Source organism: Fluviicola chungangensis (genome assembly GCF_007558725.1).
GTDB classification, from domain to species: Bacteria; Bacteroidota; Bacteroidia; order Flavobacteriales_D; family Crocinitomicaceae; genus Fluviicola; species Fluviicola chungangensis.
Map to the genome: position 1 here is coordinate 115,344 of NZ_VLPL01000008.1, position 108,123 is coordinate 223,466.

Consider the following 108,123-nt stretch of genomic DNA (forward strand, 5'->3'; position numbering starts at 1 on the left):
AAAACGCTCCGAAGCTCCTGACCCAAAGAAAATTGAATTGTTGGAGAAACAGCTGGATGAGATTCGCAAACGCAAGGGAGTCATTGAAATTGAAACACCTGTTGCGGTTAAAACGGTTGTCTCTGAAAACCCGCAAGCGGATTTGGTGAAGTTGAAGGAGGAGGAAAATCAATTAAAAAAACAGTTAAATTCATCGACTTCTGCAAAGGAAAGAACCGAGATCGGGAATAAACTGGCTGCCAACAAGGATGCACAACAGAAAACGGAAACGGCAATCCAGGAACAAACGGTCCTTGCATTGGGAAATACCACTGCTGAAAAGAAGCAAACACTGGAATCCCTTCAGACAACGGACCTGGTGAAGCAATCAGTCCTGGATCGCATCGTTGTAACGACTCATACTGCTGATCCTGTCCTGGAGAAAACAAGCCAGGTCACGTTACTGGATGCCGCAACCGAATATTTGAGCAGTCAAAAGATCTTTGACGAAACGAAACAGACCGTTCAAACCGAAACGGCACTAAAAGAACAAAAAAGACGCTTCTTCATTGAGATCGGTGAAATTGAAAGTGAGCTCAAAAAGGCCGGTACCGATCCGAAACAGGCTGAAACTTTAACCTTGCAAAAACAAGCCTTTGAAAATGCGACTGCTAGGATCGATCAGCAGTTGAATGCCCTTGCAAGTGAAAAGACTTACGACCTGATCAATGACCCTGCTTTGACGAAAACCGTTTCGGTTGAAGAAGAGCAGGCAATCGCTTCCAGCAAGGATTATCCGAAATTGCGGGAACAACAGCAAGAAATCAATCGTTTGAAAGAAGCCGTGAACCAGGTGAAGGTCAAACTGGAAGAAAAACGCAAGGAATATGTCGCAGCGAAAGATCCTGCTGAACGGGCAGAGCTTCAAACACAGATTCAGCAACTAGCGAATGATCTGACTGCTAAAAATGAACAGATTGGTGAAAAAGAACGTATCCTGAATACGACTTTGAATGCGGTAGAAGGAGACAAACAAGCATGGAAAAATGTGCTGACACGTGAAGTACAACCGAAATCGATTGTTTCCACAACCATTGCAGATGTTTTGGCACCGGAAGTAGGAAACGGATTTGAGATCCGGAATGAACCGGCGGCTAATCCGATTGTGGTGAAAAAAGCAATCCCGGTAGGAGTGAAAGCACCGACAGGACTGGTTTACCGTGTTCAGGTGGGAGCTTTTGCCAAACCGATCCCGGAAGATCTGTTCAAGGAATTTACACCGGTTACCGGGGAAAAGCTTGACAATGGAATTACGCGTTACCTGGCCGGGTACTTCGGAAATCGTCAGAAAGTGCTGGATGCGCAGCAGGATATTCGCGCTTTGGGTTACAAAGATGCTTTCGTAGTGGCTTATTGCGATGGAAAACGCATCAGCCTGGCAGAAGCGCGGCAATTGGAAGAACAAGGATTGTGTAAGCCGATGCGGCAGGATTCGATCGTGATGGAGGTCATTCAAAATACCATTGCCCAGCTTCCGGCAGATACCATTGCCAAATACAAAACAGAGCCGAAAGTCAGTGATTACAATAAAGCACCGGGAGCCGTTACAGCCATTGCGAGTGAAGAGATCAACGGATTGTTTTATACCGTTCAGGTGGGAGTATACAACCGTCCGGCAACGAAAGAGCAATTGCATGACATTCATCCGCTGGTGACACGCCGTTTGGAAAATGGGCAGATCCGTTATTCCACAGGAACTTTCCGTTCGGTCGACGATGCACGTCCGAAAAAGGCAGAAGCCGTGGAAAACGGGGTTTCCGATGCGTTTATTACCGCTTATTTCAACGGGGAACGGATCTCTTTGCAGGAAGCGAAGAGGTTATTGGCAGAGCAGGGAGAAGCAATTTTGTTTAAAGAACAGGAATTGCCGAAAGTTCAGGAAACCCTGGTAAATGAACAGATTGCAGAAGAATATGCGAAGGAAAACCCGGTGATTGAGAAACCGGTTCGCAACCACTACGCGCTGGTTTCAAAAGAAAGCTATTCCGAATACCCGCGCAAAATCCTGAACCAATTGCGTGTACAGGGTGATTTTTATTTCGATCAGACAGATTCGCGCATTCATACTCAGGCAAGCGAAGAATTGCCTCGTTTGGTCAGCACTGCAGTGGTGTTCGATACGCTTGTTCAAACTCCGGTAAAACCAAACGAATCATCCATAACTGATGAACCAAATAAGAACTTAGTTGTAGGAACTTGGGACTTTAAGGAGGTTCCAGGATCATGGGCTAACTGGTTGCTGCGCTTAACACTTCCGTATGAGGTAATAACCAAATCCTCTACGATTGAGATTTCGATGAAAGTTAGTGGGGAAGAGCAGCGGAAAGAAGTAGAAGGGCTTTTTACGGCAAATGGAGCACGAATAAAAACAGTCCAATAGCTTCGGGAAATAAACAAAAACGGGATTTCTCGATCTTGGATGGGATCTCAGAAAGTACTAACTTTGTAAAACAAACAAAAGAGATGCAAACGCTTGAACAGAACGAAACAGAAGTTTTAGAATTACTGACAGAACAGAAGGACCTGGTTGTTTACAACGACGATTTCAACACTTTCGATCACGTGATCGAGTCGTTGATCAAAGTATGTAAGCACGAGGTAGAACAAGCAGAGCAGTGTACATGGATCATTCATTTCAATGGAAAATGCCAGGTAAAACGCGGAGATTATGAAAAACTGGAACCGATGTGTACTGCGCTGTTAGAAAGAGGAATAACGGCTGAAATCCAGTAGGAATTCACCTGAAGGATAAAAAAAAGCGCATCGATCGCTTGCAAAAATGAAAAAAGCACGTATCTTTGCACCCATCTAAAGACAAGGCTCATAGCTCATCCTGATAACTATCGGGAGAATAGAGCAAGAAAATTTGAAATAGATAAAATAACGGCCTCGTAGCTCAATTGAATAGAGCATCAGATTACGGCTCTGAAGGTTTCAGGTTTGACTCCTGACGAGGTCACTCGAGCGGGGATAGCATCAAAATTGATACTATCCCCGTTTTTCTTTCCCTCAAAAAAGTTTGATAATCTTGGTATTGGCTGAAAGTAAGTATTGATTCGAGGGGTTTGAAATCGGTCATTTTTTCGGTCATAAATAATCCCCTCGGGGAACAGGATATTTTGAAAGATCATGCGCTGACCAATAGAAGCGTTTTCCCACCATAATAGGGGCTTTTGGCAGAATTTCACTATCAGTTTTAAGCACTTTTCGAGGTTTGAACTGCCTTTTTTGATTTTTGCCATTAAATCTTCTACTTCCATCATTTCAGCGGTGAACTTTGCTTGGAATTTGTCGAACATTGGTCGATCAATTACACCCGTTACCAACTTTTCTTCTGCTGTTTCAATTTTCTTTTTCAGTTCTGAAATTTTAGCGGAGTACAGTTTCTTGTTTTCCTGCTGTTCTTCAAAAAGTGCGCTGTACATAACCTCAATACCGATTTTTATTAGTTCGGTTTGTTCTACATTTATTTCGTACTCTGAAACGAGCGTTTTAAAGTACTCGTGCAGTTGCTTTGCGCTTTTACTTGTTTTACACCCTACTGTTCTGCATTTGTAGTACCATAAGTTCTTTTTACGAACGATAAAGCCCGTTAGTGGTGTTCCACATTCAGAACAACGAGAAAAGCGTTTTAAGGGCAAATTTTCGTCCTCTGCTTTGTGCGAAACGGGTTGGTTACGATTCAATTCTACCACGTTGTTCACTTTTAGAAAAACTTCCCTTGAAACCATTGGTTCGTGTTTCCCCTCTATTGCCCGATTCGGAACTAACTTTGATACAATGATTCCGCAATAGTATGGGTTCGCGAAAATCTCACATAATCTGCGGTCATCCAGTTTTAGCCCTAGTGCTTCCAACCGCTTTAATATCTCGCAATTCCGCATTTGTTTCTCTGCTTTCCACATAAAAGCTTTACGCAACAATTTACCTTCCTCGTTCAATACAATTTGTTGGTTAACCGCTTTTCCTTTGTTTAGGTTCACGTAGCCCCGTGGAATTGAATAGGGGGTATAACCCTTTTCGACCAATTCCCGCATTCCGCTAACTGTTTTATCCTTTCGCATTTGGTTATCCAAATGACCGAATAAAAGCATGATGTTACGTTGGAATTCTCCCGTGATCGTACTCGGGTCAATTCCCTGCGATACGGATAGGGTTGTAACTTTGTATTGTTTCTGCAAATCCTGTGCAATCTTCATTCCGTCCGCTCCTGTGCGTGAAAAACGTTCATAGCTGTAAACAAGAATGAAATTTACACGTTTGTTACGCTTCACGAAAGTTAGCATTCGGTTGAATTCCTTTCTATCGTCCGTTTTCGCGGATTCGTGTGTTCCTCCGAAGTACTGAACAACGTTGTAACCGTTTGCGCTTGCGTATTCCTCACAACGTTTGCGTTGTGTTTCTAAGCTAGTGTTATCCTCTTGGGATGAATGAGAAACACGGGTATAAATTACCGCGTTTTTTCCTAGTTGTGTGCTATCAATTCCCTTTGGTGCGAATTGATCGAAAACACTTAATTTACTCATGATTCAAATTATTAGAGTTAAAGAATGTATCGAGTAGAGCCAAACTAATTGTTTCAATATTTGCAATCAGTTGCTCGTACTGTTTTTTGGTAATGCTTCGATATTGGGGAAGTTTCGAAATGTATTGAAACGAAAGCTTTTCCCGTAGCTTCTCTTTCGCAAGTTCAATGCGATGTTTAGAAAATGATTCCATGGGGGAAGCTTTTAGCGTTAATCCCCTTTTTAGAACCCGTACAAGCTTTAAAGTTGTTTGTACTATATACTTTGTATTCTCTAGCATTTGAGCGTTTTAAATACTGTTTTTCCGTTGTTTTCATTGCAATTCAAATGATATTTTATTAATCCAACCCACCCATTTTTGAAAAAAAATCAAAAAAAACGCTGAACCCCAGTATTTACAAGTGATTCAGCGTTTCTATTTTGGGGTTCGTGCGTTATTACTCCCAATCCGGTGAATTCACCACTGATTGAGCGGTTAAATACCCGTGCAAATACGAATCCATGACCATACTACGGGAAAAGTCCAAAGCCCCGGAAAGTTCGCGGAGCGGTTCAATGATCTTCACGTTGAACCGTCGAAGCTTGCGACCACTTTCCGAAAATAATTCAACATTCTTTTTTTCCGCTTGTTTTACCAATCGGTTGATTCGTAAAAACTCGCTTGCGTCCGAATCCCCGATTTCGCTCAATGCTATATCGTAGATACTTCGCTGAATTACGTTGAGAATGTTCGGTTTTTCTTTCATGGTTGGGATTAAGCCCGTACGGGTTGAAATAATCAGAAAATAGTATTCGTCTGAATCGTTTTGGTTCAACACATAACGAACCGCATCCCCCAAAGGGTTCACGTTTCGAAGCCCACCATCGACCAGGTGCGAAGTTTCAAATTGAGTGGTTGAAATTCGATCAACTGGCGACCAGATCAGGGGCATGGTGGAAGATGCTAAAACAGCCTTTTGAAAATCGGAATTATCCCGAAATTCTGTGTGTTTCGCGGTGTAATAGTTGCCGTCTGTTAGTGATACAAAACCCGCCTGAAAGACCTCGCTTTTGATGTCTTTGAGCTGAACTAGCAATTGCACTTTTTCGAACAGCGGTGTATTATCTGCTACTGCGGTTAATGTTTTGAGTTTAGCAATGATCTTTTGCAGGATTTTTTCACGTGTACCTTTGAATAACAACCCCACTTTTTGGAACGCATTGATTTCGGATAATAGAAATTTCCCTAGTCGTTCGGTATCTAGTGAGGTTTTGTTATTCTCGGTCTTTAAAAATTCGCTGATGAAGATTTCTTCCGGTCGTCCTGCAATGTGATTCCACAACTCAAAGAGTTGTTTGTTTTTACCCATTGCGATCATTGCGCCATTGAGCGCACCGGCAGACACTCCGAAAACCGCGTGTGGAATTCCTGGCTTTTCTTGCCCGTTTCCGAAGTTGATTCCGTCTTTTAGGATGCGTTGCCACGCACCAACTTGAAACGCTCCCCGCGCTCCGCCTCCTGTGAGGATTACAATTAATTTTTTCATGATGTTTTGATTTAGGGTTATGCTTTTCGAACTCGAGCGTTTTTATATCTGTTACTGTTGTTCAATTGGTCGGCATAACGTTGTGCTTGTTCTTTGGTGGCGTAAACTATTGTCGTTACGTCTCTTTTCCATTTTCCAGTATGCAAAAGCATAGAATATGAAACCCGAAAACCATTCTGTTTTTTGGCTGATTTACTCTTTTTAGATTTCATGATTTTGATTATTTGATATTGTTTTGAATGACCATGAAAAAGGGAACTTTGTTTCCTGAAAGCTTCCCGTTTGCATCGGTCTTGTAGGTGGAAATCCTGACTGAATTACTTACGTTTCCACCAATCGCCTTGATGTAGTTATTCCCCTTTTCAATGACTAATTCGCCATGTGCAGGAAAGAAGCCCGTTGAATCGTAGCCCTTTCCACTTTCACGGGTATAAACGACCAAATCCCCGACTTTTGGTGCGTATTCTGAAACCCTAAATCCTCTAAGTGGAGCGTTTTTATTATCGCGGTTTGCTTTCGCCTTTTGAAAATACCCAGCGTGTGAACTTGCGTAGGGGAATTGGTTTTCCGCTCCCGCTTTGTAAAAGAGGTATGAAATGAATGCACTTGACCACGGATAAGTTGATTGAACCGAGGAATTTTGCATTTGTGAAGCCGTGAAATTAATCTTTACGGCTTTCCAGTAATCTATAAGATAATTGCTTGCTTGTTTTGATAGTTCTGTGATTGCTTCCCATTTGGTGGCTTCACCTTTCGCGATCCGAATAAGCCTTTTTACGAAGGTATTTCGGTTGAAATAAAAGTAAAGTGCTATTGCTGTTCCGGCGGTTAATAAAATGACAACACTCGAAATCAGTATGATACGATTTGTTTTCATTACTTTGGTGCTTACAAAAGGTGATTTCCGAAAGAAAAGAAGAAGGCGGGAGTTTAGAACGTGTTTCAAGGTGTCTCAAACCAAACTTTGTTACTGTTCTGTTCCCGCCTTTGCCTTTAGCCGACCCCACTTCCTACATGTGGGCTAAAGACTACCTAAAAAGTACTGAATCCGATTTGTTTAATAACTAACATTCTAGCTAAATGGTACTATGAGTTAGCCTAAAGCATTTTCTATTTTTCGGCTTCAATGATGCGGTCTATTTTCTTTTCTATTCTTAGAAGACTTTCTTTAATCTGCTTTATTTCCGTGTCGTCAACCGCTCCCTTTAATTCCAGGTCCCGAATTTTGGAAAGCGTCTGGTCTATTTCCTGCTGTTGTGTGATATTGGTTTGGTGGTTTTGCTCGGTCATTGCCGAGGTCTGAAAATAGAACGGTACAACTGAAAAAATTGCCCCGATCAGGATAAGCAAAACGCCTTGTTTCACATTCTCCCAAAGATTTAGATTCATTATTTCAAGGTGTTAGTTATCCTATGCCGATCAACTGCGCTACTGGCAAAGCATCTAATTTTATGCCTTGTTTGTAGATCGCAATATACGGTACAGCCGTTTGGTCTTCTTGTTTAACGTAGAGAAGTAAAAACAGCTCTTTCGTATCGTTTACCTGAAACTCTTTCATGGAAGATACGAATATATTTTTAATTACGTCCCTAACGTACATTCCGACAATCATCCCCATACCTTTACCGCCTCCTGCATTAATTATTGTGTTCAGATCAGATGGTTTAACAAACTTTGTCTGATTGAATAATGCAAAAACAGGTTTTGCGGTTGGAAATTCGAGGTCAATTCGAATGTTCAATTGTGTTTTTTCGATGTTGTTTTCTTCTGATAGCGTACCGATTACTTTTGTACACACATCCACAAGCATTGCCTGTGCTTCTTTTGAATTAATCATGATTTCTATGTTTTAATTAAGTTGTTCTGCTTCGAGTTCAATTGCTTCAATGATGTCTGAAAGCTTCATTACTTTTAGCGTTTTTTCATCCTGCCGGATTCCGATACAAGGGCAATCGGCTTTATCAGACTGATAGAGTACAAGGGAAATCCGAGCGGGGTTTTCTAACTTGGTTTCTATCATAAAGGCATTATGAACCGTTTTGAATAATTTTTCGAGTACAATAGGGCTGAACCGAAGTGCAACCATTTTAGGGGTCAAAATGTCGTTGATTGGAATTTCTATTTCAGTTATTCCGTTTCGACACAGTTGGAAAAGTATTTTTCCTTTCTCCAAAATCCGAACTCCAACAGTCATTTGACAGGGTGGGATTTTGTATTTCACACAAAGGGCAATTAGCGATTCCCGGAATGTGAAATTGATGTGTTCTTTACTAATGCCTTTCATGGCTTTAGGTGTTTTAGGGTAAAAACCACCACAACCGTCCGTTGAACCTTACAGGGAAATGTGATATTCGAAGGAAACCCGTTTTTGCGGATAGTTTGCCTTTGATCAGGACCGGAAGATCTCCGATAGCGGTTGTTGTAGTCTGCGAGTACATGGGAGCAACTTTGCTGTGAATGTCTTCCCATGTAAATTGAACATCTAAAGGGATTACCGATGAATTGTCAGCAAGTAAGGTGTAATGCGCATTCGATGTAATGGTGGAGATTTTGAACCCGCCTACATAGAATTCGTAATATTGGTTCCATACCTCTAAATTAAAGCTGGACGGATTTGTGACCAGGAACGAAACCCGAAACGTCACGCCGACATTATCCAACTTCTGAACCGCATAACCCAACACCTCGTAATTGACACTTTTTGAAATCGAAACAATTCCGTAAATGCCAACGCCTAAAAGCCCGAATACCACAAATACCGCTACTGGAATCCAAATCCGTTTCATAGCCCGATGAATAAAAGTCCAATACCTACAATGAGCAGAGCCGAGTACATCAAAGTGTTGTTTGAAGAACTGCTTTCAGGGCTGTATTTGATATGCTCCAAGCGGTTCAGCCACCCATTGATATACTGTTTCTTCGGTGAAGCCTTATAACGGTTCGCACGTACTTCTTTAAGTGCATAGAACAAATCTTTTTGATTCAATTTGTTCATGAGTTCAATACCTTCCGTTGTAAAAACTTTGTGGTAAACAAGCGGGTGTTTCAGGCGCGAAAGTGCTTTTTCGGCAAGTATGCGCATTCCACTAACACCGTGGTTTACTGCACCATCGTAAAGCATGGTTGCAACCGATTGATTGTTGAGTTTTCCGAAATTGTTCTTATCCCAAAAATTCCGTTTTAGGATCAGTTCGGCAGTTGCACGGGAAAGTTTTTTCATTTCGGCAACCGTTGGAGTGCGTCCCAGGAATCCCGCAAGGGTAGGTGCAGCGATTCCCCAATTTGTGCCGATCAGATTCCCTAAATACCAATTGCCATCGTCTTCGGGATCGTTCTGATAACCGCCCTCGTTAAGACCTACAATTGCCTGTGATTTTTCAAAATTTGCCATGATATAAAGATTTAATTGGTTACTGTACTGTCTGTTCGTTAGATTACATGAGATTCATAGCTTGTGTATAGAGGTCGTCGAGATTCTTGATTATGCCAACTCGAATGGCTTCGTTATATGCTGTTTTAAATCCTGTTCCAATTTTACCGTCAATACCTCCTGTATCGCGAATACTGCTAACAATGAGATCGTTCATTTTCATAGCCCCCATGTTAAACAGGTAGGATTGCATTTTAACTATTTCATCTTTTGAGAATGTCCGTCCACCGAATGAAGAGGTAGAAGAACCGCCCCCGGAACTTACACCTGAAGTCGGTTTAGAAAGGGCGGAACTTCCACCTTCGGAAATCCCGTCCTTTTCTTCGGCTTCTTTCATTGCCCGGCTTTTTTGAACTTGTTTGATAATGATAATCGTAGCGACAGTCGCTATAATGGCTATGCCTAGTGAAATGGCTATAACCTTGATTACTTTTTTGTTTTCGGGTGTCATGATTTCACGTATTTATATGGTACGAATGTCACCGTGTCTGCTCTTACATATCCTTCGTCTGTACCCCAAAAACCTACGGGTTTACTCAATTTAACTTTGAGCCACCGATAAGGGAATCCGTTGTAAACCGTAGTTGTCGCCGTGGTAACTTTTCCGATTGGTGTTCCTGCTCCGATTGTGGTTAACAGGTTGTCGAAAGGGTCATACCACGCGGATTCTGTATTGACCTCTGCGGACGTTCGAATATTTGCATAATCTGAACCGCCTTGCCATTTTCGCTTAGGGTATAGAGTTGTCTTTTGAAGTTCAGAAACTGAATTCTTCAACTGATTTTCTTCGTCGAATATGGGTACAACCTGACCGTTTTGAATACTGCTCATATTGCTGGTTGTAGTTGTATTACCTCCTGTATTTGACGGTGGCGGGGTTTTCGTTTCGGGCGGGGTATCGTCACCACCTTTTTTCTTTTCCTCACTTGGGTCTTCCTCGGACGGTTTTTTAAAAATCAGGTAAAGCCCGATTCCAATAGCCGTTGCAAGCAAGACTGAACCCGCAATGAGGAAAATATGTTTTCTCTCTAGTTCCATGACCTTAGTTTTTTGGTAACTTGTTGACCTTCGCAACAAGCGAGTTCGCTTTTGACTTGTCTGTTAAAGCTTCCAGTAACACCTCTGCTAAATCACTATCGTAGGATTCGTTGAATTCATGCGTGATCTTTGAAACATCGTTTAAGTGACCCAGCCCATTGAAAGCGTTTACAATGGTGCTTTGATCGCTACCGAACCATGAATAGGCATCCCAAATTCGTTTCGCGATTTCCCGTGCTTCAAGAAGGGTTATTGTTGCTTTTCCCATCTTTTGGTAAGTATTCGGGTTGAATGCACCGGATGCAATTAATTTGTTTAAACCTCCCTGTGCCTCTTGACTGTCCGGATTTTTGAAAGCTTCTTCCAAACGTTTGACAATTCCAGATTTTTGAATTGACCGAACAATTAGGTATGCAACACCACTTACCACTACAACCCCTAAAATCGAACCTCCGATAATGACTGCTTTGCGATTCATGACAATAGTTTTACTGTACTGGGTGTGCCTATTGCTTTGGAAGCTCCAAACGCTCTTGCACCGCCTTTAATGCCAATCGGAACCGGAGCATCCAAAACCATTTGCCCAGGTGTTTTACCACGGTTCGTACTTTTGATAATGTAGTAGGCAATCAAACCCACTCCCAAAATTGCTGTTCCGATAACTACCGCACGAACTACGTTTGCGGTATCTCCGAACCAATCCACGATACCGATTCCAAAGTCGGTCATTTCGCCCTTAAAATCGGTGGTCAGGTCAACACCTTGTTCGTCCATATACTCGCGTAAATCGTGTGTATCGGCAGAAGTTCCAGCACCCGCCCGTTGATTCCAGAATTTGAGAAACCAAGCATTAGCCCCTTGTTTTCCAAACCAACTTTTTAAGGCTTTGTGAAACACGATCCAACTTTCGGCATTATCTTCCGAAGTCGGTATTACTTTGCTAGGATCTACTCGCATGGCTCTTCGGTTTACATCTGCACGATTCGTTGGCTCGGAACAACTGGATAAACTCACTAATTGCTTTCATGCGTTTGCGGTTTAGTTCCGTGTCTTTCTTAGCGAATACAGCGCGGTAACAATTCTCAACTTCCGTATAATCAAAACCAAGGTTCAACGCCATGTGAACTGCGATAATATCAGCGGTCAGTTCATTGGCAATTGCCTTTCCGAATTCAGGGTTTTTATACTTATGACCGTATTCGTGCAAAAGCATGATCATGAGCATAGGAACGGTGTAATCTACAATAGCCTTTTTTGAAACTTCGATCATTCCGGAATTGCGGTCGATTCGTGCGGGTGTGGTGAGTTCCGTTCCCCCGTCTTTCAACTGATCGAGGTACAAAATTGAAAAGCCCTCACTTTGGTAAATCGTTCCTTTTTCTCCGGCTTCCAATCGTGGCAGTTCCGTTGCGAACCATTTGATAAATGCGATAAACTTTCTGTCATCATCTGTAAGCTCCAAAGGACATTTTGTGTCGGGTTTTACCTCAATGCGTTCCAAGGCAAAACCTGTTTGCCCAGGTGTTTCATTTTCCGCAACAATTCGCGCGGTTAATTCATCGGGAACAATCGGCATTTTCATTTTCAGATCAAGGCTTTTAGCAAGCTTCAATCTTCGTTGAGCGTACACGCGCTTAGTATTGGAATCAAAGACCGTAATCCGAAGGCTTAACGGTTTGAGAATCCGAAGCCCTAAAATGAGGTGAAAGGGCTTTCCGTAAGGGAACAAATCGAACTGCATGACTATAATTTTTTACCGATAAAAATTCCCACACCAACCGAGATAAGCGCAACGGCTAGGAACAGCCCTGCGTTCTCCTTAATAGTCTCTAACCATTTTGGTTTTTTAGGTGTTTCAACTGTTTGCGTTGCAGTTGGTGGGGTGGAACTTTCTGTAACTATCGTGCTTTCTTTGGTCGGCACGGTGGTTGTCTGCGTTGGTGTTACTGGTGGTAATACCTGTGGAGTTGGTGCGGTGGTCTGCACCTCTGAAACTGCTAAATCTTTTTGCACATTTTCAGACGGGTAAATAACCTTTATTTGGGGTGAAATAATACGCGGATCGCTCAATTTTACACCACCTGTTGAGGTTGTCGAATTAGGGGCTGTTGTTGTCATACGTTCAAATTTTTCTGTTGATTGCTATTGCTCCCGAAAGCAGACCCAAAACAAGGGGAATCGACCACATTACCTTTTGAAGAATCAGGCAGATCACTATTCCAATGAAAGCACCGATCAAAAAGCCGTTGCGATATACTCTCGCCCCGTTTCGGTAATCTTGTGGGTTAACTGGCTGCATTGCTACTAGTTTTATACTTTCGATATAGCCTGATAGAACCCCAAATAATAAGGACTGCTACAACCGCAATTAAAACACCGATTCCAATGTTTCGCCAAAGCTTCGAATTCGGCTGGTCATTACTTCGATAAGGTGCAACGTAACTGTCTTTAGGAACATAGTCCATATCAACCCCTGATAAGTCAATAGGACTGTCTTTTCGTTTGATCGTCGTTCCGTCAGGTCCGCTTGTAATGAACCAACCCGCTTCGTTTAGTTGTCTTTCCAGTTCGCGAGCCAAATCGTCATTCGTTAATTCAGCTTGCATCTGCTGTTTAAAAAGCTCCTGTGCCTTTTTTTCGCTCATGTAACTCATAGCTTTGCGATTTGTGGCTGTGCAGTTTTAAGTGCATCGCCGGGTTTAACTGCGGTTGTTGCTTTCGATTTCATAAAGGCGCGGACTCCGATAAGGATTCCGACAATGACAACGACAGAAATTCCAATCCACATCCACATTTGGCGGGTCTTTTTTGCCCGTTCTAATTCTAATTGTTGTTGTGCTAATTGTGCTTGCTTTTCTGCATCGGCATCCGACTGTTCCCGTTGCCCTCTTCCGATCCCGCCCAGGACAGAACCAACAGCCGACAGCGCACCGCCAACCATTTGCCATACTGCGCCATCGGCAGAGGAATAACTATCTGCTTCTAAAAGCATCCGTGCAATAGATTCCCGTAATTGGGAGTTTGTAGCCAAATGCTTGACTACAACAGCATACATAACAGGCGATGGCAGAGCAACGCCCACGGATACGCCCGATTTATGTAAAACTTCCAAAGTCTCTTTTGGAAATGCGTAAACAACTTCTTTAAGTCGGGCGCGAACAAGCTTGTTGTTTTCCGCTTCCCGTTGATTGCGCTCATTGTCTAATATTGTTTCTGCGAGTTTCATTGTGCCACTGCGTTAAGTGCTGATGCCTTTCTATGGCGAATCACCATCACGATAACAATTATCAAGATGATAGAACCGCCAATGATTAATCCCCATTTTAGTTGCGGGTTCATCCCTTTGGCTTTTTCTACTTCTGCTTGTGCCGTTGCCTGTGCTTGTTGCAATTCAACTTCCTGCATCTTGGTTTCGTGCGTGATCTGCTCCTGTTCCTTTTGTAAAGCGAGTTGCCCCAATTGTTGAGCATGTGCGGTGGTCAATCCTTTTGAAAGTCCATCGCTTTCACCTTTTACTAGAGCATCCAATTGGCGTTCAATTGCCTTTATTTGGTCAGGAATGCGACCTTTTTCGGTATTCATGGCTGAAATCTGAGCGTTGTAATCCACAATGCGGTTTTTTGCATCGTAAACCGCCTGTTCAACACTTTTTCCATTTTCTTTCTCCCAATCTTTTTTGCGTCGATTGTTCAAACCCTCCAACCAAGTAATATCGGAAGACATTAAGTTTATTGAGTTTTGAAGATTTGCAATTGTCCGGGGTATTTCCGTTAGCCTTGCTTCCAAACGCTGCTTTTCCGCTTTCAAACTGTCCAATGTGGTTGAACCATCGGCTGAAAGTTTTGGTTTAGGCAGAAAGAAATTCCAGTTAATACGTTTCATGACTTCATGTTTTAAAAGGTTGCCCGCATTACGGGCAACCTTGATTTAGGGGCTTATCTGCGTGGTAGCAGAGTTTGTTGCGGTAATATCAAACCTGCTGTGTTTACCCGTGCAGGTCCAAACGTCTTGATTGGTTCGTTTCCGCTCAACGGTTCCGAAATGTCTACTTTGTAGAGCGGGAAAATGGTATAAAACACGCGGGTAAGCGGTTCAATCTCAATTTCCCAGTAGGTTGACCCCGTAATTTTCTCGTTGATTGGTGCATCCAGCATATTTTCAAGATTCTGATAGGCAGACTTGAACTGTTGCATGTTCAACGAACGCTGATTCGAATTACCGTTGGGATTACGTTCATTCACCGTAATGAATTTGGTAATCTGCAACTTGTTGTCGGATTCGATGCGCATGAATTGGGTTACGAATGCACTTGCGGAAGATTCCAACAACTCGACGTATTCAACGCCTGGTTGACCCATGGTAATTTTAATTTCCGGATCACTCCCGAAATTCGGTTTTGACGAGAACTTGTTTTTCCCGAAAATGATCGCTTTGTGTGCAACTTTATCGGGATTCTCAACGATGATCTGGTACGGGTCTGCCTGAAAAACTTTTGTTCCCTGCATTCCTGTTCCTGTTGCGCTCTCATCAGGCGCACCCTCGATGTAATCGTAATAGGGTTCGTGATACCCAGTACCGTCAAAATTGCTGTACTTACGATCTAAGTGGTTTAGTACCTCGGCGAACGGGGTACGTTTTTGATTTAAGTTCATAACTCATTAGTTATGTGATTTAGCCTTCGCTTGTGGTAGTGACCGGAGTTGTCGTTACCGTCTGCGTTGTTCCCTGTTTAGCCACGGCGGGAGGTGTGGTTGCTGGATCGGTTGTTTTAGGTTTGGTCAGTTGGTAGACAATATACCCGCCAATGACCTGCGCTAAAACGTTAATCCCGATAATGATAAACAACTGTTTTCCTGTGAATTGTTTACCTGTTACATCTGATCCCATTTTTGAAAAAGAATTTAGTTAAGGGACTTGTTTTCTTCTTCGAACGAACGAGTTTCAAAAATGTTAAATCAGTAACTGCCCACTAAAAGCGGGTAAAGTGGGGCAACTAAATGTTAAAACCCCATTTGTTGCGGGTTACAGAAGATTGAAAAGTGGGCAGTTATAATTTTTGAATAGAGTCGGGAGACTGTGTTTTAAGTAAAAAAGTTACATTTATTCGCAAAAGATTACATAATATTCAGCAATGAAGACAAAGAGTGAAACCACTATTCAAATAAACTTAACAGACTATCCTACAACTCAAAATGGTTTATCGGATTTCCGGAATCGAATTCGCCAATCTTTAGGAAAGACCCTATACGAATTCAAAACAATGAATGAATTAACTTTTGCCGTGTTAAAATTGATTCATCCAATTTCAGATGACATTAAAGTTCTAAAGGATATTGAAAAAGGAAAGGTTGAAGTATTGAAATATTTCAAAATTTTGAAATCCCAGGAAAGCATTGTAACAAATTCAATCCCGGGTATGAAACCAGCCAAGACTGTCGATAAAGACTTTAATTTCAACTTTTACATTTTGGGTTTAAGGCAAGTTCCTAATGTTGAATTACAGGAACTAAAACCAAGCGTTGAAAACGATTTAATCTTAATCAATGAACTGATCCAAAAATATGAGGAACACCCGGACGTTAAACAATTCAAACGAGATTGCCAGGTTTCAAAGAAAACAAGTATCCCTATTATTCAATTCTACTGGCGTTGTATTGATGCCAGACAGGAGATTTTGAATTATTATTTTGTTGGAATGTACGATTGGGCAAACAGGCTTTCCGCTCACTTTATGGAAAAGCATACCACGTTGTTTATGGTTACTACGATCGGTTATAGACCTTATGAATTCAATCAATCATTATACAGCCATAATTTCGATTTTTGGAAAATTGATTGCTCAACCCACAGGCTTAAAAATTGTAACGAAATTTTTGCATACGAAATTCCCGCTTATATTGAATTGTACAACGCAGATAAAAGGGCTTTTTACGACAAGTATTTTTCATTGCGAGATAAAGAAGACATAATTGCGGAGATAACCGAAAACATGGAAATTCTTTCCATCGAAAGGAAACGTATTTTCAAAGAGATGCTACAATACTTTGATCGTCAGGAGTGGTTAGCCTTTTATTCAATTGCTCTACCTCAAATCGAAGGTCTTTTCTCGGAAATGATTGAAGCTGAATCGCTCAACGATTCCAATTCATTGACTACTAGAGCGCGTTCATTAAGGTCTAGTGCATATATTGATTATCGTGCGCTTGATTACTTTGAATATGTTCTACCAGCACAACGAAACAAATTTGCCCATGGCGGGATTTTGGAAGACATTGAATTACTCGCCTTCGATCTTATCACAGATCTGGAATGTGTATTGCTTCAGTTTATGGAAATGGAAAATCCATATATTAAAGCTGCACGCCTTGTAAGTTCGTCACAATTACAACTAGTAGACATCTATTCCTTGGGTGAATTTTTCAAAATCATTTTGAACCTTTCACCAAATCACGAAAAGAAACTCATTGATAAAATCAAAGTTGTCAATGAGAAATTAATAATTCCGAATGAAGAGAATTTCGATTATATGTTTCGATTACATAGTGCTAAATATGATTTTGGGAAAAAAGACTTTGATGATGAGCTGGAAAAGCAGGGTTTTAAAAAATTGGATGAAACAAATGATTTAATTAAGGCTTTGGGTAGGAAAGAAATTATTTTGGAATTCAAAGGGGAATTTTTAGGGTTCATTCTTGAAACCGAATCGTTTTTAGAAATTTTAGAACTAACCCGTAAATACAGCAAAAAATATCTTGGTAACAATTTCGTTAAACGTGAATTAAAGAGTTATGGAGTGGATGAAAAAAAGGCAATGCACAACATAAAGCAATTAAGTTTGTTTAAAGAGTAATAAAAGATTAACTTAGTAATGATTTAGGTGGTTAGGTTAGGTTGATTAGTGAAAGGAGTATAACGCCCGTTGTACTCCTTTCGCATTTAATAATCCTTTCAGTCTAAGTAAATACGCTCGTTAAACCATAACTCATTTATTCTAACGGCAACTAAATTACTTGCCTTGGGACGGTTGTTTTCGGTGCAGTTCAACGTCATTTCCTTTCCGTTCAGCAACTTGAAAACTACTTTTGGGTAACTCTCAGTTCCGGTGCGTTCAACAACTTCCTTTATACTGCCAATTGTGAATTTTTTAGCGTAGGCGAATTTGCTTAGGATCTGGTTGTGGTATTCAACCAATTTTTCTTCTGAAAGTAATTTAGTTAATGAATCAGTAGAAGGTGTTTTAAGACAAGCCAATTTGATTAATTCGGAACTTGTCAATATCTCGTGATTTTTATTCTTTTTCTTATTGTTCTCAATTCGATATTCTACTAATTCATAGATTAGTTTGTAGTGTAATTTCTGAATTGGTGCAAGCCCATCGTAATCCAGTTCCGGAACACTTGCCTGAAATTTGGTACTACTACTTTTCTTTATTATTTCAATTTCCTGCAACAGCGATTTAAAGGCTATGGGGTCGTCTTTCTTAGTTATAAGGATGCCCATTTCTACATTATTCTCTTGCGAGAATTTATAAAGATTCATAGAACATATAACGGCTTTCTGTTCATTGAGATAACATTTTGCATGAAGATTTTCCTTTTCCAAAATGGTGAGATTTTTAATGGTTTTCATCCATTCAAATTCAGTGTTCTTTAATTCGTCCTTACGGCAGATCAGCGTGAAATCTTTCACCTTCGTGTTATCGCTAATCGTGACGATTTTATCTTTAAATGTTTGTGAAACCTGAATGTAAGGTGATATTAAAACGATACTTTTTTGTGCTCCTTTTATTAGTTGTGAAATCTCACTTGATATTGATTGTGTATCCAGGAATACTGCCATAGAATAGTTAATTGAAGATTCTCAAAAATAATGGTTCTTGTGAGAAGCCTATTTCGTTCCGTTAAATTAAGTAGGATTCATTTCGATGAAATCAACTTATCAACTTATCGAATCCAACTTTTACAACTGGCAATTAACTATTTCCAACTACCAAATGATTACTGTTTTGTTCCAAGTTAGATTTAAGTAAGGTTCATTTCGACGAATTCAACTTTTCAATTTGCTGAATTTAACTTTGTCAACTACCATTCAACTAATTTCAACGACGAACCGAATAAAATCCTTTGAATACCTACTGTTTATGAAGAAATGTTAATTAGCAGAAAAATTTTTGATCCGATGTAACAATTTGAAAATTGATACGTTGGAAATAGTATCCTACGCGGGCAAAATTTGTTCGCACCCCTAAATAAACGGGCTTCCAAACGCCCCGATTCAAGGTGTCGCTGATTTATTAATTAAATATTTCAACGATGCAAAAAGACATCATGAAACGAAAACCATTCTTTGGAATGGAAACCGTATCGAACAGCGGAAGTTGTATCGGTCGGAGATTTGGTTCTGTATTGGACGGATTCCAAAAAGGCGGAGTTATTAACCTTAACCGTCATGGCAACCGACAATAAGAGGCTAACTCTTGAAGAAAACCTTGCAACATTCAATGAAGAGTTAGTAAGCAATGTAAATAGGCTTGCATCTTTCATTCGCTCGTATGAGGGTGGAAAATGGGGGGCAGCACAAGCGAAAGCATCGCTGTTACTTCGTGAAAAGAAAGCTATTGATTACATTGAATCTGTTCGAAAGGCAGTTGCAGAAGGAGTTGAATCGAAAATTTCAGAAGGACCGGAAAATCGTGTAAAACCTGTTGATGTATTAGCTTTAAAAAGAGAACGAACGATCTACGAGAAAAATTTCGATAGGCTTATGGCCATTGCGCCAGGACTCGATGAAAAGCTAATAAAATACAAGTCTGGCGACGAAATTTACGGTAAGTCTGTAAGCCGTGGTTACATGGATCTCAACTTTGAATTGCTCTTTAAAGATAAAGGCGGTTTTCACTTTGCAATGTCACATTATTACAAAGAAAATGGAGACATGATTGCTGATCCGGATATGGAAATCCTGATCAACATGGAACACAGAACCATTGAAGCATTGCACTTTCAGGATCGTTTCCATTACGAAGAAGTCTACGACGACAAAATTAGCCGGAAGCGTGTCGATAAAAAGGAACAGGAGAGCCAAAACAGCTTTCTTGGGGAGTGGCTCAAAAATTTGAAAAGGCAAGACCACAAAATCGAATGGGAAGACGACGAACCCGAAGAAGTTCCAACAAGTTTTATTGAGGATAAATACCAAAAAAATAAAATCAAAAAGGCGGAGGAAAAAAAGGAAGAACCAACAAAATCCGAATCGAAAGAAGACGAAATCAAGGAAGAAGCCAAAATTGTTTCTTTACCCAAAGGAGACCATGAAAGAACAAGAGCAGGGTTAAGAAAATTCATTGCCATCGTTGCCCATCAGGAAATCGGATCGCATGTGAAAAATCCGGATGATTTAAACGAGCGTGTTAAGCACATCTTAGATCATCAAGGCGCATCCGATTACCTTGTAAACGCTTGGGATGAGTTGCTAAATGAAAGTCACCAAAGGTTAAAAGAACTCAACTTTTACAGGCTGACGGTATTTGCTCCCGACATTTTTGATTTGTTGAAAGATTCAGGTGAAAAGCTTCGAATTGTATCAGAGAATACTAAAGAAGCTTTCAGCATTGAACTTGGAGATAATCGAAAAGAAAATGCAAAGGTGTTAGCCGTTTATCAACTTCAGGGATCAGAAAATATACCAACGCTTCTTTTAAAGATAAATGAGCAAAAACATCTGTTAACGGTTGATCTTTCTTTTAACTCGTTTATGGACATCGAAACGTTCAATTCGGATGATGATGAAATTTCGAATATCGAACCTTACAGGGCATCTGTTGGATTGGAGAAATGGTTAAAGTTCCTAAAGAAAAACAAGTATCGGGTAATTGGAACTAATCTAAAAGCTGAAAAAGGTGGTTCAAAAAGTGAGTTGCCTGTAACAGCGGAGGAACCAATCATTGAGTTTCAGCCTACCGAAGCGGAATCAACTGAACCGGATGAAGAGCCAGACAATAACTATATCAATGCAAACATTCCTGATTTCGAACCTGGACAAGTGAAACTGACAGAAACCCATCTAAAATATGGGGTAACTCAGGAAATGATTGATTACATCAACAAAAACAAAACCAATGCCGTAGTTATTCCTAGAAAAACGGCAATGATCTACAACACAAAAGACAAGAAAGCGGATCTAGCGAAACAAGCTCAAATGCCCGGATTCAGATTATCCAAATATGGCAAATTCTATTACGAGGGCAGAAGCAACAGATCAGACAGAACCCGCGACGGATATTGATAAAAACCTAGCAAAATGGAATCCGAAAAATCGTCACAATGGTATATCGCGGACGATATGCCACATAAAGAATTCATGGAGGAAAACGGGCTTGATCCGAAAGACTTTAGCGATTCATTACGTGAAAAACTGTCCTTGTTCGATGTCGAGTTTGCAACGGCATTGAACGACGGAATTGTTACAGAGGAAGAATATACTTCATTGCATTCCTTTTCATCTGAATTAGAAAGGCTCATTCGTAAAGAGTGGGAAGCAAAAAAGGAGAGTTCTCAAACGGGTGCGGTGGTTGCCGTACTGATAGGATTAGGCGCAATTATAGGACTTGGAAAAATTTTTAAATCATGAATATTCCTCAAAATTTCAACGCGCAAACCAAAGAGTTTGCACAGGTATTCACAAAGTTCTGTTTGCTGTTTGCCAAATTCGGTGCGAAGAACATGAACGATTATTTAGACAGTATTCCGGTACGGATGGGTAAAACGAACGGCAGACATACGGGAGCGTATATAGTTAATAAGGTTTTGGAAGAATTTAAAGACCCCGAAAACGGGGTCTCTAAATACGATCTGTACACCTCAAAAGAAAGACGGCAGGAACTGTCCGAAGCACGAATGCTTGTCTGCGTATTCGCTCACAAGTATTTGGAAATAGACAACGGAGAAATTTCAGCGATGTTTTCTAAAAAACGTGATTTTGCCAAACGTGCAATTTCTGATTTTGGAAAACTCAATGAATCCATTCCTGCGCACCGCAAATTATTAACTAAGTACAAGAAAATTGACACGCTCGTGAACGCTTATGTCAATTTCACTCCTAAATCAAAATAGTCATGGACTTTTATAAACGCGCAAGTGTCGGAAGACCTAGCGCAGACGAACAAATGATGATCGACGCTATAAAAAGCCTGATCGAGCAAAAACAAATACCTCCTGAACGCATTCCAGATTGTCATTCACTTGATGAATTGGTTGAGTTAAAACAGTTCCTGGAATCTTACGAACCCGAAACGGATTTTTCCGAAGAATTCGAGGACGAACCTTCTTTTGAAGAGCAAGGCACAGACGAAGAATTGGAACCGAGTTTTGAAACTGGACCGACTGCCATTGATGAACCCGATTCGGATATTCCTGCTGAACGGTTTGAAGACAATCCTGATATGTTCATTTCGGACAATTACAGCCCTTTCGCTGAACCGATCATCGAACGTTCCTATAATCAGGCTGGGGGAGGTTCAACCGCTCCGATAATGGAGGATGAAGAACCGTTGGACTTGGAAGTAGCTAAAGGCAACCCGCTTTCAGATCTTCCACCACATACTAAACGGAGAGCTGCCGAACAAACAGCCGACACACTTTTGAAAGGTTATGCGCAATTTGCCCCGATCCCGTTCAAATGGATGTCAAAATTCCCGGAAAGCAAAATTGAAAAGATGGCTTTCAATGGTGAAATTGATTTGTCTATTGAAGTTTCGGAAGGGGTCACGTTTGACGACTACATGAAGCAGACAAATGAGCAGTTGGATGAAATTTTTGAAGTTGACACCGATACGTTGAGCGACATTCGCGAACCGCTCATTGAAGTGTTAATGGAACAGAATATGGAGCTAACTCCCACACAGCGTTTGATCGCAGCAGTTCTAAGCCATCTAATGCAAATGTTCACCGTAGCGTTCAAACTTCGTCAGCAGAATAACCGCATATTGGCGTATCAAAAACACCTCACTTATTTGTCACAAGGCGCAAAGGTCGCGTAAACAAGCGACCGTGAATTTTCCTAAATCAATCTCCAATGTCACACAAATGGAGAGAAGCAAAATTAATCATGGTGGCAGGGCGAAAGGGTGTCGGAAAAACGTTTCAAACACTTTGCCAAATCGCAGATTATTTAAGAAGCACAGCCACCAAGCAAGGGCGAAAAGTCTTGATTTTTGACGTAAACAATGAATTCGGAAATGTTCGGGAAGATCACGGAAATGCGAAATTCCCGAACATTGGATTGATCAAACTTTCGCAAGTTCCAGCATTCGCAAAAATTACCCGCCCCTTTGCAAAAAGGGTTTCTATTTTCAAAGATAATGGGGAACGAATGACGCTTTCTGAAATGGCACAAGCATTAGGCTACATTTTGGAACATTACCGGAATGGATTGTTACTAATAGAAGACATCAGTAAGTATATCACCGATTCGCTTCCTGGCGATTTAATCGGTGCAATATGTACCCAACGACATGTTTCCGTTGACGTAGTAATACACGTTCAGACAGTCGGAAAATTGTTTCATCCAAAACTTTGGGGGAACTGCAACGAAATCCGGTTGCACAGAACCGACGATACCGTTGAAAGACATAAGAATAAGATTAGTGGGAACTTGGAACACTTGCTAATTATGGAAAGTCTAATTGAACTCAAATTTAAAGCGGGAGATCAACGTTTCTGCTGTTACCTGAACAAAGACACGGGGAAGATCCGGGGCAGGTTCACAATGAACGATTTCAAACAAGCTGTTGAATCTTACCTTTCATCTAATTATCAACGTATTTTAAAACCCCTGTTAGATAAACGGCATATTTACACGGGTGAACGTATGTACAAGAATCAAAAGGAAGCCGTAGACGAGTATTTAAGGTATATGATAAGTGAGTATTTATAAGGGGCTTTAAGCCCCTTTTTTAATTATATTAGACATTAATTTTTTGAAATGGCAGACGCTGAAGATAGATACACCGTTCAAGACATGATTCGAATAATGGACGAAGTAAAAAAGAATCCTGAGGGTCATAAATACCCTTCGGAATTAATTGAACGTTTTAGAAAGTATGAAGAGAAATTGAATGCGATTCCAATTTCTCCTGCGTTTGCAATGGCAGGGGGAATTAATCGTGCTATTGAGCAAATGTACCGAAGAAATCCATTTGTGGAAATTTCCCAAAATTCTCCCCATGCAAAATGGGCAAGACAGATTGATTATATTGATTCAATGTTTCGAACCAACTCTATTTTTGAAAAGGTCTTTGCAGAATCAGCATGGGCTAAACACGCAAGACAAATAGATGAGATCGCAAAGAATATTCCTATTGCGATGGGGGCTTTTTACGAGAGTTTAAGCCTATTATCTGAACAAGGTTGGTATGTAAGTCCAAGACCATTTGACGATATTTCGATCAACAAGATACCTTACTATTTGAAGGCTGAAAACGCAATTGAATTTGAAGAAATGATCGTTGACGAAATAGAAAAGGCGCTACCTGAGTTGATCAGTGATTGCCAAGAAAGTTTTCCGAATCGCGCCGATATTTTTGATGAAATTCACAGATTGTATAAGAATAGTTTTTTCCGATCTGTCGTTACTATGTGTTATACACAAGCCGATGGCATCTCAAACGACATTTTCCAAGTTGGTTTTTTCGATAAGGACAGGAATGAAGAGTATAAGTTAAAAAGTTATCTCAGACTACGACAATTGAATTTTAACTACTCACCGGGTATTATAAAGCAGTTGGATATTCCCACTAACGAGATTACAGCTAACTCGCAAAGTGGACACCTACAAGAGACAGAAAAAAAAGCTAGATCTTTCAATAGGCATTTGGTCCTGCATGGTCATTCACTGGAGTATGGAACCAAGTTGAACGCTATACGTGCAATTTGTGTACTGGATTTTCTGCAATATCTCACAAAAGCTGTTGATATAACAGAAATTTCGCCTAATATCACTTCGTAAAGAATTAGGCGAAATTTAAACTACTTTTTTGTAAAGTACTTGTCCATAAAGTTCACAGGAACAAGAAACATTCCATCGTACCCCGTTGGAAACAACTTTTGCATATTCTCGTTTTGTACCCAATTAGAAAACTTACAGGCAAACATACTGTTAACGCCAGCACTAGTAAAATCTAAAATTCTGATTTCAGATTGTGCGTCAATTTCCAGCATATCGAAAAGATTAAAAGAGACTGTGCAAACGAAAGTGTCGCCTTTGTGAATACCAAGTTCCTCCAAGGTCATTTGCATATCGTCAAAATCGCCGATTAAATCCAACTCCATTTCATCAATCAACTCACTACATTTTTCAGAATACATTTTAAGTTGCGTAACACTAAACCTTATCTTATCTAACTCAGTAATATCTGTGACGGAGGCAATATCTTTAAAACCAGATAGGTACTCAGCAAGATCAGCAATTTCTTTACTTGTCTGAAATGAACGAATGCTGTTTGACAGCCATGCTCTTTGCGGAAATATTTTAAAGCGTTCTTTGAATTCGGTTGTTTTCATTGTGACGTGGTATTATTGTCTGCCAAATATAACTAACCTGGTTCGTTCACAAGCTAATTCGTGACGAATAAAAAAATAACTGCCCACCTAGAGGTGGGCAGTTATTTTTTTATTCGGTCCAAATCAGTAAAAAAGCGTAATAAAAATTTATCTGCCCACTAGTTGGTGGGCAGTTATCATTTTATTGCTGAAAACCGGGTAAAAAAAAATAACTGCCCACCAACTAGTGGGCAGTTATTTTTTTATTCAATTCCTGCGATCATTTCTCTAATAAAGTCAATAGGTGGGTTTGGAAGCCCTAGTAGAAAATCTTTCAATTCTTCTTTGGTTTTGAATTGGCGGGTAACACCCATGACTTTTTTACCCCCGACATACTTCGAACAAAAGAAACCGTTATCCGTAGTTCTGTGAATACAGACGTGCATTTGAGGATATTCGACCCAACGAAAAAAGATCATTTGAAGATATTACAGAAACCACAAATCTAATCATAAAAAAGGCTGTAATATGACGAAATCACGTTACTGTCTACTACCAATATTCACTTATTTTCAAGATGTCAAAGAGGGTTAAGAAAGACAGTAGGTTATCAATCCCCTACTGCCTTTACCACCTAACCACCTAAATCAAAATTTTTAAGGATATTTTAGGACTCTACGCAACCAAGTTTAATCGGAATTTGTATTTCATTTTAAAGTTTAAAAGAGGCAGCAACGCGATTTTTTCACGTCACTGCCAATTAACCACTATTCACTGAATCACCTAATTAAGATCAATTAGGTTTCAATGCAAATATAGTTTTAGAATTAATTAAAATTCAATGTCCTAAAACCGTTAAAATGTTGCTTAGTTAAATATTAAATAATTTTCAATCTCTTGAACTTAGCTTTTCCTTTAACACCCCCCTTAAAAAATCGATCTCATTTTTAAGGGTTGTGATGTGGTCTTTATCGGCATTAATTATTGTTTCAACGTTATAAGCGTTTGCCGTTTCATTATTGGATTGATTGATAATTTTAGATGCGCTTTCACCAAATAAATAACTAACGGACACTTTTAAAACCTTCGCGATTATCATTAATCTTGGTGCGCTTAATCGTGAGTCGTCTTTTTCCAAACGACCGTAGTTACTTTGAGTAATATTTAGGCAACTTGCTAAAAATTCCTGTGAAATTCCTTTCTCCTCACGTATCTTCTTGATCCTGATTCCAACTTCATTTACTCCCGTTTCAGCTTCGTTAACTTCACTTATTTCGTTCATGTATTCGATTTTTGACTAAGATAGTCAATATAGTACTTATTTTATTTAAAATTTGAATGAATTTCAAATTACCGTTTTTCAAAAAAGATAATTTTGTAACATTGTCAGAATTAATACTTTTTTAATCTCAAAGTATTGACCGTTACACTCCACGGCGGTAAGTGTGGAGAACCTTAACACTATTTTGAAATGCCGTTATTCAAGTTGTCAAAATTCGTTCAGGCAATATTTACAAACTATTCATTCCAAAATTACGAGAATGTCGCTTTGCCTTAATGGTACAATTGAAGATAATCTCACTTTAATCCCCACTAAAACAAACCATGAAATTCGCTTTTATTTTAATCTCACTTTGGGTTACAACATCGACTTACTGCATTTCACCAATCATGCCTAATTATCAGAATTGCAAAAACAAAAAGGAAAAGAAATCTCAATTGTTCACTGATACTTTGTACAGTGAATCATTCGGAGAAAACAGATTGCTTACAATTTACCTTCCAAAAGGCTTCAAAAAAACTAAAACCTATCCGGTAATTTACATGGCAGACGGACAATTATTAATTCAGTCTTATGTCAAATCAATCGATTCCCTAATGGACAAAAAATTGATTCCTGAAATTGTAATTATCGGTGTAAATTCCAATGAAACCTTTATTCCAAGCATGGGGCTTGAGTATCGAAATTTTGAGTATCTCAAAAATCTGCATGGTGGGAAAGACACTTTAAATCTAAGATTTGACAAGCATTTTAAATTCTTTACCTCAGAAGTGATTCAGTACGCAGAAAAAAGCTATTCTGTTTCGAATAAGAAAGAAGATCGAACCTTTTACGGAATTTCAAATGGGGCAGATTTTGGTGTAACTGTCGCCCAGGATAAACCCGATTTAATCGGTCACTTTATTTTATGTTCAATTGTGCAAGGAAGTAAAGAACCGTTTGCGTGGACTAAAGCAAACTGCCCAAGTTTTTTCCTTGCTACCGGTGACCAAGAAGATGAAATGGTTCAGGATGAAGCGAAAAGGCTCGGAAAATACTTAACTCAAATTTCAATGCCTTACGAATTGGTTTTTTACCATGGTGGGCACGAACGAAAAAAATGGGAAGCGCAGTTTATCGCTTACCTACCAAAAGTTTACAGAAAAAAATCTTAATAGCATTGAAACCGGTGAGGCACACCGGATCAATACAAGTCGCATTTGTTTAGGATTGCCTAACTGAATGGGTGTGCAATTACGTGCGAAGCCGAAAACACGAACTAGAGTAGGCAAATTAATTTAATCATTATCAAAAATGAAAAATTCAAAATTAGACAAGTTCGCTACTTCTGCACTTGTTGAAAGCAATGGGTTGTATGGTGGTGAAAACAAATCTGATGTTACATACACAGATTCTTACAACACAAACACAGGTAGTTATGACCGTCAATGGGCTAGTCTTACAGATCAGAAAGACACAAGCACAGAAGACGATAAGCCTGTAAGATCGTAAGACTTGCTAGGCTTAATGTCTCAAGCACAAACCCAAATTATTAACATAAAACGATTTTATGAAATCTTCAAAATTCGGAAAATTCTCTACGGAGGCAATTGTAAACAGTGACGGATTGTTTGCAGGTGAAAACGGTTCAGACAAACCAAACGGTTACCCTGATACTAAAAACAACACAACAGGTAATTACGACATGATGGGTCCTTCTTTAGTAGATACTTACGATACTAAAGATTACGCGGACAAACCACAAGGTTCGTAACAAAGCAAAAAAGGTGGTTTGCGTTATGCAGGCCACCTTCCTAAAATTGATTCAACATGATACTAATTCTTACAGATAAAGAAGAACCGACGTCTGATTTGATTATTGGATGGCTACTAAGAATGCAAAAACCATTTTATAGGATTTCGGTTGCCGATGTATTGGAATTCAATAAAGTTTACATGAATCCCGAAACTAAGACAATTGAAATTATTTTTTCATTCGTTAGAAATGGTGAAACAATTACAATTGATACTAAAGACATTACTTCTTATTGGTATCGAAGATCGATTCTCAGTAAAAAATTTAAAGAAATAAATTACGGACCTTACCACGAAGAAGTTAGCGACATTCTAAACGGGTACAAAAAAGAAGAACATTTGGAGTTAATCAAATACCTGAACTATGTTTTAGACAAAAAGGCAAAGCTAAATTCAGATATAGATAACGAGGTTATCAAATTTCAATCCTTAGACCTAGCACTAAAGGTTGGGTTGGAAATTCCCTCAACTCTCGTAACTACGAAAAAAAGTGATTTACTGGAATTCGTAAAAGCCGGTAATGATAAGATAATAACTAAACCGATTGGAAACCCATTCAGCTTTGTAAACCATGGAATGTATCAATTTACGTCATTGGTGGAACTGGATCGAGTGCCTGAACAATTTGAATTATCACAGGTACAAAAAGCGATTGATAAAAAGTTCGAATTAAGAATTTTTTATTTCAACTTGAAGTTTTATTCATCTGCTGTAATGTCACAGGCAAACGAAAAAACTAAAATTGACGTGAAGAATTACGATGATAATAACCCCAATCGGATCGTGCCTTATTTGCTTCCTGCAGAAATCGAGAACAAACTTCGAAGGCTTATGAATTTACTTAATTTGAAATCAGGCAGTATTGACATGATTGTTGACAAAAATGACAAATTCATTTTCCTTGAAGTAAACCCGATTGGCCAGTTTGAACAGGTTGCAAATCCATGTAACTATGACCTTTATTACCTAATCGCGGATCATTTATAACGTCATGAAAAAGAATATTGATTTAATACACGAAGTTGTACATAAAATGCCCCAACTTGTTGCGTTGCCGGTTCATCACACCCAAGAAACCCAAAACGGTGAATTAGGCATTCGTGCACTCCCAAAATTGAAAGCGGATCTTTACCAAACCGACAAATTCCTATTTAGAAGACCAAACCATAAAAAAATAGTATGATTGCATTATATGAAGATGTCAGAATAGCAAAAGGCTATAATCGTAGCATTTTGCATGATTTATCAAAGGGCGGATTCGAGTTTTTGAGCAATGAAGCATTCGAGGTTCTTTCCAACCTTCATGAATACGATAATTTTAATTCATGCTTAGAACAGAACGCTGAAATTGCAGACGAACTGAAAAGTTTGGATGCGCTCAATATTATCAATCATTTCATTTCAGATATACATGTATTTCCAAAAATTGATAAGAGTAATTCAATGCCGAGTCACTTCCAGGCAATTACCTTTGTTGTGAATACAAGCAATATTAAGTACATACAAAGGAACATAGGCGTTCTATCTAGGTTAACTCAAAATCTATTTTTAATCTTTGATAAAAAGCACATTTTGTTTCTTGATTTTCTTATCGATTTCTTAAAAGACAACCAGCATCTTAGAATTATCTTCTGCGGTAAGCGTAGCCTATTGGATAAAATAGATTCAATTGTTTCAAAACACAAAGTATTCTGTGAATATGCCGAAATTGATCTGTCAGATAAGGCAAAATATATTGAAACTTTCCCATCACTTCACAATAACTATTTATTATTCAATGAAACACTAAATTTTAATAGTGGATTTTATGAGAAAATTCTAATTAATGCCGATGGTAGAATTGGTATCAATTTATTTGACGATTTCAATTTGGGTCACATTAGTAAAATTAAAACCATAGAAGATTTTGAAAGTCTTAAGATAAATGAAAGGTATCAGGAAGTAATAAATATAAAAGTTGATCAAATCGCTGTTTGCCAACAATGCGAGTTCCGTTATATGTGTACTGATATTAAGATCCCGCGACAATCCAATTTTTCAAGGGAGATATTCGTAAAAGACGAGTGCCGATACAATCCATTTATTTCAAAATGGAAACATGAGGAAGGTTTTTCAAGACTTGCCGAATGCGGTGTAATTGTCAACGAAAATGAGTTCGTAATAAACGACACCCAAATTGCCGAAATGAATTTAGAATTATGGGAAGACTAAAAGTATAAAAATGAAAAGATTCCCATTCTATAAACAGCCGGACACAATGGATTGCGGTGCAACCTGTTTGAAAATGATTGCAAAATTTCATGGAAAAACAGTTTCATTGGAAAGGCTTAGAACTTTGAGCCAAACAACAAGAAGCGGTGCATCATTTAAAAAAGTTGCTGAAGCTGCCGAAACAATTGGATTTAGAACTTTATTAGTAAAGACAAGTTTAGAAAGTCTTATTGAGGACGCACCATTGCCATGTATTGTATATTGGAACGCGAAACATTTTACAGTAGTGCATAAATTCAGTAAAAGAAATGTTTATGTGGCTGATCCGGCATTCGGTTTAATAAAATATACTTATCGTGAATTCTTAAATAATTGGATTTCGTCGAATGCAGAATTGAATACAAAAGAAGGTATTTGTTTATTACTGGAACCGACACCAAGCCTTTTGGATTCACCGGACGAAGACCCCGAAGAAAAAATGGGATTCAACTTTTTGATTAAGTATGTAAAGCTTTTCAAAAAGTACTTTTTACAACTCGGGATCGGAGTTTTTTTAATTAGTGTTTTACAATTTATTTTCCCTTTTCTTACGCAAAGTGTTGTAGATATAGGGATTCAAAATAAAGACATTCATTTTTTATACTTGGTATTACTCGGACAATTGTTTTTGTTCCTAGGTAGAACCATGATTGAAATTACACGCGGATGGATTCTACTTCATGTGTCTACCCGAATTAATATTTCGTTGATTTCTGATTTCCTCATTAAACTTATGCGTTTGCCAATCTCGTTTTTTGACTCAAAAATGACGGGTGACATCATGCAACGAATCGGGGATCATGCACGGATTGACGAATTATTAACGGTTCAATCGCTCAATTTCATTTTTTCGGCTTTCAATTTTATAGTGTTTGGGGTCATACTTGCAATGTATAGTTTACCTATTTTCTTGATTTTCATTACAGGCACAACGCTTTACTTTATTTGGGTCAGTTTCTTTATGAAAAAGAGAAGTATTCTCGATCACAAAAAGTTTGAGCAGTTGAGTAACGAACGATCAGTAGTCATGGAACTGATCCAAGGAATGCAGGAAATTAAACTGCACAACGCTGAACAACTAAAACGATGGAACTGGGAAAATCTGCAAATCAAATTGTTTAACCTTCGAATCAAAGGACTAAGGCTAGAGCAATGGCAGGGAAACGGATCAAACGTAATAAATGAATTGAAAAACATTATTATAAGTTTCTATTCAGCAAAACTTGTTGTAGACGGTTCTTTTACTTTGGGAATGATGCTTTCGGTAACCTACATAATAGGTCAATTAAATTCACCTGTATCTCTGTTTTTGTCATTTATTTATACGCTTCAAGATGCACGTTTGTCCTTAAACCGATTGGCGGAAATTCACAATAAAGAAGATGAAGAACCGAACATAGAAGCGAAGTTGAAATATTTACCACAGGACGTTACCGTTTCATTTAATAATGTTTCTTACTCCTATATGGGATCGGATAATTTGGTATTGAAGGACATTAATTTTGAAATCGCACAAAGTAAAATAACGGCAATTGTTGGAGCAAGTGGAAGTGGTAAAACTACGCTAATGAAATTACTACTTCGTTTCTACGAACCTAATTCCGGAAAAATCACAGTTGGAAACACCGATTTAACAGCTTTTTCACAGCATCTTTGGAGGGAGAATTGCGGTTCTGTAATGCAAGAAGGATTCATTTTCAATGATTCAATTGCTAGAAATATTGCCGTTGGTGTAGAACAAATCGATACTTCGTTGCTTTTAAAGGCAGTTGAAGTCGCAAATATTAGAGAATTTATTGAGTCATTACCACTAAGCTACAATACTAAAATCGGCGCAGAGGGTATGGGGCTAAGTGGTGGGCAGAAACAAAGGATTCTTATAGCCCGTGCGGTTTATAAGAATCCTGAATTTCTGTTTTTCGATGAAGCAACAAGCGCACTGGATGCCAATAATGAAAAAGTCATAATGAAGAACTTAAATGACTTTTTCGAGGGAAGAACAGCCGTTGTAATTGCCCATCGACTAAGCACGGTAAAAAATGCTGATCAAATTATTGTTTTAGACAACGGACAAATCATCGAAAAAGGTACTCACAATGAATTGATCGAAAAGAATGGAGCATACTTCAACTTAGTGAAAAATCAATTGGAACTTGAAAAATTAGAAACTCAAAATCTTAGCGAATAAAATGGAAATTAAAAAAGGTCCGGAAATAGTCATTCGAAGTGAATCAATGGGAGAACTCCTAAGCAGTCCACCGTCTTGGATAGTTCGATCCGGGAATGGACTATTCTTCATTATCTTTCTAATTCTACTTAGTTTGGCTTGGTTTATTGAATATCCCGATGAGATAACAGGAGACGTAATTATTACAACGGAAAAAGCTCCTATTGAACTTTCAAATCAGGGTTATGTTCAGTTAAAATCATTGGACGTAAAAGAAAACCAAATTGTAAAAAAAGGTGATTTAATTGCTCAATTCGATATTCAGGCAAGTAGTGAAGATATAAAGGACGTAAGCAATTATTTGAACAAAATTAATTACTCACAGGGCGAATTTAAGACATTGCCAGTTTATAGTAAAAAAGTTCATTTAGGAACATTTCAAGAATCCTGGACCAAACTAGATGCTAAAATCATTGATTGGAATAATGAATTAAAATCCGATGCATCACAACAACAAATTGCATCCATTCAACGTGAAATAAACCTTCGAAATCAATTGCAATCCATTAATGAAAATCGGCTCAATATTTCTTCCGAAGAATTCGAAACGATTAGAAAAGAACTAGAAAGCAGTGAAAGACTCGCGGAGCAAAACGCAATTTCAAAACAGACATTAGCAACAGACAAACGAACGCACTCACAAGCCTTACAAACAATCCAAAGTCAAAAAGAGCAAAAAGTACAAAATTTGATAGCTTTGAATTCACTAAAAAATGATTTAACTAAGTTAAAAAATGATACTTGGTTAGCTAGACAACAAAAAATCACCGACATACTTGTTTCAATTACATCATTTCAAACGTCTTTGAGCAATTGGGAAAAAGGTTCAATTTGGTTAGCCCCATGTTCCGGAAAAATTGTTTTTAATAAATTATTACAACAGAATCGTTTTTATAAGGCGAACGAAGCTTCGATTGTAGTAGTACCGACCAGTAGTTTTTATAATGGGATTGCCACAATTAAAGTAAATGGAGCGGGAAAAATCAAAAAAGATCAAAAGGTATTTATTGAACTTACAGACTACCCAAAATCCGAATTTGGAACTTTGGAAGGTTCAGTCATTGCAAAAACTCAAATTGATAAAGGGGGAAAATATGAGGTAAAAATTTCATTGCCAAAACAATTGAAAACCACATATAACAAACAAATTCCTTTCAAAGCACAATTTAAGGGCAAAGTAAAAATAGTAACCAAAAACAAACGTGTTCTTTCAAGGATTTTTGAACAATTAATGAACCTAGTAAAATGAAAATTATTTTAACTCTAATCTCATTAATTGGGTTCGTAGTTTTCGGACAAGATTCATTAACACTTCAATCCTGTTTGAATAAAGCACAGGCAAATAAATTGCTTTATGCTAGCCAATCGAGTTTAGTTCGTTCGTCACAAGTTGAAAGGTATTTTCATACTTGGACTTTAATTCCAAATTTGGGGGCTTCAACTGGTTTCAATACCTCATTCGGTAGGCGACTGGACCCGTTTACCAATACTTTTGCCACCACTTCGGTTAATTCCCAATCTATAGGCTTAAATTCAAGCGTTCAGGTTTTCAATGGATTGAATTACATACATAAACGAAATATTTTAGATGCTACAATTTCGAAAAATGAATTAACCTTAGAAGCAAAGCAAAACGAAATAAAAATTCAAATCATTGAGTTGTATTTAGGTATTTGCAAGCTTTCTAAACAAATTGAATTCGCCCAAGTACGAATTGACAAATACAAGCACATTCAGAACATTCAACGTCTTTTGATTAATGAAGGAAAAATTAATGCCATTGATACATTGAAAAGCCACAATTCAATGATGAATGAAAGCAATTTATTGATCAATCTTCAAAGTGAAATAACGCTAAAAATAATTGATCTAAATTACTTAATTGGCGAACCTCTTTTGTCAAAACATTCGGTTGATTTGAATTCAGTAAATGGGATCGTCGATAAGCCGAAATTAAGCCAATATTTTGTGATTGCTCAATTAGAAATTGATCAGGAAATTGCGGACTATCAATTGAAAGTTGATCGATCAACGGCTTTGCCAAATTTAACCTTAAACGGTTTACTTGGAACTGGATTTTCTACAAATAATAAAGATTATACAATTGACGGAACTCCAACAAAACCTTATCGGGATCAGGTGAATCAAAATTTATACGAAGGGATCGGACTTTATTTAAGCATTCCAATTTTTAATCGAGGTGCATGGATTAAATCAAAACAGCTTTATGCTATTAAGAACATTGAGCGAGAAAGCACAAAAGAACAAACTGCTGTTTTATTGGAAAAACAAAAAGTTGAATTACAACAGAAAAAAAATAAAAGTATTGCGGAACAGGATCAAACATTGCAGATCGCAAATAACTTGAAAGCTATTTACGATAAAACTGTTTTACTTTATCAGGAAGGTAGAACCACATACACAGAATTAGAAACAACTTTTATGGAATGGCAAACCAAATTAGTAGCATTAGAAGCATTAAAATTGGACTATTTGCTATTAGTGCTTTACGAATAAATCCCGATTACAAACTCAAATTGTCTAGTTCTCTTTCAAATTCGTTAAACTTAGAAAGCACTAGTTCGTATAGTTCAAATTTGCTCCCCGTTTGCTTTATACAATATTCTATTAAAAAACTGTTGTTTGCTTTGATTAGAATTCGATCAGTTCCAATGATATTAAAGAACTTAAATTTGGTTTTCGTTGACATTAAATCACGAATGCAAATGATTTCAATACAAGTATCGATTTTTTCATAATCGCAAACTAATCTGTAATCAGAATCAATTAAGTTCTTTGCAAATTCAATTTTTTGAGCCTCTATTTTTTTCTTCATAGTGTATGGTTTTCCAGCGTTTCTAATTGTAGTACACGTTCTAAATCTTCAATCAAAAAGTTTGACGTTTCCCCGCTTGAGGTCACAAAAAAGAACGGGATTGTTACGGAAGTAATGATCCCGTTTCTTTTTTGCCCTCTTCTCTCACACTCAAACTCGCTCTATCCCGTTCTTTTCAGGGAAGAGTGTGAGTTCTGAGAGTGATTCGATGTGAAGTAAGCTTTCCAAATCCTCCGTCAAAAAGTTAGACGTTTTCCCGCTCTTTTCTTTTTGCCCTCTTCTCTCACACTCAAACTCGCTCTGAAAATTGTGAGTTTCGCTCTTTTCTTTCAGGGGAGAGTGTGAGAATTGAGAGTGGAAGGGAGAGACATGTTAAGTAGTAAATTACTACGACAAAAAAGATAAGTGCCGGCTTTAAGTGAGAATTTGTTGTTTTATTCAAAATCGAGCCTATTTTTACTTGAAATAAATTCAAAATCAAATTTGAAAAATCCAGATTCTATAAGAAATATTGTCATTAAAGCTATTGAACGATCAGCAATGGATAATGAAACGTGGAAGTATTCAAAAATAGTTCAAGAGCCATTTGATAAGTTAAAACACGAGTTTGAATTAGATGCTAGTGAATTGCCAATATTTGAAGTTCAAGGAGAATTAAAACACACTCTAATCACTACTCGTCGAATTATAGAGAAAACTTCAAGTGCAGTAATTAAAGTAGAGATCGAAAATATTGATGATGTAATGTATGGATTATTCAAAGGGCAAATAGAAAAGCCAGAATTATCGACATTTAGAATTATTGATTTATACGGAGATCAGATTGATTTCCAATTAGAAACTGGAAAGGCAGCTGTCGGTTTAATCAAAAGTGTGAATATGGTTCGTAAACTAGTTGCTGATCGGTAAATCCAAAATACTTTCAATAGATAATAAAGAATAGATATTTATTCCAATTGTGATTCTAAAGTTTCCAATTCCAACACCCGCTCCAAATCTTCCATCAAAAAGTTTGACGTTTCCCCGCTTGAGGTCACGAAAGGAACCCGGTTCATCAAATGAAAAACCCTGGCCGTCCACCTTGGCGGATGGCGGGTTCCATGCTCGGATTGAACAATACGAGAGGATCTGTAATCCTGACGAGGTCACGAAAGGAAAAAGCATCGCGAAAGTGATGCTTTTTTGTTTTCGTAACCCTTTAATTCCTTCATCCACAATTTTTTTAATTATTTTTACTTCACCGATAAATCAATCTAACATGTATCAATACTCTAAAAATATTCTACTCAGTTTAGCCTTTTTAGCTATTGCAAAGTTTAATAGTGCTCAAACCTTTGAATGGGTAAATACAGTTGGCGGTACAGATTATTATTCCGGAAAGTCAATTGACACGGATGCTTCAGGAAATGTATACGTTACCGGACAATTCGATGGAACAGCAGGAGTTCCGGGTGCAACTGTTCCCGTTCTGCCTTTGAGTGGCGAAAAAGATAGCTATGTTGCTAAATTGGATTCTTCCGGGAATTTTTTGTGGACAAGAGGGTTGGGGGGCTCAGAATATGTTCTCACCAATTCTATTGCCGTAGATGCATTAGGGAATTCATACATTGCGGGACATTTTACTGAAACTGCCGATTTTAACCCCGGCCCCGGGATCGCTATGCTTACCTCGGCAAGTGATCTCGATGGATTCATTGTCAAATTAGATGCCTCAGGGAATTTTGTCTGGGTAAAACAATTTGCAGGTACTGACAGAATTAATGTAAATGCCATTGTGCTGGATGCTTCCGGTAATATTTATACCACAGGAACTTTTAGAGCCACAGCAGACTTTGATCCGGGTACTGGAACCTCCATGCTCACTGCAGCAAGCATAGGAGAAGATATTTTTATCTCCAAATTGGATCCGGCAGGGAATTTTGTCTGGGTAAAACAGCAGGGAGGAACTGGTACCGATGTGAGTTATGCTATCGCTGTAGATGCCTCAGGAAATGTTCATACAACCGGTAGTTTTTATGGAACCGCAGATTTTGATCCGGGAACAGGAACGGCGGGACTTACGGTAGCAGGTTTCAGAGATGTTTTTGTTTCCAAATTAGATGCATCCGGAAATTTTGTATGGGCAAAACAATTGGGAGGAACAACTATGGAGGATGGTTACGGTATTGCGGTTGATGCCCAGGGAAATGTTTACACGACGGGTTCTTACTACGGATCGGGTGATTATGATCCGGGACCAGGAGTTTTTAACCTTGCCGTTTATGCCAATGATTATGATGTTTTCATTTCCAAATTAGATGCTTCGGGGAATTTTGTATGGGCTAAAAAATTTGGGAATAATAGTCTTAGCGATGATTTTGGTTATTCCATTGCCCTAGATGCATCTAATAACGTTTATGTTACAGGTGTTTTTGAGGGAACAACAGACTTTGATCCGGGACCAGGTATTTACACGCTTCCTCCGGGAGGAGCAGAAAATGTTTTTATAGCAAAACTGGATCATTCTGGGAACTTTGTTTGGGCTGGGAAAATGGGAGGTGCGCAGCTTGACGCGGGTTATTCCATTGCAATAGATCCCTTCTGGAATATTTATACAACCGGAATCTTTGATGCAACTGTTGATTTTGACCCCGGACCAGGTGTTCACAATATTACTTCGTTTGGCGGCTACCAGGCTTTTATTCATAAGATGTCACAATGTGATAATACGGGGACCGATGTTCAAAGCTCTTGTGATCCTTATACCTGGATAGACGGAAATACCTATGCCTCAAGTAATAATACTGCTACGTATATGTTGACAAACTCATCAGGATGTGACTCGCTGGTGACATTAAATTTGAGTATAAACACTTCTGCAGGGACGGATGTTCAAAGTGCGTGCAGTCCTTACACCTGGATAGATGGCAACACATATGTTGCAAGTAATGATACGGCTACTTATATTTTGACCAATGCTGCAGGATGTGACAGTGTGGTAACTCTTCATTTTACACTTAATAATCCAACAACCGGAACAGATGTTCAAACAGCCTGCGATTCCTATACCTGGATAGATGGCAATACTTACACCTTGGATAACAATACTGCTACTTATGTTTTGACCAATACTGCAGGATGTGATAGTGTGGTAACGCTCAACCTGACAATTTATAAATCATCTCCCGGAACAATAGACGTACAAACTGCCTGTGGCTCTTATACCTGGTTAGATGGAAACACATATACCGCTAGTAATAACACGGCTACATATACTTTGGCCAATGCTGCGGGCTGTGATAGTGTAGTAACACTGAATTTAACAATTACAAGCTTGCCGAATGTTGCCACTTCCACAACTGGAATTACGATTACTGCTAATAACAGCACAGCGTCTTATCAATGGTTGGATTGCAATACCAACACTCCGATTTTAGGTGCAGACAATCAATCATTTACTCCAACAGCCAATGGGAATTATGCTGTCGAATTAACTCAGAACGGATGTGTTGACACTTCGGCTTGCGTGAATATTACAACAGTGGGAATTATTGAAAATGATTTTGGAATCAAGTTGGAAGTTTATCCGAATCCCTCCGATGGAAGTTTCTCTGTTGATATGGGAGATAATTTCCACATGATATCTGTGGAAATTAGTGATTTAAACGGCAGAGTATTGCGGCGGGAGACGCTCAAAGAAACGGGATCTTTTAACTTGTCGCTGGAAGAATCATCCGGTGTATATTTACTAACCGTACAGTCTGAGGAAAGAAAGGCTGTCATTCGATTGATTAAGAAATAAACGATATCAGTTTCTCTTACGGCCTATTATGATCTCAAAAGCATACATTCATGAATATGGTAACAACCGGGTTGAACCCGAACATTTGGATATAAAGGAAACTTTAGAAGCCAGGGGAATAGCCTGTGAATTGTTTACAATCAAAAGATTGATGAGAAACCAAATTGCTTTGGATAACCAAACGTTGGTAGTAGGCGACAATCCTACCATGATGACTGTCTTTAAAAGACTTGGAATTACCTGGACCAATGATTCGTATCCCGAAAGTCTCAGAAAATACTTGAATCGGACCATTTGGGAAAGCAGTGTTAGAAACTTACTGCTGGAAAGTCATGGAAATGAGATAGCCAACATTTTTGTGAAACCTAAGTCGAAAGCCAAACTGTTTACTGGATTTCTCATAAATTCCAATACAGGCTTATACCAGCTGGATGGAATAGCAAAGCATACCGATTTGTATTGCTCATCGGTTGTTAACTGGCTTTCCGAGTACCGGGTTTTCGTTACCAAATCAAAAATTGTCGGAGTTAAGAATTATGCAGGCGATGAAGGTTTACTATTGAATATGGAAGTGGTGGAAAGCGCGATCCGCGATTTTGATCAATCAAATCAGAGAACGGATGCCTATGGCATTGACTTTGGAGTTTTAGATGATGATAAAACGGCTTTGATCGAGTGGAACGATGGTTTTGCATTAGGTTCGTATGGACTTGATAAGGAAATTTACACTGAATTGATTCTCACAAGATGGGAGGAGATATTAAAAAAACGGAATACCTAACAGCAAATTATAGCAATTTCAGTATTTCTAATTGCAATACAAGCTCCAAATCTTCCATTAAAAAGTTAGAAGTTTCCCCGCTTGAGGTCACAAAGGAAAGCCAATCCGTTTAGGGTTGGCTTTTTTGTTTCTAAACACTAATATTTTAGCGTCTACCAGACAATTCGAAAAGTTAGAACTTTTTTTGAATTTGGTTAGAACTCTCCGATAAGGGTTCCTGGCCAAAAATGGGAATCAACTAAAACTAAGCAGCTATTTTGTTCGAAGAAAGGGGTTGATACAATAATGATAAAACTCTCCAAATTATTTAATTTCGATTTCTATTCAAATTGTCTCATAAAAAAGAATGCCAATCTAATATTGAAACTAAATATTGCCAGGCATAGAATTTTTATTGAAAATTGCTAACATTGTTTTATACCCCACGATTCGGAAATCTCATGAAGAAAATAGTTGTTATATTATTCATCAGCCTATCTAAACTTTCGATAGCACAATTGGACTATAAAGCCATGAAAGACACCATTTGTCCTTCTGTATGTGGTATTCGAGACAGTATAACATTAAGTGAAATCTATCCAAAATTATTAAACCTTGACACAAATCAAATCTCTGAAGGATTAGCAGATTATTACATTGATTTGTCAAATATTCAGTATGAGTTGTGCCTACGTAATCACTCTGATACAGCAATGTTAAGGCTTTCTTTAATTAGCGCTGAAAAAGCGTTATATCACAGTCCTAGAAACATCGAAATGTTATGGAATGCAGGATTTTTCTATCGGGTTCTTGGAGATTGCGAAAAGGCACTATATTATTTAAAAAGATATGGTGAAGCTTGTCCAAAAAAATATTGGAAAGATAATAAGGACCAAATAGCACTTTTATTGGGACATTGTCCTAATGAAGAGTTGAAACAAAAATTCAAAATCAAACAATAAAAACATTTTGAGAAACAGATAATTTTGTAACATTTTTAGCGTTAGCAGATTATAACGTCTGATTAACAGCATCAACCTCCACGGTGGCAAAGAGTGGAGAGCTTAGCACTATTTATGAAGATACTGACCCTAGCACTGATATTACTCCCGTTCACTTTAGTGGCACAAAACAGCCTTTCAGGAAAAATTTCAAATACTTCCGAAGAACCAGAGTTTTATTGCAAATTGTTGCTGATTAAGGATTCAGTGGTTCTTCAAACGGTGGCGACTGATTCAACCGGTAATTATCTTTTTGAAGTTCCGTCCCCGGGTGAGTATAAGTTAACAATTAAAGTTCCTTTTAAATCAATAGACACTCTAGTCACTATTGAAGGACAAACAAAATTCGATCTTAAAGTTGATGGCGGAAAATACTTAGATGATGTTGAAATAATTGGTAAGAAACCAACTGTAATTCGTAAAGTTGATCGTACCATTTTCAATCCGGCAAACATACCTGGTCTTGTTGGCGGAAATGCAAATGATGTGATAGATTTTGCCCCTGGAGTTTATATAAGTGGGGATGAAATACACTTATCCAATGGTTCGTCGGCAAAAGTCATGCTGAATGACAAACTAATTCCTCTAACTGGCGCAGAACTTATTTCTTTTATAAAATCAATACCTACTGAAGATATACAATATGTCGAAATTATTCCTGTTCCACCTGTAAAGTATGCGATTTCTTCAGGTGGATTGATAAATATTAGACTTGTTGTTGGTGTAACGAGAAAATTAAGTAGAGGTAGTATAACTGCAGATATTGGACAAAAGTTTTATACACAACAGAGTTATCAAGCGAATTATGCATATAGAAAAAATAAATTCAGTCTATATTCAAATTTATCTGTCATGATTAGCAAAAGTCGTTATGTAGGAATAAAAACAATTGATTTTGACACTACGGCTCATTGGAATGAAGAATATACAACAATTAGCCGTTATAATGGATTAGCTGCTGGACTTGGCTTAAATTATGAATTCAATCGAAAAACAGAAATAGGCGTTCTATATGTTGCCGACTTCTATGAATCTGGATTAAGAAATAATAGTCAAATTGACAACAGAAATAACAGTAGCCTGATAGCTTCTATTTCTAATTATTCACTAGATAAGTCTAATAATAAAAAACAATCGGTAAACATGAATCTCACAAGTAAATTGGATTCAACTGGGAAAAAGATTGATATAAACTTTGACTACACAAATTTTGTAACTAATGGAAAAGCTGAATATTTCACCAATACAATTACGCCAATTAAAGATTCTAATTATAGTCAAACTAATAGATTAGTACGTTCTGCAAATTTATTTTCGGCCGGTGTAGATTATGTTCAGCCAATTAAGTCGGTAAGGATTAATTTCGGAGGCAGATACTCTTTTACTTCTAATAAATATCACCTTTCAGTTTTCAATAATCTCTTAAATCAAGAACAGGAAGATACATTAAAGAGTAATTCATTCAATTATGACGAACACATTCAAGCTATATATACAAGTGTTGACTGGAAAATTAAACGATGGACTTTCCAAGTTGGAGTTAGAGGAGAGAATACGATTTATTTCGGCAATTCTCCGACTACGGGGTTAGAAATAACAAATAACTATTTTCAGCTCGTGCCCAAGATTTTTGCTATGTATGAGACTAAGGGAGGAAAATTTTGGAATATTAATTATTCAAAAGAATTTAATCGACCAAGCTATAATGAGCTAAACCCGTTTAAATATTATACGTCAAACTATCAATATAGAACAGGAAATCCATATTTAAAACCCTCTGTTTATCATTCCATTGGAATAAGCACAACTGTTAAAAGTTTTGATGTTAGTCTATACAGCTTTTATTCTACAAAAGATATGTCCACAGTAACAATTTATGACGATGCAACTCAGTTACAACAAACTACCATTGCGAATTTATTTTCTTCGAAAGGGATATTCACTTATATAAATTATTACAAGACATTCAAGAAGCGATTATCATTCGATATTAACTTTCTATTATCTTTTTCTAACACTGTTGTAAAACAAGTTATTACACCCCAAAATTTAAACGTGCTTACAGGGTCAATTGATGTAGGCATGAAGTACATTCTTGATAAGAAGGAAACCTTTTTTCTTAGTCTGAATGGATCGTATAGGTCACCTTTTTTCCAACAAATTACCTATCAGGTTGAGGCTCCATATACTAGAATGACATTACGGAAAATTTTATTGCATAACCAAATGAATATCCTTTTTTCATTTAATGATCCTTTCAGATTGATGAAGTTAAAATCAACAACAAAAAGTAATTCAACGACGATAAGAGACAATAATTATTTTGACACTCAAGCCATTTATCTATCAATTACATTCAAGCTTGGAAATAATAATATTAAGATCAATCAGCATTCTACCAATTCTACCGGCGAAGGAAGTAGACTTGGTAAATAACCATTAGATATTAAAGTTGTGCGCAGACTGAAGTATCTAATATAACCGCTTAGCAAAGTGCGATTGTAGCCTTCCCCGTTCTTTTTTGCCCTCAATACTCACACTCAAACTCGCTCTGTTTTTCAGGGCTTTTTCTTTAGTGTGAGTGTGAGAACTGAGAGTGATTAGATCTCATGTAAGTTTTCCATATCCGCCACAAAAAGTTTGACGTATTCCCGTTAGAGTGACCCTCTATTTCGCCAGTTAATAGTAGAATTCGAAAAACCGTGAGATTCACTGCATAGAAATACCCTTTTAAAACTGAACCTAAGATTGTATCTTCACGCCGAACTCTGGAAATCGTCCTTATGAAATGGATATACTTCTTTTTTGTACTTTTTTTCACAAACCTGGAAGTAAAAGGCACGAATCTTTTGTTTCAGAATCCACAAACAGTCACTCAACAGTCGAATTCCGGATTTTTTAGAAAATTAAATCAAACCCTGCGCTATCACAATCTTGATTCATTAGAGGTTATTTTCTCTGATTTTGTGAAAGATAAAATTAAAAACAATCAATTAGTTCAGGGACACGAGATTTTAAATCAAATCATTACAGATAACAAATTATCCGACACCTTAAAAATTCTAGCCTATAAAAATAAAGCTATTCTATTCGGTCAGATAGATTTTACCAAGAAAAGACAAGCCTTTAAGTCTGCCATAAAGATTATCAATCAAGAAGGAACTCTGCATGAGTTGCAACCCATTTATGAAATTGAAATTGCAAAAACCTATTTGTCGCAATCTAATTTTTTGAATGCTACCAAAGCCCTGAATCAAGTGAACATCGCAAGCATACAAAATGCGGAGAAGAAGGTAGAAGTTTTAGGGGTGTGCGCTCTTATTTATGCCAAAATGGACGACACGATTCAAGCAATAAACAAATTAGACGAAGCAATATCCATTGCCAGAAAAAACAACGATTATTTTGGATTAGGAACGATTCATTCTTCTTTAGGAAATATTTATTCTACCAATTTCCATCAACCCGAAAAAGCAATAACACACTTTCGTATTTCAATGAACGCTTTTGAAAAGGCTGGTTATGACCATTATGCTTTAGGAAGTCAGGCAGATATCGGTGTAACTTATTCACGCATGAAAATGCTGGATTCTGCGCTTTATTACCTTCAAAAATCCTATGATGAATCAATCAAAACGGGGTCGATTTATGATCAGTCTATTTGTGCAAAAGAATTAGGAATAGTGTATAATCAATTAAAACAACCTCAGAAAGCCTTGAAGATGTGCCGGGAAGCAAAGGATTTAATTTGGGAGTATAGCAGTAATAACTTCCGCTATTCATGTGTGTCTTGTTTGTCAAAGGCGTATGAAGCCTTGCATCAATACGATTCTTCGCTCTTTTATTACAAGCTCTATCATCTATACCGGGATAGCACATTGAATACCGAAGAAACCAAAGCCTTGGCAAAATTCAATGCGGAATTAGAAAAACAAGTGTTTGTTGCCAAACAGGAAAAAATCAATTTAGAAAAAGATCAGCTTTTAAAAACAAGGAAACTATCAATTACCTTTCTGAGTATATTGGCAGTATTGATCAGTGGTATTTTTCTCTTGGTATTGAGAGGGAATAAAAACCGGAAAAAACGAGAGCTGATTGAACAAGAAGAAAGAAGTCAACGAGCCTTTTCCCAACAATTGTTGCAGTCGCAAGAGGATGAAAAAACACGAATTTCCAGAGAGCTTCATGACTCGGTAGGACAAGATTTAATTCTATTAAAAAACAAAGCACAGTCTTTAAAAGATCACGGACTGGAAACCAGTATTAGTGAAACTTTAAATAGTGTTCGAAGAATCACTCAGGGTTTACATCCTTTTGTCCTGGAACAATTTGGCTTGACTGCCGCCCTAAAAAAATTGATTGAATCAGTAGATGCAAACAGTTCTATTTTTATTTCCGAAGAAGTGGCTGAAATTGACAATCTATTAACCAAACAACAAGAACTGGGTGTTTATAGAATTGTTCAGGAATCGATCAATAACATATTAAAACACTCCGAATCTCCTTCGGCCTTCATTGGTGCAGCAAAAGAAACAAACGCCATTGTTGTGACTATCAAAGATTACGGTAAAGGATTTGATTGGAGTGAGAAATCAAAAATAAAAAACTCCTTAGGGATGAAAACACTTCAGGAAAGAGCGAAAATAGTGAACGCTGAATTGAGCATTATATCAATAGTAGGAAAAGGAACGACTATTCATTTAAAAATACCCGTTAAAGATGCCTAAAATAGTTATTGCAGACGACCATCCCTTATTGCTGGAAGGCTTGTATAATCAGCTTTCCAATTTGGGGTATACCGAATTATTCAAAGCAATTGACGGAAGCGAAGCGTTGAAATTAATCATTGAGGAAAAGCCTGACATTGCAATCTTAGACATTGAAATGCCCATCATGGATGGTTTGTCAATCACCAAGCATTGTAAAGAAGTGAACACCGAAACGAAATTCATCATCTTATCTTATCACAAAGAAGTTGAATTTATTGCGAAGGCAAAGGCATTGAATATTTCGGGATACATCTTAAAAGAGGACGCCTTGTCTGAAATTGAAAACTGCATTCAAACGATTTTAAACGGGAAGGAATATTACAGTACTGTTTTTGATCATGCGGATCTGAAAAAAGTGAATTCTACCCTTGGTTTACTTGAAAACCTGTCGCCATCCGAATTGAAAATCCTCAAATTAATTGCTCAGAGTTACAGTAGTAAAGATATTTCTGATCAATTGTTTATATCAGAACGCACCGTAGAAAAACACCGCAGCAACATCATTATCAAGCTCGACTTAAAAGGAAAAACAAATGGTCTTTTGGAATGGGCCATTGAAAATAAAAGTGCGCTTTAATTCCTTGGTGCCAACTATTCCCGTTCAGCCCCTGTTATTGACGCGAATTCCGTATCACTACGTATAGGATTACGTGTCTCTACGTATTGATTTACACCTATTCATCCGGTAAGTTTGTTTCGATAATTGTTCTTTCATAAACGAATGGAGGAATCAATTTAACCAAGGGTTCACGATTCGGAAGCTCTGTTTAGCAATGAATACAGGTTGATGAGATATAGTTTAGAGATAATACATTTAGATGTAGGGCAGGGAGATTGTTCGGTACTTTTCGTGAGAGATCAAAATGATCATGGAAAAATTGTTCATACAGTGGTAATCGACTGCGGTGGTGCGAGACAGTATGAGGATCGTAACGAGGAAAGTACTGAATCACATCGGGTTCTTTATGACTGTCTGCTAAAATATGGAGTTGAACAAATTAATGTAATTATCCTGTCCCATTATGATAAAGATCATTACATGGGCATTACCGAGCTGATGAACATAGCGGCAGGAACTGATACGCCACCTTATTTGCGTAACCTGTTTCGTGAAACAATCCTATATGATCAGGGTTTTTCTTTGGGTTTGAGGTATGATGGGGGAGAGCACCCCATTATTGATAATACCAGCATGACAGGAATCAATAATCTTGAATTTTATTATGGTATAGCAAAATTACTTCATCAACAACCGCTTTATGATATCAATGGGAACCTGCTTCCGGCATTCGATAGAAACGGTAGGATTATTCCACAAAATGTGACCAATGTAATGCGTGCCTGCGAATTTGTTTTTAGCGGAAATCCCCATCGCTATAAGAAAGGTATTGAAACCCATGACCATCTTCCGAATAATATAGGAGGATCTATTTCTATTCAAAGAGGGGTTTTAAACCAAAATGTGGATTCTGACGAATGGGGTATATATGATGAACATGAATTTCAGCCGTGTGACTATCTCCTTGGCCGTGATTTGATGGTTGGACCAATGATAAATAACCCTTATGGTATTGGACTGGAATGTGTTATTGTGAACGGACATGCACTCACTTATGATTCCGATACGGACGAAATTAATTCAACTATCGCATACCAAGGTGTTGGTGATGACAACAAATTTTCCATTGGATTATTACTGATAATGGGAGAATTCACCTATTGGTTTGGAGGTGATTTAGAAAAGGAGCAGGAACGAAACTGTGTATCGTACATACAACATCGCGCGAACGGTCAGTTAAGTTGCATGAAGGCCGGGCACCATGGCAGCAGTACTTCCAGCGATGACTATTTTTTGAATACCTTAAAACCAACTGGGGTCATCATTTCATGTGGACATCACGATTCATTCAACCATCCGCACCTTTCAGTGATTGAAAAATTGTATCATGCGACTTACATTCAAAGAGTATTGATGACTTCCTGTCACAATATAGATGTTCAAAACCTTGATTATATTCCTGCTAGAAACAGCCCTTTTAACCCGGATTTTAAGTTTGGAATAGCCGGAGGAACAGATATTGACAATGTAGATTACCTTGGACACATCAGTGTTACCGCTAAATACAATGGAGGTGTTCTCAACTGGGATTTACAGTATTTTGAACAATGTATTTTCTTGCAAGAATTTCTTCTTCGCTCCGAGTCACCTGAAGTTCCGTCCATTTTATTGGCTCATGCACCCTCAAATGCCATGGAGATTGTTGACCATAGAGGAGAATTTATGATTGATAATGCACATTGGAGTTATGACCGCATTATTATTGATTCTGATGACGGCACAGCAGACAATCAACAGTCCTTTTTCTATACTGGATCGACTAATTTTTTTTCTTTTAAAGGATCAACGAACCAATGAGTCATACGATACACCTTAATAATCTGAAGACAGGCAATGAACTTCGTATTGCTGTAGATCAAATTGGTCCACGTAACATCCGGTCATTCTTAAAAAGATGTCAATTTGAATATGTGAGTGGAACGATCACACATATCGAGGAAAATAATCCCGATCAAAGCAAGGTGCAGATTACCATGAGCACTGATTTGGCACTTCCGCTTGCAAATAATAACAGTCCGGCCACTTTTTCTTCCATAAAATTTACTTTACAGGAGTCAGATACCGGGGTCTCTTATACATATATTGAAGGAGAAGGCACCACCGTTTTATTTGAAAACGCTGTTCAATGGACTTCCAAATCGCCGGAATCCATATTCGGTGGAGCATTTCTATTGGAAATCCATTCGAACCAACTTCCAGATGTGATAACCGGTCAGTTAGTAACGAACCGGCTTAAAACAATTGCAAACAATATTGCAGCACATTTTAACTTAAATCAGGTATTTACGTACGAACTTTTACCCCATTATGTTGAGCGTTTAAGGGTACAGCATAGGCTGTCATTTACACTTCCGGACCTTGATTTCGGATCTTTTCATTCACCTATCCGAAATCTTCAGCTATTTATCGGGATTCTTGATAGTGCAGATAACACGTCAGCTCCATTACAACAAATTCAAATTACCGGTTCCATGCTATTGGATGCAACTCGCAATGTCGGGTTTGATTTCTTCATTGAGCCGGATGAGAATTTACGCTGTACCGTTAGAATTACCCCGATTGATCAAAAATCGTTTCCTGGAATCAACGATATTGCGGTAGCATTTGGATTAACGGAGTTGTCGGAACGGCTAGACGAGGTTTATACACAGTATGAAATACTGCAAAACTTTGAAGTGACAGCTCTTCAAATGACCTTGGATTTAAAAAAGACCTCCATTGTTACTGCTACCTTACGTGGTCGATTAACGATTGATGGGGTAGAGGTCGCTTATACATTACGATATCCGGATTATTCACTCAGTCTCAGTCTTATTTCGGGAAGCACAATACCGCTCGGGACTTTTATTCACACATTCGTTCCGAACGAATCCATCTTACCGGAAGGTTTAAACATCGATACATTAAATGTCAACTTTAGACTGAAGCCACTTCATTTTGATGGTACAATTGGTATTTCTAACGTGCTGAAAGTAACGGTTGGGGATTCTGAATTGACTTTTGACAGGGTACGTATTCATGTGGAGAAGTCAAAAGACAGCCCCGTTCTTGGGAGCATTGATGCCAATTTTACACTTTTTGGAACCGATTTACATGTACATGCCTCCGGCAGGAATCGCATGAATAAAGAAGCTGGCTGGTATTTTGAATCAGATGCAGCAGTTGAACATGCGATTCATTTAAAGGATGCGCTCGCTCAGCTTTCAGAGTGGTTTAATTTCACAGTTCCCGAAACCATTCCGGATATAACCTTATCCGAACTAAGAATTGATTTTGAAACCAAGTCAACGAATTTCAATCTTTCTGCAAGAGCTCAATTAAATGAAAAGTTAGGTCCTGTGGATAGCGGAGAAATCGAATTGAAAATTCATTTCACAAAAAATGAAAATAACAAGCATGATTTTCAGTTAATACTCTCCGGAGAAATCACTATTGAGCAATCCCATCTTGGATTCAATATCGATGTAGGTCATAAAGATTGGTCGCTCTCAATCAATTGGGAGGCAGAAAAGGGTAAAGGATTGCATTTAACCGAATTATTAACCCATTTATTTACGGATATCGACTTGAGTGATATTCCGCAGAGTACCGTTGATGCACTTACCCTTTCTAAGATCGCGTTATCTTATCAGAACAATTCTAAGACTATTCGCTTAATTGTTGAAACCGTTGGCGGTGAACAAGCGGTAATGGTTGGAAGTAAAGGCTCTTCTAATTTGGAGTTTTTATTTGGAATTCAATATAATAGTCCACAGAAAGAAAATGTACCTTTCAAACCGGAGCGTGATGCACTTCATTTTATGAATTTGAAAGCGGCGGCACTTATTGTTGCAACCACGGATTTTTCAAGTTTCGATTTACCTGACCTCCCTAACTTTACAACCCAAGGGCTTAAGATAGATAAAGGCATGTATCTCCTGTTGGACGTTACCTTTAAAGAAAATCAAGCCCTCCATATTGATGCACTTAAAAAATCACTGAAATCTCCGGAATTAATCCTTAGAATCGGATACGACAGTGATTTGAAAAGCGGAATAATCGAAGCGGATTTAACGAATTTACGTATCGGGAATGACCAGGGAGGCTTACTGTTGGAGCGTGTTTCGCTGATCATTACAGCGCCAGTAATTTCGTTTATACTCGAAGCAAAAGCTACCGTGACATTTAACGGGCATGTTATTTCGGGGGCAGCTGCTATTAATATCTCACCGGACCAACTGGAGGGAGGTTTTGCAATTACAGGCGGCAAAGACGGACTTCGTTTTCCAGATTTACCGGATTTTGTAATACATGATCTTGAATTCATGTTGGGAGAGGTATTCGCTGTTCCGGGAGTAGAATTCGGATTGAAAGGAACGATGGACATTGGAAGCAGAAAAGGGAATGAATTCGGATTCATGTTGGAAATGGTAGGAGACATTCCCAATCCGCGGTATCTGCAATTGAATGTGACACACGTTGGTTTTGTTCCATTGTTAGGTCTGCTTTTCGAAAGTTTGAAACTTAAAAATGAGCAACAGAGAGCCTTGTTCTTTGGTGCCGAACACCTGGAACTATACTGGTCGGAAGTACGAATGGCCTTGCCGGATAGCACCATTATTCAACCCGGTTTCGGGGTGAAAGCCGAACTGAATCTTTTTGGCTTCAAACTCTTTGGGATGTTGGAAATGGATGAACATGACGGGGTTCAGGGTCATTTTATGATGAATCCCATATCTATAGATATTCTTCAAATAACCGGAAATAGTGCAGGCTTAACTATCAAACAACGTAGAAACCCGGAAACACATGTTTTGGAGGATGTCCAAAACTTTATGCCTGTACAACAGCTCGGAGAGACCATAGTTCCAGGTAGGGTTGTTGTCAAGCCTAATGGTCCCGTTATTAACCTGAGCACTGCCACTTCTCCCTATATAAACGGGGATTTTAGTGTTCAATTATTCGATTTGGTTAGTACCGGTGGTGCAATAGAACTCAAAGAGGATGGTTTTGAGTTGGATTTTAATTACTCATTCGGAGATATTATCGGATTTACCCTGGCAAGTTCACTCACCATGAATGGGGAATTCCATGCAAGCGGGGGCTTTTATGTTGGGGTAGTTAAGCGTATTAAAGGCGAATTTCTTGGAGTGAAATTTGATTTTAGTGTCGATCTGATCTTTGGTGCTTCGCTTGAAATACATGTGAGTAATGAACAACCTAAAATGATTGATGTCTCTTTTTATGTCGATTTATTCGGCTGGAGAATGGATTCAGGAAGTAACGAAAAACCCATCGTATTTGATAAGATCAGTGAACTGTCTCCGATTATGATAGATCGATTGGGAGGTACAATTCTGAAGAACGTGGAAGATATTATCCTGTTTATTTTCGATCAGGATGAATGGCTGAGAGAGCATCATGCCATTTCCAGAAAAGAATGGTTGGACCGACAAAATGAAAAACGTAAATCCTACATCAAAGAAATAGTAGATTCTGCCCGGATTCAAGCAGAAAGATTACAAGAATGGAATCTGCATCATGCAGAAATTACGATCCGGAGGGAACGGATTCGAACGGATAGTATAAAAACAGCCGGTGAAATGCTCACATTGGGCACGCAGTATCTGGAAAGTCATCAGGAAGAAGCACAAAGAATATTGAGCCAATGGATTGATAAAAAGAAACCGTTAAAACCAGATATGCGAACAATCGCTAAGGATCCGCACGCGGAACAGAGAATTGCTGATATCGCACATTGGCAATCAATCATCAGCTTACACAATCCGGAAGATATTCGGAATAGAATCCATGCCGATGCGGAAACCAGGATACAGGGGATCAGAGATCGTGCACAACAAGCAGTACAGAAACATCAAAAAAAATAATCCTTATGCCAGACAAACGATATACCGAAGAGCAGAAAAACGCAATGGTTGAAGTACTCACGAAAGTTGGTGGGCCTGTGCAGGAAATTGTTCATGACACGCTCCAAAAAAGTAGTATTGAGATCGTAGAACAGGCTGAGAAAATTCTGGAAGAAGATCTAAACGACCTCATTAAACAAAATAGCTTAGAAGAAAAAGTCAGCAGTGAGAATTCCCTTATCGGTAAGGGGTTCCGTGGAGCTTCGTGGTTATTCATGTATACCAATACCAGATCACTCTTTAATTATGAATTGGGATCAGCGGATCAATGGGAATCAAAAGACCGTTTCGAACAAATCCGGAATATGCAGATCGTAGATGAAAATACGGTTCGGATTTTAGACAACCAAGTGGTTGTTGCAAGCAGAAATGTTGCTCATGCACGGATCGATCAAACCGAGGTTACAACGATTACTTGGCCATTGTTTTCGGCACACTTCCATGCAGAAGGCACTTGGGTCACCAACAGCACAAGAATGTGCTATGTTTCAGCAAACAATCAAATCAGAAGGGAATTTAATCATTCTTTACCTATCCCTATGCCGATCCCCGGAGCCACCAGAAGTCAGTTTTTACTAGCAGATCATCTTCGGAATATTCTTTTTGTAGTTGACAACAATAAATTGTGGAAATTTAAGATTCATCCCGCTATTTTAACCAGCCACTTTGAGCCCGTTAGAATTTCCGAGCCGGAGCACATTCATACTTTTAAGGAAGTTAGGTTCTTCAAAGATGCGCAATATTCAGAAAAATTAGGGATAATCTATTTGATTCCGGAAACAGCAAAAGCCATCTATGCCTTTCACCCCCATACCAATTACTCACTTAGAATCGGTAAAGAAACACCGGTAATAAAAGTGCCGGCACCGATTCGCCCGTATAGAGACTTTTCGCTACAATGCATGATACACATCAATGCACTGGAAAATCTAAGTGAATATTCCCTATTGGGCGGAGTTGGAATGCCCACTGTTTTTATACGACCAAGAGACTCCGCACTAATTTTTAGGTGGTATGCCCCTGGTAATACGCATTCCGAACCCTTGATTGATCTGGCTTTCCCGAAGGCTTTTGAAGGGTGTGTTGGAAAATGGATCACTTTAACGGTCTCCATGGACAGCAAAAAACTGAACATTCATTGCAATGGGAAATCGTTTGAGCACCAGCTTACGGATATTTATCCCACTTGTTGGAATATGAAACCATCAGATCTTTTTGTAGGCACAATTCCGGATTTGCCTCATCACACAGGTCAAATCCAATCAGCAGATTTTTGCATTGCAGAACTTCGGGTATGGAATATGGCTTTAAGTAAAACAGAAGGAAAAAAAGCAATTACGAATTGGCTCGTGAGCAGTAAGGATGGATTCCCTAAAGGATTAAGCCGGTATTATAGATTTGATAGGGCACGAGCAGCTTCTTTTCAATTCAAGCAGGAAAAATTTGACTATCATTTAGGAACAGAACTCGTACGGAAATTAGAACAAGTGGAAGGCTTGGAATCTGCCGATTGGTCTGATGTTGAACCGCCTTCTTTTTATGCTGATCTCATTAAAATAGCAGAACCAAACAATGTAAAAATACGCTCCGGCTTAAGTATCTGTGAAACATCTCAACAGGTTTTCTGGGGCGAAGATAAAACTCTCAGAACTTCCGAAATATATGGGGCATCTGCTCTTGGAGTTGAGACCCCGGAGTCAATCGGAATAATTCCGGATACCGCCGTCATATTGAATTCAAAATGGCAGGGGTTCACACATTTACAGTATCTGAAATATGCAAAAGCCCAACAACTAAGAGAAGTGGAATCAGGAAATGATTTGATTCATGCTGCCCGTATGCAAACTTATCTGGAACTTACCTGGATGCATCAGGAGAATGAAAAACGTATAAACGATGCGAAGAAATTCAGAAAGAATGATGTTACCATTAATCAGCATGCTAAAAAGCAAAAACGATTCTTAGAAATACACGATGCAAAACGAAAGATACAGGAAGAAGAAAATCTGCTTGTAATTGAAAAGATATCTAATGCCAGAATGGATGCTCTTGAGAAAATTCGTAACGCACGATCAGAAGCAATCAGAAGAAGGTAAGAGGATAGATTGGTTTTTATTCTTGTCCGGAGGAAAGAAGATTCTTTGATTAAAATTCCTGTTTTATGGTGTTTCTAACTTCATAGATACGTGCTGATACGTACTATTTTACGTGTTGCCCCGCATTGTATCGCATCTGGAGCAATTGTAGTTTTGTGTTAACAAATTCAGAATGAAAAAGAGTACACTATTTTGCAAACACTTCCGCTCAGTTTTATGACTTTTAGTCAAGCAGGAATTTTGAGCCAATTAGCAGGATTAAACAACGATGTACACGAATGCGTTTTGTCTTTGTGAATATACACAACACATTGAAAAACAAACCATAAGAATGAAAATTTTATTACTTCTGCTTACGATTCATTTGTCATTTTGCTCATATTCGCAACTTGCGGGAAATGCACTGCGTTTTGACGCTTCAAACGGATATTGTACGGCAAATTTACCAACTGTGTTTGACAATATTCCTTCCAATGATTTTACCATTGAGTGTTGGGTTAAACAAGAATCGAATACCACCTCCAAGCGTGTGTTTTTTGCTCAAAAAGATGTAAATAATTTTTGTTCAATCCTGGTAAACGGTGTGAATGTAGCCTATTTTTTTCTTTGTGATAATGGTACATACTACAGTGTGAGTACGCAGGTAACACTTTCACCTTTGCAATGGACACATCTGGCATTTACCTGGGATGCCAGTACAAATACAATAACATCTTACATCAACGGAATTCAGGTTAATGGGATCAATGGAGGGTCTTCTACTTTTGGAAATGACGGAGTCATGACAATCGGAGCCAGATCTGATGGACAACAAATTTATAAAGGTTCCATCGATGAATTAAGAGTATGGGACGATATCCGGACGCCTTGCGAAATCTTTGGCTCAATGAATAGTGAATTTACAACAGCACAGCCAAATTTAGTAGCGTCGTACAGCTTTAATGAAGGTGTAGCAAATGCCACCAATACAGGAGTAACCACCTTGAATGACCTAACCACTACCTACGATGCTACATTAACAGGCTTTCTATTGAGTGGAACCACTTCCAATTGGGTCACATCCCAGGCAGGGATCACCCAAACCAACAACAACAGTGAAACTTACTTGTCAAATGATATCGTTACAGCATGCGGAAGCTATACGTGGATTGACGGAAATACCTATTTTGCAGATAATAATTTAGCGACTTATACTTATACCAGTGTCAATGGTTGCGACAGTACCATACTTCTGGATTTAACCGTAGATTTACCAGTAATGGCAGATGCACCAACTAATATAATTGAGTGTGCTTACTTTGAACTGCCTGTACTTTCAAGCGGATCATACTTTACTGCTACAAATGGCGGAGGAACACCATTGAATGCCGGTGATTCGGTATCGAGTTCCCAAACCCTGTATGTTTACGCCGAAAATGGAACGTGTTCAGACGAAAACTCTTTTTTGATCACGATTGATTCGGTTGTTACTGCAGATTCACCAGGTGATGTAACCGCTTGCGATAGTTACGAATTGCCAGCACTTACTTTTGGAAATTATTTTACTGAAAGTAATGGAGGCGGATCATCACTCCTGGCAGGAGATTTGGTTTCCGGTTCGCAAACAATTTTTGTGTATGCTGAAAACGGAACCTGTTCAGATGAAAATTCCTTTACCATTTCAATCAATGAATCCCCACTAAATACAGTAAGTGTTGCAGCCAATCTTTTAACGGCAGATCAAGCAGGGGCCTCCTACCAGTGGTTGGATTGTAACAATGGAAATACTCCCATTTCTGGAGCAACAGGACAGAACTACTCGCCAACAATGAATGGAAGTTATGCTGTTGAAATAGCAGAAAATGGTTGTGTTGACACTTCTGCTTGTGTGAATATTGCGACAATAGGAATTGATGAAAAGACGTTTACCAGTAATATTATTTTATTCCCCAACCCAACGAGTGGAATGCTGACCATTGTTTCTGACATTGAGTTTGCTAATGCTTCACTAACTGCTCGCAATGTATTAGGGCAAGAAGTGTATCGTAAAATGTATTCATCAGTGAAACAGATAGATTTGAATTTGGAGGGCGCTGTTGGAGTTTATTTCATTGAAATAGTTGATGGAGGTAAAGTATCCCTATTAAAAGTTATAAAAGAGTAAAAGTTTCAGACAAAATCTAAACGTGTGCGGGAGTATATCTCAAAGAACCCAGTAATATCTCCAGTGGGACCATCCTTTTGAGACAGCCTGTCAAAAAGTTTGAAGTAAACTCTCCATATCCTCCCACAAATACTTAGATATTTCCCCGCTCACTTTTTTGTTTCAAGAAATTCAGCTGACAGAGCATTCCGACATCTACAGTTGGGATATCGGTAAGAAATACAAACAGACGGTTATCCAGATATGACAATAATCATCTTTTGAGATTAAGAGTATCATATCGGGGAAACTATTTTTTTGTGAACTTGTCAAAAAGTTTAAGATCATGAAAGAAAAAATTAAGCAAAATGCACCTCATAGTGCCGTCTATGGCTTGGGACTTATCGGTGCAGCAGTTTATTACATCTCAATAGCAACAGGATTTTGGATGGGGGTGCTTGGTTTTCTAAAAGCCTTGGTATGGCCCGCTTTTCTTGTTTATGAAGTTTTGAAAGCGCTACATACCTGATGAAAGCTATTCCGCACCAGTTGCTTATTATGTGCTGGCAAAGTCTTATCCAAAAAGTCAGACATTTCTCTGAACAGGGTCAAGAAAAGCTTTGACAGGTTTGTGATTTAATTTTTTCGATGCAGTCTCTGCAGAAGAGAGTAACACAGCAATGTACTATCGTAACGGGGGCTGGCGTTTTACATCGGCTCTTTTTGTATATTTCTCTCCGGGAACTCTTCCCGGATTCATATCCCTTTGCCATTCTTTTCGGTTATTCCCATAAGTAAATTCAGAAAAGTGATTTAAAATTTGCGCAACTAAATAATTGCATATATATTTGCAACTAATTGGTTGCGTAATTAAAAAAGGCAAACAAAGAAATGAAATACATAACGATCAATAATTAAAAAAAATGAGTATGGACACGTTACAATTTGATTTTACGGTTGACAAATCAACCAACTCGGTTTTGGTAATCAGAGAATTCGATGCGGCACTTCCGCTGGTTTGGGATGCATTTACGAAACAGGAAATTTTGGACCAATGGTGGGCACCCAAACCGTTCACGTCCAAAACAAAGCATATGGACTTCAAGGAGGGAGGAAGAAGGTTTTATGCGATGGTCAGCCCTGAAGGAAATGAAAGTTGGCAAATCCAGGACTATACATCCATCAGTCCAAAAACCAATTTCAAGTATTTCAGTGTTTTTGCAGATAAGGACGAAAATCCTCATTTGCCGGGTTCTCATTGGGATTTGAACTTTACGGAACAAAACGGGATCACCAAAGTAAGTATGACCATTTACAATGAGTCGCTTGAACGATTGGAAAAAATGATTGAAATGGGCTTCAAAGAAGGCTTCACTATGACTTTAAACGAACTAAATAGATTATTGGAAACGTTGAAGAACTAATAATCAAATCGGATCTATCCTGCTTGAACAGCGAAAAGAAACGGGCATTTAACACGGGTTGAATGCCCGTTTTTCTTTTGCCTCTGTAAACCACTGTGTCCGAGGTGATCGTCCTGTCTCCCTTTCAGAACTTAGTTATCGCCTCGGATTTGCTATCTTTGCGCCCGGTTGTGCAAATTGGAAGAAAGATTTAATATAATCCGGTTACTTCGTCTTGAGTAACTTATTTTCCAAACCGCCCATAAATGTACTATTCTTAACGGGGAGTTTATTCCTCATCAATGATACTTTTTTCGAATGAAAAAATATTTCAATTTATTCGATCTCAACCAGGAGGTCAATTATAGAACAGAAATTCTTGCAGGGTTAACTGTGGCAATGACCATGATCCCGGAGTCGTTGTCGTTTGCTTTGTTAGCCGGTTTTCCTCCACTTGTCGGGTTGTATGGTGCATTTATTATGGGCTTGTTTACGGCTATTTTTGGCGGGCGGCCGGGGCTGATCTCAGGTGGCGCCGGAGCAACCGTAATCGTTCTCATTGCGCTGATGCAGTCGCACGGAATCGAGTACGTTTTTGCAGCGATAGCACTTGCAGGAGTATTTCAAATGCTCGTTGGGCTTTTTAAACTCGCCAAGTTTATCCGGTTGGTACCGCAATCTGTGATGTATGGTTTTGTAAATGGACTGGCAATCGTCATTTTCCTTGCTCAGATTTCTCAATTCAAAACAACGGGTGAACATGCCGGATGGATGACAGGTTCGGCCCTTTGGACCATGGCAGGATTGGTAGCATTGACAATAGGGCTGGTGATCTTCATTCCGAAAGTTACCAAAGCCGTTCCTGCATCACTTTTGGCAATTATTATCCTGTTCGGATTGGTTTATTTCATTGGAATTGATACCAAAACGGTTAGCGATATTGCATCTGTTCAGGGCGGATTACCACCTTTTCACATTCCGCTCGTTCCCCTGGAATTGGATACACTGTGGATCATTGCTCCTTATGCGGCAATTATGGCGGGAGTAGGTTTGACGGAAGGGCTGCTGACATTGAATCTGGTTGACGAAATGACACAAACGAAAGGTAACGGGAATCGTGAAAGCATCGCGCAGGGAGGAGCAAATATATTGAACGGATTCTTTTTTGGTATGGGCGGATGTCCGATGATTGCTCAAACCCTGGTCAATTTATCTGCGGGAGCAAGAGCAAGGCTTTCGGGAATTATTTCAGCACTCACCATCCTGGTCATTGTTCTTTTCGGTGCACCGGTGATTGGGAAGTTGCCAATAGCCGCGCTTACGGGAGTCATGATTATGGTTGCAATCGGGACGTTTGAATGGACGAGTCTGCGAATTTTCGGCAGAATGCCCAAAGCAGATATTATTATTATGCTGGTGGTGACGCTGATTACGGTGTTTATGCACAACCTGGCTTTAGCCGTGCTGATCGGGGTAATCATTTCTGCATTGGTTTTTGCATGGGAAAATGCCAAACGGATCCGTGCAAGGAAATATACCGACGAAAACGGGGTGAAACATTATGAGATCTATGGACCGCTCTTTTTTGGCTCTGTAGCAGCATTCAATGAAAAATTTGATGTGCCGAATGATCCGCAGGAAGTGGTGATTGATTTTTCTGAAAGCAGGGTAGCGGATATGTCAGCCATTGAAGCGCTCAATTCCTTGACCGAACGTTACCTCAAAGTTGGAAAAACACTCCGTTTACGGCATTTAAGTGAGGATTGTACGCGGCTTCTGAACAATGCAAATAAAATCATTGAAATCAATGTGGTGGAAGATCCCACCTATAAGGTAATGGAAGATAACAGGTAAACACACGTTCTGCCGATTCTCTTGTTTTCAATTTCAGTATGACTTAGAATTCTCAGCAGATTTCCATTGCAGTTACAGTGAATTTAGTTGATTTAATTCGATCTTGAATAGGTGTAAAATGAGCAAATGTTCCCGGGAAAAAATGGTATATTTAACGTTTTTCAAAAACGAATAAACTCACCGGAATATGGAAAAGTCGCCTATTGAAATACTTCTTAAGCCAGTCAACCGATTCATTCATAGGGAGTTTACCGGTGGTATCGTTTTGTTTTCCTGTGTGGTGCTTGCAATCTTTCTTGCAAACTCTCCCTGGCAGGAAAGTTACTTCCATTTTTGGGAGCAGAAATTTGTCGTGGATTTTGATGGATATGCCCTGGATAAACCCTTGCATGTTTGGATCAATGACGGATTGATGGCGCTGTTTTTCTTTGTTATCGGACTCGAATTGAAACGGGAGTTCATGGCAGGGGAATTGTCTACTCCGCGCAAAGCTGCATTGCCTATGATAGCTGCTCTGGGTGGTATGATTGTGCCTGCAATCATTTATGTTTTATTCAATGTGGGAGGAAGCGGGTTGAAAGGATGGGGAATTCCCATGGCAACCGATATTGCTTTTGCGTTAGCCTTGCTTTCACTTTCCGGAAAAGGAATTCCCTCATCGGTAAAAGTATTCCTTTCCGCACTTGCTGTTGCAGACGACCTGGGAGCAGTGCTGGTCATCGCTTTCTTCTATACCGCTCATATTTCTGCCGTTCCTTTATTGATCGGAGGTGCATTGTTGTTGTTGCTGTTGTTGGGAAATTACCTGGGAGTTCGCAGTACCGGTTTTTATCTTGTAATCGGAATCGCTGTCTGGATTGGCTTTTTGCTCTCGGGTGTTCACGCAACCATAGCCGGGGTATTGGTCGCATTTACCATACCGGCCAGGACCAAAATTGATGAAGAAGAATTTATCAGGAAGAACCGGCAATATGCCGATAAGTTTGCGGAAGCGATCCCGTTGGAAGGTACATTGACAACTCCCGAGCAGCACGATAGGATCCAGGATATGAAAAAATTGTGCCTGGCAGCTGAAACACCCTTGCAGAAAATAGAAGAAAACCTTCATCCCTGGGTTTCATTTGTCGTCATGCCATTGTTTGCACTGGCTAATTCGGGGATGATCCTGAACGGGGATTTTCTGTCCATGATCGCCAATCCGATAAGTCTCGGAATCGTGACAGGTCTTGTGGTGGGTAAATTCATAGGAGTATTCTCATTCACCTGGCTCAGTGTCCGGTTCAAAATAGGCGTACTTCCCGAACGATCCAATTGGATGCACATCCTCGGAGTATCGGTACTTGCCGGTGTTGGTTTTACGATGTCCTTGTTTGTCACGGGACTGGCATTTAAAGAAAGTGAACTGACAGATCAGGCAAAATACGGGATTCTTACTGCATCTGCGCTGGCGGGAATAGCAGGAACTGTGATTCTCAAAATAGCACAAAGAAGAAAGAAGACTTCTTCATAAAAGTTTGTATCTTTTTATCGATGGAAAACCAAAATTTACTTCAATTCCTGAAGAAATTCATTGTCAGCCGTTTCAATTTGCGTCACGACCAGGCAAACGAACAGGAAGTTATCCGATCAATTACACGAAACTCTGATTTCGTTGGGGCGAACCTGTGGACCTTGATCTTTGCCATCCTCATCGCCTCGATCGGGTTAAACATGAATTCGACAGCTGTGATCATCGGTGCGATGCTGATCTCACCGCTGATGGGACCGATCATGGGAGTGGGCCTTGGAATCGGTACGAATAATTTCGAACTGGTAAAAAAAGGGGTGCGCAACCTAATTACAGCAACACTGATCGGCATCGCCACATCTGCCATTTATTTTTGGATCACACCCTTGGATGAGGCTAAAAGCGAACTGCTGTCTCGCATCACACCTACGTTATGGGATGTATTCATTGCTTTTTTCGGCGGATTGGCGGGAGTGGTTGCCGCAACGCGTAACGAAAAAAGCAACGCAATTCCCGGGGTAGCTATTGCAACAGCACTAATGCCTCCGCTATGTACAGCCGGTTATGGATTGGCAACAGGACATTTTTATTATTTTTTGGGCGCACTGTATCTATACCTGATTAACAGCATTTTTATCTGTATCAGTACCTTTATGATTATCAGGCTGATGAAGTTCAAACGGGTTTCTTTCGACGATCCCGCGAGTGAAAAAAAAGTATCCCGGTATATATTGGGTGTAATAATCATTACCATTCTGCCGAGTATTTATCTGACATACGGGATCGTTCATCAAAGTATTTTTGAAAGCAATGCCAAGAAATTCGTGAAGGAGCAGTTCACATTTAAGAACACGATGGTCATTAGTACAGCGGTGAATTACAACACTAAAACCCCGGAAATAGATGTGTCACTGATTGGAAAGGAGTTGCAGCAATCCATCATTGACTCCATTGAATCGAATTTGAAACAATACCAGCTGGATGAGGCCAAACTAATCGTCCGTCAGGGCTTTAATGCCCGGAAAGAAATAGATCCTTCCAAAATAAAAACAGGAATATTGGAGGAACTTCTCCAACGGGATTCCCTTCATACCCAGCAATTAAAAAAATCACCGGAATTTCCGGATATACGGAATGAATTGAAAGCACTTTATCCAACTTTAAAGTCGTACTCCCTGGGAAATGCCGTGGTGCGGGTTACGGAAGGAAGCAAACAGGATGATACTTTAACACTCATTGTGCTAAAGTTCTCCACACCGCTTCGGAGAACCGAACGGGAAAAATTAACGAATTGGCTAACTGATAGATTACAAACCGATTCGATTAAATTGGTGTTGGAATAAAAGCGTTTTCTGCATCATGCCGCCATTTTTCTACAATGTTCGGCACACGTTTTACATGCTTCCGAACATTCTTTGCAATGTTCATGTGCATGTTTCCCGCATTCTTCACTGCAACGTTCGCACATTTCTGCACACAGCCTGCAAAGAGCTCCTGCTTGCTCACTGCCGATACTCATTAAACGGGCTGCTGCATAACACAGGGTGGCGCATTCCATGTCCAATTGAATACAGCGTTTCATATTCTCCAAATTTTCTTCCTGCAAGCAAGAAGAAGCGCAATGATCGCATAATGCTGCACAGCGGAGGCAAGCATCAATACAACTTTTGTAATCGTGATAATTCATCGTTCGTTTTATTTGTTAATTCAACTTAGTTATTCGTTCAACGAAAAGGTGGTTTGGAAAAGCGGAGGAAATATAAGTTACTAAAGATGTTGCAGGATGAAAAGAGAACCTGTGATTTATGCAAAAAATTATAAAAAATGTAATAGTGCCTTTACTTTTGTCTTCCTGCATCCGTTTGCCCAGCTTCCCGCGCCAGCCTTCTTTCTATTGGCGGTGGAATTCCAAAAAAAGATTAAATTTTCAGTATGCTGTGAAGTGATTTTTAACTTTAAGTTTGAAAACAGTTGTTTTCAATTGGCATGTAACTTACATTTGTTTATAATCAAATGGGAATGAAACGGATTCTTTCACTGATAATAATGGTTCTGTACCTGCTTCCGGCTCTTGGAATGACGGTATCGACGCATTTTTGTGGAGGACGATTGACAGATGTCTCTCTATTCGGTTCAACATCTAAAATGAATTGTTCCTGCGGAACCACCATTCCCGAAAAGAATCCGCTGGTTCAGAAAAAATGCTGCGAACAGCTTACTTATTCGTTAAAACTTGGAAATCAGCAGCTCAAACAGTCGGTTTCCATTGTTAAAAGCACCGATGCGGAAATAACAGCACCGAAACAGTTCCGGTTTGAATTCACCCGGAACAGGGTCATTGTTCATGCGAATACCGTTTTGAACTACATTCCGGATCTGCCGCCCGGCAGGTACAAAGAACCGATTTACATCCAGAACGATTCGTTCCTGATATAGAATCAGCTGATAAACCGCTATGATAGATGCTCCTTTAAGAGGGGAATTTCTTTAATGATTCAAAAAAACAAATGATATGAAAAAATTACAGCACTTCATGCTGGGAATGTCACTGTTGTTGGCATTTACCGCTTGTGCATCTCCAATAAAAAATGCAAAGACCGAAACATATAAAGTAGCAGGTAATTGCGACATGTGTAAAAACACCATCGAAACTGCAGCTAATAAGAAAGGCATTTCTTCAGCTGAATGGGACAAAGACAAAAAAGTCCTGACCCTGACATATGATTCCAAACAAACAACCCCATCCGAAGTGCTTAAGCGGGTGGCTTATGCCGGTTATGACAACGAACAGTTTCTGGCTCCCGACGATGCCTATGCAAAACTCCCGGGATGCTGTCACTACGATCGGATGAAGAAAGAAACTTCTGTCGCGGCTAATCCGGCGAACGAACAGAAAGAAAGTGAAACAGTTGTGAACGAACAAGAGAAGGGAAACTTACTTTCCGGGGTGTATGATCACTACTTTGCATTGAAGGATGCACTGGTAAAAGACGACGGCAAAACTGCTTCAGCAAAAGCATTGGCGCTGGCGAAAGCAATTGGAGAAGTAGACATGAAGTCCATGTCTTCTGAAGAACATGCCGCTTGGATGAACGTTTCGGGAGATTTGCTGATGCATGCCGAACACATTGCGGAAACAAAAGACATCGCGCATCAGCGAGAGCATTTTTCCAAGTTGTCGCAAAAGATCTATACGTTAACCGAGACATTTAAACCGGGCGAAACGACCTATCTGCAACATTGTCCGATGTACAATGACGGAAAAGGAGCCGATTGGCTGAGCAAGGAAAATGCAGTGAAAAATCCGTATTATGGAAGTTCCATGCTGACTTGCGGAAAAACAACCAAGACGATCCGGTAAAAAAAATGAAGGTTTATATCAAAAACATGGTATGCAACCGCTGTAAAATGGTGGTGAAGTCTGAGCTCGAACAGCTCGGGCTTCAACCGCTTGCGGTGGAATTGGGTGAAGTGGAGTTAAAAGAAGCATTGACAACCGAAGAAAAGAAACGGATAGATACACGCTTTCGTGAATTAGGGTTTGAATTGATCGATGACAAAAAAAGCAGGCTGATCGAGCGGGTGAAAAATCTCGTAATAGAGCTGGTGCATCATTCGGATGAAACATTGAAAATGAATGTGTCCGATTACCTGATGCAATTCATTCCAATGGAATATAAGTACTTGAGTAATTTGTTTTCGGAAGTCGAAGGAACAACCATTGAGAAGTTTTACATCGCTCAGCGGATAGAACGCGTGAAAGAATTGCTCGTTTATGACGAATTGTCTCTCAGTGAAATTGCCGATCAGATGGGGTACAGCAGTGTTGCCTACCTGAGTACACAATTCAAAAAAGTCGTCGGGCTCACTCCCAGTCATTTCAAAAGCATTAGAGCGGCTAAGCGGAAATCACTCGATTTGTTGTAAAAGTCATAACTCTATCAGGAAATTCCATAACGCATATCCATTGTTTTCAAGTGAACTTTGCAATATAAATTGAAAATTATGGAAATAACAGATCAGGAATTACTTCATATTCCGCTTGAAGGGGTGGAAAGTGAACATTGTGCCATGATTGTGGACAACGGATTAAAGGATCTTGAAGGAATCACTTTTCATAAGGTGGAGTTGAACAACAACCGTGCAATCATCAATGAAACAAAAGCGTTTAATATTTTACCGAAGGCTGTCAAAAGGATTCGTGACCTGGGATATGAGGTCGCAACAGTCAAAAAGAACTTTCCGGTGTTAAACATGACTTGTGCATCCTGTGCAGTCAGTGCGCAGACGATCCTTGAAAGCACAAAAGGAGTGGTTTCGGTTTCTGTAAATTACGCCAATAATTCGGCATCCGTGGAATACATTCCTACCCTGGTTGGACCGAAGGAGCTTCAAACCGCATTGCGTTCAATCGGCTATGACCTGATGATTGATGAAACTGAAACGGCACACGATACGCTGGAAGAATTACACAGCAAAAAATTCCGCAGGTTAAAACTGCGAACACTGGGTGCGATCCTGTTGTCACTTCCGGTGGTTGTCATAGGAATGTTTTTCATGGATATGCCTTATGCGAATTATATCATGTGGGCTTTTTCCACACCCGTTGTAGTTTGGCTTGGTAAAGATTTCTTCATCAATGCGTGGAAACAGGCAAAGCACCGTTCTGCCAATATGGATACGCTCGTTGCTTTGAGTACCGGAATCGCCTACCTGTTCAGTGTCTTCAATACTTTGTTTAGCGATTTTTGGCACAGCAGGGGATTGCATGCTCATGTGTATTTTGAAGCAGCATCCGTTGTTATCGGGTTTATTTTACTAGGAAAATTACTTGAAGAAAAAGCAAAAGGCAATACCTCTTCCGCATTGAAAAAACTGATCGGGCTGCAACCTAAAACGGTTACCGTTTTGAACAAAGCCGGCGAATCGGAAGAAATACCGATCATACAGGTACGTATCGGTGATACGATAGTCGTAAAACCAGGAGAAAAAATTGCGGTGGATGGAAGGGTGATTTCCGGGACCTCATTCGTTGATGAAAGCATGCTGAGCGGGGAACCGTTGGCAGTTGAAAAAAAGGAAGGTTCGGAAGTGTTTGCAGGAACGATCAATCAAAAAGGAAGTTTCCGGTTCCAAACAGAAAAAGTGGGAGATGCAACCATGCTGGGACAGATCATTAAAATGGTCCAGGATGCACAGGGAAGTAAAGCTCCTGTTCAGAAGCTGGTCGATAAAATTGCAGGGATCTTTGTGCCGGTCGTTTTGGGTATTTCAATCCTGACCTTGATTCTCTGGGTAATCCTGGGAGGAGAGAACGGGTGGACACAAGGAATTCTTTCACTGGTGACCGTGCTGGTTATCGCCTGTCCCTGTGCGCTTGGATTAGCAACACCTACGGCGATCATGGTGGGTGTGGGCAAAGGGGCCGAAAACGGAATTTTGATAAAAGATGCAGAAAGTTTGGAGCTTGGGCGCAAAGTGAATGCGGTGGTACTCGACAAAACAGGGACGATTACCGAAGGAAAACCGCAAGTTACTGGCATCCATTGGTTAAATGACAATCCATCGTCGCAATCCATCTTGTACACTATGGAAAAACAATCCGAGCACCCGCTTGCAGAATCTGTGGTTGAATACCTCCAGGGAAAAGAGTCGCTTCCTGTTCAGCACTTTGAAAGCATTACAGGATTCGGGGCAAAGGCAGAGATAGCAGGCAACACTTATTATGTGGGAAACAAAGGCTTACTCGAACAGAACCGGATTATTGTGAGCGAGGAATTGGTTGCCACAGCGAAAACCTGGCTCGGCGAGGCAAAAACAGTCATTTTCTTTGCAGATACACGGAAGGCACTTGCGGTGATAGCTGTTTCGGATGAGATCAAAGAAACTTCCGTAGAAGCTGTGAGGCAATTGAAACAGTTAGGCATTGAAGTGTATATGCTTACCGGAGATAACGCACAAACAGCAAAAGCGATTGCGGAGAAAGCCGGAATTGACCACTATCAAGCGGAAGTCCTTCCTGCGGATAAATCGGCATTTGTGAAACAGTTGCAGGGAACAGGTAAAGTGGTTGCAATGGTCGGTGACGGGATCAACGACAGCAACGCGCTCACACAGGCAGATGTCAGTATTGCCATGGGAAAAGGAAGCGATATTGCCATGGACGTGGCGCGAATGGTCATCATTTCTTCCGATCTGACCAAAATACCGGTCGCATTTCACTTGTCCAGGCAAACCGTTTCAGCAATCAGGCAAAACCTGTTCTGGGCGTTTATCTACAACATCATAGGTATTCCGATAGCGGCCGGGGTGCTCTACCCCGTGAACGGTTTCCTGCTCAACCCGATGATCGCAGGTGCCGCGATGGCATTGAGTTCTTTAAGTGTGGTGAGCAATAGCTTGCTGCTGAAATTCAGAAAGTGAAGAAGCCGTAAAAATCATAAAACGTACAGAAAATACTATAAGACAGGAATGCCGTAAAAGCGCAAACTTTGCTGGAGTAATAGTTGAAAAAATACATTAACATGAAAACACATCAATTTAAAACAACGATTAAATGTGCCGGATGTTTGGAAAAAGTAAGCCCGTTTCTGAACGAACAGCTGACTCCGGAAGAATGGAACGTGGACATCCTTAATCCGGATAAAATCCTGACGGTCCATTCGGATAAAATAACGGCAGACGAAATCGAAGAAAAAGTAATACAGGCCGGATTCCGGATTGAACGAATTCGCGAATAATAATCCCGGAAAGTCTCCTTTCGTAAGAAAATGAGTGGTTAACAATGGAAATTGATTGAGATGAAGAAACGAATGTGGATAATCATGATGCTATGGATGCCCCTGATAACACTGGCACAAAAAACAGTGCGTTATGATTTGTATGTCAGGGATACGATCGTAAATTTCACAGGTAAGGAGCGGCAGGCCTTTTCCGTGAATGGGAGCATCCCCATGCCTGAATTGCATTTTACGGAAGGAGATACTGCAGAGATCTGGGTTCATAACGAATCAAAAAAGAAAACTTCCATTCATTGGCATGGGGTGATCCTGCCCAATGAACAGGATGGTGTTCCATATCTGACCACGGCACCCATTCCGGGCGGAACAACCCATTTGTATAAATTCCCCATCGTTCAGAACGGAACATACTGGTATCATTCCCACATGGAATTGCAGGAACAAAACGGGATGTACGGAGCATTTATCATTCATAAAAAAGAGGAAACAAAGCTGCCGGAATATACCATTGTTTTAAGTGACTGGACAGATATGAAACCATTCGAAGTCCATCGGAGACTGCACATGGCGAACGATTGGTCTGCAATTAAAAAAGCCGTGGTCCAGAAAGGTGCGGTGCAGAGTTATGCAGATGCGATTGCCGCGCGAAGTCTCAAAACAAAATTCGGGAATGAATGGAAGCGCATGTTGGCAATGGATGTGAGCGATGTGTATTACGACAAGCTCCTTACCAATGGCCGGTCGGAAGATGAAGTCCCCGCGTTTAAAGCCGGGGACCGGATCCGGGTAAGGATCATCAACGGGAGTTCTTCATCCTATTTCTGGATCCGTTATTCGGGGGGGAAGATGAATGTTGTTGCCAGCGATGGAATGGACGTGGTACCGGTACCCGTTGACCGCTTCATCATTGCCGTGTCGGAAACCTACGATGTGATCCTGACAATTCCTTCGGAAAACACAGCTTTCGAGCTTCAGGCAACATCGGAAGATCGGATCCGAAGCACCTCCTTGTGGTTGGGAACAGGTATAAAACAGCTGATTTCTCCGCTGGAACCCCTGAAGTATTTCGAAGGCATGCAAATGATGAATGACATGATCAAAATGGATGGGAACCTGGACGACATGGGAATGAACATGAGTTTGCAGCAAATGGATATGAATGTGGTGATGTATCCGGAGATAACCGGTTCAAAGAAAAAGAAAAAACAAGGGCACAAGCACATGGACATGGCGGATGGCAAGCAATACAAAAGCAATGAACTGTCAGAAATCGTGACACTGAATTACAACATGCTCCGATCGCCTGTAAAAACGACCTTGCCGGAGGCCAAGACGACGGTTTACCACTTTGAACTGACCGGGAATATGAATCGCTATGTTTGGAGCATCAATAATAAAACCGTTTCCGAAGCTGATAAGATTTTAATCAGGAAAGGGGAGAATGTCCGGATTATTATCTACAACAACTCCATGATGCGCCACCCGATGCATTTACATGGACACTTTTTCAGGGTACTGAATGAAAACGGAGACTATTCTCCGTTGAAAAACGTCCTGGATATCATGCCGATGGAAACAGACACGATCGAATTTGCAGCAACCGAGAGCGGTGATTGGTTTTTCCATTGCCATATTCTGTACCACATGATGAGCGGAATGGGGCGGATTTTTTCCTACGAAAACTCCCCTCCGAATCCCCAGTTGCCGAATCCGGAGAAATCTCTGAAGAAGTTGTATGCCGATGACCGTGAATTCCATTTCATGTTTCTGAATGATTTTGCAACAAACGGAAACGATGGTGAAATGATGCTGCAAAACACACGATGGAGTTTGCAGGCCGAATGGCGGTTGGGCTACAGTGCGAAGATGGGTTATGAGACGGAAGTCCATATGGGCCGGTATATCGGGAAAATGCAGTGGTTTATGCCCTATGTCGGGTTGGATTGGCGCTACCGCAGGATGGAAAGCGGAGAGACCGAGCGCAATTTGTTTGGCCAGGTGAATACACACAATCAGCGAACGGTTCTCTGTGCCGGGATTCAATATACGCTACCCATGCTCATTGTTGCCGATGTCCGAATCGATACGGACGGGAAATTCCGCCTGCAATTGATGCGGGAAGATATTCCGCTCACCAAACGTTTGCGTCTTGGTTTAATGTACAATTCGGATTTTGAATACATGGCAGGCCTGAAATATATCCTCAATAAATCCTTTTCACTTTCCGCTCATTACGACAGCGATATGGGCTTCGGAGGCGGTTTTACCTTCACGTATTAATCGATGGAAAATGGAGTTTCGAGTACAGGCTTTGTCCTGATACGCAATTGCCCTGCGGGAATTCAGATAAATGCATCCCGGGTTTCTTTTTTACGGTAATTTGGTAAACATGCTTGAAAAACGATTAATTTTATGATTGCAATACATCGTTTTTAAATTGACACAATGAAAACCAATCACGCGCTTATTCTAACGATTCTTGGACTGCTGGTGATCAGTACAGCACAAATAGTTGCTCATTACATCCAACTTCCTGATTTTATTTTTGGTGCCATCACGGGTGTTGGTATCGGTTTAATGATTCTTGCAGTGATTAAACTAAAAAAGACTATTTCAATGTAGGTATGCCTGAGGGTAAACTGCAACTAATGAAATGAGAATCGCAATCGGGAGGGACTCAAGCCCGCCACCTCCAATAAGAAAAGAAGTGATGTTTTAATACTACCTCAGATCTCGTTGGTCTCAGAACTTCTGTTCTTTAGGAGAACAAGAGGGGCAGAGCCCCAATCGCTTCAACAATACTTATTTCCCAAACACATAAGAAACCCCTATCGAGAAATTCGTCATTTTGTTCTCTGCCAGGAAATCACTGGTCTTTGTTGGAGGCTGGTAAACCAGTTGGCCATTTTGATCATAGTAATAGTAGTCACCATTAAATTTGTTGGAGTCAAAAACCACTTCACCGTCTTTTTTATATTGAATATCACGAATGCGTGTCAGTAAGGTATTCGGGATAATTTGGACGCTGAATGCCAGTTGCAGGCCAAAAGTGGCACCTTTCTGTGTGGACCAGGTTAAGTTGGCCCCGATCATTCCGTTGAGAAAGACATTTTGGAAAGGCCCGTTCGAGTAAAGTTGGGTAGTTTCATATCCTAAGCTGTAATTGATGTTGTTTAAACTGTCCGTATATATTCCTGTACCGTACTCAGGATTGATGATCAGCACTTTGGCATCCACACCGATCTTCGGAAAAAGAGTAAAGCGGTTCTTCAGTTCAATGCGGTGAACATAATGCAGCGGAATGTGAACGAATCCTGCATTAGAGCGCGAGTCATTCAGGTTCATTTCGGTTGGATCAGAGAGAGGCGGGAGGGTAAAGCGGAATGAGTTATCGGTCATCATCAGTTCAAGCCCGATCCCGAATTCCACCCCGAAGTTTTTGATGAAATTCATTTGTGTATAACTGAAGGTCACCCCGATATTTCGCCGCACGTCATCATATGTGTTCGGATTTTGAAGAAGGTTCGTTTGGTACAAACTGCTGGACTGAGGTTTAGCATAGCTGCTGTAAGTAATGCCGATTGCTTTGTACTCGTTTCGCTTAACAGGTTTTTCCTGGGCATTTGCCGATGCAGTGAACAGGGCAAAAAATGTGATCACACAATATTTCATAGGGTTATTTTTTTTTCAAAATTAGACTGAATATTCGCTTGTTACCGGGGGTGTACCCCATTTGTACTCCTATTTGTGCCAAATCTTTCCTAATTTTAGTCCATGCGGCGACTTTACATTTTGTTTTTGGTTCAATGGGTGTTTATCGGAAACCTCCTTGGGCAAAATTCCTTCCAACAACAACATGAGAAATTCATCCGTTTGCACACAGACTCAGAGCCGGAAATACTCCTTTCAATCATCCGGGCAGAGGAGCAGATCATCCGGAAAAAGGGAAAGAATGCGACTCGGAGAGATCGGGCGGAATTGACTTTGGATCGCGGTATCTATTACTACCTGATCGATGAGTACGAAAAATGCATCCCGGCTTTTGAACAGGCGGCTAAATTTCAGACACTGCAATCCGCCCAGGATAACATCATCCTGTATACTTACCTGGGAGTTAGCTACCGCGACGGACGGCAGGATTATGAGAAAGCCCATCGGCATTTCGACAAAGCCATTGAGCTGGCAGAAAAGAAAAACGACGATGAATTGCTTGCAAGTGCGGTTCTGAAAAAAGCATCCAATTATTATAACCAGGACCAAATTGCACAGGGGATTCGTTTACTGGAATCATTCATGCGCAAGAAAGAAGGGGAAATGACCGTCAACTGGAAAATATCCTTTCACGGGTTCCTGGCCCAAGGGTATAACAAACTGGGAAATTATCCGAGAAGCTACGCAAATTTCACCGCCGCGATCGAACAGGCAGAGAAAACGAACAACCGGGAACTAATTTCCGACCAGTACCACAATTTCATTCTTTATTACCTGACCAACCAGCGTTATAAAGAGGCAAGGGACCAGTCTTTTAAAGTGATTAAACTGCTGAAAGGCAAGCCCGGATTGGAACCGAAATTGTATGATTCCTATGCTATTTTAGGACAGATTTATTCGTCACTCAATCAACCGGATTCGGCTTTATATTATGCAACGAAGTCACATGATTATGCATTCAAAACAGGGGATGAAGAGAGCCTGACGATCACCTACGCAACACTGGGACATATCTATGGCGACATGAAACAGTATCGCAAAGCCCTGGACTTTCTCCTGAAATCCGCTTCGTACGAAGAACGGCTGACCGGTATGAGCGCTGCTTCAGATATTTACCACAACATTGGCGTGATATACCTCAAAATGAAGCAGTATAAGCAGGCGATTACCTATTTCAATAAATCCAATGAGCAGGCTTACCTGGAAGGAGATATCTATACCCTGCACTTAAATTACAGTGATTTGGCAAAAGCCGATCGGGGAGTGGGGAACCTGGAGCAGGTGGTTGCCATGCAAGATTCGTCCTTCCTCTATTATGACAGCCTGAATAACATCGAAAAAAACAGGGAGCTATTCCAGCTGGAAGTCCGTTACAAAACAAAGCTCAAAGAACAGGAGAACAAGCTGTTAAAACTGGAAGTGAAGAAACAGCACGAAGCTCAAAGAGATTTGATCGTCCTTGGAATTGTCGTCATCCTGCTACTGCTGGGAATACTCTATATTTTGTTCATCGGTAACCGATTGAAAAAAAGTAAGGTTGCAGAAGCACAGGTGAAAATTCAGAATCAGGAACTGGAGGGAAAATTGCTTGTGCAGCGCCTCCATATGCTTACCGAAGAAATAAACCGGAAAAACAACCTGATCCGGTCATTGGAAAATGAAGCAAATTCGCAGGTGGAAGAAAGTTTGATCAATAAAGTGAGCCTGGAGAACGACTGGCTGGCATTTATGTCCGAATTTGATAAAATACACAGTGGTTATCTGTCGGAGTTAAAAAGCAGGTTCCCGGAACTTACAACCAATAACCTGAGGCTTGCGGCATTGGTCAAACTGGAGTTTTCCAATAAAGAGATCGCCCGGATCCTGTGTATTACCGAGAACGGGGTGAAAAAAGCAAAACAACGTTTAAAGGAACGGACCAAGATGGATTGAGTCTTATTCATTCCTACTTTTTCCAAAGCCTAAGCAAAAATGCATTTCCTACCGTTGTTTCTTCCCTGATTTTGTTAAATTAGAGGACGATCGAATCAGGTAATATGAACGTGGATATCAAGTTTGAATTGATTATCGGGGCGAAGTTGCTTTTTGCCTTGGTATTGGGAGGTCTCGTTGGTTTTGAGCGGGAACAGCACAGCAAGTTTGCCGGGGTGAGGACCTTCGGAGCGATAGCTGTTTCTGCGTGTATTTTTGTGGCCATTGCCGAACACCTCACGGATGATACTTCAGCCATTGCTCGGATACTGGCGGCTATTGCAACCGGTATCGGGTTCATTGGCGCCGGGCTCATTTTCAGGGAAGGGAACCACATGCATGGATTAACAACCTCTGCGGCACTTTGGGCTACCGCCGGCATCGGTTCGGCCATTGCATTGAACATGTTTATCATTGCCGTTCTGGCCACAGCAATTGTTTACTTCCTGCTGCGCATGAAGCGCTTTGGCTGGTACCAAAAAATCATCGAAGACGAAGATCAAAAAGACAATCCGGACGAGCGGTAGGATAAAATGGTCTTACTTTTTGCCAAGAACCTAAAAACTCTATCCCTTGAGGGAAGATTAACGCTTATACTTGTGGCTTCATGAAGGCGAAGAGCTATTGGCGATACAAGATCAGTATAGGTGCTAAGATGGGTGACATTCTCGAGAGGTGTGCGAATTTCCCGCTCCGTAACACATAAATCGTCCGGAATAAATTCATTCTGTTCGATTCAATCATTTTAGTATATTCGAAGTGACTATTCACACCAGTTATGCACACTCACAAAGACAACAACGCGCAAAACAAAGGACTGCTGTCAGCCGCAACTGACCGGTTTTCAAAAGAACAAAAAAAAGATCCGGAACTGAAACTGGCTGACAACCGGCCGCAAGCCCTGATCCAACAAAAATTGCAGGCGGCAGCCAATGACAGTACACAGGCAAAGAACAATTCCCGTTTCCAGGCAATGGCAGATAATCGCGGAACAGTTCAGCGGCAAGCCGTTATACAATTGGCACGTACCAAACAACGACCCAAAAAAGCAACCGTCAGCGGACACGGAGGGTTACGTCGCGATAAGAAGGGAGACTTGGTTCCTTATAAAATTCCGAAAGGCAAAACGATCGTGATCACTGCGCCGCCGGGCGCCACCCTGGGTGATATTTCCCTGGTACTCAATTCTACGAATAACCCGGATTACAAAAAGATCCGGAAAATGATGAAGATTAGCACCAACAAAGACCTTTGGAAAAACAGTACGGTAATCTCCATTGTGCGCCAGAATACACAGATCGGAAAAACAGACCTGCAGACCAAACTGCTGGAGGAGCTGGACACAGCCAAGCGCAGCTTCAAAGACCTGAAAGGAAGCGAGAAAGGATCACTTGCCGCGCTCGAGCGCAAGCCTGAATTTGAGGAATGGGCCGAATCATATGTCACCCCGGAAACCTTCCAGGTGAAAAAACAAGGAGAAGAGATTGACGATATGCAGCTCGAGCCATTCGAGGATGAATTGCGCAGTTCCGACAAGGATACCGCAAAACAAACGGAGTATATTGAAAAAAAAACCTTTCTTTCCGATTATGTAGACGACAACCCAGACCTGACATACATTACCGTAAATGCATGCAGTGATGACCCTTCTGCACAATCGGATTTTACCGGGTTCCAGATTGATAAGAAGTAGGGAAAAGTACTCGTATGGCTGATGAAGGCGAAGTATGACTTTCGCAAAAAATCAAATGTTGAGGTAGCAGGTAAAAACGCTTTTTCCAGCTTTTCATTCAAGCAACCTTCCGTTTCGGAGGCTTCACCGAAACAGACGGCATTAATTTCCATCATCAAAAAAGCCATTCCGAATTTGTGTAATCTGCGGGCTAAAAAAAGCTCTGCCACAGATACAGATCACTTTTCACCAACAGTGTTAGGAGACTTGAAAAAATAATTTTTAATTCCCCCCCCCGAAGTTCAAAGATGCAACGTTTCTTATCAATGGAAAGTCTTTTTAATGAACGAACGTAATAATGAAAACTATGAAAAAAATCCACCTTTTATTGCTCTTCCTCGTTAGTGCGGTGCACTGCGCGGTAAGCCAGACAGCCACAGGAACAGTTACCCAGGCGCCCTGTAATAACGATGGTATTTATACCATCACCACTACGGGAATCCCACTTCCCATTACCTATACTTATTATGTGAACGGATCAACAGTCGTTCACGCAAATGTCAATTCTGCAACGGACCAATTGACAAATTTCGGGATGTCCAACGACGGCTACCTGTTTTGCGAGGCATCAAACGGAAGCTCATATGCGTATACACAAAACAGTTACACCCCCCAATTCTCTTTTAATGTAAGTGCAACGTCACCAACCTGTCCTGCTACTATGGGAACGATCAATGCCGTACAGGTGAACGGAACAACTGGGCCGTTTACCTATACCTGGACCAACACACAAACCCTAACTACCTATATAGGGAACAATGCAAGCGTTCCTCTGGGAACATATGAAACAGAGATCCAGGACCAAACAACTGGGTGTATATTGCATATGGGAGATACAGCTCTCAGCATCATGCAGTTGTCCAATATTACCGCCTCGATTAATACTACGCCTGCAAGCTGCACCAACGGAACAGCAAACGCAGTGGCCTCGGGAGGTGTGGCACCGTATTCTTATCTATGGAGTACCGGCGCTACAGGTGCTTCCATCAGTGGAATGAGCCAGGGGTATTATACGCTGGTGATTACGGATGCACAAGGTTGTTATTCGAATAATTTAGGAGCAAGTATCGTACAAAATCCTCAGATCTTTGTAAACACAACCGTTACCAATGCTACCTGTGTGCAAACAGACGGAAGCGCGATCGCATTTGGTTCTGGAGGCGTTGGTCCCTATACTTACTCTTGGAGCAACGGTCAAACGGGGAATACTTCAACTAATTTAACCGGAGGCAATTCGTATACGGTAGTCGCAACAGATGCCAATGGCTGTATAGGGCAGGGATATGCTTATATTTCTACCAATACACCGATCAACGTTTCTTATACTGCTTCACCAAGTCAATGTACCGCCGCAACAGGATCGGCTACTTTGTCCGTAACAGGCGGTACGGCACCATATACTTATTCTTGGGCTTCAAATCCTTCGGTAACTGGTTCAACGCTCACCAATGTTGCTCCGGGAACCTATGCTTTCCAGGTAACAGATGCAGTGGGTTGTGTGCGAACAGGTACTGTAGTTGTAGCTCCGGTGAGTGTCATAAATGCAGCGATTTATACACCTGCAGTGGTGTGCCCGGCTACTACCGGAACTGCGAATGCGGTTGTTTCCGGAACAAATGGACCGTTTACTTACTTATGGAGTAATGGTGCAACCACCAGTTCCATCAGTGGCATTCCGCTCGGAGCGTATTCATGTGTCATTACAGATGCTTTGGGTTGTTCAGTTACCAAATCGAATATCTTATCAACCATTTCGCCGGTGAATGTGGGAGTATCAACAGCAGGGACAAGTTGTATTTACGCTGCAGACGGATCTGCAAATGCAATCGTAAGTGGGGGAACAGCACCTTATTCTTACGCTTATTCCAATGGAACAACCACTCAGAATGCAAGTAACCTGGGAGCAGACCAGTATTATGTAACAGTAACAGATGCGAACGGATGCAGCACTTCAAAACATTTTTGGATAACAAATGAGAATACAAGCCAAAGCTGTTATTGTACCATTGAAGGAGATGTTTATGTGGATGCGAACGCAGATTGTGTTCATGATTCCGGTGAAAATGGCGTGGAGAATATCATGATCCATTGTTCCGGTTTCGGCTACACATTTACAGATGCAAACGGGCATTACAGTTTCCAGGTGCCAACAGGAACGTATACGATTTCCGAACAGGTGGACCAATATTATCCTTTGTCGCCCTGCCAAAGCAACAGCGTTGCGGTGAGTGTGGTTGCCGCTTCGGGGTGTAACACAGTGGTAGATTTCGCCAATAGCATCAATCCGCTGCATGATTTGAAAATTGTAACGGTGAATGCAACACTTCCTCCGATCCCGGGAAACAATTACCAGCAAAAAATGATTGTGAAGAACGAAGGGACCATTACCGAGTCCGGGATACAGGTAGGATATGCGCACGACGGACAATTGAATTTCGTAAACGCAACATCCCCTGGTTTTGTACAATTAAACCCCGGTACATATCCGAATGCGTACAGTATCCAATCCGGTTTCCCTTCACTGAACCCGAGCGGTACGCATATGATGCTCTTAAACTATGCAGTACCTACAACTATTCCATTGGGAACAGCGGTAGAATTTAATGATACTGTTGCAAACATGGCGCCGATCGCAACCAGTTGGTTGACAGATAATACTCCGTGGAATAACGTGAATGCTTATCAAACCTTTGTAATTGGTTCCTATGACCCGAACTACAAAGAAGTTTCGCCGAGAGGTACCGGAGCAGCAGGCTTGGTTCCGCTGGAAACAAAAGAGTTCGATTACACGATTCATTTCCAGAATGAAGGAACTTACTTTGCACAGAACATTGTGGTAACTGATCAATTGGATACGGATTTGGATTGGACGACTTTCAAGCCTGGTTATTCTGAATATGAATACACAACCACGATGAGTGAAACGGGATTGGTGACTTTTACCTTTGCAAATATCCATTTACCGTGGAAAAGTGCTTATGGCGATGCCTTGAGCTCGGCATTGGTGCACTATAGTATTCAACGCAAAACAACCGGTACTGTAGGAACGGAATTCACCAACAACGCAAACATTTATTTCGATTACAATGCACCGATCACAACCAACACAACGATCAATACGCTGGATGAACCGGCTGGTATCGATGAGGTTCAAAGCAATACAGACAATATCACAGTAGATCTGTATCCGGTTCCGGCAAACGATCAGTTGACAATCCGGGTAAACAACATCACCAAAAGCGAAGCAGCAACCGTGAGTATTATTGACCTGATGGGAAATGTGGTGTTGTCTGAACAAGTTGACTTGGGCGAAGGTTCCACCATGGTAACCCAAAACCTTTCACGATTAATGTCGGGTACCTATTTAACCCGTGTTCAATTCGAGAACGGATCATCCGTCGTCAGTAAAATAATAGTACATAACAAATAAACCACAACAGGCCCGCGATTAATCGCGGGCCTGTTTGTTCCGCTGAATCAAAAAAAACTCAGCCGCAGACTAATTCTCCATCATCAAACAAGCTTATTCCCAATCTGCGCCACCCGCCGCACGCTAAAAAATAAAAAAGCTCTGCGATCCTCCGCGAACCTCTGAGGAAAATAAAAGAGCGCTATCCGCCGGTCAACCCGAATTTTTACTACCTTTACCGCAAATGAAAAGCATCAGGAAAGGGTTCATTGTGTTTCTCATCCTGGCGATTACCTTGCCGGGGGAAACAGCGCATGCCATTTCCTTTGTTCCGGCTTTCATTTCCCATTACGACCACCACAACAAAACACACCACCGCTTGAGCTTCCTGGATTTTATCTGCGAACATGTAGGAATCAAAGAACACAAAGATTCCAGGCACCACCACCAGGATGACTGTCCGGCAAACCACAATCATGCATTGATTTCATTTGTGTACGTGATAGAAAAGAAAGCTACATTCGAAGCAGTTACGGAATATCAGCTCTATTTTGCGGAAAAAACACCCGTGCCTCCATACCGGTTCAGCTTTTCTGAATTCCATTCATCTATTTGGCAGCCACCAAAGGTAGGTTAATCACTCGTTATTACGGGTTCGCAGAAACCTGTCTGCACTTTGCCGGTATGCACCGGTAGATGCATTTTTCGTGATTAATTTTTTGAACATGTTAGATAAAATCATTCAATTCAGTATCAGGAATAAGTTGGTGATCGGGATTATGATCGTCGCACTGATCGGTTGGGGAGCATATTCCGTCAATCAACTGCCCATCGATGCTGTTCCGGACATAACCAACAACCAGGTACAGATCATTACCACATCACCCAGCAACGGTGCCGAAGACATCGAGCGCTTTGTGACCTTTCCCGTGGAACAAACCATGGCTACCATTCCGCACATCGAGGAAGTCCGCTCTTTCAGTCGGTTCGGGTTGTCGGTAGTAACGGTCGTTTTCAAAGAAGATGTAGATGTATACTGGGCGCGCCAGCAGGTGAGCGAACGCCTCATCGGCGCGTCGAAAACCATCCCGCCGGGAATGGGAACCCCTGAAATGGCTCCGGTAACAACCGGGCTGGGGGAGATTTACCAATATTCCATTTATCCCAAAAAAGGATACGAAAAGAAATACAATGCAACGGAACTCCGCACCATCCAGGATTGGATCGTGAGACGCCAGTTATTGGGGGTTGAAGGTGTTGCCGATGTGAGCAGTTTCGGCGGATATTTAAAACAATACGAAATCGCATTGGACCCCGATAAGCTGAAAAGCATGAATGTGGGGGTGAATGATGTATTCCGCGCCCTGCAAAAGAACAATCAGAATACCGGCGGGGCGTATATCGATAAAAAACCGAAAGCTTACTTCATTCGCAGTGAAGGATTGATCCAGTCTATTGCAGATATTGAAGAGATAGTGGTGGCCACGCACGATGACGGGATTCCCGTACTCATCCGTAATGTTGCCGAAGTGAAATTCGGAGCGGCAACCCGCTACGGGGCCATGACCCGGAACCACGACGGAGAAGTGGTCGGCGGATTGGTCATGATGCTGAAAGGGGCCAACTCTTCCAAAGTAATTACTCAAGTGAAAGAACGGATCGCACAGATTGAAAAAACGCTTCCGGAAGGAATTGTCATCGATCCCTTTCTGGACCGGACCAAATTGGTGAATAATGCCATCGGGACGGTGGCTAAAAACCTGGCGGAGGGAGCACTGATCGTCATTTTCGTATTGGTATTGCTGCTGGGAAATTTCCGTGCCGGGCTTATTGTAGCGTCGGTTATTCCATTGGCCATGCTCTTTGCCATTTCGCTCATGAACCTCTTTGGAGTAAGCGGAAACCTCATGAGTTTGGGGGCTATCGACTTTGGGTTGATTGTTGACGGGGCGGTGATTATTGTGGAAGCGACCTTGCATCATTTGCATCACCGGAGCAAACAAACCACCTTGTCCCAGTTGGAAATGGATCAGGAAGTCTATTCATCGGCATCCAAGATCCGCAGCAGTGCGGCTTTCGGTGAAATCATTATCCTGATTGTGTACCTGCCTATTCTCGCACTGGTGGGCGTAGAAGGAAAAATGTTCAAGCCGATGGCCCAAACCGTGGTGTTCGCAATTCTCGGGGCATTCCTGCTTTCATTGACCTATGTGCCGATGATGAGCGCCTTGTTCCTGAGCAAAAAGATTTCTATCAAACGTTCAGTCTCAGATAGAATCATGGACGGATGTCAGCGTATATATGCGCCTATGCTGCGTTTTGCATTAAAGACCAAAGTAGCGGTAGCCGGGGTGGCAGTTGCTCTGTTTTTTTTCTGCTTGTTCCTCTTCGGAACGATGGGTTCGGAATTCATCCCAACCCTGGAAGAAGGGGATTTTGCCGTAGAAACACGTGTGTTAACCGGAAGCAGTTTGTCCCAGACCATTGAAACGGCGACCCGAGCAGGGAAAGTCCTGGAAGACCATTTCCCGGAAGTGAAAAAGGTGGTTGGTAAAATCGGTTCGGGAGAGATTCCCACAGATCCGATGCCGGTGGAGGCCTGTGATTTGATGGTCATACTGAAAGACAAGTCGGAATGGACCAGCGCCACTACACGCGACGAACTTGCGGAGAAAATGCAGGCGGAATTGGAAAACCACATTCCGGGTGTAACCTTTGGGTTCCAGCAACCTATACAAATGCGTTTCAACGAACTGATGACGGGTGCCAGGCAAGATGTGGTGATCAAAATCTATGGTGAAGACCTCGATAAACTCAGTAAATATGCCAAACAAATCGGAGCAATCTCACAGCAGATTAAAGGGGCACAAGACATCTATGTAGAACAGGTTTCCGGTTTGCCACAAATCGTCATTGAATTCAAACGGGATAAAATTGCCCAGTTCGGAATGAACATCGAAGACATCAATACGGCTATCCGTGCAGGGTTTGCAGGTGAAGTTGCCGGCTTGGTATTTGAAGGTGAAAAACGCTTCGATCTGGTAGTTCGTCTCGACCAGGTGAACCGCCAAAATTTGGATGATGTTCGTAACCTCTTCATTGAATCTCCTTCGGGGATGCAAGTTCCCCTGGAGCAATTGGCAACGATTGATTTCAAGGAAGGGCCGAACCAGATTCAGCGGGACGAAGCAAAACGAAGAATTGTGGTGGGTTTCAATGTCCGTGGAAGGGATGTGGAAAGCATCGTGGAAGAGATCCAGAAACGGGTAGACTCGGAAGTGACATTCGAAGCCGGCTATTATCCCACATACGGGGGAACTTTTGAAAACCTGAAGGCAGCAAAAAACCGCTTGTCAATCGCAGTTCCCGTTGCTTTGTGTTTGATCTTCTTTTTGCTCTACCTGACCTTTAAGTCGGCCAAACAGGCACTGCTGATCTTTACCGCAATCCCGCTTTCGGCAATCGGGGGCATATTGGCCTTGTGGGTGCGTGGCATGCCATTCAGTATCTCGGCAGGTGTTGGGTTCATTGCTCTGTTCGGAGTAGCCGTGCTAAATGGAATCGTACTCATTGCAGAATTTAATCGATTAAAAAAAGAAGGCATGAAAGATACCGTGGAAATCATCAAAACGGGAACGGCAGTTCGTTTGCGTCCGGTAATTATGACGGCCCTGGTGGCGTCGCTTGGTTTTCTTCCGATGGCCATTTCCAACGGAAGCGGGGCAGAAGTTCAAAAACCCCTGGCTACTGTTGTTATAGGGGGATTAATGACTGCCACGTTGCTTACCTTACTGGTTCTGCCTATTCTGTATTACTGGTTTGAGAAGATCAAACCAACAAGCCGTTCGTTGCCGGCGGCAGCCCTGGTGGTGGCCATCAGTTTGTCGGGTTGGGGATATGCACAGGGAAAACCCCTGACCTTAGATCAGGCCATTGAAGCAGGATTAACGAATAACAAAACAATCATTGCAGGAAACCGACAGGTTGAATACCAAATACAATACAAGCAGACGCTGTTTGAACTCCCGAAAACGGATGTGAATCTGATGGTCGGTCAATACAACAGCATCAACCGGCACGACAACAACCTGACGATTTCCCAGACCATTCCGTTCCCGACCGTATTCTCTGCCCAGTCCCAATTAGGAGATGTTCTCGCGGAGCAAAGTCAATTGAAAACAGAGCTGACCCGGAACGACCTGGTGTACCAGATCCGGCAATGCTACTATTATCTGCAGTTCCTGGAAGAAGAGCAAAAAATCTTGCGTGCCCAGGATAGCGTCTTCAAAGGATTTGTAGAATCCGCTTCCCTTAGAGAGAAAACAGGAGAAGGAACCTTGCTTGAAAAGAATACGGCCCAAACGCAGGCAAACGAGATCGGGAACCGCTTGGCCCAGAATAGGGCAAATCAATTGCGCTACCTGTCGTTGCTGCAAAACCTGGTAGGCAGTCAGGAACCGGTGACCATTTCCGAAATGCATCTTCAGGAGCAGCAGCTGTTGTTAGCGAATGATTCAAATGCAGTTGCTGAAAACCCGGAACTGGCATACATTCAGAAACAAATCGAGGTTTCGGAAAGCCAGCGGAAAGTGGAGATTGCCAAAGGCTTGCCCGACATTACCCTGGGATATTTCAACCAAACACTGATCGGGACCCAAAGCGTAAATAACCAGGAAGTCTATTTTGATGGTTCCAAACGTTTCCAGGGATTCCAGCTTGGTTTGGCAATCCCGGTGTTTTTCAACGGGTACCATGCAAAAGTAAGATCAGCGGCGTTGTCGGCCAAAGTGGCGGAAAGCAATTACGAAGCTTATCAGGCAGATTTACAGGGGAAATACCGGCAAGCTCTACAGGAATATTTAACAAACAGGAATAACTTGGAATACTATCGTCAGTCGGCCCTGGTCAATGCAGAATCCATCCTCTTGAGCGGACAGGAAGCATATCGGGCAGGAGAGATCGGTTATTCGGAATACCTTTTTAGCCTGAAAACAGTCAACGACATCAAAGAAAAATACCTGGATGCATTGCTTCGTACCAACCTGAGTGCAGCGAAACTTCAGTATCTGACCGGGAAAAAATAATTTACTCAGAATCAAAAGACTTAAATATGAAATCATTCATTCAATTCATTCCGTTAATGACAGTGGTGCTCCTTGCAGGCTGCGGTTCGGATGAAAAACCGGCAATGACAGAAACACATCCGCAAAATCAAAACCGGGTGGAACTGAATTCCGAACAATACCGGACCATTGACCTTCAAACGGGAAAGATTGAGCTCAAATCCCTGAGCGGAACAATCAAAGTAAATGGCATGCTCGACGTTCCGCCGCAAAACCTGGTTTCCATTTCAGCGCCTTTCGGCGGCACCCTAAAAAACACGGAATTACTACAGGGAATGAAGGTGAAAAAAGGGCAGGTAATCGCTATTATCGAGAACCCGGATTTCATTGATGTCCAGCAAAATTACCTGGATTATAAAAGCCAGCTGGATTACCTGAAACTGGAGTACGAGCGCCAGGAAGAATTGGCTGCGGGAAATATCAATGCAAAGAAAACCGTCCAAAAAGCAAAGAGCGACTATGAAAGCATGCGTGCTCGGGTCAATGGCTTAAGAGCACGGCTGCAGCTCATGAACATTTCGGTTGCTTCATTGGAAAAAGGAGGGATCCGGAGTTTTGCTTCCATCCTTTCTCCGATCAGCGGCTATGTCACGCAGGTCAATACGAATATCGGCGCTTTTGTTGTTCCGTCGGACGTGCTTTTCAAGATTGCGGATACCGAACACCTACACGCCGAATTAACTGTGTTTGAAAAAGATGTTCCCAAATTGAAAGTGGGGCAAAAGGTGCGTTTTACCTTGGCGAATGAAGACAAAGAGCGCACGGCAACTATTTACCTCATAGGCCGTGAGATCGGAAAAAACCGGACGGTAAACATCCATTGTCACCTGGATAAGGAAGACAACCAATTGCTTCCTGGAATGTACCTGAAAGGATTGGTGGAAAGTGGAAGTACAGAAGTAACTGCAGTCCCGAACCAGGCCATTGTAGAGTTTGAAGGAGAAGAATACATCTTTTCAGAAGTGAAGTCCGACCACAAAAACGAACATGCTTTTGAACTGATCCCGGTGAAGACAGGTGTCAGTGAGCTGGGATATACGGAGATTATCATTGTATCCGGTAAGGACTGGCGAACAGTAAAGCTCGTTGTTAACGGGGCTTATGATCTCCTGAGTAAACTGAAGAACGGAGAAGAAGGCGCGGGCCATGCACATTAAGCCGGCCAAACGGACAGGAAGTATTTTCCGGTCCATGACTGTCTATCCTGGAACAAACAAATACTTTTAGTGCGTACAAACAGGCATATGGAAAACAATAGCAGCAAAGAACATTGGGAACAGGTTTACGAAACAAAAACTCCCGAACAGGTGAGCTGGACCCAAGAGGTTCCTCAAACATCCCTTGATTTGATCCATTCGTTTAACTTGCAGAAATCGGCACGTATCATTGATGTGGGCGGCGGAGACAGTAAGTTGGTGGATTATTTGCTGGAAGAAGGCTTTGAGCACATAAGTGTTTTGGATATTTCGGAAAAGGCGCTTGAAAAAGCAAAGAAAAGGCTGGGAGCAAAGGCCGCTTCGGTAACCTGGATCGTGAGCGATATCACCGCGTTTGACCCTGTGGAAGTCTATGATGTCTGGCACGACCGCGCTGCATTTCATTTCCTCACAAGTCCTGAACAAGTGGAAAAATACGTGGACATTGCCCGTAAATCGGTAAGCGGTTACCTGGCTATCGCAACATTCTCCGAGAATGGCCCGAAAAAATGCAGCGGATTGGATATCAGGCAATACAGTGAAGAATCGTTAAGGACTCTGTTGCAAAATGATTTTGAAAAGCTTTCGTGTATCACAGAAGACCACACAACTCCCTTTGATACCACCCAAAACTTCCTGTTTTGCAGCTTTCGCAAAAGAAAGCCGGTTTAATTAATAAATTCCCTTCCCTCATTCCTGCCTAATTCCTTCACAATCAACCTTTCCGTTCTTGCATCTGTAATTTATTTTTTTGTAAGTTAGCGCACATAAAAAAAACACTGAATGAAAATAGCTGCTACTTTTAGATGGAATGACAGAAAGCATGTCATTGTTAAACATGGATTTATTAAAAAAGCAATTGCATTGCTTGTGCTCCCATTCTTACTCTTCTCTTGCGAAAAAGAAAATTCCGAAGACGTAAACCAGGATAAAATCTATACGGATTATGAATTGTTCTACAATAAGAACGAAGATAAAACCTACGTGGTTGCACGGTTTAAGTTTGGTGGTCCAACCGGAACGAACCTGGAATTGACCAATGGTGCATCGGTTAAGTTTAACGGCGATTTGCTTACGTACAATGCTTTTTATGTAGGACATTACAAAGAATACGCCGGGAAAATTTCATCAGGAACCTTTGTTTACAGCGATGTGGATGGGAATCAATTCACGAATACGACTCCCGCAATGGATACGGTTGCTTTCCAACCCGGATTTGATACCATTGTGAAGTCGCAGGCAAACACCCTGACCTGGATCGGGAATTCCTTAGCTGCAAACCAGTCTGTGGGTGTTTTCGTTGGTTCCTGGACATGGGGACAGGATGCATTGTTCTATCAGAACCAATCGGGGGCTACAAATATTGTCATGGGAATTACCGGGTTGAGCTCCCTTGCTTTGGGTACATCTACCGTTTATATGGACCGGGCGAATGAAACAACCGTTGCGCAGGGAACCAGTGAAGGAGGGAAGATCAGGAGTAAATACCGGGCGCTGAATAAAGTGGTACAGGTGGTGCCTTAGAGATATCGGACTAAAGAAAAAAGAGCGCAGGAATCCTGCGCTCTTTTTTATAGCTATTGAATCGCCTAGCGTACATCGAACTCCACACGTCGGTTTTCCGCGCGCGCTTCAACTGTTCGGAGCGGATTTTTAAGTTTGGTTTCTCCAAAACCTTCTGTTGTCAGCCTGTCTCCCGAAACACCTTGTTCGATCAGGTAAGTTCTTGCTGCATTGGCACGCTCCCGGGATAAGTTCATGTTGTATTCCTCGGATGCGCGGTCATCTGCGTGTCCCATAATATGCAGTTTGTAGGAAGGATTATCCTTCATAACCTTTGCTATCGCTTTGAGCAGTTGTTGGAAAGAAGGAGACAGATCGGCTTTATCTGTTTCAAACTTCACTTCACTTTCCTCGATCATCGTAATGACTTCTTTACTGCTGTTGGGAGCCATACTTCCGGAACGTTCAGGACAGCCTTTCATAGCGGCAGAACCTTTTTCAAATGGACAATCATCCAAATCATCCGGGATATTATCACCGTCACTGTCGCGCGGAGCGAGTGTGCGTCCTTTCGTGTCAACCAGTGTTCCTGCCGGAGTTTCCGGTTCCTGGTCCAGCCAATTGGCAACCCCGTCATTGTCATCATCACGTTGCATTTCTTCCAGTTTTTCCACACGTTTCCGCAGGTTCTGGATCTCCTCATTGTTTTCCGGGATCACGACCCAATCAGCATGTTCCTTTCGTCCGAAGTTGTATTGAACTCCCAGGGAAAGATTGATCAGGTAAGCATCGATACCATGCGTATTCCGCGTAGAATTAAGATCATAGGTATAGTTCTGGTAAATGTTTGCAAGGACCGATCCGTCCACATACAGATTGAAACGCGGTGATAAGCGGACTTGTGGGGTAAACCCGATAATTCCGTGAAGAATGTGGTTCGGATCAATTGAACTTCCATTGAGAACAGAATAACCCGCACCCATATGGAAAAGCAATCCGATGTGTTTTGTCCACTCTTTGAAATCCATGATATTCCCTAGGTTGGCAACTCCTTCAAGGGAAACCCGGTAATATTCAGAAGAAAAAGAGGGTGTTCCGGCAAGTTCTCTGAAATTATCGTAACCGCCGCTCAAACGGACTCCGAACTTAGGATTGACAGCATACCTGAAACCAAGTCCGACGTGCCATAAATTGAGAGTTGCAGCATCGTACCCACTTGTCATAGGATAAATGGGATTATTCAACCCGAATTCGGCATCCACGGAAAAATGGTTATAAGTAGTGTCCTGGCAGTAAGAGGTAAAAGTGTGGATCAAAAATAGAGATAGTATATGTTTCATATCCAGAAATTTACATGTGAAGGCAATTTATGAAACGGGAACACTTTTTTACTTACACCGGAATGGCTAATTATTACACATTTCACACCTCCTTTTGTCGATCTGTAAATTGTGTAATAATCTCTGTCAGGATGTAACAGCTGGTCGGGGATAAGTAGGGAATTTTATAGGAATACTAATATCATTAAAAACACAGATATGAAAACACTTTTACTAAAATCGGGACTCTTTGTTGTCGTTTTAACACTGATTTCCACCGGCAAATTATTTGCTTTTACCGCCGTTACGGATGGCGATTGGACCGATCCGGCAACTTGGGGAGGCACGGCGCCTTCCGGCAATGTAAGTAACCAGGATATCACTATTCCGTCAGGTATTGATGTGAATATGAATACCAATGTCACCTTTTCAGGTCTCCTGAACAGCTTTACGGTAGACGGAACCCTCACAAGCTCTACGAATAGCGAATTGTCGATCCAGACAGGTACCTTTAACGGAAGCGGTGATGTGGATATTCAACGGATCGTATTCACAGGGTTGTTGGTTTCTTATTCCTTTTCGGGCGACATGACCGTGAATACCTTCGTCAATTCCGGATCCATTATTGCCTTTACGTCTCAGGTTACTGTTACGGATTCATTGCACCTGGACGATGGAACACTGACCTTAAATACCGGGTCTAATTTAATGCTGAATGCGAATGCAAAAGTGGTGCGAAACAACGGGTCGTTAGCAACGACCGGTGGCGTTTTTAATTCGGGAGGTGCATACCATGTGCATTACATCGGTGGATCGAAAACTACCGGTATTGAGATTAATTCCATGGACATGGAGAATGCAGATATTACCCTGGACGACAATGCTTCTGTTCTGACAATGGGAAGCGATTTGATCATTCACGGGAACTTAATGCTGAACACAGGTACACTGAATGTAGGTGCAAACGACCTGGAAATTCATGGAAATATGGATATTCAATCCGGAACGGCACTCACCACAACTGCAGCATCCAATGTAACCATTGAAACGGCCAGTTCACTAAGCTCCGGGCTGGTATTTACTTCGGGATCTTCCGTAGATCAGTTTGCCATTAATTACACCGGAAGTTCAGGATCCGTCATTCTTAAGAGTTCTCTATCAGTTGCGGGAGAATTGCAATTGCACAACGGGACACTAAGTATTGAAAGTGGTGCAGTATTGACCATGAGCGCAGGAAGCCTCGTACAGGTCATAAATGGGAAACTGGAAAACGGCGGAGGTACATTTACAGGGACAGCTTCTTATGATGTCGAATACCTGGGAGACTCAACCACGACAACGGGAGAAGAAATCACCGGTTCCGGATTGAATGATGTGGAAGTGAACCTGGCAGAGGGAGAAGTGATGCTGGACGACGATGCGACTGTTGGCGGAGAATTAAGCTTGGTAAGCGGAAAATTAAACCTGAATTCCAATAACCTGGTATTGAACGGAACATTGGACCAGGAATCTTCCAGCCCGATCGTCGGGAATATGAACTCCGATTTACACTTAAATATCACTTCAGCAGGCAATGATACCATTTATTTTGACGGTTCGAATTCCGACCTGGAGCAATTGATCGTTGATGTAACAGGTGGAGGCGACATCGTATTGGGATCCGGGCTTCATATCCACGATGAATTAACAATGACAAGCGGAAGTGTCCGGCTAATGAACGACAACCTGGTTGTGGAACAGGATGCAAACATTACGGGATACAGCGATACCAGATACATTGTGACACCAAATGCCGGAAAACTTCAGATGTATGTACCGGCTTTTTCATCGTACGTAGTATTCCCGGTCGGAACGGAATCGAGCTATTCGCCGGCGAGTATTCAACAGGTTTCAACAGGTACGGCAGGCAATTTCATGGTAAAAACATTCAACGGTTTGTTTACCGGTGGAACTGAAAATTCAGGATTCAACAGTGCAACCGGCGGAAGTGTAGTGAATAGAACCTGGCTGGTAGAATCAGATGCAGGGACAGTGAATATGAACCTGAAATTAGGTTGGATGGTGACATCCGAAGTTAATGGTTTCGACCGCACCAACGCATACATTACACATTATACGAATAATGATTGGGATACACAGGTATCCGGAAGTGCAACCGCCGGAGCAAACAGTACTTACGAGATCAGCCGCTCGGGGATTACCAGTTTAAGTCCTTTCGCCGTTGCGGATGAAGATGCTGAATTGATTGTGGATGAAAATGAATTGTTGACCATCCATTTGTACCCGAATCCATGTACGGATGTGATGAACGTGACGTATGCAAGTGCAAACAATCATCCATATACCTGCCAGGTAACGGATGTTACAGGAAGGGTTTACGAGGTGGCACGTACCGGAGAAAACCAAATGGATGTTTCGGCTTTGAGCAAAGGCACGTATTTATTGAAAATGATCGATACAGAAACAAATAAAGTATCCGTCAGACAATTTGTTAAGCAATAAACTTCTTCAGTTGGTACTGACGCGTGTTGGCACCGGTTTCTTGCAAAAGCGATATGAAAAGTCCCGATCTTGTTTATAGCGGATCGGGATTTTTGGTTTTACTGATCTTCCTGCTCGTAAAGACCTTACATTACTAAATGAGTGATCAGCATAATGAAGTCACACCATAGAAATTCATTCTAATTACTGGTTGGACATGTGTATCCGTAATTCGGCGTGCGTAATTAGCAATCAGGATTTTCCCCTTAAAATCTTTTCCATCTTCTTTCCCTTGGCCAGTTCATCAACAAGCTTGTCAAGATACCGGGCTTTTTTTGTCAACGGAGTTTGGATTTCTTCGATGCGGTAACCACAAATCATCCCGGTAATCAGTTCGGCATTCGGATTTAAGTCTGCACGATTAAAAAACTCTTCGAAAGTCACTTTTTCATCTATCAGCTTCCGCAGTTTCTTCTCATCAAACCCGGTAAGCCATTCAATGACTTCGTGCAGCTCCTGGACCGTTCTTCCTTTTGTTTCAACCTTTTTCACATAGTGCGGGTAAACCGAAGCGAAGATCAGTTTTGCAAATTTTTGGTCATGTTCCGGCGTTGTACTCATATCTGAAAGCTTTCTTCAAAGGTAAGGAAAGTAAAATAGTTTCAAAATGGGCGGTTTCAAACGAATTTTGGTCCTTTTGAAGCACTTATTCTCCAGGTGTGTGAACCTGAACGAATCAAACGATAGAACTGTTATAATTGTTAGTAAAAAAATGTTAAATGTACATTTATTCACGGATTCAAATCGTTCGCAACTGACTGTATTTATTGATATATCAATTAATAAGAAACTGATATTCAGTAATTCAAACGAAACAATTCGGTGAATAGACGGCAGGCAAAGTTGCTTACTTTAAAAACAGTTTTAGAGGGAAACAAAACATCGGGTTGTACAGAATTTTCAATGGTTTATCTTTGCTTAAACAATCAGTTGAAAAGTGAAATTAGTTGATTTCAGGTATCCTTAAATCAAGTAAAGAAATAGAGTTTGTACTGTTTTTGAAAAACAAAGAGTTAGAACTCAAAGGCGCTCTTACGCAAGAGTTGGTTAGGTTAAGTTGTAGTAAAAAGAACCCACGGACTATGTTCGTGGGTTTTTAAGACTCAAAAAATCCTCCAGGGAATAAAATCAAACAAAAAACACGAATCCCTTCACATATTCACCAACTCGACTCCGCTTAGATCTGCCTTTCCGTTCTTTAAAAATTCATATGTCATGCGATCTGCCTGGCAATTGATGAATTTGACTTGCTTGAGACTTTTGTTCTTAAAGAACGTATTTGTGAGCACCGCATTTTGAAAAGTAACGCGTTTGAAAGCACAGAGCTCAAAACAGCAGTCTTCTATCATTCCTTCAAAAACCAGGTCCGCAAGATACATTCCCTGGAAAGTAGTATGCTTCCAATGTGCCTGATCCAGCGTACTTTTTTCGATCCCTCCGGATTTAAAAACTGCTTCGGAGAAATCAGTACCTGTGAAATCACAGCCTGAGATATAACTTCCCGAGAATTCGGTACCGTTCCATAAGCATTCCCGGAATTGGTTTTGGGTCATATGCGAACTCTTCAGGCGACTGTTACTAAGGTCCGACTGGGAAAAATCACAACTCATTACGTGATTGTCGCTAAGTTGCAGTCCCGACAAATCCGAACCGATGAATTTGCAATTCTTCATGTGAGAGGAGCTGAATTTTTCATTCAGGTTTTTGAGTCCCGAGAAATCCGCATCCGCCCAGCTTCCTTTCGACATGTTCCAGTTGAGTTTTTTCTCCTGTTTCTGTTTTCCTGCCGGCGATTGAATGGATTCCGCTGATTTTTCTCCCGGAGATGATGCGGATTGAAACCCTTCCGAAAAGTAATTCAGGTCGACCTGCAGGATTTCTGCCAAACGATTCAGTGTAATGATATCCGGCATGGATTCCCCGCGTTCCCATTTTCCTACCGCCTGTGGACTGATAAATAAAAGTTCGGCAAGCCCTGCCTGGGAAATGGAACTTTTTTTTCTTGCTTCGGTGATTTTGTCACCAATCGTTTTTGTACTTAACATACCCTTTTTTTTAATTGATTTCGATAAGACAAAGGTATCGGAGTGCCTGTACAGGTCAGATAAAAATACAACTACTTATGGTTGTAATTGCACTACTTTTAGTTGTTATTTGAAGCTAAAAGTGGTATTTGGCAGTTTTTACTTCGGATGAAGTTTTTTTGAAGTGTCCGCATGGGTGTTTTTATCCGAAAATAGGGATTATTAACATCTGATAATTTTGTTTCATAAGCCATGAGCAGTAACTTATTGATCCAAAATAAGGAGAGATGATGTTACAAGCTTTAATAGATGAATTCGAAAACGAAGTAAAAAGCACGCGCAGATTACTTCAGGCTGTTCCTGCAAGTCATATCGGTTTCAAACCATCACCGGTGTCCTGGTCCATGGGAGAACTGGCACAGCACATTGCAACGATTTATTATTGGTATGTGGGAACACTCACGATGGATGCATACGATGTGTCGGCCGACAAACTGGAGCGCGGCCCGGCAGATGACATTCATGCCACGCGTGATCTCTTTGAAGCAAATGTTGAAAAAGCCAGAGCAGCCTTGCATTCCCTGAAAGAAGAAGATTTACAGGTTCAATGGGTAATGAAGTCAGGAGACCGAACTATTTTGGGTCCGTTCCCGAGAGGAATAGTGGTACGCAGTTTCCTGTTCAATCACATTTATCATCATCGCGGAGAAATGATTGTGTATTTGCGTTCTACTGGCAACCCGGTTCCCGGATTATACGGTCCGACCTATGAAGAAAGCAACTTCACTCAGGCAAAATAATCAACCGTACTTCAGGAAAAAAGGTAAGTGCTTCAACTAAAAAACACTTAGTTGTATGTACTTGGTTTTTTTGTATATTAAGGGTGCGATTTTGGTAATTATTTTTACTAATTAAACACTACTTCATTGAAAAAATCGATATTAAATTTAAGTATTCTGGACAGTTTGCTGGAAGGATTCCAGGTAATCGATTACAGCTGGAAATACCTGTATGTAAACAGGACAGTTGCAAATCAGGGGCAAAGTACCATTGATAGTTTATTGGGTAAAACGATGATGGAATGCTATCCGGGAATCGAAAACACCTTTATGTTCAGTCAGCTTGAAAAGTGTATGAAGGAGCGGGTAACCCTCCAGTTTGAAAATGAATTTACCTATAATGATGGAAGCAAGAATTGGTTCGAGTTGCGCATAGAACCCATTCCCGAAGGGATTTTCATACTATCTACCAATATTACCAATCGCAAACAGGCAGAAGAGGAATTGCTTCAACTGAAAGACGACCTGGAGAATAAAGTACAAAAACGCACGGCTGAGTTGGAAAAACTCAACAACGAAAAAGATGTGATCCTGAAAGAAATGCACCACCGGGTGAAAAATAATCTGCAGATCATTTCCAGTTTGATTCGCCTTCAGATGGAAGAAGGAGATGCTAATTTTAACGGCATTCTTGACAAAACCCAATCGCGTATAGAAACCATTGCAAGTATTCATGAATCGCTCTACAAACACAAAGATCTGGCGCTCATAAATGTTGCAAATTACTGGGAAAAGTTGTTCAAGGATTGCCTGAATTCCCTGGTGAATGAACCGGCAAATTTCAAACTGATTCTTGATATCGACTACCTGGAGCTTCCGGTAGATAAAATGATTCCGCTGGCTTTATTGATCAACGAATGGATCACGAATTCCATCCTGCACGGGTTTAAAAAAAGGGACCATGGAGAGATCTATCTTGGACTTAGGCTGAAAAATGGAAAATACCTCCTGACTTATAAGGATGATGGAGCGGGTTTTTCCGAAATTTCAGATGATGATTACCACCTCGGGCATTTTTTAATCGAAGGGTTTGCCGAACAACTCAATGGAACCCTTCAAAAATTACCTGCTGATAGAGGAGTTCATTTTGAACTGGAGTTTGAATGAAAAAAGAGAAAGGACCTTACCTGATTAAGTTTGTTTTAGTTCTGTTTGGTCTTCGTTTTACAAACGGATAACTGACTGGTTATCCGTTTTTTTGTGTTTCACTTGTTTTCTCTATAACTGGTTTTGACTGGTAACTGTCCTGTTAAACGAATTCATTCAGGAATTTTTTTTAAAAGAAAATTGTGTAGTTAAATAACTTCATATATATTTGTAGTCAAATAGCTACACAATGAATTTAAGAAGAGATGTATTTCAGGCTATAGCCGACCCAACGAGGAGGGCAATATTGTTATTGGTGGCAACTCAGTCTATGACAGCCGGGGCAATTGCTTCCAATTTTGATACCGCACGACCAACCGTTTCAAAACATTTGCAAATCCTGACCGAATGCGAATTGCTTCGTCAAACACAAAACGGCCGGGAAGTTTACTATCACATCAATGCGAAAAGTATGAAAGAAGTGGCCGACTTTATCGAGCCGTTCCGCCAAATATGGGATGAACGATTCAATAAACTCGAAGAAATCATGAAAAACTACGAGAAGTCTAATCGAAAAATGAAAAGTTAAAATGAAAAGTAGGCATTGTTATTTCACCTTTCCACGACATATATCTTCTTTTCAATGCTCCATTTTACATTTTCAATTCTTCAAATCCTTTAAAATTTTTAACTATGGAAAGAAAAACACAAGTGCACGCCGAAGACGGCAAACAGGAATTGATCATCACCCGAGAATTTGATCTTCCTTTGGAGTTATTGTTCAAAGCGTATGAAGAAGCAGAGATTGTGGAACAATGGATGGGAACCAAAGTACTGAAGCTGGAAAATAAAAAACATGGCAGCTACCTGTTCGAAACAACCGATCCGATGGGAAATAAACACGGTTTCAATGGGGTAATCCACGATTTTATCCCCGGCGTTAAGATCACCAGGACCTTCGAAATGGAAAATGCTTCTTTTGGTCCTCAGATGGAGTTTTTGGAATTTGAGAAACTGACGGATGCTAAAAGTAAGCTGACCATGCACGTGGTGTATCGGTCAAACGAGATCCGTGACCAGATCCTGAAACTTCCGTTTGTACAGGGAATTAACATGGCGCACAATCGGATTGAAGAATTGCTTAAAAATGGAATAACCCATTAATTAATTAATTTAGAAAATGAGGACAAAAAAAATAATTTATTGGATTGCCACGATCTGGCTTTCATTGGGAATGCTTTCAACGGGAATTGTTCAATTGCTTCAAATGGAGCAGGATACGAAGCGTATGGCCGAATTACATTATCCGGTCTACCTTCTGACTTTATTGGGAATCTGGAAAATACTCGGAGTGATCGCGGTGTTGGTCCCAAAATTCCCGATCTTAAAGGAATGGGCCTACGCCGGATTTTTCTTCGCGATGTCAGGTGCAGTATTTTCACACCTTGCATCTGGAAGCCCGGCAAGTGAAATCTTCCCTTCGATCTTGCTTTTAGTTTTAACTGTTGTATCTTGGTATTTCAGACCGGAGGGAAGGAAAGCTGCGGTAATAAATTGATTGTATGAATCCGAAAGTTGATTGGTTTTTCGAGAAAGAAGAAAAGTGGAAGGAGGAGGTGAATGAACTGAGAAAAATAGTGCTTGAATGTCATTTGACCGAAGATTTGAAATGGGGCTGTCCGTGCTATACGTATGAAAAGAAAAACATTGTTCTGATCCATGTGTTCAAAGAATACTGTGCACTCTTGTTTTTCAAAGGAGCTTTGATGAAAGACCCGAAAAAAATTCTCATTCAGCAAACAGAAAATGTACAATCTGCAAGACAAGTACGTTTCGCGAACCTGAAGGAAATCAAATCTCTGGAAACTGAGCTGAAGAAATACATTTTCCAGGCGGTGGAAGTAGAAGAATCCGGGAAGAAAGTAGCATTGAAGAAAACGAAGGAATACCCGGTCCCGGAGGAATTAACGGCTAAATTCAAGGATAATCCTCCGTTGAAGAAAGCTTTTGAGGCATTGACTCCTGGAAGGCAACGGGCATATATACTTCATTTTTCGCAACCGAAGCAAACCCAAACCCGTGAGTCGCGAATCGAAAAATCCATTCCGCATATTTTGGAGGGGAAAGGATTGAATGACGTGAATGAGTATTTAATACGGAAAAAAGCATCGAAAAATGAGTAAACAATTATCCGCTGAAGCTGCAAAGGAACTAATGAGTGTACTAAAAAAACGCTTCGAAAAACACCCGGATCGCCACAAGGGAATGGATTGGTCGAGCATACAGGCCAAACTGGAAGCAAATCCGGAAAAACTCTGGTCACTGGATGAAATGGAAAGCAGTGAAGGGGAACCGGACGTAATCGGTTACGATGAGCAAACAAACGAATACCTGTTTTGCGATTGTTCGCCGGAAAGCCCCAAAGGACGCAGAAGTTTGTGTTATGACAAGGAAGCATGGAATTCCCGGAAAGAGCATAAACCTTCGGGAAGTGTATTGGAACGTGCAAAAGAAATGGGAATTGAGCTCCTGACAGAAACGCAGTACCGCGAATTGCAAAGCCTGGGAACATTCGATTTGAAAACATCGAGCTGGGTAAAAACACCGGTGGAAATCCGGAAACACGGAGGTGCCATATTTTGTGATCGCCGTTATGGAGCGGTTTTCATGTACCACAATGGAGCAGAATCGTATTATGCTGCAAGAGGATTTAGAGGAATGTTGAGAGTATAGCTTCAATAATGCAACACAAATTAAATTTTGAACCATTTTTTCTACTTTATGGAAAACACAAAAAACAGAGATCTTTATATCACAGCAACTTTCAACGCTCCTTTGGTGTTGGTTTGGGAAGCTTGGACCAATGCGGATAAAATTGTTCATTGGTGGGGCCCCGATGGGTTTACCACTACCATTCACCAAATGGATTTTCGGGAAGACGGGGAATGGAAGCTCACCTTGCACGGACCGGATGGAACGAATTATCCCAATAGAAGTATTTACAGGGAAATCATTCCTTTAAAAAAGATCGGGTTTGAGCATTTCAATCCGCACTTTATGACTACGGTTCTTTTTGAATCCGTAGAAGACGGAACGGAAATCCAGTGGCATATGCTTTTTGATTCTGAAGAACAATACGACCTGATTGTAAAGGCACACAAAGCAGATGAAGGACAAAAGCAAAATATTGAACGATTAAACACGTATATACAACAACTGCTGGATGAAGGAAAATTTCAAAGCTGAGACCTCTAACGGCTAGAGTGAAAGTATTTTAAGATGAGTCCTGTCGCTGCGAAATAATTTCCGGTTTTCAAATGTAAATTAATGTAAATCGGGCAGAAATCCTGTAAACAAAAGCTGTATTCCCGTAAATTTGGAGCATGGCACCCGGAAAATTCAACACCATAACCTTATGGATTCTTTTGTTAACAGGAGTTACAAGCTATGCGCAATCTTCAAAAGAAGAAAAACACCTCCTGGTTTCATTGCGGATGATCGGTCACGAGATCTTATTGAATTCCGGTGACAGCACGTCCCGCATTTTCCCGATTGAAAAAGAAGGTGACAGCTACAAGATCCAATTTGCGTCTGCATTTGCATTTAATCCGGGTGACCTGACTGCAACAATTGATCGCCTGGTAAACGGAACAAAGATCGCGGACAGCTACATAGTAGAAGTAAAGCGGTGTGAAAACGATGAAGTTGTTTACAGTTACGAAAAAGGAGATTCCGCTGGTGCTGATCTGATGCCCTGCGGACCACGTTTTCAGCCAAAAGCATGTTATGTGGTTTATTTTACGATTTTGGAAAAGGTCCGATTCAATACGGGATCTCCATATCCTGCGATACCGGTCGAACGGGTTTTCACAGAAAGTAAAGAACAGGTTTCTACAATGAAATCCATCAGTTCATCCGAAGAAAATACCACTGACTCAACCGCTGCGAAGGAGAAAACACGTTATTCCTTGATTGCGGTCCCGATTGGTTCCGCTTTCGCATTTATCGGCTTATTGGTCTATTTCAGAAGGCGCAGACGGATAGCGGTTTCCGCGAATGCAGTCATAGATTCAGGTTCCGTACTGATCGGGGATACTCGCTTTGATCAAAAGAACATGCTGTTAGTCCGCGGAAAAGAACGCATCGAGCTTTCCAGCAAAGAGTCGGATTTACTTTCCCTGCTTTACACTCATGTCAATCAAACAATCGAACGTGAACATATTCTGAAAGTGGTTTGGGGAGATGAAGGAGATTATATCGGAAGGACTCTGGATGTCTTTGTTTCCAAATTGCGAAAAAAACTGGAAGCCGATCCGCGGGTGAAAATTGTCAATATCCGTGGAATAGGATATAAGTTCATTGTTAACTAGAGATTGGGGTGTCAAGACTTGAAGTTGTCAGGGTTGGTTGTTTTTTGTCCTGACGGATCTGGTCCCGAAGTGTTTTAAAATTCGAACATTTTAATATCCCCTGACATAGGGTTGTCACTGCCTGCTCGTACATTTACCGAACGATATTGAAGATAAAATCAGGTATGACATGAATGAAATCACCATTTTTTACCCGGAAAACAGAAATGAATGGCGCAGATGGCTGGAAGAAAATCACCTGAGAGAACAGGCCGTTTGGGTAGTCTTTTACAGCAAGGCTTCTAAAAAATCGACCGTTACCTGGAGTGAAGCAGTTGATGAAGCCTTGTGTTTCGGATGGATCGACAGTAAGAAAGTATCCGTTGATTCGGAGATATCCCGCCAGTTTTTCAGTAAACGAAAGACGCAAAGTACTTGGTCAAAGATCAATAAAGAAAAGGTCGAACGGTTGATTGATGCTGGCCTTATGATGGAAGCAGGTTATAAAAGCATCGAACTAGCCAAAGAAAACGGTTCGTGGACCATTTTGGATAGCGTGGAAGAACTGATCATCCCGGAAGACCTGGAAAGAGCATTTGAGCTTCAGGAGGGTTCAAGAGCATTCTTTCTGAGCTTGAGTAAATCTGTACGGAAAATGATGCTGGCTTGGCTGGTTTTGGCAAAAAGACCCGAAACACGTCAGAAACGGATTGACGAAATCGTTGAATCCGCAGCTCAAAAACGCAAACCGAAACAATTTTAGATGCTTACTCCGGATTCTTGCTGCAAATGTCAGTAATGTGACGATTGGATCCGGAGTGTCATTTCAACACCGTCCAAGGTTTCTGTTGACTTTTTAAATGAATAATTCTGATAGGGATTTATTTTTGCAATGACGAAATGTTCCGTGGAAACCGAATGGTCCAAACGAGTGATATCGATCCTGATCCGGACATCGTAAACGCGGTTTTTTGAGTTGTTTTGAATGGTTCCCATCACTTTGTCTGAAGAGATCATTCGGTAATCCAGGGTTAATTGGGTAATGGATTCATCGCTTAGCGTTCCTTTCGGGATATTTGTATAAAGGGGTTGACAAGAACTGCAAATGAAAAGAAATAGGAAATAGTGTAATAAGCGCATGCAGAGTCGGTTTTAAAACCAAAAAATAAGCATTTTTCAGGATTAAATCCGTTGAGAAGACTAAAAAAACTTCCGGTAAAAATTAGTATGTAATTAAAAATCAGTTGATTAAAAGAATTTAATTTTAATGTAAATTTTCAAAAGGAATGCGCGGAAATAATTAACTTTGAGTGAAACGGGGTGAAATAAATACTGGCAGCGATGGAAAAGTGTCCGATTTGTTATCATGAACTGGAAGTGCGGGATTGCGCTCCATGCGACGATTGTGGGTGGGATCCGAGGGAAATAAATCACCTGAAGCAAGGCATTCATACGTATAATACTTACGAAGTATACAACGGACTTCAATTGACGCTATGCAATTTTTGCGATGTGGACTTCGGATCGTACAGACCGGAGTATTTTGGTTTTACACATGGAAAACGTTTGGGTTTCCGGCAGTTTGTGTTTGTAAAGGAATTAGTTGACCCACAGGTTGTTAAAGACAAATACTGTCCCAAATGTTCCATGCGGCTGAAGTTCTTGACTTTCTTAAGTGCTGTAAGGGCATTGAATACCATGAAATGAATCACATTGAAATAAGAAAATCAGTTCATCAATCTTTTTTTCTCCGTCGGATTATAAAGTAAAATGAAAGTAACAAAGCAAAACCACTTGTAGGTAAAATATACCACCAAACGGAAGTTTCCGGTTCCGGATTAATCATGCTGCTTAAAAGAATAAAATAAGTCATCTTCTGATACCTTTTTAAACCCCTGTAAAAAGGGGGAAATAATAGTTTGTTCCATTAATTTACAAAAAAAATTGATAAAAAATTTGCGAAACCGATCAGTTGCATATATATTTGCGAAACCAATCGGTTTCTAATTTAAAATTCAATGACATGAGAAGAGATGTTTTTCAAGCAATAGCGGACCCCACCAGAAGAGCAATCATCATGCTGGTAGCAGTCCAGTCCATGACGCCGAATGCCCTGGCCGAGCATTTCGATACCACTCGTCAGGCGGTTTCTAAACATTTGCGCATTCTTACGGAGTGTGAACTTTTAAAACAGAACCAATCGGGTAGAGAGATTTATTACCAACTCAATGGAGATAAAATGAAAGAAATCGATCACTGGCTGGCACAATTCAAGAAGATTTGGGAAAGCCGCTTCAATCAATTGGATGACGTATTGGCAACTTTAAAAAAAGAAAAAAAGAGCAACATTTGATTTTTTTTCAAATGTTGCGCAGATTAAACAAAAGAAGAGATGAAAAATAATGTACTTTTTGATTTTTCCGTAAACAAGGAAAATAACACCATTCACGTAAAGCGCGACTTTGCTGCAAATGTATCTATGGTTTGGGATGCTTGGACAAAACCGGAATTGTTGGACCGGTGGTGGGCACCGAAACCGTTTCAAACTAAAACCAAATCAATGGATTTCCGGGAAGGAGGAATGTGGCTGTATTGCATGGTTTCTCCGGAGAATGAAATGCACTGGTGTAAATTGGACTACAAAAAAATTGAAGATCAAAAATCGTATTCAGGATTGGATGGTTTTTGTGATGAAAACGGAAACCTGAACACTTCATTCCCGCGTTCTTTATGGAATAACGAGTTTTCTGCCAATGGCGAGAACACGACAGTAAACGTTACCATCAAATACGAATCACTGGAAGACCTCGAAAAAATCATATCATTCGGGTTCAAGGAAGGATTTACGATGGCCATGGAGAACCTGGATCACTACCTGGAAACAAAGTTTAAATTGCGAAATGAGTTAAAACCGGCACAACTGCCACGTGTTTGCAACTACCTCAATTTTCCCGGAAATACGGAAGAAGCATTTTTATTTTACCGCTCGGTTTTCAGATCTGAATTCTCCGGAAAAGGAATTCAGCGTTTCGGAGATATTCCTGCAGACGGAAGTCATCCACCGGTAGCGGAATCTGTTAAAAAGATGATCCTGCATGTTGAATTACCGATTACATCAAACCATGTGTTGATGGGAACAGATGCTCCGGAAGAAATGGGATTCACTCTGACATCCGGAAATAACATGCACATCTCCATCGAACCGGAAACGCGCGAGGAGGCCAAGCGTATTTTCGATGAACTTTCGGCGGGAGGCACTATTACAATGCCATTGGAAGACATGTTCTTTGGAGCGTATTTTGGTTCTTTCACGGACAAGTACGGAATTAACTGGATGATCAATCACCCGAATTGAAAAATAACTGAGATCACTTAAGTTTAGTAGAATGAAACTGAAGAGGAAGTCAGATTTCAAAAAAGCATTGAACTATTTGGATGCCTTTTGAGGAAGTTTTAAATTGTAGTTGGATTGAACGCTGAACCTTTTCAACTTTTTGAACAAGTCAAATAAAAACAAGTAAAGTATGAGACACAATTTAGCATTTGATTTTTCTGTAGACAAAGACAACAGAACGATCACCGTGAAAAGAGAGTTTGCAGCAGAGCGCCCGTTGGTTTGGGATGCTTACACAAAAAGTGAGATCCTGGATAAATGGTGGGGACCCAAACCGTGGAATGCCCGAACAAAGCGTATGGATTTTAGAGATGGTGGAACCTGGTTGTACGCCATGGTTGGTCCGAACGGGGAAGAACACTGGGCGACTGTAAATTATACTAAAATCCACCCGAAGAGTTCGTTTGCCGGGTTGGATGCATTTACGGACAGTAATGGAAAGGTTGCCGATGGTATGCCACAATCAAAATGGGAAGTTTCTTTTGAAGATAAAGGGGAAGAGTTGACTGAAGTGACAATCCACATTACCTACGACGACCTGAAACAGTTGGAAGATACCATTAAAATGGGCTTCAAGGAAGGGTTGTCTATTGGAATGGAACAGTTGGATGAATTATTGCCAACGCTTAAAAAGGAAAGAAATGAAGAATAAGATCTTATTTGTTATCAGCTTTCTTTTCGGATTGGTATTCATTAATTCCGGTCTCAACAAGATTTTCCAATACATGCCGATGCCTGAAGACATGCCGGAAAGTATGATGAAAATAGTCGAAGCATTCGGAGCAATTGTTTGGTTGATGCCTTTGATTGCAGTGGTGGAAATCATCGGTGGTGTTTTGGTGATCATTCCCAAATACAGGGCGCTTGGAGCGGTAATGCTTTTACCGATCATGGTCGGGATTCTTTTGACGCATATTTTCAACGCACCATCCGGTTTGCCGGTCGCACTTATATTATTGGCTGTTTTAGCGTGGATTATGATTGATAACCGGGCAAAATATGCTGCTTTATTTAAGTAATTAGTGGAATAAATTCATAGAAATGGAGAAGACAAAAATCACCTTACAGGCTACCGTGAAGGCGCCGATCGAAAAAGTATGGGACTATTGGAATGAACCGGAGCATATTAAAAAATGGAATAGCGCTTCGCCCGATTGGCATACACCGAAATCAGAAAATGATTTACGTGCAGGAGGAAGATTTACGGCGCGGATGGAAGCCAAAGACGGCAGTTTCGGTTTTGATTTCGGAGGAATCTACGATGAGGTAACTGCCCATCAATACATCAGCTATACGATGGACGACGGAAGAAAGACCAACATTACGTTTACAAGTGATGGTGGTAATGAAACCAAAGTTGTTGAAACCTTTGAAGCGGAAAGTCAAAATCCGGTTGAAATGCAACAGGGTGGCTGGCAGGCAATTTTGGATAACTTCAAGAAATACACGGAAGAAAATTAAATTGCGAATGACGGGTTCCGAATTACGAATGAAAATGCTCAGGAGTCTGAATCGACGTACAATAACGAAATCATTCGGCATTCGTAATTTGGGATTCGTCAATTAAATCGCTGTTACTTTTTTCAACTCCTTGTGTTATAGGAGTATGAAAACTATTCTTCCACTTTTGTTACTCTTTCTTTGGATAGGAAAGACAACTACCGCTCAGGTTTCCATCAGGGAAAACTTCCGTTTCCGCGACACCTTAAAAGTTGCAAAATACCGGCCCATAGAAAACGGATTCAGTGTTGCAAAGATCCGGATGACGCCAGGCGAACATACGATCCTGAACCCGGAGGACGTGAAAGCACTGAAAGACCAGACCATTATCCGGGTTGATCTCATTTATTCCGATTATCCCTACGGAATGGATTTTACGGAATTGAATCGCAGAAGGATCCTTGAATTGTATATCCTCCTTCCGGAAGCATTTAACAGCAGTATCATTGACTGGAATATTGTGAAACAAACGGGGGTTGAATCACAAAGGGATATGCAGAATTATTTTCACGGCTTTGAGATTTATTACCGGAAACTGCCAACCTTCCAGGAAGAACATAAACAGATCCTGGACGTGGTGGAGCAAAGGACCTCCCCACAGGATTCCAGTATCCTGAAGGTTTTCGAAAGACAGCCGACCTGGAAGAACATGCTTGTTGTGACGGATGTGACGGGGAGTATGGCACCCTATACGTCACAGCTCCTGCTTTGGATTAAGGCCAACCAGAAAATGAAAACATTTAAACAGATCGTGTTTTTTAACGATGATGAAGAGAACAGTAACAATCAAACGAAAGCCCTGGATCCAACTGGGATTTGGACGATCGAATCATCCAATGCCGATAAAGTCATCGAACTGGCATTTAAAGCCATGGAAAAAGGCAACCACATAGAAAATGACCTGGAGGCAATTTGTTATGCGATACAAAAATACCCTGAAAATAAGAACAACGTAGTCTTGATTGCCGATAACTGGGAAGATCCCTGTGATATGAAGCTCATAGAATTCCTGAAACAGCAAAAAATTCCATTGAAAATAGTTGTTTGCGGGGTGAAAGACCGCTTGAATACCTTATACCTTGATCTGGCTTACGCAACGGGAGGAAGCGTGCATACCATGGAGGAAGACCTCACAAATATCGCTCAATTGGGGAACGGCAAAACGTTCAAACTGAACGGGATGAAATTCATGATGAGTGCAGGAAGGTTCATACAAATAGATAATTAGATCAAAAGGAAGAGCGATTCGTCATTAGTTTCGTTAAATTTGGTGAAGACAATTCAAACCGAATGAAGAATTATTTGCTCAGTCTTTTACTACTGACCGCTTTCAATGTGTTTTCCCAGTATAAATCCTATGTAGAGTATTACAAGCTGGTGAACAAGGCAGAAGAAGAATTTGTACTTAAAATGGATTCGAGCTGCTTTATGTACTACGACCGTGCATTTGCCAGTAACAAGCCTTTTTTGAAAGATCCTTACATAGCCGCCCAAATTGCACTTTACCTGAATGACAGCCTGCGGTTCAGAAATTATTTATCCATCGCTTTCAAAAACGGGATGCCTTTGAAATCGGTGACTGCCGGTAAGTTTATCCGGGACCGATACTATCCGGAATTATACAAAACGATCGTGCGCCTGTACAAGCAATATGGCCGACAGCCAAACGTAGATAAAGGATTGTTGGAACAGATCTGTGTCATGTGTTATCAATCGGATAGTTTGAAGCTGAAAACAGGCGGGGAGAGCCAGCAGTTTTATCAGAATGAGAATGAAACCCGAAGATTTTTAGCAGAATTGCTAAACAAAGGTGTTTTCCCTAATGAACACCTGCTGGGAATTACAACTGCCGAAATGTGGACCGAATTTTACAAAAAGACCGGACGAAAAGATTTGTATGCGGACTCGCCTATGACGGATCCTGATTATTGTGAAGAATGCGAATTGCGTTTGAAATGCCCGATGAATATTGTACTTCATTCTCAGTGTTTCTTTCAGGAAAATAAGGAATTGTTCTTCAAGGCATTAGAAGCGGGTTATCTGCATCCGAAAGATTACGGGATTTTGGAAGAGAAATCGATTCTGTGGTTCAAGGAAAAGTCAACAAATGCCTCTGTAACGTTCGTGTGCCTTTGAATCAATTTCAGATGACTTAGCATAAAAAAATCAATAGCTTTACCCGAACAGCTGAAAACAAGTATCCCCGACCTGTTGTTACTGATCGGGAATGTATGATCATTCGGATGAATCAATCGACTTTGAAACGCCCGATAAGTGAGGTAGAAGAACCGGTAGCTTTTAACAGGTAGATTCCACTGCCCAAAGGAGGCAGTTGAATCTCGCTTTTTCCATTTGCAAAGGAAACCAATTCCGGAAGGATCTCTTTTCCATCCAATGTTTGAATAATATAGCTGTCAGCAACAGCATTTACAGTTAGTTTATCCCCGTATTTTACCGGGTTCGGATAAATTTCAAGATTCATTTTACTGAGTTCCGATAATCCCAATTGATCAATAATCACACAGTCACTGGTATCTGAACAACCGTTATGTTCTGCGATTACGGCATACGTTCCGTTAGAATCCGGAGTAAACGTAAATGAACCCGATCCCCCAGCAAGACTTCCGTCCAAACAATTGATCCAAACCAAATTGTCTGCGGTTGGCGCATCTACCGTAATGGATGTAATGTTGCTGGCGATGGAATTAATGACCGGGTTCATAACACTTACAACGGTCACTACCGTGCTGTCATCACCATTGCTATCCTGCAATAAATCAAAATAGGTTCCGGAAGCAGAATAGGTATTGGATCCTACTGTTACCGAATCTCCGTAGCAAAGAATTACCTGTTGCTGCGTTACATTACTTGTAAAACCAATGGTAATCGGACCGCTTACCGGCAAATTTCCTGAACTATACAATGTTCCTTCATTTGCACCGCTGCACAGCCCTGAAGTTCCGGAAGGAACAAAAACCCATTGAGTGCCGTTCCAAACCGTCATTGTAATATCAGCACAATCGGTCAAACCACTTTCAGAAGCATGGTTCCAGCCCAGTGTGACCCCGACCAGGTCGCCCGGATTTGAATTGGTGAAATCCCAATATTCCAGTGCACTGACACTTTGCATAGGAGTTTCAACCGGTGTCAAACTGCCATAAGCAGTATTCAGATAACCGATTTTAATTTGGGTATTTTGGGAACTCGGCGGAGTAATTGTCAATGGACGGTACCTGTCCGGAACAAGTCCAAGTGGAAAAGTAAAAGCATCATTCCCGGTTTTTTCCACGTATCCGTCGATAAAAGTAGAATCTGATTGCCCTGTCAAATACAGTTCGTCAGCCAATTTGATCAGTTTTCCGGGAGCAGAAACAACGATTCCATCGAATAGTTCCATGGTAGTGCTTACGCTGATATTCGTGTTCAAAGAAATCCCGTAACCACCATCTGAAGGACCATTTGCGGTGTTTCTGATATGGAGTCCGTGAAAGATTAAATTGTTTGAAGAATGATTGACCTGCTGATTGACAGGTCCGTTCAAAATCAATTGGTTGCTATTGTGGGTGAAAGCTCCCACGATATTCATATCTCCGCTGATTCCTAATTCAGCCGGATAAACATGGTTGAATGTTTTTCCAGCAGGAACCGTTAAATTTCCTAATTGATAGACCGCAGTTCCCAATCCGGTTGTCCCGTTAAAGATCGTATTCCCGGACTGAAAAAACGAAGTGTTTGTTCCGTAAACAACACCGTCGTTCATCCAATTCACGGAATGAAGGTCTTTCCAGGTTGCGCTGTCGGCCAAAATAAGGGAATCACCGCTTAATAATTGAACATTCGGTCCCGAGTTTTCCAACACAGTGCTGGAACCGTTCAATTCCAAATGCATTCCCATGGTACTCGTCGGATCATTACCGATTGTTCCTGTTACGAAAACTGATCCTCCTGTTGAGCGAAAGTATCCTTTTCCTGCGCCCGGGGCAGCTCCGAGCCAAACCAATGAGCCATTGATCTGGAGCGTTCCGCCGGTTTGTTCAAAAGTGGGGTAGTAAACACCCGCTTCGTTCTCAAACCCGAATTCTGCATTGGTAGTAATCGTACCGCCGTTCTGGATCAGTTTACTGGAAGCCAATGTGCTTCCGTCTACCAAAGCGATTGTTTCACCAACGGTAACTGTTCCGTTGTTGATTGTCCCACTTGCTCCCAATTCGAAAAGCAGGCGCTGCCCGCTCGATAAACTTCCGCCGTTCATTTCGAGGTGGGTCTTGTCCTGAAATAGCTTTACAAATTTGACTACTTAAACCTGAAATAACTTGACATTTCAAAATTAACCCTGAAATTGCTTTACACCAAATTTTTTCTTTGTGTAATCTTTCCATCTTT

General features: G+C 40.9%; 102 protein-coding genes and 1 tRNA gene (1 of these 103 cut by a window edge). 69 read left to right on the forward strand and 34 right to left on the reverse strand.

From position 1 onward, the window contains the following. The 3 genes from FO442_RS15190 to FO442_RS15200 all read left to right on the forward strand — a co-directional run. Positions 1–2,419, forward strand: partial view of a PD40 domain-containing protein gene (locus FO442_RS15190; RefSeq protein ID WP_144334065.1) — the end only. Its footprint begins 4,310 nt before the window's first position; only the last 2,419 of its 6,729 coding nucleotides appear in the window; the start codon falls outside the window, past its left edge; the stop codon is at positions 2,417–2,419. A gap of 83 nt (positions 2,420–2,502) precedes the next feature. After that, complete coding sequence (locus FO442_RS15195; RefSeq protein WP_144334066.1) at positions 2,503–2,772, forward strand: ATP-dependent Clp protease adaptor ClpS; 270 nt, start codon at positions 2,503–2,505, stop codon at positions 2,770–2,772. A 152-nt stretch (positions 2,773–2,924) separates the two neighbouring features. After that, positions 2,925–2,998: transfer RNA gene (locus FO442_RS15200), tRNA-Arg, on the forward strand. On the opposite strand, the gene FO442_RS15205 is transcribed toward FO442_RS15200, so the two are convergent. The 21 genes from FO442_RS15205 to FO442_RS15300 all read right to left on the reverse strand — a co-directional run bounded on the left by FO442_RS15205 (position 2,952) and on the right by FO442_RS15300 (position 15,446). After that, positions 2,952–4,565 carry a recombinase family protein gene (locus FO442_RS15205; protein WP_144334166.1) on the reverse strand — a complete coding sequence of 538 codons (1,614 nt, stop codon included), beginning with the start codon at positions 4,563–4,565 and terminating at the stop codon, positions 2,952–2,954. The two genes, FO442_RS15200 and FO442_RS15205, sit on opposite strands and share 47 nt — an antisense overlap. A 437-nt stretch (positions 4,566–5,002) precedes the next feature. Beyond that, positions 5,003–6,091: a patatin-like phospholipase family protein gene (locus FO442_RS15210; protein ID WP_144334067.1), complete on the reverse strand. Its 1,089-nt coding sequence runs from the start codon at positions 6,089–6,091 to the stop codon at positions 5,003–5,005. Between the two features lie 17 nt (positions 6,092–6,108). Beyond that, positions 6,109–6,303 (reverse strand): hypothetical protein, encoded by a 195-nt coding sequence (locus tag FO442_RS15215; protein WP_144334068.1) that lies wholly within the window; start codon positions 6,301–6,303, stop codon positions 6,109–6,111. An 8-nt stretch (positions 6,304–6,311) separates the two neighbouring features. Beyond that, on the reverse strand, positions 6,312–6,968 hold the full coding sequence (locus FO442_RS15220; protein WP_144334069.1) for a DUF2272 domain-containing protein: 657 nt from the start codon (positions 6,966–6,968) through the stop codon (positions 6,312–6,314). Between the two features lie 233 nt (positions 6,969–7,201). After that, positions 7,202–7,480 (reverse strand): hypothetical protein, encoded by a 279-nt coding sequence (locus FO442_RS15225; protein ID WP_144334070.1) that lies wholly within the window; start codon positions 7,478–7,480, stop codon positions 7,202–7,204. A 16-nt stretch (positions 7,481–7,496) separates the two neighbouring features. Next, on the reverse strand, positions 7,497–7,928 hold the full coding sequence (locus FO442_RS15230; protein WP_144334071.1) for a hypothetical protein: 432 nt from the start codon (positions 7,926–7,928) through the stop codon (positions 7,497–7,499). 12 nt (positions 7,929–7,940) lie between these two features. Next, positions 7,941–8,375 (reverse strand): hypothetical protein, encoded by a 435-nt coding sequence (locus FO442_RS15235; protein WP_144334072.1) that lies wholly within the window; start codon positions 8,373–8,375, stop codon positions 7,941–7,943. 13 nt (positions 8,376–8,388) lie between these two features. Then, positions 8,389–8,877 (reverse strand): hypothetical protein, encoded by a 489-nt coding sequence (locus FO442_RS15240; RefSeq protein WP_144334073.1) that lies wholly within the window; start codon positions 8,875–8,877, stop codon positions 8,389–8,391. After that, a complete protein-coding gene (locus tag FO442_RS15245) occupies positions 8,874–9,482 on the reverse strand; it encodes a glycosyl hydrolase 108 family protein (protein ID WP_144334074.1) in 609 nt (202 codons plus the stop codon). Before FO442_RS15245 ends, FO442_RS15240 begins: the two co-directional genes overlap by 4 nt. Before the next feature lie 43 nt (positions 9,483–9,525). After that, positions 9,526–9,972 carry a hypothetical protein gene (locus tag FO442_RS15250; RefSeq protein ID WP_144334075.1) on the reverse strand — a complete coding sequence of 149 codons (447 nt, stop codon included), beginning with the start codon at positions 9,970–9,972 and terminating at the stop codon, positions 9,526–9,528. Beyond that, positions 9,969–10,559, reverse strand: coding sequence for a hypothetical protein (locus tag FO442_RS15255; RefSeq protein ID WP_144334076.1), 591 nt, complete (start codon positions 10,557–10,559; stop codon positions 9,969–9,971). Before FO442_RS15255 ends, FO442_RS15250 begins: the two co-directional genes overlap by 4 nt. A gap of 4 nt (positions 10,560–10,563) precedes the next feature. After that, positions 10,564–11,037 carry a hypothetical protein gene (locus FO442_RS15260; protein ID WP_144334077.1) on the reverse strand — a complete coding sequence of 158 codons (474 nt, stop codon included), beginning with the start codon at positions 11,035–11,037 and terminating at the stop codon, positions 10,564–10,566. Next, positions 11,034–11,516, reverse strand: coding sequence for a hypothetical protein (locus FO442_RS15265; protein WP_144334078.1), 483 nt, complete (start codon positions 11,514–11,516; stop codon positions 11,034–11,036). The genes FO442_RS15260 and FO442_RS15265 overlap by 4 nt, the downstream gene beginning before the upstream one ends. Then, positions 11,500–12,300 carry a hypothetical protein gene (locus FO442_RS15270; protein ID WP_144334079.1) on the reverse strand — a complete coding sequence of 267 codons (801 nt, stop codon included), beginning with the start codon at positions 12,298–12,300 and terminating at the stop codon, positions 11,500–11,502. The genes FO442_RS15265 and FO442_RS15270 overlap by 17 nt, the downstream gene beginning before the upstream one ends. Positions 12,301–12,302: 2 nt before the next feature. Further along, positions 12,303–12,677, reverse strand: coding sequence for a hypothetical protein (locus FO442_RS15275; RefSeq protein WP_144334080.1), 375 nt, complete (start codon positions 12,675–12,677; stop codon positions 12,303–12,305). A 4-nt stretch (positions 12,678–12,681) separates the two neighbouring features. Next, a complete protein-coding gene (locus tag FO442_RS18745; RefSeq protein WP_186280167.1) occupies positions 12,682–12,858 on the reverse strand; it encodes a hypothetical protein in 177 nt (58 codons plus the stop codon). Next, the gene (locus FO442_RS15280; protein ID WP_144334081.1) at positions 12,845–13,213 is read right to left on the reverse strand and encodes a hypothetical protein; all 369 of its coding nucleotides are present in this window, start codon (positions 13,211–13,213) and stop codon (positions 12,845–12,847) included. Before FO442_RS15280 ends, FO442_RS18745 begins: the two co-directional genes overlap by 14 nt. Then, the gene (locus FO442_RS15285; protein ID WP_144334082.1) at positions 13,210–13,785 is read right to left on the reverse strand and encodes a hypothetical protein; all 576 of its coding nucleotides are present in this window, start codon (positions 13,783–13,785) and stop codon (positions 13,210–13,212) included. The genes FO442_RS15280 and FO442_RS15285 overlap by 4 nt, the downstream gene beginning before the upstream one ends. Beyond that, positions 13,782–14,441: a hypothetical protein gene (locus FO442_RS15290; protein WP_144334083.1), complete on the reverse strand. Its 660-nt coding sequence runs from the start codon at positions 14,439–14,441 to the stop codon at positions 13,782–13,784. Before FO442_RS15290 ends, FO442_RS15285 begins: the two co-directional genes overlap by 4 nt. A gap of 53 nt (positions 14,442–14,494) precedes the next feature. After that, positions 14,495–15,211: a hypothetical protein gene (locus tag FO442_RS15295; protein WP_144334084.1), complete on the reverse strand. Its 717-nt coding sequence runs from the start codon at positions 15,209–15,211 to the stop codon at positions 14,495–14,497. Between the two features lie 19 nt (positions 15,212–15,230). Next, positions 15,231–15,446 (reverse strand): hypothetical protein, encoded by a 216-nt coding sequence (locus tag FO442_RS15300; RefSeq protein WP_144334085.1) that lies wholly within the window; start codon positions 15,444–15,446, stop codon positions 15,231–15,233. 244 nt (positions 15,447–15,690) lie between these two features. Between FO442_RS15300 and FO442_RS15305 the strand changes: the two genes are divergently transcribed. Further along, positions 15,691–17,409, forward strand: a complete 1,719-nt coding sequence (locus FO442_RS15305; RefSeq protein WP_144334086.1) for a hypothetical protein — start codon at positions 15,691–15,693, stop codon at positions 17,407–17,409. 98 nt (positions 17,410–17,507) lie between these two features. Here FO442_RS15305 and FO442_RS15310 read toward each other — a convergent pair whose 3' ends face one another. Beyond that, positions 17,508–18,398, reverse strand: a complete 891-nt coding sequence (locus tag FO442_RS15310; protein ID WP_144334087.1) for a phospholipase D family protein — start codon at positions 18,396–18,398, stop codon at positions 17,508–17,510. Positions 18,399–18,905: 507 nt separating this feature from the next. Between FO442_RS15310 and FO442_RS15315 the strand changes: the two genes are divergently transcribed. Genes FO442_RS15315 through FO442_RS15340 form a run of 6 tightly spaced genes read left to right on the forward strand, consistent with a single transcriptional unit; the run spans position 18,906 to position 24,563 of the window. Then, a complete protein-coding gene (locus tag FO442_RS15315) occupies positions 18,906–20,843 on the forward strand; it encodes a DUF6908 domain-containing protein (RefSeq protein WP_144334088.1) in 1,938 nt (645 codons plus the stop codon). Positions 20,844–20,858: 15 nt separating this feature from the next. After that, complete coding sequence (locus FO442_RS15320) at positions 20,859–21,188, forward strand: hypothetical protein (RefSeq protein ID WP_144334089.1); 330 nt, start codon at positions 20,859–20,861, stop codon at positions 21,186–21,188. Beyond that, positions 21,185–21,670: a hypothetical protein gene (locus FO442_RS15325; protein ID WP_144334090.1), complete on the forward strand. Its 486-nt coding sequence runs from the start codon at positions 21,185–21,187 to the stop codon at positions 21,668–21,670. The genes FO442_RS15320 and FO442_RS15325 overlap by 4 nt, the downstream gene beginning before the upstream one ends. Positions 21,671–21,672: 2 nt before the next feature. Next, on the forward strand, positions 21,673–22,596 hold the full coding sequence (locus FO442_RS15330; RefSeq protein ID WP_144334091.1) for a hypothetical protein: 924 nt from the start codon (positions 21,673–21,675) through the stop codon (positions 22,594–22,596). A 35-nt stretch (positions 22,597–22,631) separates the two neighbouring features. After that, complete coding sequence (locus FO442_RS15335; protein ID WP_144334092.1) at positions 22,632–23,492, forward strand: hypothetical protein; 861 nt, start codon at positions 22,632–22,634, stop codon at positions 23,490–23,492. A gap of 48 nt (positions 23,493–23,540) precedes the next feature. Continuing rightward, entirely contained in the window at positions 23,541–24,563 is a 1,023-nt protein-coding gene (locus FO442_RS15340) for a hypothetical protein (RefSeq protein WP_144334093.1), read from the forward strand. A gap of 20 nt (positions 24,564–24,583) precedes the next feature. On the opposite strand, the gene FO442_RS15345 is transcribed toward FO442_RS15340, so the two are convergent. The 3 genes from FO442_RS15345 to FO442_RS15355 all read right to left on the reverse strand — a co-directional run bounded on the left by FO442_RS15345 (position 24,584) and on the right by FO442_RS15355 (position 26,378). Continuing rightward, positions 24,584–25,117, reverse strand: coding sequence for a hypothetical protein (locus FO442_RS15345; protein WP_144334094.1), 534 nt, complete (start codon positions 25,115–25,117; stop codon positions 24,584–24,586). A 242-nt stretch (positions 25,118–25,359) separates the two neighbouring features. Beyond that, positions 25,360–25,575, reverse strand: coding sequence for a hypothetical protein (locus FO442_RS15350; protein WP_144334095.1), 216 nt, complete (start codon positions 25,573–25,575; stop codon positions 25,360–25,362). Positions 25,576–25,985: 410 nt separating this feature from the next. Continuing rightward, positions 25,986–26,378: a helix-turn-helix domain-containing protein gene (locus FO442_RS15355; protein ID WP_144334096.1), complete on the reverse strand. Its 393-nt coding sequence runs from the start codon at positions 26,376–26,378 to the stop codon at positions 25,986–25,988. A 389-nt stretch (positions 26,379–26,767) separates the two neighbouring features. On the opposite strand from FO442_RS15355, the gene FO442_RS15360 reads away from it, so the two are divergent. The 8 genes from FO442_RS15360 to FO442_RS15400 all read left to right on the forward strand — a co-directional run bounded on the left by FO442_RS15360 (position 26,768) and on the right by FO442_RS15400 (position 35,166). Then, complete coding sequence (locus FO442_RS15360) at positions 26,768–27,532, forward strand: alpha/beta hydrolase (protein WP_246073868.1); 765 nt, start codon at positions 26,768–26,770, stop codon at positions 27,530–27,532. A 395-nt stretch (positions 27,533–27,927) separates the two neighbouring features. Then, the gene (locus FO442_RS15370; protein ID WP_144334099.1) at positions 27,928–28,131 is read left to right on the forward strand and encodes a hypothetical protein; all 204 of its coding nucleotides are present in this window, start codon (positions 27,928–27,930) and stop codon (positions 28,129–28,131) included. Between the two features lie 56 nt (positions 28,132–28,187). Further along, positions 28,188–29,159, forward strand: coding sequence for a grasp-with-spasm system ATP-grasp peptide maturase (gwsG, locus tag FO442_RS15375; protein ID WP_144334100.1), 972 nt, complete (start codon positions 28,188–28,190; stop codon positions 29,157–29,159). A gap of 4 nt (positions 29,160–29,163) precedes the next feature. After that, complete coding sequence (locus FO442_RS15380; protein ID WP_144334101.1) at positions 29,164–29,355, forward strand: hypothetical protein; 192 nt, start codon at positions 29,164–29,166, stop codon at positions 29,353–29,355. After that, a complete protein-coding gene (locus FO442_RS15385; protein ID WP_144334102.1) occupies positions 29,352–30,383 on the forward strand; it encodes a hypothetical protein in 1,032 nt (343 codons plus the stop codon). The genes FO442_RS15380 and FO442_RS15385 overlap by 4 nt, the downstream gene beginning before the upstream one ends. A 10-nt stretch (positions 30,384–30,393) precedes the next feature. Then, positions 30,394–32,610: a peptidase domain-containing ABC transporter gene (locus tag FO442_RS15390; RefSeq protein WP_144334103.1), complete on the forward strand. Its 2,217-nt coding sequence runs from the start codon at positions 30,394–30,396 to the stop codon at positions 32,608–32,610. A 1-nt stretch (position 32,611) separates the two neighbouring features. Continuing rightward, entirely contained in the window at positions 32,612–33,898 is a 1,287-nt protein-coding gene (locus tag FO442_RS15395; RefSeq protein WP_144334104.1) for an HlyD family secretion protein, read from the forward strand. Further along, complete coding sequence (locus FO442_RS15400; RefSeq protein WP_144334105.1) at positions 33,895–35,166, forward strand: TolC family protein; 1,272 nt, start codon at positions 33,895–33,897, stop codon at positions 35,164–35,166. Before FO442_RS15395 ends, FO442_RS15400 begins: the two co-directional genes overlap by 4 nt. A 7-nt stretch (positions 35,167–35,173) precedes the next feature. Here FO442_RS15400 and FO442_RS15405 read toward each other — a convergent pair whose 3' ends face one another. Next, positions 35,174–35,485, reverse strand: a complete 312-nt coding sequence (locus FO442_RS15405) for a hypothetical protein (protein WP_144334106.1) — start codon at positions 35,483–35,485, stop codon at positions 35,174–35,176. 405 nt (positions 35,486–35,890) lie between these two features. Between FO442_RS15405 and FO442_RS15410 the strand changes: the two genes are divergently transcribed. Continuing rightward, entirely contained in the window at positions 35,891–36,394 is a 504-nt protein-coding gene (locus tag FO442_RS15410) for a hypothetical protein (RefSeq protein WP_186280171.1), read from the forward strand. Here FO442_RS15410 and FO442_RS18750 read toward each other — a convergent pair. Continuing rightward, positions 36,377–36,700 carry a hypothetical protein gene (locus tag FO442_RS18750; protein WP_186280173.1) on the reverse strand — a complete coding sequence of 108 codons (324 nt, stop codon included), beginning with the start codon at positions 36,698–36,700 and terminating at the stop codon, positions 36,377–36,379. The two genes, FO442_RS15410 and FO442_RS18750, sit on opposite strands and share 18 nt — an antisense overlap. 43 nt (positions 36,701–36,743) lie before the next feature. Here FO442_RS18750 and FO442_RS15415 point away from each other — a divergent pair, with 43 nt between their 5' ends. The 15 genes from FO442_RS15415 to FO442_RS15485 all read left to right on the forward strand — a co-directional run bounded on the left by FO442_RS15415 (position 36,744) and on the right by FO442_RS15485 (position 62,646). Continuing rightward, positions 36,744–39,266, forward strand: coding sequence for an SBBP repeat-containing protein (locus tag FO442_RS15415; protein WP_186280175.1), 2,523 nt, complete (start codon positions 36,744–36,746; stop codon positions 39,264–39,266). 28 nt (positions 39,267–39,294) lie between these two features. Next, a complete protein-coding gene (locus FO442_RS15420; protein ID WP_144334109.1) occupies positions 39,295–40,047 on the forward strand; it encodes an ATP-grasp domain-containing protein in 753 nt (250 codons plus the stop codon). Positions 40,048–40,487: 440 nt separating this feature from the next. Continuing rightward, complete coding sequence (locus FO442_RS15425; RefSeq protein ID WP_144334110.1) at positions 40,488–40,988, forward strand: hypothetical protein; 501 nt, start codon at positions 40,488–40,490, stop codon at positions 40,986–40,988. Positions 40,989–41,102: 114 nt separating this feature from the next. Continuing rightward, on the forward strand, positions 41,103–43,463 hold the full coding sequence (locus FO442_RS15430; RefSeq protein ID WP_144334111.1) for an outer membrane beta-barrel family protein: 2,361 nt from the start codon (positions 41,103–41,105) through the stop codon (positions 43,461–43,463). Between the two features lie 347 nt (positions 43,464–43,810). After that, on the forward strand, positions 43,811–45,754 hold the full coding sequence (locus tag FO442_RS15435) for a tetratricopeptide repeat-containing sensor histidine kinase (protein ID WP_144334112.1): 1,944 nt from the start codon (positions 43,811–43,813) through the stop codon (positions 45,752–45,754). Next, complete coding sequence (locus FO442_RS15440; protein WP_144334113.1) at positions 45,747–46,373, forward strand: response regulator transcription factor; 627 nt, start codon at positions 45,747–45,749, stop codon at positions 46,371–46,373. The genes FO442_RS15435 and FO442_RS15440 overlap by 8 nt, the downstream gene beginning before the upstream one ends. Positions 46,374–46,583: 210 nt before the next feature. Continuing rightward, positions 46,584–48,212, forward strand: coding sequence for a ComEC/Rec2 family competence protein (locus FO442_RS15445; RefSeq protein ID WP_144334114.1), 1,629 nt, complete (start codon positions 46,584–46,586; stop codon positions 48,210–48,212). Positions 48,213–48,325: 113 nt separating this feature from the next. After that, entirely contained in the window at positions 48,326–52,282 is a 3,957-nt protein-coding gene (locus FO442_RS15450) for a hypothetical protein (RefSeq protein ID WP_144334115.1), read from the forward strand. 5 nt (positions 52,283–52,287) lie between these two features. Further along, positions 52,288–54,417, forward strand: a complete 2,130-nt coding sequence (locus FO442_RS15455; RefSeq protein ID WP_144334116.1) for a hypothetical protein — start codon at positions 52,288–52,290, stop codon at positions 54,415–54,417. Positions 54,418–54,748: 331 nt separating this feature from the next. Further along, positions 54,749–56,560, forward strand: coding sequence for a LamG-like jellyroll fold domain-containing protein (locus tag FO442_RS15460; protein ID WP_186280177.1), 1,812 nt, complete (start codon positions 54,749–54,751; stop codon positions 56,558–56,560). Between the two features lie 325 nt (positions 56,561–56,885). Next, positions 56,886–57,068 (forward strand): hypothetical protein, encoded by a 183-nt coding sequence (locus FO442_RS15465; protein WP_144334118.1) that lies wholly within the window; start codon positions 56,886–56,888, stop codon positions 57,066–57,068. Between the two features lie 400 nt (positions 57,069–57,468). After that, entirely contained in the window at positions 57,469–57,963 is a 495-nt protein-coding gene (locus FO442_RS15470) for an SRPBCC family protein (RefSeq protein WP_222102005.1), read from the forward strand. Positions 57,964–58,260: 297 nt separating this feature from the next. Beyond that, entirely contained in the window at positions 58,261–59,796 is a 1,536-nt protein-coding gene (locus FO442_RS15475; protein ID WP_144334120.1) for a SulP family inorganic anion transporter, read from the forward strand. Positions 59,797–59,983: 187 nt separating this feature from the next. After that, positions 59,984–61,306 (forward strand): Na+/H+ antiporter NhaA, encoded by a 1,323-nt coding sequence (gene nhaA, locus FO442_RS15480; protein ID WP_144334121.1) that lies wholly within the window; start codon positions 59,984–59,986, stop codon positions 61,304–61,306. A gap of 20 nt (positions 61,307–61,326) precedes the next feature. Then, the gene (locus FO442_RS15485) at positions 61,327–62,646 is read left to right on the forward strand and encodes a TIGR00341 family protein (RefSeq protein ID WP_144334122.1); all 1,320 of its coding nucleotides are present in this window, start codon (positions 61,327–61,329) and stop codon (positions 62,644–62,646) included. Positions 62,647–62,660: 14 nt separating this feature from the next. On the opposite strand, the gene FO442_RS15490 is transcribed toward FO442_RS15485, so the two are convergent. Further along, on the reverse strand, positions 62,661–62,990 hold the full coding sequence (locus tag FO442_RS15490) for a four-helix bundle copper-binding protein (protein ID WP_144334123.1): 330 nt from the start codon (positions 62,988–62,990) through the stop codon (positions 62,661–62,663). Between the two features lie 332 nt (positions 62,991–63,322). Between FO442_RS15490 and FO442_RS15495 the strand changes: the two genes are divergently transcribed. The 7 genes from FO442_RS15495 (at position 63,323) to FO442_RS18755 (ending at position 70,665) form a co-directional block, all read left to right on the forward strand. Next, complete coding sequence (locus tag FO442_RS15495; RefSeq protein WP_144334124.1) at positions 63,323–63,739, forward strand: HYC_CC_PP family protein; 417 nt, start codon at positions 63,323–63,325, stop codon at positions 63,737–63,739. 76 nt (positions 63,740–63,815) lie between these two features. After that, the gene (locus FO442_RS15500) at positions 63,816–64,664 is read left to right on the forward strand and encodes a DUF3347 domain-containing protein (protein ID WP_144334125.1); all 849 of its coding nucleotides are present in this window, start codon (positions 63,816–63,818) and stop codon (positions 64,662–64,664) included. A gap of 5 nt (positions 64,665–64,669) precedes the next feature. Continuing rightward, positions 64,670–65,230: an AraC family transcriptional regulator gene (locus FO442_RS15505; protein WP_144334126.1), complete on the forward strand. Its 561-nt coding sequence runs from the start codon at positions 64,670–64,672 to the stop codon at positions 65,228–65,230. 78 nt (positions 65,231–65,308) lie between these two features. Beyond that, complete coding sequence (locus FO442_RS15510; RefSeq protein WP_144334127.1) at positions 65,309–67,726, forward strand: heavy metal translocating P-type ATPase; 2,418 nt, start codon at positions 65,309–65,311, stop codon at positions 67,724–67,726. Positions 67,727–67,827: 101 nt separating this feature from the next. Then, the gene (locus tag FO442_RS15515) at positions 67,828–68,043 is read left to right on the forward strand and encodes a heavy-metal-associated domain-containing protein (RefSeq protein ID WP_144334128.1); all 216 of its coding nucleotides are present in this window, start codon (positions 67,828–67,830) and stop codon (positions 68,041–68,043) included. A 60-nt stretch (positions 68,044–68,103) separates the two neighbouring features. After that, the gene (locus tag FO442_RS15520) at positions 68,104–70,323 is read left to right on the forward strand and encodes a multicopper oxidase domain-containing protein (protein ID WP_144334129.1); all 2,220 of its coding nucleotides are present in this window, start codon (positions 68,104–68,106) and stop codon (positions 70,321–70,323) included. 165 nt (positions 70,324–70,488) lie between these two features. Continuing rightward, on the forward strand, positions 70,489–70,665 hold the full coding sequence (locus tag FO442_RS18755) for a hypothetical protein (protein ID WP_186280179.1): 177 nt from the start codon (positions 70,489–70,491) through the stop codon (positions 70,663–70,665). A 180-nt stretch (positions 70,666–70,845) separates the two neighbouring features. On the opposite strand, the gene FO442_RS15525 is transcribed toward FO442_RS18755, so the two are convergent. Continuing rightward, a complete protein-coding gene (locus FO442_RS15525; protein ID WP_144334130.1) occupies positions 70,846–71,715 on the reverse strand; it encodes a hypothetical protein in 870 nt (289 codons plus the stop codon). 102 nt (positions 71,716–71,817) lie between these two features. Between FO442_RS15525 and FO442_RS15530 the strand changes: the two genes are divergently transcribed. From FO442_RS15530 to FO442_RS15570, 9 genes are all read left to right on the forward strand, one after another. Then, on the forward strand, positions 71,818–73,686 hold the full coding sequence (locus FO442_RS15530) for a tetratricopeptide repeat protein (protein ID WP_144334131.1): 1,869 nt from the start codon (positions 71,818–71,820) through the stop codon (positions 73,684–73,686). A 104-nt stretch (positions 73,687–73,790) separates the two neighbouring features. Beyond that, entirely contained in the window at positions 73,791–74,252 is a 462-nt protein-coding gene (locus FO442_RS15535) for an MgtC/SapB family protein (RefSeq protein WP_144334132.1), read from the forward strand. 251 nt (positions 74,253–74,503) lie between these two features. After that, positions 74,504–75,418 (forward strand): hypothetical protein, encoded by a 915-nt coding sequence (locus tag FO442_RS15540; protein ID WP_144334133.1) that lies wholly within the window; start codon positions 74,504–74,506, stop codon positions 75,416–75,418. A 346-nt stretch (positions 75,419–75,764) separates the two neighbouring features. After that, a complete protein-coding gene (locus tag FO442_RS15545) occupies positions 75,765–78,887 on the forward strand; it encodes a DUF7619 domain-containing protein (protein WP_186280181.1) in 3,123 nt (1,040 codons plus the stop codon). A 223-nt stretch (positions 78,888–79,110) separates the two neighbouring features. Beyond that, positions 79,111–79,503 carry a hypothetical protein gene (locus tag FO442_RS15550; RefSeq protein WP_144334135.1) on the forward strand — a complete coding sequence of 131 codons (393 nt, stop codon included), beginning with the start codon at positions 79,111–79,113 and terminating at the stop codon, positions 79,501–79,503. Between the two features lie 88 nt (positions 79,504–79,591). Then, on the forward strand, positions 79,592–83,950 hold the full coding sequence (locus FO442_RS15555; protein WP_144334136.1) for a CusA/CzcA family heavy metal efflux RND transporter: 4,359 nt from the start codon (positions 79,592–79,594) through the stop codon (positions 83,948–83,950). Positions 83,951–83,976: 26 nt separating this feature from the next. After that, positions 83,977–85,146, forward strand: coding sequence for an efflux RND transporter periplasmic adaptor subunit (locus FO442_RS15560; RefSeq protein ID WP_144334137.1), 1,170 nt, complete (start codon positions 83,977–83,979; stop codon positions 85,144–85,146). Positions 85,147–85,233: 87 nt separating this feature from the next. Continuing rightward, on the forward strand, positions 85,234–85,857 hold the full coding sequence (locus FO442_RS15565; protein WP_144334138.1) for a class I SAM-dependent methyltransferase: 624 nt from the start codon (positions 85,234–85,236) through the stop codon (positions 85,855–85,857). A gap of 111 nt (positions 85,858–85,968) precedes the next feature. Further along, a complete protein-coding gene (locus tag FO442_RS15570; RefSeq protein ID WP_144334139.1) occupies positions 85,969–86,709 on the forward strand; it encodes a hypothetical protein in 741 nt (246 codons plus the stop codon). 65 nt (positions 86,710–86,774) lie between these two features. Here FO442_RS15570 and FO442_RS15575 read toward each other — a convergent pair whose 3' ends face one another. Then, positions 86,775–88,028 carry an OmpA family protein gene (locus tag FO442_RS15575; protein ID WP_144334140.1) on the reverse strand — a complete coding sequence of 418 codons (1,254 nt, stop codon included), beginning with the start codon at positions 88,026–88,028 and terminating at the stop codon, positions 86,775–86,777. Between the two features lie 198 nt (positions 88,029–88,226). Here FO442_RS15575 and FO442_RS15580 point away from each other — a divergent pair, with 198 nt between their 5' ends. Further along, complete coding sequence (locus FO442_RS15580; RefSeq protein WP_144334141.1) at positions 88,227–90,509, forward strand: T9SS type A sorting domain-containing protein; 2,283 nt, start codon at positions 88,227–88,229, stop codon at positions 90,507–90,509. A 231-nt stretch (positions 90,510–90,740) separates the two neighbouring features. Here the strand turns inward: FO442_RS15580 and FO442_RS15585 are convergent, their stop codons facing one another. Next, positions 90,741–91,109 carry a DUF2200 domain-containing protein gene (locus FO442_RS15585; RefSeq protein WP_144334142.1) on the reverse strand — a complete coding sequence of 123 codons (369 nt, stop codon included), beginning with the start codon at positions 91,107–91,109 and terminating at the stop codon, positions 90,741–90,743. Between the two features lie 590 nt (positions 91,110–91,699). Further along, positions 91,700–92,593, reverse strand: a complete 894-nt coding sequence (locus FO442_RS15590) for a pentapeptide repeat-containing protein (protein WP_144334143.1) — start codon at positions 92,591–92,593, stop codon at positions 91,700–91,702. 266 nt (positions 92,594–92,859) lie between these two features. Here FO442_RS15590 and FO442_RS15595 point away from each other — a divergent pair, with 266 nt between their 5' ends. The 10 genes from FO442_RS15595 to FO442_RS15640 all read left to right on the forward strand — a co-directional run bounded on the left by FO442_RS15595 (position 92,860) and on the right by FO442_RS15640 (position 99,609). After that, the gene (locus tag FO442_RS15595; RefSeq protein ID WP_144334144.1) at positions 92,860–93,372 is read left to right on the forward strand and encodes a DinB family protein; all 513 of its coding nucleotides are present in this window, start codon (positions 92,860–92,862) and stop codon (positions 93,370–93,372) included. A gap of 126 nt (positions 93,373–93,498) precedes the next feature. After that, positions 93,499–94,518, forward strand: coding sequence for a PAS domain-containing sensor histidine kinase (locus tag FO442_RS15600; RefSeq protein ID WP_144334145.1), 1,020 nt, complete (start codon positions 93,499–93,501; stop codon positions 94,516–94,518). Positions 94,519–94,747: 229 nt separating this feature from the next. Beyond that, positions 94,748–95,086, forward strand: a complete 339-nt coding sequence (locus tag FO442_RS15605; protein WP_144334146.1) for an ArsR/SmtB family transcription factor — start codon at positions 94,748–94,750, stop codon at positions 95,084–95,086. Between the two features lie 104 nt (positions 95,087–95,190). Then, positions 95,191–95,661, forward strand: coding sequence for an SRPBCC domain-containing protein (locus tag FO442_RS15610; RefSeq protein WP_144334147.1), 471 nt, complete (start codon positions 95,191–95,193; stop codon positions 95,659–95,661). A gap of 16 nt (positions 95,662–95,677) precedes the next feature. Then, the gene (locus FO442_RS15615; RefSeq protein ID WP_144334148.1) at positions 95,678–96,055 is read left to right on the forward strand and encodes a DoxX family protein; all 378 of its coding nucleotides are present in this window, start codon (positions 95,678–95,680) and stop codon (positions 96,053–96,055) included. Between the two features lie 4 nt (positions 96,056–96,059). Then, positions 96,060–96,680 (forward strand): YdeI/OmpD-associated family protein, encoded by a 621-nt coding sequence (locus FO442_RS15620; RefSeq protein WP_144334149.1) that lies wholly within the window; start codon positions 96,060–96,062, stop codon positions 96,678–96,680. Further along, positions 96,673–97,230, forward strand: a complete 558-nt coding sequence (locus FO442_RS15625) for a DUF4256 domain-containing protein (protein WP_144334150.1) — start codon at positions 96,673–96,675, stop codon at positions 97,228–97,230. Before FO442_RS15620 ends, FO442_RS15625 begins: the two co-directional genes overlap by 8 nt. A gap of 48 nt (positions 97,231–97,278) precedes the next feature. Beyond that, positions 97,279–97,743 (forward strand): SRPBCC domain-containing protein, encoded by a 465-nt coding sequence (locus FO442_RS15630; protein ID WP_144334151.1) that lies wholly within the window; start codon positions 97,279–97,281, stop codon positions 97,741–97,743. A gap of 137 nt (positions 97,744–97,880) precedes the next feature. Continuing rightward, positions 97,881–98,867, forward strand: coding sequence for a winged helix-turn-helix domain-containing protein (locus tag FO442_RS15635; protein ID WP_246073866.1), 987 nt, complete (start codon positions 97,881–97,883; stop codon positions 98,865–98,867). Positions 98,868–99,036: 169 nt separating this feature from the next. Next, positions 99,037–99,609: a YdeI/OmpD-associated family protein gene (locus FO442_RS15640; RefSeq protein ID WP_144334152.1), complete on the forward strand. Its 573-nt coding sequence runs from the start codon at positions 99,037–99,039 to the stop codon at positions 99,607–99,609. 29 nt (positions 99,610–99,638) lie between these two features. Here FO442_RS15640 and FO442_RS15645 read toward each other — a convergent pair whose 3' ends face one another. Then, on the reverse strand, positions 99,639–99,986 hold the full coding sequence (locus tag FO442_RS15645) for a hypothetical protein (RefSeq protein ID WP_144334153.1): 348 nt from the start codon (positions 99,984–99,986) through the stop codon (positions 99,639–99,641). 201 nt (positions 99,987–100,187) lie between these two features. Here FO442_RS15645 and FO442_RS15650 point away from each other — a divergent pair, with 201 nt between their 5' ends. The 8 genes from FO442_RS15650 (at position 100,188) to FO442_RS15690 (ending at position 105,876) form a co-directional block, all read left to right on the forward strand. Further along, a complete protein-coding gene (locus FO442_RS15650; RefSeq protein WP_144334154.1) occupies positions 100,188–100,553 on the forward strand; it encodes a hypothetical protein in 366 nt (121 codons plus the stop codon). A gap of 316 nt (positions 100,554–100,869) precedes the next feature. After that, positions 100,870–101,199, forward strand: a complete 330-nt coding sequence (locus FO442_RS15660) for an ArsR/SmtB family transcription factor (protein ID WP_144334156.1) — start codon at positions 100,870–100,872, stop codon at positions 101,197–101,199. 39 nt (positions 101,200–101,238) lie between these two features. Continuing rightward, positions 101,239–102,201: an SRPBCC domain-containing protein gene (locus FO442_RS19010; RefSeq protein WP_144334157.1), complete on the forward strand. Its 963-nt coding sequence runs from the start codon at positions 101,239–101,241 to the stop codon at positions 102,199–102,201. A gap of 169 nt (positions 102,202–102,370) precedes the next feature. Then, positions 102,371–102,892, forward strand: a complete 522-nt coding sequence (locus tag FO442_RS15670) for an SRPBCC family protein (protein ID WP_144334158.1) — start codon at positions 102,371–102,373, stop codon at positions 102,890–102,892. Then, positions 102,882–103,259 (forward strand): DoxX family protein, encoded by a 378-nt coding sequence (locus tag FO442_RS15675; protein WP_144334159.1) that lies wholly within the window; start codon positions 102,882–102,884, stop codon positions 103,257–103,259. The genes FO442_RS15670 and FO442_RS15675 overlap by 11 nt, the downstream gene beginning before the upstream one ends. A 22-nt stretch (positions 103,260–103,281) precedes the next feature. Then, entirely contained in the window at positions 103,282–103,701 is a 420-nt protein-coding gene (locus FO442_RS15680; RefSeq protein ID WP_144334160.1) for an SRPBCC family protein, read from the forward strand. Between the two features lie 145 nt (positions 103,702–103,846). Beyond that, on the forward strand, positions 103,847–104,968 hold the full coding sequence (locus tag FO442_RS15685; protein WP_144334161.1) for a hypothetical protein: 1,122 nt from the start codon (positions 103,847–103,849) through the stop codon (positions 104,966–104,968). 62 nt (positions 104,969–105,030) lie between these two features. Then, a complete protein-coding gene (locus FO442_RS15690) occupies positions 105,031–105,876 on the forward strand; it encodes a hypothetical protein (protein WP_144334162.1) in 846 nt (281 codons plus the stop codon). A 112-nt stretch (positions 105,877–105,988) separates the two neighbouring features. On the opposite strand, the gene FO442_RS15695 is transcribed toward FO442_RS15690, so the two are convergent. After that, positions 105,989–107,992: a T9SS type A sorting domain-containing protein gene (locus FO442_RS15695; RefSeq protein WP_144334163.1), complete on the reverse strand. Its 2,004-nt coding sequence runs from the start codon at positions 107,990–107,992 to the stop codon at positions 105,989–105,991. Positions 107,993–108,123: the final 131 nt, after the last annotated feature.

What these genes read in the sequence shown, in the direction of transcription:
- FO442_RS15195 (WP_144334066.1), top strand. Translation starts at nt 2,503, where the DNA reads ATGCAAACGCTTGAACAGAACGAAACAGAAGTTTTAGAATTACTGACA.
- FO442_RS15205 (WP_144334166.1), bottom strand. Translation starts at nt 4,565, where the DNA reads ATGAGTAAATTAAGTGTTTTCGATCAATTCGCACCAAAGGGAATTGAT.
- FO442_RS15210 (WP_144334067.1), bottom strand. Translation starts at nt 6,091, where the DNA reads ATGAAAAAATTAATTGTAATCCTCACAGGAGGCGGAGCGCGGGGAGCG.
- FO442_RS15215 (WP_144334068.1), bottom strand. Translation starts at nt 6,303, where the DNA reads ATGAAATCTAAAAAGAGTAAATCAGCCAAAAAACAGAATGGTTTTCGG.
- FO442_RS15220 (WP_144334069.1), bottom strand. Translation starts at nt 6,968, where the DNA reads ATGAAAACAAATCGTATCATACTGATTTCGAGTGTTGTCATTTTATTA.
- FO442_RS15225 (WP_144334070.1), bottom strand. Translation starts at nt 7,480, where the DNA reads ATGAATCTAAATCTTTGGGAGAATGTGAAACAAGGCGTTTTGCTTATC.
- FO442_RS15230 (WP_144334071.1), bottom strand. Translation starts at nt 7,928, where the DNA reads ATGATTAATTCAAAAGAAGCACAGGCAATGCTTGTGGATGTGTGTACA.
- FO442_RS15235 (WP_144334072.1), bottom strand. Translation starts at nt 8,375, where the DNA reads ATGAAAGGCATTAGTAAAGAACACATCAATTTCACATTCCGGGAATCG.
- FO442_RS15240 (WP_144334073.1), bottom strand. Translation starts at nt 8,877, where the DNA reads ATGAAACGGATTTGGATTCCAGTAGCGGTATTTGTGGTATTCGGGCTT.
- FO442_RS15245 (WP_144334074.1), bottom strand. Translation starts at nt 9,482, where the DNA reads ATGGCAAATTTTGAAAAATCACAGGCAATTGTAGGTCTTAACGAGGGC.
- FO442_RS15250 (WP_144334075.1), bottom strand. Translation starts at nt 9,972, where the DNA reads ATGACACCCGAAAACAAAAAAGTAATCAAGGTTATAGCCATTTCACTA.
- FO442_RS15255 (WP_144334076.1), bottom strand. Translation starts at nt 10,559, where the DNA reads ATGGAACTAGAGAGAAAACATATTTTCCTCATTGCGGGTTCAGTCTTG.
- FO442_RS15260 (WP_144334077.1), bottom strand. Translation starts at nt 11,037, where the DNA reads ATGAATCGCAAAGCAGTCATTATCGGAGGTTCGATTTTAGGGGTTGTA.
- FO442_RS15265 (WP_144334078.1), bottom strand. Translation starts at nt 11,516, where the DNA reads ATGCGAGTAGATCCTAGCAAAGTAATACCGACTTCGGAAGATAATGCC.
- FO442_RS15270 (WP_144334079.1), bottom strand. Translation starts at nt 12,300, where the DNA reads ATGCAGTTCGATTTGTTCCCTTACGGAAAGCCCTTTCACCTCATTTTA.
- FO442_RS15275 (WP_144334080.1), bottom strand. Translation starts at nt 12,677, where the DNA reads ATGACAACAACAGCCCCTAATTCGACAACCTCAACAGGTGGTGTAAAA.
- FO442_RS18745 (WP_186280167.1), bottom strand. Translation starts at nt 12,858, where the DNA reads ATGCAGCCAGTTAACCCACAAGATTACCGAAACGGGGCGAGAGTATAT.
- FO442_RS15280 (WP_144334081.1), bottom strand. Translation starts at nt 13,213, where the DNA reads ATGAGTTACATGAGCGAAAAAAAGGCACAGGAGCTTTTTAAACAGCAG.
- FO442_RS15285 (WP_144334082.1), bottom strand. Translation starts at nt 13,785, where the DNA reads ATGAAACTCGCAGAAACAATATTAGACAATGAGCGCAATCAACGGGAA.
- FO442_RS15290 (WP_144334083.1), bottom strand. Translation starts at nt 14,441, where the DNA reads ATGAAACGTATTAACTGGAATTTCTTTCTGCCTAAACCAAAACTTTCA.
- FO442_RS15295 (WP_144334084.1), bottom strand. Translation starts at nt 15,211, where the DNA reads ATGAACTTAAATCAAAAACGTACCCCGTTCGCCGAGGTACTAAACCAC.
- FO442_RS15300 (WP_144334085.1), bottom strand. Translation starts at nt 15,446, where the DNA reads ATGGGATCAGATGTAACAGGTAAACAATTCACAGGAAAACAGTTGTTT.
- FO442_RS15305 (WP_144334086.1), top strand. Translation starts at nt 15,691, where the DNA reads ATGAAGACAAAGAGTGAAACCACTATTCAAATAAACTTAACAGACTAT.
- FO442_RS15310 (WP_144334087.1), bottom strand. Translation starts at nt 18,398, where the DNA reads ATGGCAGTATTCCTGGATACACAATCAATATCAAGTGAGATTTCACAA.
- FO442_RS15320 (WP_144334089.1), top strand. Translation starts at nt 20,859, where the DNA reads ATGGAATCCGAAAAATCGTCACAATGGTATATCGCGGACGATATGCCA.
- FO442_RS15325 (WP_144334090.1), top strand. Translation starts at nt 21,185, where the DNA reads ATGAATATTCCTCAAAATTTCAACGCGCAAACCAAAGAGTTTGCACAG.
- FO442_RS15330 (WP_144334091.1), top strand. Translation starts at nt 21,673, where the DNA reads ATGGACTTTTATAAACGCGCAAGTGTCGGAAGACCTAGCGCAGACGAA.
- FO442_RS15335 (WP_144334092.1), top strand. Translation starts at nt 22,632, where the DNA reads ATGTCACACAAATGGAGAGAAGCAAAATTAATCATGGTGGCAGGGCGA.
- FO442_RS15340 (WP_144334093.1), top strand. Translation starts at nt 23,541, where the DNA reads ATGGCAGACGCTGAAGATAGATACACCGTTCAAGACATGATTCGAATA.
- FO442_RS15345 (WP_144334094.1), bottom strand. Translation starts at nt 25,117, where the DNA reads ATGAAAACAACCGAATTCAAAGAACGCTTTAAAATATTTCCGCAAAGA.
- FO442_RS15350 (WP_144334095.1), bottom strand. Translation starts at nt 25,575, where the DNA reads ATGATCTTTTTTCGTTGGGTCGAATATCCTCAAATGCACGTCTGTATT.
- FO442_RS15355 (WP_144334096.1), bottom strand. Translation starts at nt 26,378, where the DNA reads ATGAACGAAATAAGTGAAGTTAACGAAGCTGAAACGGGAGTAAATGAA.
- FO442_RS15360 (WP_246073868.1), top strand. Translation starts at nt 26,768, where the DNA reads ATGCCTAATTATCAGAATTGCAAAAACAAAAAGGAAAAGAAATCTCAA.
- FO442_RS15370 (WP_144334099.1), top strand. Translation starts at nt 27,928, where the DNA reads ATGAAATCTTCAAAATTCGGAAAATTCTCTACGGAGGCAATTGTAAAC.
- gwsG (WP_144334100.1), top strand. Translation starts at nt 28,188, where the DNA reads ATGATACTAATTCTTACAGATAAAGAAGAACCGACGTCTGATTTGATT.
- FO442_RS15380 (WP_144334101.1), top strand. Translation starts at nt 29,164, where the DNA reads ATGAAAAAGAATATTGATTTAATACACGAAGTTGTACATAAAATGCCC.
- FO442_RS15385 (WP_144334102.1), top strand. Translation starts at nt 29,352, where the DNA reads ATGATTGCATTATATGAAGATGTCAGAATAGCAAAAGGCTATAATCGT.
- FO442_RS15390 (WP_144334103.1), top strand. Translation starts at nt 30,394, where the DNA reads ATGAAAAGATTCCCATTCTATAAACAGCCGGACACAATGGATTGCGGT.
- FO442_RS15395 (WP_144334104.1), top strand. Translation starts at nt 32,612, where the DNA reads ATGGAAATTAAAAAAGGTCCGGAAATAGTCATTCGAAGTGAATCAATG.
- FO442_RS15400 (WP_144334105.1), top strand. Translation starts at nt 33,895, where the DNA reads ATGAAAATTATTTTAACTCTAATCTCATTAATTGGGTTCGTAGTTTTC.
- FO442_RS15405 (WP_144334106.1), bottom strand. Translation starts at nt 35,485, where the DNA reads ATGAAGAAAAAAATAGAGGCTCAAAAAATTGAATTTGCAAAGAACTTA.
- FO442_RS15415 (WP_186280175.1), top strand. Translation starts at nt 36,744, where the DNA reads ATGTATCAATACTCTAAAAATATTCTACTCAGTTTAGCCTTTTTAGCT.
- FO442_RS15420 (WP_144334109.1), top strand. Translation starts at nt 39,295, where the DNA reads ATGATCTCAAAAGCATACATTCATGAATATGGTAACAACCGGGTTGAA.
- FO442_RS15425 (WP_144334110.1), top strand. Translation starts at nt 40,488, where the DNA reads ATGAAGAAAATAGTTGTTATATTATTCATCAGCCTATCTAAACTTTCG.
- FO442_RS15430 (WP_144334111.1), top strand. Translation starts at nt 41,103, where the DNA reads ATGAAGATACTGACCCTAGCACTGATATTACTCCCGTTCACTTTAGTG.
- FO442_RS15435 (WP_144334112.1), top strand. Translation starts at nt 43,811, where the DNA reads ATGAAATGGATATACTTCTTTTTTGTACTTTTTTTCACAAACCTGGAA.
- FO442_RS15440 (WP_144334113.1), top strand. Translation starts at nt 45,747, where the DNA reads ATGCCTAAAATAGTTATTGCAGACGACCATCCCTTATTGCTGGAAGGC.
- FO442_RS15445 (WP_144334114.1), top strand. Translation starts at nt 46,584, where the DNA reads ATGAGATATAGTTTAGAGATAATACATTTAGATGTAGGGCAGGGAGAT.
- FO442_RS15455 (WP_144334116.1), top strand. Translation starts at nt 52,288, where the DNA reads ATGCCAGACAAACGATATACCGAAGAGCAGAAAAACGCAATGGTTGAA.
- FO442_RS15460 (WP_186280177.1), top strand. Translation starts at nt 54,749, where the DNA reads ATGAAAATTTTATTACTTCTGCTTACGATTCATTTGTCATTTTGCTCA.
- FO442_RS15465 (WP_144334118.1), top strand. Translation starts at nt 56,886, where the DNA reads ATGAAAGAAAAAATTAAGCAAAATGCACCTCATAGTGCCGTCTATGGC.
- FO442_RS15470 (WP_222102005.1), top strand. Translation starts at nt 57,469, where the DNA reads ATGGACACGTTACAATTTGATTTTACGGTTGACAAATCAACCAACTCG.
- FO442_RS15475 (WP_144334120.1), top strand. Translation starts at nt 58,261, where the DNA reads ATGAAAAAATATTTCAATTTATTCGATCTCAACCAGGAGGTCAATTAT.
- nhaA (WP_144334121.1), top strand. Translation starts at nt 59,984, where the DNA reads ATGGAAAAGTCGCCTATTGAAATACTTCTTAAGCCAGTCAACCGATTC.
- FO442_RS15485 (WP_144334122.1), top strand. Translation starts at nt 61,327, where the DNA reads ATGGAAAACCAAAATTTACTTCAATTCCTGAAGAAATTCATTGTCAGC.
- FO442_RS15490 (WP_144334123.1), bottom strand. Translation starts at nt 62,990, where the DNA reads ATGAATTATCACGATTACAAAAGTTGTATTGATGCTTGCCTCCGCTGT.
- FO442_RS15495 (WP_144334124.1), top strand. Translation starts at nt 63,323, where the DNA reads ATGAAACGGATTCTTTCACTGATAATAATGGTTCTGTACCTGCTTCCG.
- FO442_RS15500 (WP_144334125.1), top strand. Translation starts at nt 63,816, where the DNA reads ATGAAAAAATTACAGCACTTCATGCTGGGAATGTCACTGTTGTTGGCA.
- FO442_RS15505 (WP_144334126.1), top strand. Translation starts at nt 64,670, where the DNA reads ATGAAGGTTTATATCAAAAACATGGTATGCAACCGCTGTAAAATGGTG.
- FO442_RS15510 (WP_144334127.1), top strand. Translation starts at nt 65,309, where the DNA reads ATGGAAATAACAGATCAGGAATTACTTCATATTCCGCTTGAAGGGGTG.
- FO442_RS15515 (WP_144334128.1), top strand. Translation starts at nt 67,828, where the DNA reads ATGAAAACACATCAATTTAAAACAACGATTAAATGTGCCGGATGTTTG.
- FO442_RS15520 (WP_144334129.1), top strand. Translation starts at nt 68,104, where the DNA reads ATGAAGAAACGAATGTGGATAATCATGATGCTATGGATGCCCCTGATA.
- FO442_RS18755 (WP_186280179.1), top strand. Translation starts at nt 70,489, where the DNA reads ATGAAAACCAATCACGCGCTTATTCTAACGATTCTTGGACTGCTGGTG.
- FO442_RS15525 (WP_144334130.1), bottom strand. Translation starts at nt 71,715, where the DNA reads ATGAAATATTGTGTGATCACATTTTTTGCCCTGTTCACTGCATCGGCA.
- FO442_RS15530 (WP_144334131.1), top strand. Translation starts at nt 71,818, where the DNA reads ATGCGGCGACTTTACATTTTGTTTTTGGTTCAATGGGTGTTTATCGGA.
- FO442_RS15535 (WP_144334132.1), top strand. Translation starts at nt 73,791, where the DNA reads ATGAACGTGGATATCAAGTTTGAATTGATTATCGGGGCGAAGTTGCTT.
- FO442_RS15540 (WP_144334133.1), top strand. Translation starts at nt 74,504, where the DNA reads ATGCACACTCACAAAGACAACAACGCGCAAAACAAAGGACTGCTGTCA.
- FO442_RS15545 (WP_186280181.1), top strand. Translation starts at nt 75,765, where the DNA reads ATGAAAAAAATCCACCTTTTATTGCTCTTCCTCGTTAGTGCGGTGCAC.
- FO442_RS15550 (WP_144334135.1), top strand. Translation starts at nt 79,111, where the DNA reads ATGAAAAGCATCAGGAAAGGGTTCATTGTGTTTCTCATCCTGGCGATT.
- FO442_RS15555 (WP_144334136.1), top strand. Translation starts at nt 79,592, where the DNA reads ATGTTAGATAAAATCATTCAATTCAGTATCAGGAATAAGTTGGTGATC.
- FO442_RS15560 (WP_144334137.1), top strand. Translation starts at nt 83,977, where the DNA reads ATGAAATCATTCATTCAATTCATTCCGTTAATGACAGTGGTGCTCCTT.
- FO442_RS15565 (WP_144334138.1), top strand. Translation starts at nt 85,234, where the DNA reads ATGGAAAACAATAGCAGCAAAGAACATTGGGAACAGGTTTACGAAACA.
- FO442_RS15570 (WP_144334139.1), top strand. Translation starts at nt 85,969, where the DNA reads ATGAAAATAGCTGCTACTTTTAGATGGAATGACAGAAAGCATGTCATT.
- FO442_RS15575 (WP_144334140.1), bottom strand. Translation starts at nt 88,028, where the DNA reads ATGAAACATATACTATCTCTATTTTTGATCCACACTTTTACCTCTTAC.
- FO442_RS15580 (WP_144334141.1), top strand. Translation starts at nt 88,227, where the DNA reads ATGAAAACACTTTTACTAAAATCGGGACTCTTTGTTGTCGTTTTAACA.
- FO442_RS15585 (WP_144334142.1), bottom strand. Translation starts at nt 91,109, where the DNA reads ATGAGTACAACGCCGGAACATGACCAAAAATTTGCAAAACTGATCTTC.
- FO442_RS15590 (WP_144334143.1), bottom strand. Translation starts at nt 92,593, where the DNA reads ATGTTAAGTACAAAAACGATTGGTGACAAAATCACCGAAGCAAGAAAA.
- FO442_RS15595 (WP_144334144.1), top strand. Translation starts at nt 92,860, where the DNA reads ATGATGTTACAAGCTTTAATAGATGAATTCGAAAACGAAGTAAAAAGC.
- FO442_RS15605 (WP_144334146.1), top strand. Translation starts at nt 94,748, where the DNA reads ATGAATTTAAGAAGAGATGTATTTCAGGCTATAGCCGACCCAACGAGG.
- FO442_RS15610 (WP_144334147.1), top strand. Translation starts at nt 95,191, where the DNA reads ATGGAAAGAAAAACACAAGTGCACGCCGAAGACGGCAAACAGGAATTG.
- FO442_RS15615 (WP_144334148.1), top strand. Translation starts at nt 95,678, where the DNA reads ATGAGGACAAAAAAAATAATTTATTGGATTGCCACGATCTGGCTTTCA.
- FO442_RS15620 (WP_144334149.1), top strand. Translation starts at nt 96,060, where the DNA reads ATGAATCCGAAAGTTGATTGGTTTTTCGAGAAAGAAGAAAAGTGGAAG.
- FO442_RS15625 (WP_144334150.1), top strand. Translation starts at nt 96,673, where the DNA reads ATGAGTAAACAATTATCCGCTGAAGCTGCAAAGGAACTAATGAGTGTA.
- FO442_RS15630 (WP_144334151.1), top strand. Translation starts at nt 97,279, where the DNA reads ATGGAAAACACAAAAAACAGAGATCTTTATATCACAGCAACTTTCAAC.
- FO442_RS15635 (WP_246073866.1), top strand. Translation starts at nt 97,881, where the DNA reads ATGGCACCCGGAAAATTCAACACCATAACCTTATGGATTCTTTTGTTA.
- FO442_RS15640 (WP_144334152.1), top strand. Translation starts at nt 99,037, where the DNA reads ATGAATGAAATCACCATTTTTTACCCGGAAAACAGAAATGAATGGCGC.
- FO442_RS15645 (WP_144334153.1), bottom strand. Translation starts at nt 99,986, where the DNA reads ATGCGCTTATTACACTATTTCCTATTTCTTTTCATTTGCAGTTCTTGT.
- FO442_RS15650 (WP_144334154.1), top strand. Translation starts at nt 100,188, where the DNA reads ATGGAAAAGTGTCCGATTTGTTATCATGAACTGGAAGTGCGGGATTGC.
- FO442_RS15660 (WP_144334156.1), top strand. Translation starts at nt 100,870, where the DNA reads ATGAGAAGAGATGTTTTTCAAGCAATAGCGGACCCCACCAGAAGAGCA.
- FO442_RS19010 (WP_144334157.1), top strand. Translation starts at nt 101,239, where the DNA reads ATGAAAAATAATGTACTTTTTGATTTTTCCGTAAACAAGGAAAATAAC.
- FO442_RS15670 (WP_144334158.1), top strand. Translation starts at nt 102,371, where the DNA reads ATGAGACACAATTTAGCATTTGATTTTTCTGTAGACAAAGACAACAGA.
- FO442_RS15675 (WP_144334159.1), top strand. Translation starts at nt 102,882, where the DNA reads ATGAAGAATAAGATCTTATTTGTTATCAGCTTTCTTTTCGGATTGGTA.
- FO442_RS15680 (WP_144334160.1), top strand. Translation starts at nt 103,282, where the DNA reads ATGGAGAAGACAAAAATCACCTTACAGGCTACCGTGAAGGCGCCGATC.
- FO442_RS15685 (WP_144334161.1), top strand. Translation starts at nt 103,847, where the DNA reads ATGAAAACTATTCTTCCACTTTTGTTACTCTTTCTTTGGATAGGAAAG.
- FO442_RS15690 (WP_144334162.1), top strand. Translation starts at nt 105,031, where the DNA reads ATGAAGAATTATTTGCTCAGTCTTTTACTACTGACCGCTTTCAATGTG.
- FO442_RS15695 (WP_144334163.1), bottom strand. Translation starts at nt 107,992, where the DNA reads ATGAACGGCGGAAGTTTATCGAGCGGGCAGCGCCTGCTTTTCGAATTG.